Source organism: Nocardia halotolerans, from assembly GCF_042650145.1.
GTDB lineage: Bacteria > Actinomycetota > Actinomycetes > Mycobacteriales > Mycobacteriaceae > Nocardia > Nocardia halotolerans.
In genome coordinates, this window is the sequence record NZ_JBHSDL010000006.1 from 172,431 (window position 1) to 285,697 (window position 113,267).

A 113,267-nucleotide genomic window follows, 5' to 3' on the forward strand; every position below is an offset into this window, starting at 1 on the left:
AGCCCACCAACAACCTCGACCCGGTCTCGCGCGAACAGGTCCTCGACGCGCTGCGCACCTACGCCGGTGCGGTGGTGCTGGTGACCCACGATCCGGGTGCGGCCGAGGCGCTCAATCCCGAGCGGGTGATTTTGCTGCCCGACGGCACCGAGGACCACTGGTCGGCCGAGTACGCCGAGCTCATCGATCTGGCCTGACAGGTGTGTCGCGGCCGAACTCGCGGGTGATCGTGAGGTTCATCACTGTTTTTCGTTGATCACCGCGTGCGCAGTGTCTAGCCTGGAATGAGCTGCTCGGCGACTCGGAGGAAGCCATGAGCGACAGTGCGAGACAGGCCGCTCGGTCGGCCAAGGGTAAGACGACGTCCGGTAAGGCTGCGCTGGGTAAGGGCACCCGGGTCACCGGCAAATCCCGCGACCGGTTGCAGAACCAGCTCAAGAAGCAGTACGAGGCGGGCGCGAGCATTCGCGCGCTGGCCAGGTCGACCGGCCGCTCGTACGGCTTCATCCACAATGTGCTGGTCGAATCGCACGTCGAGCTGCGCGGGCGCGGCGGCGCCAATCGCCGCAAGAATCCGCCCGACTGAACGGCTCACCAGCCGGGAACAGCTCCGTCGCCGCGCACCAGCAGATTCGCCAGGCTGGTGAACAGCGGCAGCCCCGTTTTGATCTCCAGGTAGGCGAACTGGCCCTGCGGATTCACCTCGAGGAAGTAGTACTCGCCGTCGCGACCCAACCGCAGGTCCACCACGCCGAAACTCAGCCCCAGCGCGCCCATCAGTGTGGCCAGCGACTTGCTCACCGAGGCGGGCAGCCGATCGGGCGCGAACTCCACCGAGGTGTCGAGCCGGGAATCGACCCGGCCCACCCCGGCCTGGGAATCGACTCGCACCGCCCACTCCACGCCGTCGACCCACACCACCCGCAGATCACAGGTGGCGTCCACGTAATCCTGGAAGGTGGTGGGCGTCGAGCGGATCGAGTCGAGCCGGTGCAGCTCGGGCCCGGTGACGATCCTGGTCTCGGAGAACTCGCCGCGACCGGTGCCGGTGCGTTTGTACACCACTGGGCCCGAACGGGACTCGACGAAACTGCGCGCCTCGTCCGGGTCGTTGGTGATCAGTGTTTCCGGGACGGTGAAACCGGCCCGTTGCGCGGTCTCGAGCTGCACTATCTTGCGGCTCGCGGTGCGTTCGGCGGCCGGATCGTTGACCCAGTACGCCGGGATCGACCACAGCATCCCCTGGAGGAAACCGTCGCACTCGGCCTGGCGGAACGCGTCGTCGGCCGCGCGCACCCCGTGTGGCACCCGGCACGGGTGCGGCCTGCGCCACCACACCGCGCGCACGTCGTCGAGACCGTGTACGTGCGACAGCGCGCGGTTGGTGCCCGCCTTGTTCAGGCGGAAACTTCCCGTCTCGGTGGGGAAGTCGCGCAGGTCGAGCCGGATCGGGTCGAGCCGATGTTGCTCACGCAGGGTGACGGCCAGCGCGTCGGCGTGCAGGTCGTCGGTTTCGGAGACGATGAGCACTGCATCGGTCGCGCGTTCCATGGTGGTGAGCCGCTTCAGTCGAGGCTGTCGCAGTTGATGCCGTCGTGGAACGTGAACGTGGCACCGGTGGTGCCGCCCCGTTCGGCGATGCGCAGCTTGGCCGCCCAACGGCGGGTGGCCTGGGCCAGTTGCTCGTCACCGAGTGCCTCGGACGGGTCGGGTGCCAGGGTGATCGGCCGGTCGACGAGCTCCACTCGCAGCCGGCGGGTGAAGTCGGCGGTGGCGCCGGGCCGGATGTCGACCCGCACCTGCCGCGAGCCCGCGCGTTCCTCGGTGAGCCGCACGATGTCGCGGCGATCGAAGGTCCAGGTCCCGTCGTCGACGCGCACCGAGATATCGCGATCGGACTCGGCCACCAGCTGTCCGCGCAAGGCGGGTCCCCGGCCGGGGGACACCGCGGTAGCGGGGAGGTGGATGGCGTCGGTCATGGGCACTCACTCCGATCTTCTCGTCTGCTCGCGATTTGCCAGAACCCCAAAAGCTGCTTCGGATCATAGCGTGCGGGCCGGGTCCGCCGAGGCTGTTCGCGAGATTTGCGAGGCGCCGGGCAAACCGCCGAGCGGCGCGTGATCGCCTAGTGGGGGCAGAATTTCGGACAACTCGGATATGAATCGGTGCGCGGAGTTGGCAATTCATCAGCAAACGCCAACGACAGCGGCGCGGCAGGCGAGTCCGCCGGAGTTGCTCCGAGGATGCCTGCCGCGCCGCGGGCGGTCTGAATCAGAGGCCGAGTAGTTCGGGGTGTTCGGCGAGGGAGCGGAAGTGCTCGGCCGGATCGGCGACGAGTCTGCGCGTGGTCAGGTCCATCGCGCCGGCCACCACGGTGATCTCGGCGGCCTCGGTGCCGTCGAGCTTGATGATCCGGTGGTGGAAGCGGAACACCTTGGAGCCCTCGGGCCATTCGAAGGCGCAGGTCACGGTGACCTCGTCGCCGCCGCGCAGTTCCCGCTTGTACTTGATCGTCGACTCGAGGACCACCGCGCCGACACCGCTGGCGATGAACTTGTCCAGGTCGATACCGGCCGCGCGCAGGAGTTCCCACCGGGTGTGTTCGCCGTACTGGTGGTAGACGGCGTGATTGAGATGGCCCTGGGTGTCGAGCTCGTAGCCGCGGACGAGGATCGGTACGGAGAACGTCATACGGTGTACAACGACGCGCTCCGAGCTGGATGTTCCCGGATTTCGTGCAATCTGGGCCACACTGCGCGCGTGGCGGGTATGGGCCGGATCAGCCACGATGCGCGTTGCGCTCGGCCCACCACTCGGGCGCGTCGACGAAGTAGTTGTCGAATTCGCTTTGGGCGGCGACGAATTCGTCATGGGTGGCCGCACCGTGGACGAGGCGGTCGAGCAGGCGAAAATATTCGAAGCGCTGCACGCCGGGCATCAGGGCGATGAGGATACGCGCGCCGCTGCCGGGGGCGGCGCCGAAGGCGTGCGGCATGTGCCGCGGGACCACCAGGGACCCGCCGGCGCCGATGGTGCGGATGTGTTCGCCGGCCAGTACCTGCAGCTCACCGTCGGCGACGTAGAACAGTTCGTCGGAGCGGGTGTGATAGTGCGGGGCCGCGCCGTCGGCGCCGCGATCCATGGTGACTTCCAGGGTGCTGACGGAACCGTCGGTGGCGTCGGCATCGATCAGCAGCCGGATCCGCACCTGCTCGGTGCCCAGGGTCTCGGCGTCGTCGGGGCGGCACAGGGCGATCTCGCGGGGATTCGACACGGCCATTCCGTTCGTCGGTTGATAATTCGTTAACAAACTATATCGCGGCGAATAGAATGGTGTCCATGGATGAACCGATACCGGATCCGGTGGATGTGATCGCCGCGCAGTGGCGCCGGGAACGACCCGATCTCGAGCTGGCGGCGATGGCCGTGTTCGGCAGGCTGGGCCGGTTGTTGAATGTCGCGACGGCCCGGATCGAATCGGTGTTCACCGCACACGGTTTGCAGCGCGGCGAGTTCGATGTGCTCGCGGCGCTGCGCCGTTCGGGCGCGCCGTTCGAACTCAACCCGTCGGTGCTGGCCGACACACTGATGCTCTCGCGTGCGGGGATGACCGGCCGCCTCGACCGGCTCGAGGCTGCTGGGCTGGTGCGGCGCATCGCCGATCGCGTCGACCGGCGGGCGGTGCGGGTGGCACTCACCGAGCACGGGCGCGAGCTGGTCGACACGGTCGTGGTCGCGCACACCGAGAACGAGACGTCGATGCTGTCGGTGCTCGACCCCGCCGACCGGGATGCGCTGGATCGAATCTCACGAAAGTTGTTGTGGGAGTGGGAGAACCCGGCCGATCCCGATCCAGGGAACTGAGGATTCCGGAATTCCCGGCACACGCAATCGGGCCGGGCGGAACTCAGACCTCTCGGCGCCGAACAGAGGCCTCGACCAGATCCAGTACGGCAGAGAGATTGTCGTCGGTGTGGCCCGAGGCGATGCGGGCGATCAGGCCGTCGAGAACCAGGTCCAGGTAACCGAGCAGCACATCGGTGGGGACGTCGTCGCGCAGGGCGCCCGCGGCTTTGCGGCGCTCCAGGCGGGCCAGGGTGGCCGAGGTGAGTTCGGCCGAACGCTGGGTCCAGGCCGCGCGGAAGTCGGGGTCGGTGCGCACCCGGCGGGCGATCTCGAGGCGGGTGCCCAGCCAGTTGAACTCTTCGGGGCGGGCGAGCATATCGCGCATCACCTGCACGATGCCCTGGTTGGCCGCGACCTCGGCCATGCGCTCGGCATCGTCCTTAGCCAGGGCGAAGAACAGCGCGTCCTTGTCGCGGAAATGATGGAAGATCGCACCGCGCGACAGGCCGATCGCCTCTTCGAGACGGCGCACCGTGGCGCCCTCGTAACCGTATTCGGCGAAGCAGCGCCGTGCACCGTCGAGGATCTGGCTGCGGCGGGCGGCGAGGTGGTCGTCGCTGACCTTGGGCATGATTCCTCCAGCTGACGGATACGCGGACCCCCGCCCCGGTGGACCGAGACGGGGGTTGTCGCACTGTCGGCACCCGTGACACGGATGCCGGTGCGGCGCGACCTGGTGCCAGGTCGCGCCACCGGGTCGAGCAATCAGCCGCGGATCATGTTGCGCAGCACGTACTGCAGGATGCCGCCGTTGCGGTAGTAGTCGGCCTCACCGGGGGTGTCGATGCGGACGACCGCGTCGAAGACGGTCTTCTTGCCGTCTTCGGCGGTGGCGGTGACCTTGACGGTCTCGGGGGTGACACCCTCGTTGAGGGCGGTGATGCCCTCGATGTCGAAGGTCTCGGTGCCGGTCAGGCCCAGCGACTCGGCGGACTCACCGGCCGGGAACTGCAGCGGCACAACGCCCATGCCGATGAGGTTGGAGCGGTGGATGCGCTCGAACGACTCGGTGATGACGGCCTTCACACCCAGCAGGCTGGTGCCCTTGGCAGCCCAGTCACGCGAGGAGCCCGAACCGTATTCCTTGCCACCGAGCACGACCAGCGGGATGCCGGCGGCCTGGTAGTTCTGCGAGGCGTCGTAGATGAACGCCTGCGGGCCGTCGGGCTGGGTGAAGTCGCGGGTGTAGCCACCGGAGACGTCGTCGAGCAGCTGGTTGCGCAGCCGGATGTTGGCGAAGGTGCCACGGATCATCACCTCGTGGTTACCGCGCCGCGAGCCCAGCGAGTTGTAGTCCTTGCGGGCCACACCGTGCGAATCCAGGTACTGCGCCGCCGGGGTGCCCGGCTTGATCGGACCGGCCGGGGAGATGTGGTCGGTGGTGACCGAGTCGCCCAGCAGCGCCAGCACGCGCGCGCCCTTGATGTCGGCGACCGGGCTCGGGTCCATCGACATGCCGTCGAAGTAGGGAGGCTTGCGCACGTAGGTCGAGTTCTGGTCCCACTCGAAGGTGTCGCCCTCGGGGGTGGACAGGTTCTGCCAGCGGTCGTCGCCGGCGAAGATGGTGGCGTAGGAGTTGCGGAACATGTCCTGGTTGATCGAGGACTTGATGGTGTCGTCGATCTCCTGCGCCGAAGGCCAGATGTCGGTCAGGAAGACATCGTTGCCGTCGGTGTCCTGGCCGAGCGGATCGGTCTCGAAGTCGAAGTCCATGGTGCCCGCGAGCGCGTAGGCGATGACCAGCGGCGGGGAGGCCAGGTAGTTCATCTTCACGTCGGGGGAGATGCGGCCCTCGAAGTTGCGGTTACCCGAGAGCACCGCGGTGACCGACAGGTCGTTGTCGTTGATCGCGGCCGAGACCTCCTCGGGCAGCGGACCGGTGTTGCCGATGCAGGTGGTGCAGCCGTAGCCACCCACGTAGAAGCCGAGCTTCTCGAGGTAGGGCCACAGACCGGCCTTCTCGTAGTAGTCGGACACGACCTGCGAACCCGGCGCCATGTTGGTCTTCACCCACGGCTTGGTCGACAGGCCCTTCTCGACCGCGTTGCGGGCGAGCAGCGCGGCACCGAGCATGACCGACGGGTTGGAGGTGTTGGTGCAGGAGGTGATGCCCGCGACGACGACGGCGCCGTGGTCGAGGATGAAGTCACCGTGCTCGGCGGAGCGCACCGCGACCGGCTTGGACGGACGCCCCGTCGCGCCGTTGGCGGCTGAGTGCGCGGGCGAGGAGTCGCCGGCGTGGTCGGCGGACACCGCGACGGGGTCCGAGGCCGGGAAGGTCTCGTCGACGCCCTCGTCGAGCGCGGTGTAGTCGCCGACGTAATCGACGATGTCGGAGCGGAACGCCGACTTCGACTCGCTGAGCAGGATGCGGTCCTGCGGGCGCTTGGGGCCGGCGATGGAGGGCACCACGGTGCTCAGGTCCAGCTCCAGGTACTCCGAGTACGCCGGCTCCTTGTCGGCGTCGTGCCACATGCCCTGTTCCTTGGCGTAGGCCTCGACGAGCGCGAGCTGCTCGTCGGTGCGGCCGGTCAGGCGCAGGTACTTGATGGTCTCCTCGTCGATCGGGAAGATCGCCGCGGTGGAACCGAATTCGGGGCTCATGTTGCCCAGGGTGGCGCGGTTGGCCAGCGGGACCTCGGAGACGCCCTTGCCGTAGAACTCGACGAACTTGCCGACCACACCGTGCTTGCGCAGCATGTCGGTGACGGTGAGCACCACGTCGGTGGCGGTGACGCCCGGCTTGATCTCACCGCTGAGCTTGAAACCGACCACACGCGGGATCAGCATCGAGACGGGCTGGCCCAGCATCGCGGCCTCGGCCTCGATGCCACCCACGCCCCAGCCGAGCACACCCAGGCCGTTGACCATGGTGGTGTGCGAGTCGGTGCCGACGCAGGTGTCGGGGTAGGCCTGGCCGTTGCGGACCATGACGGTGGGCGCCAGGTACTCGATGTTGACCTGGTGCACGATGCCCATGCCCGGGGGGACGACCTTGAAGTCGTCGAAGGCGCCCTGGCCCCAGCGCAGGAACTGGTAACGCTCGCTGTTGCGCTCGTACTCCAGGTCGACGTTGCGCTCGAGGGCGTCGGCGCGACCGAAGACGTCGAGGATCACCGAGTGGTCGATGACCATGTCGGCGGGGGAGAGCGGGTTGACCTTGCTCGGGTCGCCACCGAGGGCGGTGACGGCCTCACGCATGGTGGCCAGGTCGACGATGCAGGGCACGCCGGTGAAGTCCTGCATGATCACGCGCGCCGGGGTGAACTGGATCTCGACGCTCGGCTGTGCCGAGGGATCCCAGTTCGCGAGCGCGTTGATGTGGTCGGCGGTGATGTTGGCGCCGTCTTCGGTGCGCAGCAGGTTCTCCGCCAGCACCTTCAGGGCGTAGGGCAGCTTCTCGGTGCCGGGCACAGCCGAGAGACGGAAGATCTCGTAGGAGTTGCTTCCGACCTCGAGCGTGCCCTTGGCGCCGAAGGTATCGATACTCTTCGTCACGTCAGCTCCACTCATTGGTGAGGGTGTGCCGCCGGCGGGGCTGTGCCGGCGACTCGCGTCTTCGGAGGGGGATCCGGCGCCGTGAGATGCCGGTTTCCTCGCCGTACGACCCTAACAGTACGCTTGTCCTATGAAATAAGCGGGGCCGCTCGGCGCGATTCGCGCGTGCCGTGCCGACCAGTTCGCGCACGGCGTCGCGTACTGTGCCTGTCGAGCGAGTCGGGGACAGACGCAGTGACGCTCACCTTGGCAGTGTTGGACGCCCGTCGCAACGCAGGCGAACGTGGCTCGACAGACCGGATGGAAGATGACCGTCTTGCACACTTTTGCGCCGATGGCCGCCGAACTGCCGCCGAACACCGAGCTGAGCAGTGTGCGCGCCGATCTGGCCGACAATCATGTCGCCGCCCCTACGGACAAGGATCAGCAGGAACTGGCCACGATCGTCGCGCAGGCGCGCGCCGAGGGCATCCCGCTCAGTGTCGTCGTGGTTCCGGGCAATCCCGGTCACGATTCGAGCCTGCGGGACCTGGCCACCGAACTCGGGCAGAGCACCGAGGGCACGGTCGCGGTGTTCAGCGACGACTGGATCGGTACCTACAGCGACAGCATCAGCCGGGTGCGGCTCGAATGGGCCGAGGATGTGGCCAAGTATCGCGGCAATCATCCCGAGGAGGCCGTGACGGCTTTCGTCGACCGGCTCGAACAGCCCGAGGGGACGTCCTGGGGTGTGGTCACCGGAGTGCTGTTGGCGCTGACGGCCCTGGCGGTGGCCGGGCTCTACTTCGTCAAGTCCCGCCGCGATTCCGAAGAGTCCGCCGCCCCGGCTTCGGTGCGCGGCGATGCGGGCTCGGCCCAGTAGCCGGTTTCTACCGAACCGTTCAATCCGAACCATCGGTCTGTTTTCCGCACCGAAAAACTATCGCCCCACAGGCTAATTCCAGGCAATCGTCGAAATGCCTCCGTGAACCGCTGTGGCAGATGTTTCCTTTGTGATTCATGTGTCGTACGGTTGCGGTGATCGCGATCGGGAAAGCAGTGGTACAGGGGGCATCGGTCGACTCTTGTGGTCGCTGGCTCGGCTGATGTGCCAGTGGCCTATGTCGAGTCGAGTCACTCGGAGGTGCCGTGCGCGGTGCGAGCAAGCAGGGCAGAGCAGGCCGGTTACGGTTAACGATGGGATTGCTGGCAGTGCTGGCGATCGTCGCGAGCGCGAGTCCCGTCGCGGCCGTGCCACCGCCACCACCCAATCCCTCCGACGGTGAGATCGCCGACGCGGGCGCGCACGTCGAGGCGCAGGTCGGCGAGATCGGGGTGCTCATCAACCGCGTCGCCGCCGCCGATCAGCAGTTGCGCACCCTCGACGACGCGCTCGCCCGCAAACGCGAGGCGGTCAACCGGGCCCTGGTCGACCTGCAGACCGCCCGCTCCGCCGCCGACGCGGCCGCCGCCGCGGTCGCCGACAGCCAGGCCAGGCTCGCCGAGGCGGGCGTCGAGGTGGACGCGGCGCGCACCGACTTCGATCAGGTGGCCACCCAGGCCTACGTGCGCCCGGTGTCCAGCTCGGTCGTCACCTACTTCGCCTCGGGCACTCCCGATGCGGCGATGGACCGCGCCCAGGTGCTGAGCCTGGTGTCGAAGAACCAGCGCCGGGTACTCGACGACCTGCGCCGCGCCCAGATCACCCAGGCCAACCAGCACTCGGCCGCCCGCCGGGCCAAGACCGACGCCGACGCGGCCGCCGACATCGCCCGAGAGCAGAAGAACGCCGCCGAGACGGCGGTACAGGTGGCCGAGACCGAATTCGACACCCAGGCCGCGGCCCGCGCCACCCTGCAACGCGATCGAGCCGCCGCCCAGAGCGCGCTCGACGTGGCGCGCTCGACGGTCGCGGGTCTACAGAGTCAGCGCGAGATCTTCCTGAACTGGGACGACCAGCGCAAGGCGGAGGTGACCGCCCTGCTCGCCGCCGCCAATGCCGCCGCTGCCCGTGCCGCCGCCGACCAGGCCGCTCGCGACCGTGCCGCCCAGCTCGGGGAGGGCAAACGCCCGCACACCCAGCTCGAATCGTCACCGGCCTCGCCGCGCCGCACCCAACCGAAGTCCACGACACCGCAGGTCACCGGCTCGGCCGCGATCGAGACGGTGATCGACCGGGCGATGTCGCAACTCGGGGTCACCTACGCCTGGGGCGGCGGCGACGAACAGGGCCCCACCCTCGGCATCCGCGACGGCGGCACCGGCGACGCGCACGGCGACTACAACAAGGTCGGCTTCGACTGCTCGGGCCTGATGGTCTACGCCTTCGCCGGTATCGGAGTCTCGCTACCGCACTACAGCGGCTACCAGTACAACGCGGGCACCCGCGTCGACGTCGCGGACCGCGAACGCGGCGACATGCTGTTCTGGGGGCCCGGCGGCAGCGCGCACGTGGCGCTCTACCTCGGCGACGGCATGATGATCGAAGCCCCCGAATCCGGTGACGTGGTGAAGATTTCGCCGGTCCGCCACGGCGGCATCATGCCGTACGCGGTGCGCATCGTCACCGAATGAGCTAGTCGTGGCCGTGCTGGGCGCCGTGGGCGGCCAGCTCCCAGTCGAGTTGGTAACCGTCGGGCGTGAAAGACGGTGTGGCGTCGTAGATCATCGCGCCGCGGCCCAGCGTGGTGGTGGCGGGCCAGGCACAGCGGCCGTCGGTGACGAAGGCGACCCAGTCGTAGTGCATGGTGTCGGCCAGCGACTGCGGTGGATGCTCGCCCAGCCGGGCGGAGACGCCCGGCGCGCCGAGCAGGTCCCACACATAGGGGATCTCGTGGCAGTGCGCGGCGGCGCCGACCACCGGTGAGCGGTGCCGGAAGTCGTACATCCAGGTGCGTTCGCCCTCGCCCGCCGCGCCACGCGCGGCCACCACCTGCACCGCGGGGCGCCGGAAGCGCGCTTCGGCGACGAGCTGACCGGTGACCCGGTTGGGTCCCAGTGCGGCCGCATCGTCGAGGAAGCGTTGCGCCGTTTCGGGATACACGCCGTGCCCGCGCAGCGCCCGCGCGGCGGTCCGCGGTGCGGCGTCGTTGTCGGCGGTGGTGACGAACTCGTGCGCGGTGGTGCCGATGAGCAGTGCGATGCCGCGATGGAAGCCCGCCGCGACCGCGTCCTCGAAACCGAGCAGCGTCTCGCCGTCGACCACCGGGGTCAGTGCCATGCCGAGCAGATCGGCGTACGGATCGACGATCCGGTCGACGAACTCCTCGATGGAGGTCGGCACCGCGGCCGCGGCGACCTGCTCGGTGAGCGCCGGAAGCTGCTCGAGCACGGTGGTTTCGTCCACCGCGCGCCAGGCGGGCAGGTCGGTGCCTTCCACGCCGAGGAGAGCACCGAGGGCGCGGGTGTGTTCACGGGCTCGCTCCGGGGTCATCCGGCTCAGCACACCCGACTGGACAACGGCCTGGTGGAACAGCCCGCGCGCCGCGGGCGCCGACAGCAGCGCAAGCACACTGCCGCCGCCCGCGGATTGCCCGGCCAGTGTCACCCGGTCCGGGTCGCCGCCGAAAGCGGCGATGTTGTCGCGCACCCAGGCCAGCGCGGCGATCTGATCGAGCAGGCCACGGTTGAGCGGCGCACCGTCGACGAAACCGAACCCGTCGAAGCCCAGCCGATACGACATCGTCACGGTGACCACGCCGTCACCGGCGAAACGGCGCCCGTCGTACCAGGGGCTCGTCGGCGATCCGGCGGTGTAGCCGCCGCCGTGGATCCACACCAGCACCGGTAGTCCCGCCGCCGGGTCGATCGGTGCCGGGGCGAAGACGTTGACATTGAGGATCGAGTCGCCGGGGACCGGGGTCTCGGGCACCATCGGCTGTTGTTCCTGGGAGAACCGCAGCGGGGTCGGGCCGGGAGCCGACGCGTCGCGCACCCCCTCCCACGAGGCGGGCGCCGCCGGTGCCAGATAGCGCAGCCGCCCGATCGGCGGCGCGGCGAACGGGATGCCGAAGAACGCCGCGGTGTCGCCACGGCCGATGCCGCGCACCGCACCGTCACGCACCGTCACCACAGGGCGGGCAGTATTACCGGAATCCGACATCGAGCCATCGCTTTCGCCGAGGAGATCGAGCGCACCAACCGAGACCGCCGAAAGACGCGGGCGCGCTGGGCCGCTCGCGTGCGGTGTCCCCACGGTACCCGCCGCACGCCGCATCCAGCGGTATCGGCGCTGGTACAGCGCGGTTCGGTGGGGTCGTGGCAACCGCGGATCCGGGGCCGGGCCACCATCGGCGAAGCGACGAATTCCGGTCTACTCCCAGCCTGTTGCGGCACGTTCGGGGTTTACCTGGAATAGTTGGGGCGGCACGCACAGGACCAGAGCGAAAGCGGGGATGTTGGTGACTTCGACAGAAGGTGTGAGCGGGCCGAAGCTGGCGAAAAACGCCGGTACGGCCACGCCGAGCACCCTGGAGCGTGACGTCCAGACTCTCGAGAAGGCGATCTACGAGGTCAAGCGGGTCATCGTCGGTCAGGATCGGCTCGTCGAGCGTTTGCTCGTCGGCGTTCTGGCTCGCGGACACGTGCTGCTCGAGGGTGTGCCGGGCGTCGCGAAGACTCTTGCGGTGGAAACCTTCGCCAAGGTCGTCGGCGGCTCGTTCTCCCGGGTGCAGTTCACCCCGGACCTCGTGCCCACCGACCTCATCGGTACCCGCATCTACCGGCAGGGCCGCGAAGAATTCGACACCGAGCTCGGCCCGGTCGTCGCGAACTTCGTGCTCGCCGACGAGATCAACCGCGCACCGGCCAAGGTGCAGTCGGCGCTGCTCGAGGTGATGGCCGAGCGCAAGCTGTCGATCGGCGGCAAGACCTACCCGATGCCCGATCCGTTCCTGGTCATGGCGACCCAGAACCCGATCGAGAGCGAGGGCGTGTACCCGCTGCCGGAGGCTCAGCGTGACCGCTTCCTGTTCAAGGTCGTCGTCGACTACCCCTCGGTCGAGGAGGAGCGCGAGATCATCTACCGGATGGGTGTGAGCGCGCCCGAGCCGAACCAGATCCTCGACCCCGAAGACATCATCCGCCTGCAGAAGGTGGCCGCCAACGTCTTCGTGCACCACGCGCTCGTCGACTACGTGGTCCGGGTGATCGCCGCGACCCGCACGCCCGCCGAGTTCGGCATGAACGATGTGGCCAGCTGGATCTCCTACGGCGCCTCGCCGCGCGCGAGCCTGGGCATCATCGCCGCCGCTCGCTCGGTGGCGCTGATCCGCGGGCGTGACTACGTGGTGCCCCAGGACGTCGTCGAGGTGATCCCGGACGTGCTGCGCCACCGGCTGGTGCTGTCCTACGACGCGCTCGCCGACGAGGTGTCGCCCGAGGAGGTCATCAAGCGGGTGCTGCAGACCGTGGGTCTGCCCCAGGTCGCTCCGCAGGCCGTCGGCGGTCAGCAGTCCGCGCAGCAGCCGATGCCCCAGCCGCCCGCTCAACCCGCCCCCGCGCCACAGCCGGTGAACGGGCAGCAGTCTCAGCCCGCCGGCCACGCCGCGCCCCAGTGAGTGCCCCCGAACCTGTTGTCCGCGTGTCCATGTCACCCCAGACGCCACCGTCGTTCCGGGCCGGGGAACTCACCGGCCCGAAGCTGGCCGCCGCGCTGAAGACCCTCGAGCTCACGGTGCGGCGCCGCCTCGACGGCGTGCTGCACGGTGACCACCAGGGACTCATCCCGGGGCCCGGTTCGGAACCGGGGGAGGCGCGGCTGTACCAGCCGGGTGACGACGTGCGGCAGATGGACTGGTCGGTCACCGCTCGCACCACCCAGCCGCACGTGCGGCAGATGATCGCCGACCGGGAGCTCGAGACCTGGCTGGTGGTCGACCTGTCGTCGAGCCTGGACTTCGGGACCGGTCGCGTGCAGAAGCGCGACCTGGCGATCGCGGCGGCCGCCGCGATCACTCATCTCACCTCCGGTGGCGGCAACCGCATCGGCGCCGTCGTCGCCACCGGTCAGGACCTGGTGCGCATCCCCGCGCGCAGCGGGCGGATGCACGCGCAGACGATGTTGCGCGGCATCGCCACCACCCCGCACGCCCGCGACGGCGTACGCGGTGACCTGAGGGCCGGCATCGAATCGTTGCGCCGTCCCCAGCGCAAGCGGGGACTGGCGGTGGTGATCAGCGACTTCCTCGGCGACGTGGACTGGCAGCGTTCGCTGCGCGCCCTCTCGGCGCGCCACGATCTGCTCGCGGTGGAGGTGCTCGACCCGCTCGACGTCGCCCTGCCCGACGGCGGCGACGTGGTGCTGCACGACCCCGAATCCGGTCGCACCCGCGAGTTCAGCGTCACCCCCACGCTGCGCGCCGATTTCGCGGCCGCGGCCCAGGCCCAGCGCGCGCAGGTGCAGCAGGCGCTGCGCAGTTGCGGCGCGCCGGTGATGACCCTGCAGACCGACCGGGACTGGATCGCCGATGTGGTCCGGTTCGTGTCCACCCGGCGCCACACCCTCGGCGCCCCGAGCGGGCGGGTGCCTCGTCAGTGAGTATTTCGCATTTCACGGCTGCTGTGTGGCTCGGGTTCCTCGCGGTCGTCGCGCTGCTGGTGCTGGGCTATGTGCTGGTGCAGCGCGCCAAGCACCGCCGCATGCTGCAGTTCGGCAACATGTCGGTGCTCGAGCGGATCGCCCCGTCGCGTCCCAGCCCGGTCCGGCACGCGCCGATCGCGCTGATCCTGGTGGGCCTGATCCTGCTCACCATCGCCGCCGCCGGCCCGACCGCCGTGCAGAAGGTCCCGCGCAACCGCGCCACCGTGGTGCTGGTGATGGACGTGTCGCTGTCGATGGAAGCCACCGACGTGCCGCCGAATCGGCTCCAGGTCGCTCAGGAAGCGGGCAAGGATTTCGTCGCGGGGCTGACCCCGGGCATCAATCTCGGTTTCGTCACCTTCGCCGGCACCGCGTCGGTGATGGTCTCGCCGACCACCAATCGCGAGGCCGTCAAGCACTCGATCGACAACATCAAGCTGGCCGAGCGCACGGCCACCGGTGAGGGCATTCTCACCGCCCTGCAGTCGATCGAGACCCTGGGCGCGGTCCTCGGTGGCGCCGAGACGCCGCCGCCCGCGCGCGTGGTGCTGATGTCGGACGGCAAGCAGACCGTGCCCGACGACAAGGACATCGACAACCCACGGCACGGTTTCACCGCCGCGCGCCTGGCCAAGAACAAGGGCATCCCGGTCTCGACGATCTCCTTCGGCACCGAATGGGGCACCGTCGAGATCCCCGACTCCGACGGCCGGGGCGCGCAGCGGGTGAAGGTGCCCGTCGACAACGACTCGCTGCGCGAGATCGCCGAGCTGTCCGGTGGTGACTTCTACACCGCGTCCTCGCTGGAAGAGCTCACCGCCGTCTACGACACCCTCGAGGAACAGATCGGCTACGAGACCACCCGTGGCGACGCGAGCCGGCCCTGGCTGCTGTTCGGCATGCTGTTCGTCACCGCCGGTGTCGTGGTCAGTTTGGTCTATCGTCAACGCCTGCCCTAGCCCCGCCGCCCCGCGTTGTGAGCTCTCGCAACGGTGCGACCCTGACGCGGGGCCCACGAACCCGAACAGATAGGTTGGTCCCTATGTCGAACGTCACATCCCGGTCGGTCCTGGTCACCGGCGGTAACCGCGGTATCGGTCTCGCGGTCGCCCAGCGCCTGCAAGCCGACGGCCACAAGGTCGCTGTCACCCATCGCGGATCGGGGGTGCCCGAGGGCCTGTTCGGCGTGAAGTGCGATGTCACCGACAGCGAGTCGGTGGATCGGGCGTTCAGCGAGGTCGAGGAGCACCAGGGGCCGGTCGAGGTCATCGTGGCCAACGCGGGCATCGTGGACAACACGCTGTTCATGCGGATGAACGAGGAGTCCTTCACCAAGGTCATCGACGCGAACCTGACCGGGGCGTGGCGCGTGGCCCAGCGCGCGAACCGCAACATGCTCAAGGGTCGTTGGGGCCGGGTCATCTTCCTGGGCTCGGTCGTCGGTCAGATCGGCGCGCCCGGCCAGGTGAACTACGCGGCGGCCAAGGCGGGCCTCGTCGGTATGGCGCGCGCGATCACCCGTGAGGTCGGCAAGCGCAACATCACCGCCAATGTGGTGGCGCCGGGTCTGATCGACACCGACATGACCCGCGAGGACATGACCCCGGAGATGCGCAAGGCCGCGCTCGAGTTCATCCCCGCCGGCCGGATCGGCCAGCCCGACGATGTCGCCGCCGCGATCAGCTTCCTCGCCTCCGAGGACGCCTCCTACATCTCCGGCGCGATCCTCCCGGTCGACGGCGGCATGGGCATGGGCCACTGACCCGCTGACCCGATCGCCTCGCGCCACCCACACGGTGGCCGCAACCACACTCATTTTCAGGAGAACCGAAAACTCATGGGCGGACTGCTCGAAGGCAAGACCATCTTGGTCACCGGCATCATCACCGACTCGTCGATCGCGTTCCACGCGGCGGCCATCGCCCAGGAGCAGGGCGCCCGGGTGATCATCACCGGTATTCCGGAGCGGCTGCGGCTCATCGACCGCATCGCCAAGCGCCTGCCGCAGGAGGTGCCCCCGGCGATCGGTCTCGACGTGACCAACGAGGACGATCTGGCCGCGCTCACCGACAAGCTGCGTGAGCTCGCCCCCGAGGGCATCGACGGCGCGCTGCACTCCATCGCGTTCGCGCCGCGCTCGATCATGGGCCCCGGTTCGCTGCCGTTCCTCGAGGGACCCGGCCCGGATGTGGCCAAGTCCTTCGAGATCTCGGCGTGGAGCTACGCCTCGCTGGCCCGCGCGGTGCTGCCGGTGATGAACGAGGGCGGCTCGCTGGTCGGCATGGACTTCGATCCGCGCGTGGCCATGCCGTACTACAACTGGATGGGCGTGTCCAAGGCCGCGCTGGAATCGGTGAACCGCTACGTGGCGCGTGAGGTCGGTGCCGCCAAGAAGGTGCGCTCCAACCTGATCGCCGCCGGCCCGATCAAGACCCTCGCGGCCAAGGCCATCGCGGGCACCGCGACCGACGATGCCAAGCAGCTCGTCCAGCTCGACCAGTACTGGGACGGCGCGTCGCCGATCGGCTGGGACGGCAACGACCCACGCGCGGTCGGCAAGTCGATCGTGGCGCTGCTCTCGGATTGGCTGCCCGCCACCACCGGCTCGATCATCTACGTCGACGGCGGCGCCAGCCACAACATGTGGTTCCCGGAGAACATGTCGCTGAGCTGATGCCCGACGCCCTGCTGCTGCTGTCCTTCGGCGGCCCCGAAGGCCCCGATGACGTGATCCCGTTCCTGGAGAACGTCACTCGGGGCCGCGGGGTGCCCCCGGAACGGCTCGCCGAGGTGGCGCAGCACTACCTGCACTTCGGTGGTGTCTCGCCGATCAACGCGCTGAATCGGCAGATCATCACCGCACTCGCGGCCGATCTCGCCGACGCCGGACTCGACCTGCCGGTCTACTTCGGCAATCGCAACTGGCACCCGATGGTCGAGGACACGCTCGCCCGGATGACCGCCGACGGCGTGCGCTCGGCGCTGGTCTTCCCGACCTCGGCCTGGGGTGGGTACTCCGGGTGCCGCCAGTACGACGAGGACATCATCCGCGCTCGCGCCGCCGTCGGCGCCGGTGCGCCCGAGCTGGTGAAGCTGCGCCAGTACTTCGACCACCCCCTGTTGATCGAGTCGTTCGCCCACGCCGTCTCCGCCGCGGTGGGGCAGTTGCCCGCCGGGCGTCGCGCCGGTGCGCGACTGGTGTTCACCGCCCATTCCATCCCGGCGGCCGCCGACGATGCGGCCGGACCGCCCGCCGACGGCGGTCGCCTGTACAGCAGGCAGGTCGCCGAAGCCGCCCGGTTGTGCGCCGCCGCAGCCGGTTTCGCCGACTACGACGTGGTCTGGCAGTCGCGTTCGGGACCGCCGCAGGTGCCGTGGCTCGAACCCGACATCGTCGACCACCTGGATGCGTTGCACGGCAGGGGAATCGACGCCGTGGTGGTGTGCCCGGTCGGTTTCGTCTCCGATCATCTCGAGGTGATCTGGGACCTCGACACCGAGGCCGCCGAGCGCGCGGCCGAATTGGGCATGGCCTTCGCCCGGGCCGCCACCCCCGGTACGGACGTGCGGTTCTCCCGGATGATCGTCGAGTTGGTCGAGGAACGGGTCCGGGCCGGCGCGGTGCGTGAGCTGGGCGAAGTCCCCGGCTACGGGTGCACCGTGAACGGCGCGCTGTGCGCGCCCGGCTGCTGCGCGCTGCCGCCGCGTCCGTCGCGGCCGCCGAACACAACCGGATAACCATTCGCTGCCACCCCGGCGCGCGGGGGTAGGCTCTGCGGTGTTGTGTGATCGACAGATCGGAGGACATCCGATGCGTTCGACAAGACGCCGCCAGGCGGCCGTGCTCCTGCTCGTGCCGGCTGTGCTCGCTCTCGCCGGTTGCGGGAATTCCGGTTACGAGACCGAGGATCCACCGGCGACCGTCACCACCGTCTCCCAGCCGACTGTGCGCGAACTGTGCGGCATGCTCGACTCCCAGAAGGGCACCTGGCGCGCGCTGGGTCCGGAAGTCGCCAACGTGGCCTTCCTCGGCGCCGTCCGGTTGTGGACGGTCCGTGACACCGCCGCCAACGCCGCCATCGCCCACGACAGCCGGATCGTCGACACCGTCACCGGCCGCAGCTGCCCCGAGGTCCGCTCCGACACCCTCGCGGTCCTCGACGTCGTGGACCTCGAGACCGCGCTGATCGGATTCTGAACCCGGCCTTGCCTTTTCGCGCCTGTCCTCAGCGGGACGGACGGGCGGCCGCGTGCACCGCGACCAGCCGGGCCTGGCGAATCGTGTTCCACAGCGGCCGCAGCAGCGACTCGTGCGCGCCGGTGGCCGTCGCGGAGGTGGGCGCGGACGCGGGCTCGTGCTCGGCGACGGTGAGAATCGCCGCCACATGGTCGGCGGTGTCGAGAATGCGCTTGGCGCGCAACGGGATCGAATCGGGATAGGCGTGACGGGAGTACGCCGCCAGTTGGTCTTCGATCTGTTCGCGTGGGTCGGCTTCGGTGGCGCCGATCGAGGTGGTGTGCAGCTGCATGAGGGCGTCGGCGGCGTCGCGGACCGCTTCACGCATGGTGTACTCGGCCGCGCCCAGCGACAGGTCCGGCCCGGCGACGTCCGGAATGTCGACGCTGTACACGGTCCACTGCAGGGTGTGCTCGTCTTCCCACTGCGGGATCAGGCCCGTGCCCGCCGCACCGGGTGAGCCGAGCAGGATGCCTTCCTCGGCGTCGATCGCTTCGGCGGCGAACGCGGTGCCCACCGGCAGCCCGCGCACGTCGCCGGGCGCGGGCAGCACCAGCCGCAGCTGGGCGCCGGGGGCGGCCATGGCCTCGCGGATCACCTTGAGCAGCGGCATGACGCCCGAGCCCGCGTCACCGCGTGCGGTCCACGGCAGATCGGTGCGTCCCCCGGTGACCGGGTCACCGGCGGCGATGGTGTGGCTCGGCGCCCAGGCGTGCAGCGCCTCCAGTACGTCGTCGGGCGCGCTGGTACCGGCCAGCCAGGAGCCGGCCCATACCGTCAGCGTGGCACTGGGAGAGCACATAATCATCGAGCATAAAGGTTCGCCCGGCTCCGCGTGTGGGCACCGGCGAGCTCGTTGCCGGGCGGTAGAGGCCCGTCTGACCTGCGGTGGACTACTCGGTCTCGGTGACGAAGTCGATGAGCCGTTCGACGGCGCCGATGAGCGGGGCCTCGAGATCGCGGAACGAATCGACCGCCTCGTAGACCCGGCGCCACCCCTGCTGCGGCGTGCCCCAGCCCAGGCGGGCACAGATCCCGGTCTTCCAGTCCTCCCCGCGCGGCACCACCGGCCAGGCGTCGATCCCGAGCGCAGCAGGCCGTACCGCCTGCCACACGTCGATGTAGGGGTGCCCGGTGACCAGCACGTGCGGGCCGAGTCCGGCGGTCAGGTGGGTTTCCTTGGAACCGGTCACCAAGTGGTCGACGAGCACGCCCACGCGCGCGCCGGGTCCGGGCCCGAACTCGGTGAGCCGGGCGCCGAGATTGTCCAGGCCCTCGAGGTGCTCGACCACCACGCCCTCCACGCGTAGGTCGTGTCCCCACACCCGTTCCACCAGCGCGGCGTCGTGTACACCTTCCACCCAGATGCGGCTGGTGCGCGCCACCCGCGCGCGCAGGCCCTCGACCTTGGTCGAGCCCGACGCCGAGCGCGTCGGCTGCTGCGGCGCCGTGGCTTTGGGCCGCACGAGGGTGACCGGTCTGCCGTCGATGAGGAACGCCGCCTCGCGCAGGGCGAACAGCCGGACCTTGCCGCGCCCGTCCTCGAGCTTGACGAACTCCCCGTCGTAGCTGCGGTCGAAACCGACTACGGCGCCGCAGAATCCGCTCGCCGCGTCCTCGACCACCAGGTCGCGTTCGGCATTCACTGTCGGTACCGGCGTCTTGCGGGTCCGGTTGTGGCCGGAGTAGATGTCGCCGCCGTACATGTCACGCGCACTCACCCGCCCGAGCTTAGAGGCGGTGACGGCGTGCGCGTGGTAGCGGCTCGCGAGAACCGTTGGTCCGCAGGATCGCCTGCCGTGGGCGGCGAGCCGGCCCGCACCGGCCCGATGAGGGTTAGGCTGGTGGGGTGGCCGCAATAGTTTGGCTGATCGCGGGCATCGTCCTCGCGGCGGCGGAAATGCTCACCGGCGACCTCACGCTGCTCATGCTGGGTGCGGCCGCCCTCGGTACCGCCGGTGTGAGTGCCGCGACCGACCTGCCGGTGTGGGGTGACGCGCTGGTCTTCGCCGCCGTCTCGGGCGTGCTGTTCCTCGGGGTGCGACCGGCATTGCGCCGCAGGTTCGGCACCCCGCCTCCGAATCCGACGAATGCCGATGCGCTACCGGGTAAGACGGCGCTGGTCCTGGAAGAGGTAGCCGAGTACTCCGGCCGGGTCAAACTCGACGGCGAAGTGTGGACGGCGCGCCCGCTGGACCCGAACGAAAGCTATGAGCCCGGTGTGTCTGTCTATGTGATGAAGATCGATGGCGCCACCGCCGTCGTCTGGAAGGGTCCCTTGTAATGGTTGCCTTGATCGTGGCCGCCGTCCTCGTCCTGTTGGTCGTGGTGGTGGTCTTCAAATCGATCGCCCTCGTCCCGCAGGCCGAGGCGGCGGTGATCGAACGGCTCGGACGTTATTCGCGCACCGTGTCCGGCCAGCTGACATTCCTCGTCCCGTTCGCCGACCGCATCCGCGCGAAGGTCGACCTGCGTGAGCGCGTCGTGTCCTTCCCGCCGCAGCCGGTGATCACCCAGGACAACCTCACCCTGCAGATCGACTCGGTGGTGTATTTCCAGGTCACGAGTCCGCAGGCGGCGGTCTACGAGATCAGCAACTACATCGCCGCGGTCGAACAGCTCACCGTCACCACCCTGCGCAACGTCGTCGGTGGCATGACCCTGGAAGAGACGCTGACCTCGCGCGACCAGATCAACAACCAGCTGCGCGGTGTGCTCGACGAGGCCACCGGCCGCTGGGGTCTGCGCGTGGCCCGGGTGGAGCTCAAGTCCATCGATCCGCCGGCATCGATCCAGGAATCGATGGAGAAGCAGATGAAGGCCGACCGCGAGAAGCGGGCGATGATCCTCACCGCCGAAGGCAACCGCGAGTCGCAGATCAAGACCGCCGAGGGCGCCAAGCAGGCGCAGATCCTGGGGGCCGAGGGCGGTAAGCAGTCGGCGATCCTGTCGGCCGAAGGTGAGCGGCAGAGCCGCATCCTGCGCGCCCAGGGTGAGCGTGCCGCGTCCTACCTGCAGGCCCAGGGCGAGGCGAAGGCGATCGAGAAGGTGTTCGCGGCGATCAAGAACGGCAAGCCGACCCCGGAACTACTCGCCTACCAGTACATGCAGACGCTGCCGATGGTGGCCAAGGGCGACGCCAACAAGATGTGGCTGGTGCCCAGCGATTTCGGCAAGGCGCTGGAAGGCTTCGCCCAGAACTTCGCCACCAAGGGCGAGGACGGTGTCTTCCGGTACGAGCCGAGCACCGAGGAGGCGCCGCCGGTGAAGATCGAGGACGACTCCGATGTCGCCGACTGGTTCGAGACGGCCTCGGACCCGAAGATCGAGCAGGCGGTGCGCGCGGCCGAAGCCACGGCCCGCACCCCGGTGGAGGGTTTCGAGCCGACGCTGCCGAAGCCCACGTCGAAGAGCCGGGACCTGCCCGAGCCACCGCCGGTCGGCCCCGCCCAGCCGGAAAATCCGTACGGCCGCCCCTGGCAGCCGCCGCAGCAGCCCAGCTGAGCGGTTGACAGCCGGCCCAGCTCGACGAGCTGAGCCCCGGTCACACCTGGTGGCCGCCCCGCCCGACCTTCAACATCGCTTGCGCGATGGAGCTGGTCGGGCGGGGCGGTTTCCGTCTCAGGCTTCGGTCAGGGTGTCGACGAGCTGGGCCGCCCGGTCGGCGATCGCGGTGCCCAGGTCGGTGGTGGTGGCCGTGCCACCCAGATCGGGCGTGCGAACTGTGCCAGCGGCCAGTACGTCGCACACGGCCCGGTCCACGGCCGCGGCCGCGGCGGGCTCACCGAGATGGTCGAGCAGCATCGCGCCGGCGAGGATCTGAGCGACCGGATCGGCGATGCCTTGGCCGGCGATGTCGGGTGCACTGCCGTGCACGGCCTCGAACATCGAGGGCGCCTCCCGTGCCGGATTGATATTGCCCGAGGGTGCGAGCCCGAGTCCGCCGGTGACAGCCGCGGCCAGGTCGGACAGGATGTCGCCGAACAGGTTCGAGCCGACGATCACGTCGAGCCGATCGGGGTGCAGCACGATCTCGGCGGCCAGCGCGTCGACGTGCATCTGCCGGGTCTGCACGCCTGGGTAGTCGGCCGCGACACGGTCGAACACGCTGTCCCAGTACGGCATCGAGTGGATGAGGCCGTTCGATTTGGTGGCCGAGCAGAGCCGCCCGGAGCGCTCCGACGCCCGCTCGAAGGCATAGCGGATGATCCGCTCACAACCGGTGCGGGTGAACACCGATTCCTGCAGCACGAATTCGTCGGGCTTGCCGGGGTTGTGCGTCCCGCCGATCTCGGAGTATTCGCCCTCGGAGTTCTCCCGCACGATCAGCAGATCCAGGTCGTCGGCGGTGCGGTCGCGCAGCGCCGATTCGGTGCCGGGCAGCAACCGCACCGGCCGCAGGTTCACGTACTGACCGAAGGCGCGGCGCAGCGGAATCAGCAGGCCCCACAGTGAAATATGGTCGGGGACACCGGGAAAGCCGACGGCCCCGAGCAGGATGGCGTCGAACCCGGCCAGCTGTTGCGGACCGTCGGCGGGCATCATCTGGCCGGTGCGCAGATAGTTCTCACAGGAGTAGTCGAACTCGGTCCAGGTGATGCCCGGTAGCACGCGGTCGAGCACCTTCACCGCCTCGGCGGTCACGTCGACGCCGATGCCGTCGCCCGGAATGGTCGCGATCCGGTATGCGCTCACACTAGACTCCCTAGACCTTGACGCCGATGTATTTGGTTTCCAGGAATTCGTCGATCCCGGTGAATCCGCCTTCGCGGCCGAGCCCGGATTCCTTCACCCCGCCGAACGGTGCGGCCGGGTTGGAGACGACGCCCTGATTGAGGCCGACCATCCCCGTTTCGAGAGCTTCGCACACCCGCAGACCCCGGCGCAGGTTCTCGGTGAACACGTAGGCGACCAGCCCGTAGGGGGTGTCGTTGGCGCGGGCCACGGCCTCGTCCTCGGTGTCGAAGGTGGCGATCGCGGCGACCGGTCCGAAGATCTCGGTGTGACACAGTTCGGCCTCGTCGTCGACGCCGGTGAGCACGGTCGCGGGGTAGAACGTGCCGGGCCCTGCGATCGCCTCGCCGCCGAGCAGCACCCGCGCACCGCGGCGGCGCGCATCGGCGACCAGGCGCTCGACCTTGGCGACCGCGTCGGCGTCGATGAGCGGCCCGACCACCACGTCCGGTTCGGTGCCCCGGCCCATCGGCAGCGCCGCCATCCGCGCGGCCAGCCGCTCGGCGAAGGTCTCGGCGACACCGCGCTGCACCAGGATCCGGTTGGCGGCCGTGCAGGCCTGGCCGATATTGCGCATCTTGGCCGCCAGCGCGCCCTCGACCGCCTCGTCGAGGTCGGCGTCGTCGAAGACCAGCAGCGGCGCGTTGCCGCCGAGTTCCATCGACGTGCGCATCACCGTGCGGGCGCACTGCTCGAGCAGCAGCTTCCCGACGGCGGTCGAACCGGTGAACGACAGTTTCCGGGAGCGGGAATCGGCGATCAGCGGCGTCATCAGGGCGCCGGGATCGGCGGTGGTCACGACATTGACCACCCCGTCGGGCACGCCGGACTCGGCCAGCACCGCCGCCAGCGCCAGCATCGACAGCGGTGTCTGCTCAGCGGGTTTCACCACACACGTGCACCCGGCGGCCAGGGCGGGGGCGATCTTGCGTGCACCCATCGCCATCGGGAAGTTCCACGGCGTGATCAGCAGGCTGGGCCCGACCGGCTGTTCGGTCACCAGGAACCGGGAGCCGCCGGCCGGGGCGGGCAGGTAGCCGCCGTCGAGGCGCACCGCTTCCTCGGCGAACCAGCGGAAGAACTCCGCGGCATAGGCGATCTCGCCACGGGCCTCGGCGAGGGGCTTGCCCATTTCGAGGGTCATGATCAGGGCGAGGCGCTCGGTGTCGGCGAGCAGGGCGCGGTGGGCGCGCATGAGGATGTCGCTGCGGGTGCGCGGCGGGGTGCGAGCCCAGTCCGCCTGGGCCGCGGCGGCGGCGGTGAGGCCGTCGAGGCCGTCGGCCGGGGACGCGTCGGCCACCGCGCACAGGGTCTGCCCGGTCGCCGGATCCAGGACGGGCAGGGTGGTGGGGGTGTCGCGCCACCGGCCGCCGAGGAACAAGCCCTTCGGGACACTGTCGATCGCGGCGCGTTCGGCCGGCGTGAGCTGTTGTTCGAACAGTCGTGCGCTGCCCCCGGACTCGTCCATGCGGTGCCTGCCTCCCGACGCGGTGGATCAACCATTGCTGTGACCCCTGTCGCCATGTTATGCATATTGTCAACAATCCGACAATGGACAATCTGGGGAGCGTTGAATGACCGAGCTGTCTCCCGTTCTGAAGCAGGCCACACCGGTGCAGGTCGACCACGGCGCGGGCTGCTACCTCTACGACACCGACGGTCGCCGCTACCTGGACTTCACCGCCGGGATCGGTGTCACCAGCACCGGCCACTGCCACCCCACGGTGGTCGCGGCGGCACAGGCCCAGGTCGGCAAGCTGATCCACGGCCAGTACACCACCGTGATGCACCGGCCGCTGCTGGAACTCACCGAACGCCTCGGCGCCGTGCTGCCCGAGGGGCTGGACGCGCTGTTCTTCGCCAACTCCGGCAGCGAGGCGGTGGAGGCGGCGCTGCGCCTGGTGCGCCAGGCCACCGGCCGGCCGAACGTGATCGTCTTCCACGGCGGTTTCCACGGCCGCACCGTCGCCGCCGCCACCATGACCACCTCGGGCACCCGCTTCTCCGCCGGTTTCAGCCCGCTGATGTCGGGCGTGCACGTGGCCCCGTTCCCGACCGCGTTCCGCTACGGCTGGACCGAGGAACAGGCCACCGACTTCGCCCTGCGCGAGCTCGACTACCTGTTCGCCACGCTCACCTCACCCGCGGAGACCGCCGCGTTCTTCGTGGAACCGGTGCTCGGGGAGGGCGGCTACGTCCCCGGCAACACCCGGTTCTTCCAGGGCCTGCGCGAACGCGCCGACCGGCACGGCATCCTGCTGGTGTTCGACGAGATCCAGACCGGGTTCGGCCGCACCGGAAAGTTCTTCGGTCACCAGCACTTCGACGTGCGCCCGGACGTGATCACCATCGCCAAGGGGCTGGCCAGCGGCTTCCCGCTGTCGGGCATCGCGGCCTCGCGCGAGTTGATGGCGCGGGCGTGGCCCGGTTCCCAGGGCGGCACCTACGGCGGCAACGCGGTGGCCTGTGCCGCCGCCGTGGCCACCCTCGACGTCATCGAGGCCGAGGGCCTGGTCGGCAATGCCGCCGCGCGCGGTACCCAGCTGCTCGCCGGTGTCGCCGAACTGGCCACCCCGGCGATCGGTGACGTGCGCGGGCTCGGGCTGCTCGTCGGCGCCGAATTCACCACGGCCAGCGGCGAACCCGACCCCGAAACCGCCGCGGCCGCCCAGCGGTCGGCCATCGCCAAGGGTCTGCTGCTGCTCACCTGCGGTGCGCACATGAACGTGGTGCGGATGATCCCGCCGCTGATCGTCACCGACACCCAGGTACGCGACGCGCTCGACATCTGGTCGAAGGTGCTCGCCGAGCTGTAGTCCGACCGGGCGCAGTTCGATCCGGCGCGGTTCGGCGCCGACGATCAGGAAGCAGGAGCCGATGGCCCGCTACATGAGCATCACCCTCACCAGGGCGGGCGTCAGCTGCCGTGCCCGCCTGCTCGACGACGAAGCCCCGGGTACCTGCGCGGCGGTGTGGGCGGCCCTGCCACAACAGGGCGACGCCTACCACGCCAAGTACGCCCGCAACGAGGTCTACACCCTGGTGCCGCGCATCACCGCGGCACCGCACCGCGAAAACCCCACCGTCACCCCGATTCCCGGTGACGTGTGCCTGTTCGACTTCGAACCGTGGGAGATCGGCAACCCCGCCTACGGTTACGAACCCGGTTCCTCGGCCCACCACGCCCAGGGCGCCACCGATCTGGCGCTGTTCTACGGTCGCAACAACCTGTTGATCAACGGCGATCTCGGGTGGGTGCCCGGCAGCGTGTTCGCCACGATCGAGGACGGTCTGGCCGACATCGCCACCGCCTGCAACACCCTGTGGCTGAGCGGGGTGGCAGGCGAGACGCTGGCCTTCGCCCGGGCCTAGCCGGCGAGCACGGCCTCCGCGTGCCGGGCCACGGCCAGGACCAGGTCGTCGGAGTGCCGAGGTCCCACGATCTGCATGCCCACCGGCAGGCCCGCGCGGGTGGTGCCCACCGGGATGCTGATCGCCGGCTGCTGAGTCATGTTGAACGGGTAGGTGAACGGGGTCCAGTCCGGCCAGCCGAGCAGTTCGCTGTCCGGTGGCACGTCGTAGCCCGCCGGGAAGGCGGTGATCGGCATGGTGGGGGTGATGAGCACGTCGTAGGCGGTGTGGAAGGCGCCCATGGTGATACCGACCTGGGCGGCCACCTGGCGGGCGTCGAGATACTCCACCGCGCTGATGGTCGTGCCGCGATCCCACACCCGGCCCAGGCCCGGATCGACCTGATCGCGTGAGCCCGCGGGGAACTTCGCCAACATGGCCGCCGCGCCTGCCGCCCACAGCGTTTCGAACGCCTCGCGCGGATCGGGGAATCCGGGGTCGACCGCCTCGATCGTCAGCTCGGCCTCGGCCAGCCGCCCCACCGCGCGTGCGACGATCTCGGCGACCTCCGGATCGACCGAGGCGTACCCGAGCGTCGCGGAGTACCCCACCGACAGACCGCGCACATCGCGCTGCATCTGGCTGCGGAAGGTGGTGAACGTGGGTGCCAGCGCGGTCGGGTCGCGCGGATCGGGCAGCGACAGGATGTCCATCAGCAGTGCCGCGTCCTCCACGGTGCGCGTCATCGGGCCCGCGTGCGCCAGGGGGCCGAACGGGCTGGCCGGGTAGAGCGGGATCCGCCCGTGCGTGGGTTTGAACCCGACGATGCCGCAGAAGGAGGCCGGAATGCGGATGCTGCCGCCACCGTCGGTGCCGACCGCGACCGGCGCCATCGCCCCGGCCACCGCCGCCGCACTGCCCCCCGAGGAACCGCCCGCGGTGGTGGCGGGATCGACGGGGTTGCGGGTGACGCCGGTGAGCGGGCAGTCGGTGACGCCCTTCCAGGCGATCTCGGGCGTGGTGGTCTTGCCGAGGAACACCATGCCGTCCTCGCGCAGCCGGGCCGCGACCGGACTGTCCACCAGCCACGGCCCGTTCGCGTCGACGCAGGCCGAGCCGCGCAGTGTGGGCCAGCCGTCGGTCAGGAAGATGTCCTTGATCGCGATCGGCACACCGTCGAGCAGGCCGCGCGGATTCCCGGACTGCCAACGGGCTTCGGAGTCCTTGGCCTGCACCAGCGTGCGATCCGGGTCGAGCAGGCAGAAGGCGTTGAGGGCGCCGTCGCGGGCGGCGATGGCGTCCAGGCACGCCTGGGTCGCCTCCACCGGAGACAGCAGCCCGGCGGCGTAGGCCGAGACCAGTTGCACCGCGGTCATTTCGGCGGGGTCGGTCCGAACTTCGGGGTCGGGCTGCGTCATGACGAGCTCCTTCAGCCGGGCACGTACCCGAGCGTCTTGTCGACAACGTTGTCCAATGGCAGGCCGGTGGCCCACCGGTCGAAGTTGTCGGTGAATGCGCGGACGATCTCGGTGCGCCACCCGTGGAAATCACCGGAGTTGTGCGGGGTGAGCACCACATTCGGCAGGTCCCACAGCGGGTGGTCGGCAGGCAGCGGTTCGGGGTCGACCACGTCCAGGGCGGCCGCGGCGATCGAGCCGTTGCGCAGCGCCACCACGAGATCGTCGGTAACCACGGATTCCCCGCGCCCGACATTGACAAACCTGGCATGGGGTTTCATCGCCGCGAAGGCGGTGGCATCGAACATGTTCCTGGTCTGCGGGGTGAGCGGAGCGACCGCGATCACGTAGTCCGCGCCGGGCAGTTCGGCGTGCAGGTCGTCGCCGACGGTGCCGAAGTCGGGGTCGTCGGTGCGGGCGCGCCGGCCCAGCCCGCGGACATGGATACCCACGGTGCGCAGCAGCCGGGCGATGGTCCGCCCGATCGACCCGGTGCCGACGATCAGCGCCGTGGTCCCGGCCACCCGTTCGGATTCGCGATGGCGCCACTGGTGGCGCTGCTGCAGCCGGATGGAGCCCGGTAGGTCCTTGGCGAAGGAAATGATCTGTCCGAGCACGTATTCGGCGATGGCCTGGTCGAAGATGCGGCGGGTGTTGGTGACCACCACCTCGGAGTCCCGCAGTTGCGGGAACATCACCGCGTCGACGCCGACGCCGCCCATGTGCAGCCAGCGCAACCGGTCGGCGGCATGCCACGCACCGGGCACCGCACGAGTCTGGAAGTCGTAGACGAACAACACATCGGCGCCACGCAGCGCATCGGCGAGCCCGTCGGCCTCTGTATATCGCACCTCGGCGCGTTCGGCCACGGGGGCCATGAGACCGGATTCGGGCACGCTGTCACGATGTAGGACGGTGACGATCGGCCCGTTTTCCACGTTGACACCGTACGATCAGATCGTATGATTGTCAACAATCCGATCGTGTTCGGAGGTCTGCCCGCCGAGCGCGAGAGGGGGCCGCAGTGGAGTTCAGCTTCCCGGACATCGACGGGCCGGTGGCACAACGAGGTATCGGCGTGATCGCCCCGTTCGATCTCGCGCTCGAACGCGAACTGTGGCGGTGGGCGCCACTCGAGGTGAGCCTGCACCTGGCCCGCACCCCCTATGAACCCGTGCCGGTATCGCTGGCCATGGCCGAACTGGTGTCCAACGCGGCGCACCTGCGCGCGGCCACCCACGACGTACTGCACGTGGAACCGGAAGTGGTGGCCTACCTGTGCACCTCGGGCAGTTTCATCCACGGCCTGGCCTACGAACGTTCGCTGCGCGAGACGATCTGCCTGGCGGGCGCGCCCGACGCGGTGACCACCTCCGGTGCCCTCGTGGAGGCCATCCGGCACCTCAACATCACCCGCATGTCGGTGATCACCCCCTACGACGAGATCCTGACCGCCAAACTGCACGACTTCCTCGACGAAGCCGGCTGCGCGACGATCCGGTCCGATCACCTCGGCCTCGGCGGTGGCATCTGGAAGGTCAACTACCGCACCATCGCCGAACGCATCATCGGAGCCGACGATCCACGCTCGGAGGCGATCTTCGTGAGCTGCACCAACCTGCCGACCTACGACGTGATCGAACCGCTGGAACAGGCGCTGGGCAAGCCGGTGCTCACCGCCAACCAACTCACCATGTGGGCCTGCCTGGGCCGGATGAAACTGCCCATGATGGGGCCGGGGAAATGGCTGGTCAATGTCTTCTGAACGGAGCGAGATGCAGAAACCCACGATCGGATTCATCTACCCCGACCACGCCGCCGAGGACGACTACCCGCGCGCCGCGGCCGTCTTGGACGTCGCGCTGCCGGTGGCCCACATCTACGGCACCGATCTGCACGCCGTCGCCGAGCTGCTCGATCTGGGCAGCCCAGAGAAACTGCGCCAGGGTGCGCGACTGCTCGCCGCCGACGAACCCGCCGCCGTGATGTGGGCCTGCACCTCGGGCAGCTTCGTCTACGGGCCCGAAGGAGCCCGCAGACAGGTCGAAGGGCTGGCCGCGGTGGCGGGCGTGCCCGCGTCGAGCACTAGTTTCGCCTTCGTCGCGGCGGCGCGCGCCCTGGCGGTGACCCGGGTGGCGGTGGTCGCGAGCTATCCCGACGAGGTCGCCCGGCTGTTCGTGGAGTTCCTCGCCGACGCGGGCATCGAGGTGGTGTCGATGTCGAGTGCGGGAATCGACACCGCCGCCGAGGTCGGCACCCTGACTCCCGAGCAGGTCCTGGACCTCGCGGTCGCCGGTGATCATCGCGACGCCGGAGCGCTGCTGATACCCGACACCGCCATGCATACTCTCGAAGTGCTCCCGAAACTCGAAGCCGCACTGGGCAAGCCGGTGTTGACGGCCAATCAGGTCACCATCTGGGAAGGTCTGCGATTGGCCGGGGCCACCCCGTTCGCACCCGGGCTCGGCGCGTTGTTCGCGAAGGGGGAGCTACATGTCGATTCTTGATTTCGAGCCGGTCAACCAGCAGTCGACCGCGGAGATGATCGCCGAACGGCTGCGTGCGGCGATCATGCGCGGTGCCCTGGCGCCCGGCGCCCAGCTCGGCGAATCCGACCTCGCCGCCGGCTTCGGGGTCTCGCGCGGCCCGGTGCGCGAGGCCATGCAGCGCCTCGTGCAGGAGGGCCTGCTGTTCAGCATCCGCAATCGGGGCATCTTCGTCATCGAACTCGCCATCGACGACGTCATCGACATCTACCGGGCCCGCGCCGCACTGGAAAGCGGCGCGCTCGACCTGATCCTCGACGGTCGCCGCGAGATCGCTTACACCGCACTGCAACCCAGCATCACCGCGCTGCGGTCCGCTGCCGAGGCGGGCGATGTTGCCGGCGTCTCCGATGCCGACCAGGCCTTCCATGAGGCGCTCGTGGCTGCCGCCGACAGCCCCCGCTTGGTCCGCGCCGCCCGCACGCTGCTCATCGAAACGCGCATGTGCCTGGGCGCCCTGCAGACCACCTACCCGGATCTGGGCGAACAGGTCCGCGAACACGTCGAGTTGCACGAGGCGATCGGCAGCGGCTCTCCGGACCGCGCCCGCACGCTGCTCGTCGAACACATGGACGACGCCGTCCGCCGCCTGCGGGCGCGCTAGACCCCCGGTCAGGTCAACGGCACCGTCTTCCACCAGTCCAGCAACTGGGCCATCGACGGATCGTTCTTCGCACCGAGACCGTAGGAGTACATGATGAACTTGTCCCGGCGCGGGTCGTTCGGGAAGACCGTGGCGATGCGCGGAGCGTCGGTGGCGGCCGATCCCCACTTGTAGTTCGTGTAGGGGGCACCGCCGTTCATGTCCACCTCTTCGGTGGCGCCGGCGAAGGTATCGATCACCTGCTGCGCCGCCTCGGCCGAGTCGTAGCGGAAGATCCGCACGTAGGGCCACCGGATGATGTCGGCGGGAATCATGTAGCTGCCCGCGTAGCTGCACTGCCACTGTGCGGTGGGTTCGCCCAGTCGCGGATCCGGTTGTGCGCCCATCCAGGTCCAGTGGAAATTGGGCTCGCCGACGAAAACCTCTCCCCGGCAGTGTGCTTCACCGAATCCGTCCCCCGAGGCCCACCGTTCCCCGGTCGCCACCTCCGCGGTGGGCAGCATGTGCGCGAAGGCTTGACGTGTCTCCTCCAGATCTCGTTGCGGTGGTGTGCGATCGGCGGTGGCCACCCAGGTGCCGATGCCCACGGCAACCACCACGGCCAAGCCCAGGCACAGTCCGACGATCCAGCCTGCGGAGGAGCGGCGTCGTGGGGTGGGCCGGTACGGGTACGCGCCGTGCGGTACAGGTGCGTAGGAACGTTGCTGGGCCGCCTGCTGCGCGGACCACGGCTGGGCCTGCGAGGCGACTTGCTGTGCGGGAGTTGCATACGGCTGTGGGGCGAGTTGCTGCACGGGGCTCGGCTGGGCTTGTGGGGCTACCTGTCGGCCGGGGCTCGGCTGGGCCTGCGGGGCTCCTTGTTGCGCGGCGCTCGGATATGGCTGCGGCGCTGTGGATGGTCGGCTCTGTTGCGGCGCGGGACCGCCCTGCAGGGCCTGCCGGGCCGCGTCGGCGAATTCCGCGCAGGACGCGAATCGGTCGGCCGGACGCTTGGCCATCGCTCGCGCCAGCACCGCGTCCAGTGCGGGAGGCAGGCCGGGGCGGGTGGCCGACAGCGGCGGCGGCTGTTGCTGCAGGTGACCCTGGATCACCGCGGCCGGGTGCACCGACTCGAACGGCGCCCGTCCCGACAACAGCAGGTACAGGGTGCAGGCCAGCGAGTACTGGTCGGCCCGGCCGTCCATCTCCGCGCCGGTCAGCTGCTCGGGCGAGGCATAGGCGAGGGTGGCGGTGAAGGTTCCGGTGCGGGTGAGACGATTGGCCGCGTCGTCGATCACGCGGGCGATGCCGAAGTCGGTGAGATACACCCGCTGCTGACCGTCGGCGGCCTTCGACAGCAGGATGTTGGCCGGTTTCACATCACGGTGCAGCACCCCTTTGTGATGGGCGAAGTCGAGCGCCTTGGCGGTCTCGCCGACGATCTGCACGGCACGATCCGGCGGCAGGGTGAGCGGGTCGACACCGGCCGCGTCGACACCGTCGATGTACTGCATGGAAATCCAGAGCCGGTTCTCGTCGGCGCCGCGATCGAACACGGTGACGATATTGGGATGCTCGAGCTGCGCGACCAGATCGGCCTCGCGCTCGAACCGGGCGCGTAACTCGCTGTCGGAGAACAACTCCTCGTTCAGCAACTTCAACGCGAGCAGCCGGGGCAGCCGCGGATGCCTGGCCAGGTACACGGCCCCCATCCCGCCCTGCCCCAACCGGCGCTCGATCGTGTACCCGGCGAAAACCGCACCGTCCCGCACTCGCTGACCTCCCGCACATCCCCACCACAAGCGCCCCTGATGCTAGTCCAGACCGCCCCCGCGCCGCCCGCGCAGCGGTCACCGCCGACCCGCACTGGGCGGCTGACCATCAGGCTTTCCGGTCGGCATCGCCCGAGAACGAGAAACCACCAGAGCCTGATGATCTTGATCTCACGGAGTGGGTGGGGCGCCTCGGAGGGCGAGGAGCATGCCGAGGTAGCCCATTTCCTGGCTTTGGGACCGGGCCATGGCTCGGGCGGTTCGCTTGATCGGGCCGGCGGTGAGCAGGGCGTCGGCGGCTCGGGCCATGGTGACACCGCCGGAATGGTGGCGGTACATCAGCTGCAGGAACAGGATTTCGGCGTCGCGGCCGCGTGCGGTGGTGAGGGCATCGAGTTCGGCGAGGGTCGCCATGCCGGGCATGGTGGTCTCGGTGGCCGAATGATGCTGGTGGGTGCTGCCCGTCATCCAGGTGCCCGGACCGGGCGCGGTCGGTGCGGCGCCGGTCAGTTGGGTCCAGCCGAGCAGGGTGCCCAGTTCCACGCGCTGGGCGTCGGCGATCTGCTCGGCGAGCGTGCGGACAGCGGGTTCGGCGCCGGGGTCAAGCCGCGCGGCCAGGGTCAGCGCCTGCTGATGGTGGGCCGTCATGTCCTGGACGAATCCCAGCTCGGTCACGGTCAGAACCGGGGCGGCGGCGGGCGATTCCGGCCACAGCAGCGGGCGCAGTGCGGCACCGAGCACCAGCAGGAACACGGCCGCGATACCGACAGCGGCGCACTGGACGGCCCGCGTCACGATCACGACCCCACGGTGGACTGCTGATCGGCGGGCGGCGTGTACACCCCGTTGTCGAGCTGCAACACCATGAACCCGTTGTCCGAACAGGTGACGTAAAGCTGGTTCCCGCGCCACTCCGGTGGTGACATGCACCAGTCCGCGGACAGGTCACCGAAGGCCACCCGGCCCGCCCGGGCCGACAGCACCTGCGCGGGATCGAACAAACCGTCGGCCATCGAGCGCAAGGCCGCGGGCGCGCTCATCGCGGGCACACCGATGATCGAGGCCAGCGCGTGCGGTGAATTCCAGATCTCGAGATTCTGTCCGGTGCGGGCAGGCGGATTGAAGTAGGCGATCTCGTGGACGGCGCCCGGATCACGCACGTCGAACACCCGGATGCCGGAGGAGACCCAGCCGCAGGCCAGCGCGGTCGGGTTCGCGGGCCGGTCGGCCGTGCAGTAGTGCGGGTCGTAGGAGAACAGCGAGTTGCCCATGGCCGAGCCGATGGCGGAGTCGATGTGCTCGGGCAGGTTCACCTCGAGTTTGACCTTCGCCACGATCCGTGGCGCGGCGTCGTCGGAGACATCGATGAGTTTCACCCCACCCGATCCGCCCTCGTCCACGGTGAACAGGTGCGCGACGCCCTCATAGGTCACCGGGATGCTGTGCTGGGTGGCCCAGCCGTCGGTCCAGAAACTCCGTCCGAGGTGGGGCACCTGCGGATTCGGGTCGCGGCGCTGCACGGCGCTGACATCGAGCACGGTGAAGCCACCCATCGCCGAGATGTAGAGGCGGTTCCCGTCCGCGCTCACCCCGAACCCGTGTGCCTCGATCCCGGTGAGTCCCTGCCAGATCACTCGGGGGTGCGCCGGATCGGTGAGGTCGATCGCGCTGAGGAATCCTGGCACCAGGCCAGAGGCCCAGTAGGTACGGCCGTCGGGGGAGAAGCCGCCCTCGTGTGTGGTGATCGGCAGCGGCATGACCGGATTCGTGCCGGCGCCCGGATTGAGCAGCCGTGGATGCGCGCAGTCGGAAATGTCGTAGACCGACAGGTAGCCCGCGCCCAACCCCAGCGGGACGCCGGTGCCGACCAGCAGTTTGCGGGTGGTGTTGACCTTCAACGTCTCCCACGTGCCGGCCAGCATCGCCGGCTCGGTCAGCGTCGCGGTGAGCCGGGGGTTCGCCGGGTCGGACGCGTCGATGACCTGCACGCCCGGGTGCTCGCTGAGCAAGGTGCCGGGAAAGAACGACCCCACATAGGCGCAGTGCTCGAAACCGGTCGACGTGATGCCTGCACCGCGGCCGGTGTATCCGCCGATCATCGACATGTTGCAGCGGTAGCCCGTGGTGCTGCGCCCACTGTCCCGGTCGCTCGCGGGCACATCGCCCTGCAGACCGGTCTCCGGTAGCGAGCCGGGCCCGCACTCCGCGCGCGGCACGGCGCTGCGGCCGATGTCGAAGAACTCGTGCACCGCTTGCCCGAGCTCGGCACCCGGATCGGCCGCGGCCCCGGCCGGTGCACCGATCGCCACCAGGGCGGCGACCGCCATCATGGCGGCACCGCGCACGAGCTTCGGTCGCGCCTGTCGGTGGGTAGCTGAATCTGGTCGCATTGTCGCCCCTCCCGAATCGCCACCACAACTGGCTCAGACAGTTGTGGTGTGAGACGAATAATAGGCCCGCCGATGGTTGCCGATGCCGGTTTCGGGGAACAGGGTGTGTGGCAGGGACACGGAAGCTCAGGGTCCCTGCCAGAACGCTGTACGGTTGCTCCGAACGACCAGTCGTCTATTCAGGCGGGGAGTTTCCGCAACCGGAAAGGACTCGGATTCATGTCGAACGATGTCGTAGGAGGTTCCGGCGACGCGAAAGCGCCCGGCGATGTGATTGCGGGGGGATCGCCCGGCAGACCCCGGCTCGATCGCCTCGTCTTCAGCGCCACCGCCATCGGCGCACTCGCCTTCGTCGCCTGGGGCGTCCTCGACCACGAAGGCCTCGCCGCCGCGGCCGGCACCGCCCAGAAGTGGGTCATCACCAACACCGGCTGGCTGTTCGTGCTGACCGCGACCGCATTCGTGTTCTTCGTGATCTGGCTGGCGATCAGCCGCTACGGCCGGATTCCGCTGGGCGACGACGACGAGAAGCCCGAATTCCGGACCGTGTCCTGGATCGCGATGATGTTCAGCGCGGGCATGGGCATCGGGCTGATGTTCTGGGGTGTGGCCGAACCGCTGTCGCATTTCGTGAACCCGCCGCCGCACACCGCCGAGCCCGGCACACCGGCCGCCGCCGAGACGGCGATGGCCGCCACGCTGTTCCACTGGACACTGCACCCGTGGGCGATCTACGCCGTTGCCGGCCTGGCCATCGCCTACAGCACGTTCCGGAAGGGCCGCTCGCAGCTGATCTCCTCGGTGTTCCGGCCGCTGCTCGGCCACCACGCCGACGGCATCGGCGGCCGGGTGATCGACATGATGGCGATCTTCGCGACGCTGTTCGGCTCGGCGGCCTCCCTCGGCCTCGGCGCCCTGCAGATCGGCGCCGGCCTGGAGTTCAACGGCTGGGTCGACGGCATCGGCAAGATCGGCCTGGTCGCGATCATCTCCGCACTGTGCGTCGCCTTCGTGCTGTCGGCGGTCTCCGGCGTCGCGCGCGGCATCCAGTGGCTGTCCAACATCAACATGGTGCTCGCGCTGCTGATCGCGGCATTCGTGTTCGTCGCGGGCCCGACGCTGTTCATCCTGAACATCCTGCCGACCTCCATCGGTGACTACATCGAGAGCCTGCCCACCATGGCCTCGCGCACCGGTGCCGGCGATGAGGCGATGAAGGCGTGGCTGTCGAGCTGGACCATCTTCTACTGGGCGTGGTGGATCTCGTGGACCCCGTTCGTCGGCATGTTCATCGCGCGCATCAGCCGTGGCCGCACCGTCCGCCAGTTCGTGACCGGTGTGCTGTTGGTGCCCAGCGTGGTCAGCCTGCTGTGGTTCGCCGTCTTCGGCGGTGCGGGCATCTTCGAGCAGGCCGAGGGCGGTGGCCTCACCGAAGCCGACGGCACGGTGGACTCCAACTTCGCCCTGTTCCACCTGCTCGACCAGTACCCGATCACCTCGGTGACCACGGTCGTGGTGATGATCCTCGTCGCCATCTTCTTCGTCTCCGGCGCCGACGCGGCCGCGATCGTGATGGGCACCCTGTCCGAACGCGGCAGCATCGAACCGTCGCGCAAGGTCGTCATCTTCTGGGGTGCGGCCACCGGCGCCGTCGCCGCGATCATGCTGGTCATCGCCGACTCCGACAATCTCGGGGGCGCCCTGGCAGGTCTGCAAGCACTGACCACAGTGGTGTCACTACCGTTCCTGGTGGTGATGGTGGCGATGTGCGTGTCGCTGTACAAGGACATGCGTGACGACCCACTGATCCTGCGCATGGACCGCGGCGTGCAACTGGTCGAGGTCGCCGTCGACAAGGGCACCGAACTGCACGAAGGCGATTTCGCTCTCGTCACCGAGTCGTCGCCGGATGAGCCGGACGTGGCCGACGTGCCGGAAACGCTGAGCCTCGACAAGGGCGAACCCGCGAGCGAGCGCACCTAGCCCGTGGCGTCGAGACTGGCCTGTGCCGAAGACAATTCGGCACAGGCCAGTGTCATGCGGTCGCGCAGTCGCGCCGCGGTGTCGGCGATCGCCGCCTGGGCGCGGGCGTACTCGGCGCGGCCGGTGGGAGTTTCGATGCGGACCGGTTCGTAGCCGAACCCGGTGAGATCGTAGGGGCTGGCGCGCATGTCGAGTTCGCGGGCGGTGCAGGCGAGTTCGAAGCAGTCCAGCAGCAGATCCGACGGGATCAGCGGGGCCAGCTTGAAACCCCATTTGTACAGATCCATATTCGCGTGCAGACAGCCGGGTTGCTCCCGGTGCACCTGGTCGGCTCGGGTGAGCTGTTCGGCATTGCGGCCCACCGCGTCCGGGGTGAAGAACCGGAACGCGTCGAAATGCGTGCACCGTAACGACATCGATTCCACCACTTCGTCGGTCCCGGCACGCCCGAGCCGCAAGGGCACCTGCTGGTGGCGCACATCGTCGGTGCGATACACCATCGCCCATTCGTGCAGCCCGAAACACGACAGCTGCGCCGGGCGCCGCGCGGTGGCCGTCAGCAACCGGGATACGAACTCGACCGTGTCGCGGCGCTTCATCAGATAGGCCGGATCCGCGGCGTACACGGCCCGCTCCCGCACCGGCTCACCCGGATTCACCTGGTGATAGCCGCGTGCCCCCGCATAATCGTGCGCACCCAGCAACCCCACCCCGAATCCGGGATGCCAGCGACGCAACTGCGCGGGCTTGTTGCCGTAGTAGGTGAACAGGAAGTCGATCACCGGATGTGTGGTCCCCGCCGCCCGCCGCTCGAGATACGGCCCGACCAGCTCCGCGAGCCGCTCCCGGTGCGCGCACGCCGCCGCCTGCCACTCGACCTGCGGCAGTACCCGCAGGCCAGAAGCTTGTTCGAGAATGCGTTCCGTGCTCACCCGACCATTCTCCCGCACCGATGCGCGGTGGCCGATTCGCCCCGAAGCAGGTCGCGGGGTTGCCCGTCCAGCCGGACTGGAATGCGGATGGGCGAAATGCTGGGCACAGCGACAGCGCCAGTCGGCAAAGTGCCCGAAAGATGCGGCCGTGGGGCGGGATCACGTTGTGTCGGTGGGTGGTCATACAGTTCTGTTGATCGTCGTCGAGCAGAACAGGCAGGTATCGGTTAACCGTGATCACCGGTGACATCAAGAACAAGGTCGACGCAGTCTGGGACGCGTTCTGGACGGGTGGTATCTCCAACCCCCTGGAAGTGATGGAGCAGATCACCTACCTGCTGTTCATCCGCCGCCTCGACGACGAGCAGACCCGCGCACTGGAGATGGCGAACCTGCTGGAGCAGCCGATCGAGGGCAACCCCTTCCCGGAAGGAAACGACGAGGAGGGTCGGGCGTACAACGACCTGCGCTGGTCGGTGTTCCGGGACCGGCATGCCGAGGACATGTTCGACATCGTCGCCCACCGGGTGTTCCCGTTCATCAAGGAGATGCGCGGCGAGGACTCCACCTACGCGCACTTCATGAAGGACGCGCGGCTCACGATCCCGAACCCGGGCATGTTGCAGCGGGTGGTGGATCGCCTGGACAAGGTGCCGATGGGCAACCGCGACACCAAGGGCGACATCTACGAGTACCTGCTCGCGAAGATCGCGTCGGCCGGCCAGAACGGCCAGTTCCGCACCCCACGCCACATCATCGAGCTGATGGTGCACATGACGGCCCCGAAGCCGGGGGACACCATCGTCGACCCGGCGTCCGGCACGTGTGGCTTCCTGGTGGGCGCATCGGAGTATCTGCGTGAGAACCACGCGGACGCGATCAACTCGGGCATGGGTAAGCACCACTACCACCACAAGATGTTCCATGGCTTCGACTTCGACAACACGATGCTGCGAATCGGGTCGATGAACATGCTCCTGCACGGCATCGAGCAGCCGGATATCCGCTACCGCGACTCCCTCGCGGAGGCGAACACCGGTGACGCCGAAGCGTATTCGCTGATCCTCGCGAACCCGCCGTTCGCCGGCTCGTTGGACTACGAGAACACGGCGAAAGATCTGCAGCAGATCGCGAAGACGAAGAAGACCGAGCTGCTGTTCCTGGCGCTGTTCCTGCGCCTGCTCAAGCCCGGCGGGCGCGCCGCGGTGATCGTGCCGGACGGGGTGATGTTCGGATCGTCCAAGGCGCACAAGGAACTTCGGCGGATCCTGGTGGAGGAACAGAAGCTCGACGCGGTGGTGAAGCTGCCGTCGGGTGTGTTCAAGCCGTACGCGGGTGTGTCGACGGCGATCCTGTTCTTCACCAAGACCAACTCGGGTGGAACCGAGCACGTGTGGTTCTACGACTTGCAGGCCGATGGCCGGTCGTTGGACGACAAGCGCAACCCGCTGCTCGACGCCGACAAACTCGGTGCCCTCGCAGAGCTTTCGGACGGCGAGCATGCGAAGAGCAACCTGCCGGATGTATTGCGGCGCTGGGATGAACGCGATGGGGCGGAGCTGGAGCGGGCACGGACCGAGCAGAGCTTCTGTGTGCCGCGCGAGGACATTGCCGCGCAGGGGTACGACCTGTCGTTGAATCGGTATAAAGAGGTCGTGCACGAGGAGGTCGAGCACCGGTCACCGATAGAGATTCTCGATGAGCTCGATCGACTCGAGAAGGAAATCACAGACGGCATGGCGCAGCTGCGGGAGATGCTTGCTGGCGGTGCCGCGTGAGTGAGTGGCCGCGGTTTGCACTCGGCGACGCGATGGTGAAAGGAGTTGGTTCGGTCGATCCATCCAAGTACCCCGACGAGTCGTTTGATCTGTACAGCATCCCTGCATTCGATCGTGGTGAGCCTGAGGTCGTCCAAGGCTCGGAAATTGGTTCAACGAAGCAAGTTGTGGCTCCGGGGGACGTTTTGCTGTCGCGCATCGTGCCTCATATTCGCCGGGCCTGGGTGGTAGGTCGAGACTCTGGACGCCGGATTATTGCGTCGGGTGAGTGGATGGTCTTTCGGTCGTGCGCCATCGACCCGGGCTGGCTGCGCCATGTGTTGGTCGGCGATATATTTCACTCGCAGCTGATGCAGACTGTTGCCGGTGTTGGCGGCTCACTGATGCGAGCGCGACCGGCCCATGTGTCCACGATCGAAGTATCTCTGCCGCCGATCGAGGAGCAGCGGCGGATCGCGGCGATCCTCGACCACGCCGACACCCTCCGCACCAAGCGCCGCGAAGCCCTCGCCCGCCTCGACGAACTGGGCGATTCGGTCTACGCGGACCTGTTCGTAGATCCGGTCTGTCATGCTCGACAGATTCGACTCGATGAGGTCTCAGAGATCGCATCGGGTATCACCAAAGGACGAAAGGTCAATGGTGCTCCGCTGCGAGAGGTTCCATACCTTGCCGTGGCGAACGTACAGGACAAGAAGCTCGACCTCACGGCGGTAAAGACCATCGAGGCGACAGATGCGGAGATCGCGCGGTGGCGGCTGCAACGTGAAGACTTATTGCTCACGGAAGGCGGCGACCCGGACAAGCTCGGGCGGGGGTCACTGTGGAGGGATGAGCTTCCCGAGGCTATTCACCAGAATCACGTGTTCAGAGTCCGGCCAGACACCAGCCAGGTCGATCCGACATACCTGAACTGGACTGTTGGAAGTCGCCGAGGAAAGGCCTACTTTCTCCGTTCGGCGAAGCAGACCACGGGCATCGCTTCAATAAACTCAACTCAGTTGAAAGCATTTCCGCTAGACTTGCCACCCAAAGATGTGCAGGAGCGATTCGCGCAACGCATTCGTGCGATCGATTCCATGAGCGACCATCGCCGCGCCGCGCTTGCCGAGCTCGACGCCCTCTTCGCCTCCCTCCAATCCCGCGCCTTCCGGGGCGAACTGTGACCGCCCCCAGCCCCGTGTCGGCGATACCGATTTGGTCGGGCTTCCTCACTCCGGTGCTGGAAGTCCTTACCGATGGCCAGATCTGGCACAAGCGGGACCTCCACACGGCGGTCCAGGACCATCTCGGGTTGACGGACGATCAGCGGGCCGAGATGTTGCAGTCGGGACAGCGACGCGCGGACAACCGAATCGGGTGGGCACTCAGCGCGTTGTACCGCGCGAAGCTGGTGGACAAGCCGGCCCGCGCGACGTTCGTCATCACCGACGCGGGTCGTGCGCTGCTCGCGGCCAATCCCACCGGGATCACCGCAAAGATCCTGCAAGCCCTCCCCGCGTATCGGAACCACACCCCGGCGAGTGCCGCTACAGCGAATGCCGGCACCGCACCCGCAGCGCCTGTCGTCGAGGACGAAGTCGACCCGCTCGAGCAGATCGAGAGCGGCGTCGGTCGGCTACACGCCGAGGTTGCCGCCGATCTCCTCGAACGGCTCCGAGAACAGCACCCCGATTTCCTGGAGCAGTCGGTGCTCGACGTCCTCGTCGCCATGGGCTACGGCGGCACCGAAGGCCGGGCCACCCGGATCGGTGGCTCCGGGGACGGTGGCGTCGACGGCGTCATCGACCAGGATCCACTCGGTCTCGAGCGTATCTACGTGCAGGCCAAGCGCTACGCTGCGAACAACACGGTCGGCAGACCGGAGATCCAGGCATTCGTCGGCGCACTGCACGGTGTCGGAGCGGCGCGCGGCGTCTTCATCACCACCAGCGCCTTCACATCGGGGGCCCGGGAGTACGCGCACAACATCGGCACCCGCGTCATCCTCATCGACGGTGAACGACTCGCAGAGCTGATGATCCGCTACGGCGTCGCCGTCCAGACACGGCAAACCTTCATCGTCGTAGAGGTCGACGAGGACTACTTCGAGTAGAGGCAAGGCGATTCACCCCGCGGGTGTCGACTTCGGTTTCAACCCGGCAACTCGTGCGTACACCGAAGTCATTTCGTTCGACAAAGTTGTTGGGATTCCTGGCGAACTGACCTCCGGCAGGACTCGGGTTCGACTTACCAGGGACGGCGGTCTGCGGCTGCGCCTGAGGTGATCAGCTCGTACGACGTACTTCGTCCGCTCGCATCACAGCGTCGTAGTATGCCGAGATCGATGAGCTCGTTGATGTCGCGCAGGGCCGAGGCCTGGGAGGTTTTGGTGATGATCGCCCATTTGCGGGTGGTCAGTTTTCCGTGGAAGCCGTCCAGGATCCGGTTGAGCATGTCGATCTGGCGCGGGTTCATCGGTGTCGTGTGCCAGGTCCGCCAGAAGCTCGCTTTCGCGAGTGCCGCGTCGATGATGGTGTCGGCGTTGATGATCGACCGGTGCAGCGCGTCTAGGAACCAGAGCAGCCAGTCGGTGACGTCGAGGTTGCCTCGTTGGGTGCGCTCGAGGATGGCGTAGTAGTTCTTGCGGTCGCGCTGGATCTGGGCGGACAGGCTGTAGAAGCGGCGGTGGCTGTGCTCGGACCGGGCCAGCGCGAGATCGCCGATGGCGCGGGCGATCCTGCCGTTTCCATCGTCGAAGGGGTGGATTGTCACGAACCACAGGTGCGCCAGGCCGGCTTTGAGCAACGCGGGTTCGGGGGTTTCCGCGTCGAGCCAGGTCAGGAATCGGTGCATGTCGTCGTCGAGGCGGGATGCGGGTGGGGCTTCGAAGTGGACAACCTGTTTGCCGTACGGGCCCGAGATGACCTGCATCGGGCCGGTCTGGTCGGTTCGCCAGCCGCCCACGCTGATTCGTGAGATACCGGAGTATCCCGTTGGGAAAAGTCCTGCGTGCCAACCGAACAGTCGTTCTGGTGTCACCGGATGGTCGTGATGGCGGGTCGCGTCGAGGATCATTTCCACGACACCGTCGACTCTGCGGTCGGTGGGGGTTGTCGCGCCGATATCCACGCCGAGTCTGCGGGCGATGGACGATCGGACCGATGCCGCATCGAGCAACTCGCCTTCGATCGCGCTCGACTGTACGACGTCGGTGGTTAGGGCCTCCAGCCCGGCGCGTTCTTGCGTGTCGTCATCGGCGTGCGTGAGTCGACCGTGCAGGCGGCCCTGTGCGAGCGCGACAGCCGCGGTCGGTTTGACCAGTCGTGCGGCATCGTAGGTGAGGTGCGGCCAGTCGGCGTCCTCCCAGATGTACTCACGACTCGTCATGCAACGATTATAGGTATATTCGCTGCATAATATGAAGTGAATATGAGGTTGGTCGCTGCATGGGGCTGACGAGCCGAATGTGTCGGACGTTGCCAGTAGTGTTCGAAAGCTCCGGCGAAGGTCGGGCGCCGTGCCAAGATCGAGCACGGGAACGGCACGTCACTGCGCGCGGCGCACACGAGTTTGGAGAGCGGGACCATGGTGGGGAACTTCGACTTTCTGCAGGCCGAATGGCCGCAACTGCATGCCGAGGCCAAGAAGGCAGAACGTGACGCGCTGTTCGACCCGCGCACCACGTGCTTCTACGCGCGCCGCACCGTCGAGCACACCGTCAAGTGGATCTACCGCACCAAGAACCTGCCCGAGCCGTACAAGTCGGACCTCGCCGCCCGGATCCACGAAGGCAAGTTCGCCGGCGTCGTCGGCCACGGGCTCGTCACGAAGATGGACCTCATCCGCCGGCTCGGCAACGCGGCTGTCCACGACGACAAGCCGGTGTCCAAGGACTCCGGCCAGAAGGCGCTCGCCGAGCTGTTCCACCTCATGTCGTGGCTGGCCCGCACCTATGCGACCCAGCCGTCGAGCAAGCCGTCGCCGCAGCTGCAGTTCGACCCGGCCCGCCTGCCCAAGCCCGGTGGTGGTGCCGTCGTCGCGAAGACCGTCGCCCAGCTGGGGAAGCTGGAAGCGGAGCTGGCTGCCAAAGACGCGCAACTCGAGCAGTCCGAGACCGAGAAGCAGGACCTCATCGCGCAGCTCAAGGCCCGCGACGAGGCCGTGGAGACAGCAGAACTCAACAACGCCAGCTACGAACACCTGATCGCGGAGTTGCGTGCCCAGATCCACGCCGCGCAACAAGCCAGCGCCGCAGCGCCCGACACGCACGACTATGACGAGGCGCAGACCCGCCGCGACCTCGTCGACCTCATGCTCCACGAATCCGGCTGGGCGTTGGACCACAAGCGTGACCGCGAATTTCCCGTTGCCGGAATGCCCGACAGCAAGAACGGCTTCGTCGATTACGTGCTGTGGGGCGCGGACGGTCTGCCGCTGGCCGTCGTCGAGGCCAAGAAGACTTCCGTCGATCCGATGGCCGGGCAACAGCAGGCGAAGCTGTATGCCGACTGCCTCGAGCAGCAGTACGGTAGGCGGCCGGTTATCTATTACAGCAACGGATTCGAACACCACTGCTGGGACGACCTGCGGTACCCGCCACGGGAGGTCGCCGGTTTTCACACCCGTGACGAACTCGAACTGCTCGTCACCCGCCGGACGTCGATGAAGCCACTCGCAGATGTCCCCGTGCCCCAGGAGATCGCCGGTCGGCCGTACCAGGAGAACGCGATTCGCGCTGTCACCGAGCGGTTCGAGATCGAAAACCAGCGTGCCGCGCTGCTCGTCATGGCCACCGGCGCCGGCAAGACCCGCACCGTCGTCGCGCTCGCCGACATGCTGATGCGCGCCAACTGGGTGAAGCGGGTGCTGTTCCTCGCCGACCGCAAAGCCCTCGTCAAGCAGGCTGTCGGCGCGTTCAAGACGCACTTGCCCGACTCGTCGCCGGTGAACCTGTTGACCGACAAGAGCACCGAGGGGCGAGTCTACGTATCCACGTACCCGACGATGATGGGTCTCATCGACGAAACAGACGGCGGCACACGGAAATTCGGTCCCGGATATTTCGACCTCATCGTGATCGACGAGGCACACCGCTCGGTGTACCAGAAGTACCGGCACATCTTCCGGTACTTCGATTCGCTGCTGCTCGGGCTCACCGCCACCCCGAAGGACGAGGTGGACTTCAACACCTACCAGCTGTTCCAGCTCGAAACCGGTGTTCCGACGAACGACTATCCGCTCGACGAGGCCATCGACGAAGGGTATCTCGTCCGACCGCGCGCGGTGAACGTGCCGCTGACCTTCCCGCTGCAGGGAATTCGCTACGCCGACCTCCCCGATGAGGAGCGGAAGCGATACGAGTCCATCGATTGGGGCGACGACGTCGCCGAGGACGAGATCCCTGACATCGTCCAAGCCGAGGCCGTCAACAAGTGGCTGTTCAACATCGACACCGTCGACAAGGTCCTCGAAACCCTGATGACCCACGGACATCGAGTCGCGGGCGGCGACCGGCTCGGCAAGACCATCGTCTTCGCGAAGAACGAGCGCCACGCCCAGTTCATCGCCGGCCGATTCGACGCGAACTACCCGGAGTTCAAAGGCTCGTTCGCCCGCGTCATCACCCACTCGGTCAGCCACAGCCAGGACCTCATCGACAAGTTCTCCCAGCCCGACCAGGAACCGCACCTCGCGATCTCGGTCGACATGCTCGACACCGGCATCGACGTCCCCGAAGTCGTGAACCTCGTCTTCTTCAAGCCGGTGCGGTCGAGGTCGAAATTCTGGCAGATGGTCGGTCGTGGCACCCGGCTGCGCCCCGACCTGTACGGTCCCGGCCGGGACAAGCTCGACTTCTTCGTCTTCGACGTGTGCGGCAACTTCGACTACTTCGACGAGCACCCCAACGCTTCTGAAGGCGCGCTCGCGCCCTCGCTCTCGCAGCGGCTTTTCACTGTCCGAACCGAACTGCTCGCCGCGCTCGACCGCACCGGTGCCGCGCAGGCACTGCGCCGCGACACCGCGGACCTGCTGCACGGCCAGGTTGCCGGCATGCGGCTGGACAACTTCATCGTCCGCACCCGGCGCCGCGAGGTGGAGAAGTACGCCGACCGCGCCGCCTGGGATTCGGCCCTCGAACAGCAAGCCGCCGAAATCGTCGGGAGCCTCGCCGACCTGCCCACGACGGTCCGAGACTCCGACGAGATGGCGAAACGATTCGACCTTGCCATCCTGCGCGGGCAGCTCGCCGTCGTCGTGGGCGACGGCATCCTGTTGCGGCACGCCGACACCATCCGCGGCGTCGCGGACGGGCTGCTCGACACCGGACTCGCCATCCCGAAGGTGAAGGCCAAAGAGGAACTGCTGCGGGAGGTGGCCAGCGACGAGTGGTGGGAGGACGTCACCGTCGAAATGCTCGAACACGCTCGGCGTGAGGTCCGTTCCATCGTCGGGCTGCTCGACAAGAAGCAGCGCGTCGTTGTCTACACGGACTTCACCGACACTCGCGGCGAGGTCGTCGAACGAGCGATGCCGGAGATGCGATCCGGTACCGACATCGAGCGATACACCGCGAAGGCGCGTGACTATCTGCGCCGCCAGCCCGACAACCTGGCGCTTCGGAAGCTGCGTTCGGGCAAGTCGTTGACACCGGCCGATCTGGAATCACTCGAGGAGCTGCTGGCCCGCAGTGGTGCCGGCGAACCCGCGGATCTGGAACGCGCTGTCGCCAACGCTGACGGACTCGGACGTTTCATCCGCTCTCTCGTCGGCCTCGATCGCCGGGCCGTGCAGGAAGCGTTCGCGGAGTTCCTCGGCGAACGCACCGCCACCGCCAGCCAAATCAACTTCGTCGACCTCGTCATCGGCCATCTCACCCGCCACGGCGAGATGGACCCGAAGCTGCTGTTCGAGGCGCCGTTCACCGACGCGGCGCCGCATGGGCCGACGCAGCTGTTCGCTCCAGAGCAGACGAAGCGGCTTGTCGGCGTCATCCGGTCGATCAATGATTCGGTGGTCGCGACCGCCTGACCGCGCGCCAACGCCTCGGGTCGGGTGCCGGCGGGCGTTTCGTCGGCACCTAACAGCGCTGCCGCACCGGTAGCGCGACCGAATGGCGATTTGTCTGAATTGCTAGCCTCCGTAGATGATTTCAGCACCGCAAGGTTTTCGGGCGGTGGCGGGGGCCGCGTTGATCTGTTCGATGGCGGCGTGTTCCGGCGAGAACACCGCCGCGACTTCGCCGCGCCCGTCCGCTCCGCCCACCACCACGACGGCCGGACCGAAGCAGACCGATGGCACGTTGCCCGAGGGCGCCGACACGCACGGCTACCGCGATTCGTTCGCCCGGTGCAGGGACACCGAACTGCTGGTGCTGCTGGTCGGTCAGACCGCCGGACGCCCGGTGACCACTGTTCGGGGCTTCCGTACGGGCGGGGACAAGCGATTTGTCGTGTGCGAGGACCAGACCGCCACCCGGATCATGCGGGCGGTAGCGCCATCGCTGCGGCCCGAACCCTTCGAAGGGGCTTTCTTCACGTTCACTGCCAACAGTCAGCAGTTCGTGGCCGATGGTATGAAGATCGACCTGGCTCGGGCGACGATCACCGTCACCGACGATCCGAAACGTCCTGAATACCGCGCGGTGACATGGATGGTGAACGAATACTGGAGTGCTATCTACTGATTCGCCCAGTGCGGACAGCGCGAATGATCGGCCGACCATGGTGACAGTCACGCTCGGCAGCTGTCGGCGTTGGCGACGATGAGATGGCTGCCGACCGGCGGCGAGCTCGGTATCCCTCTCGATGCCGCTGTCTTCCGAAGCCCTGACAACGATGCTTGCGGGATTGTTGCGATGCCGGGCAGGCGCGCGGGATCCGGTCGCGCAGCAGGTCGAATCGATCGGTCGAAGGGCCGGGTGTGGCGCCGGTGTTTGCGCGCCATGCCGGTGGACCGGAGATCGATTTGCTGGAAGTGTGCTGCATGTATCCTTTCCGCGTCCTGGTTGACCGAGGCGAGCGGGTGTCCGTTCGCCTCATGAGGGTCGGAGGTTTGTGCACATGGTTCGGCATCGCTCGGTTCCGCGTCCGGCGGTACTCACGCCCGGCGCTGCGACATCGCATTTCCGCCCTGTGCTGCTCGATGCGTCGAGCCCGGCGGGACTGCGCGACCTGGAAGCGCTGGCAGCGTCGGGATCTGTGAGTGCGGTGCACGACACGATCGAGGACCAGCTCGACGAACTGATCCGCTGCGAGGACCCCGCTGTCGCGCATTCGGCCGGCTCGCGGGCAGCGTCGCGTCATCGGATCTGTGGCGGGACTCCGTTGTGGCATTGGGGAACGTGGGTGTTCTATCCGTGGAACGGTCGGTTGGCGCATGTGCTGCCGCGCGAGAGTTTCCAGCGGGTACGCACCGATCGCAATCGCGACAAGATCGACCGGGCGCAGCAGCGAGAGCTGCGTGCGCGGCGGATCGGTGTGGTCGGGCTGTCGGTGGGCAACAGTGCGGCGGTGACGCTGGCGATGGAAGGTGTCGGTGGGTCGTTCCGATTGGCCGACTTCGACGCCCTCGGACTCTCGAATCTGAACCGGCTGCGGGCAGGGGTGGGTGATCTCGGGGTTTCCAAGGCGGTGCTGGCGGCGCGTCAGATGTTCGAGATCGACCCCTATCTCGACATCGAGGTGTTCGTCGACGGGTTGACCGAGGAGTCGATCGGTTCGTTCTTCGATGGCGTGGACGGCACCGGGCCGCTGGATCTGCTGGTGGAGGAATGCGACACGGTGTGGGCGAAAGTCGCTGCCCGTGAGTACGCGCGGGACCGGGGGATCCCCGTACTGATGGACGCCAACGATCGCGGCTTGCTGGATGTGGAGCGGTTCGATCTCGAACCCCTGCGTCCGCTGTTCCACGGCCGCACCGGCGGGTCGACCTCGTCCGATGTCGCGAGGATGAACCGGGGCGAGCTGCTGTCGTTTCTGCTGGCCGTGGTCGACGAGGCGCGGCTGAGTCCGGCGATGCGCGACGCTGTCGCCGAGATCGGCCGGAGCCTGTCCAGCTGGCCGCAACTCGCCTCCGGGGTGATGCTCGGCGGCGCCTTGGTGGCCGACACGGCTCGTCGGATCCTGCTCGGCGAGCCGATCCCGTCGGGGCGAACCTATATCGACCTCGACGAGCTCATACCCTCGGTAGGTCCACTGGCCGCTCCGGAATTCGTGCGTGTGATGGAGGCAGTCCGTTGACGATCGACCTGCGCAACGTGGAACTGGTCGGCACGCGGCTGCGGTTGCGTGATCTGCGTGCCGGTGATCTGGACGTGTATCAGCGGATCTTCACCGACCCGCACCTGACCCGCTATATGGGCACCGACAGCATGGGTGTCCAGGCGGCCGCGGCGTCGTTCGATGCTGCCCTGCGCTCTCGCGGCGAGAGTCCGCGGCGCAAGTACACGCTGGCGATCACGGCACCGGATGCCGACACCATGGTCGGCACCATCAGTCTGCTGGTGGAGGATTTCGGCAGCAACGCGATGATCGGCGGTCTGGTCGTGGTTCCGGAAGGTGCTTTGCGTGCGGGTGGGATCGAGGCGGGGCGGCTGATGGCGGCATTCGCCTTCGGGCCGCTCGGGATTCACCGGGTATGGGCGGGACACCGGCACGATCATCCGGTGATGGACACGGTGATGTCGGGAGTGGGCTTGACGCCGGAGGCGCGGCTACGGCAGCTGTACCGAACGCAGGGCCGGTGGCGTGACGTGTGCACCTATGCGGCGTTGCGGCCGGAATGGGCTGCGACGGCGACCGCTGCCGAACGTCGGATCCTGTCGTTGCGGCCCACCGCGGCAAGGGAACACGTCATCGCGGGCCGGTGAAGCCGGTGCCCGACCCTGCCGAATCGGGCTCGTGGCGCGCCAGGGCGCGATAGCATCGCCCACTACAGGCCCCGTGCAATCACCATTTGCCGAATTGCCACCACCCGAAACGCGCAGCGGCCGGCGACGGGAGGACTCCACCGCCGGCGAGGATCCGAAGTGGAGACCACCCATGGCAGTGCTGATCGATTCCGACTATTTCACGCCGGGGGACCGGCGGGAAGCGGTCACCGCGATCCTGCAGGAAGCCGATATCGGGGCGAACCTGCGGATGTGGGATTCCTCGGCCGAAGTGGTCAGCCGGCACCAGGCCTGGATGCTGGGTGCGATCGCGCTCACCCGCTCGGAGGTATCCGGTCACCAGGTGTGCCGTACCAGTCGGCACGAGCGAGCCACGCCCAGCGACACGCTGACGGTCACCGTGCAGAACGGACAGGTCCGCAGGCACGAACAATTCGGTGCGCAAACGCTGATCGAACCCGGCTCCTGCGAAGTGATCGACCTGGCCACCGCGTTCGCCTCCGGCTGGCACGGTCTCGGTGGGACGCTGTGCCTGCAGCTGTCCAGGGAGCGGCTCGGTATCTCCGCGGAAACGGTCGCCGCGGCACACGGGCGGTTGGCGGCATCACCGCTGTACCCGATGGTCACGGCGCAGATCCAGCATCTCGTCCGGATCGCCGATCAGCTCGAAGCCGATCCGGCGGCCGCCTCGGTGGGCGAGTCGTGCTTGGAAATGGTTCGGGCGCTACTGATCTCGGCAGCCGGCCGCGGACCGGGTGACGGCGCCGCCATCCCGGAGCAACTGCTGATCGAGCAGATCCTCGGGTATGTGCGGGCACACCTGTCCGATTCGACCTTGAAGATTCCCGGTATCGCCGCCGCCAACAACATCTCCGTTCGGCACCTGTACAAGGTATGCGCGCAGTCGGGTATCAGCCTGGAGCAGTGGATCATCGAACAACGCCTGGTCCGAGCCCGCGACATGCTGGTCGACAGAGGCTACGCGCACCGGTCGGTCGCCGCTGTGGCCGGTGCCGTTGGTTTCCGCGACGCCGCCCACTTCACCCGGCGATTCCGCGAAGCATTCGGCATGACGCCCCGCGACTGGCGCCGCAGTGCCGGCGATGCGGGCAACCCTGCGAAGTAGCCGGGATTGCGCACCCGCGGCGCTCGGGTTCGTGCGTGCAAGTTCATTTGTGCGTGCAGAGTCAGTGGCCGTGCAGTCACAGCCTCTTTCGCAGGTGCATTCGCCGTTATCGTTCGAATGTGGTTGCGCGAGACCGCTTCAGGAGTCCGAGTGTTCGCCGACGGACACCCGCGCTGATGCGGTCCGTGCCGAGGCATCGAGAGAGAGGGGAGACCATGTCCACGACTATCGGCAAAGCTATTCGTGCGGCGAGGATGGCCTCCGGATTCACGCAGGCGGAGTTGGCCGACTGGATCGGGATTACGGACGGAAATCAGATCAGCCGTTGGGAACGCGGTGTGGTGACACCCAGTGCCGACAATGTCGGCGAGTTGTCGAGAGTCCTGGGGGTGCGTCTCGACAGCTCGGCCAGAGGTGCGGTGTCGTGCTGAGCTGAGTGCTGTCGCGTCGGCTCGATCGGGATCGAGCCGACGCGACAGCGAGAACGGTTACGAAGCGACTCGGGAGCTCAGGTAGTTCAGGAGGATGTGGGCATCGTCGCCGTAGTCGATGTGGGCGGCTGAGGCGTAGAAGTTGGCCATGTCCACACCTTGGCGGCCCAGCTGGACGAGCTCTTCGACGGTGGTGGGGTCGGTGACGCTGAGCAGGGCTCGGGTGGTTGCGTGGAGGTCGGCTCGGATACCGGCGGCGACGGGGCCGAGTACGGAGGCGGTGAGGTCGGCGCCGGTGGTGGCGAAGGCGGCCAGGTCGGCGGCCGCGGCGACGGGGTCGTCGCGATCGAGGGATTCGACGGCACGCCAGAGGATTTCCTGCATTCGGCCGACCTTGTCGGCGAGGCTCAGGAGATCGATGTGGACGAGCGCGTCGGCGATGACGCTGACGCCTGCGGTGCGACCGGAGGGGTCGTCGGCGGCGGCAGCGCGAATGACCTGGGCGACCAGGGCTCGGTCCACACCGGCCGCGGCCTGGACCAACGGGGCCAGGTCGACGTTGAGGGCGTTGGCGGTCCGGTGCGCACCGCGAATGTCTCCCGCCGCGATGAGCTCGGGGAGCCGGGTGAGGTTGTCGAGAATGGTGGGCAGGTTCGCCGCGGTGGTGGTCCAGCCGGCGCCCATGGTGACGGCTTGATCGATCAGGGTGCCGGGGTCGACCGTGGGGGGCAGCACATTCGCGATCGGTCCGGGATCACCGCTCAGCACCCGGCCCAACACGGCGAGGAAAGGGGAGGTGGCGGCATCGAGAGAGCAGTACAGGTCGCCCTCGGTACACAGGGTGCGAACCCGTTCGGTCAACGCACCGAAATCCCGGCTCCGCGTTCCGGCGATGCCATATCCGGGCTGCGGGTCACCCAGGGAGAGCGTGGTGTTCGGATCGCGATGCGGGTCGGCCAGTAGTCCGACCCCGACCACTCGATCGGCACTGATGGGACCGTCGCCGTTGCCGATCTCGGTGGCGAGGTCGCCGATGCCGTCGGCACCCTGGCTGTAGCCGGCGAGGACGACCCGTGTCGAGCTGCACAGCCCGGTCAGCATGTGACGCAAGCGGGATTCCAGGGTGCCCAGGGATTCGGCGTAGCTCAGGCCCAGGTCGAAAGCGCTTGCGGCATAGGGCACGTAGCGCACCGTGATGTCGCGGCCCAATTGTCGTTGCAGGCCGTCGCCGATGGGCCGCAGTATCCCGACCGGGGCCCGGGGATCGGCGCCCGGCGTGGTCTCCCAGGTTCCCGGCGCGAGAATCGCCGTGTACGGAGTGCAGGGCGGCTGCGCGCCGGGTATTTCCGCCCGCGCGACGCCGCCTGTCGCGGTCCCGACCGCGACAACGGCGGCGACCAACGTCACCGCGGCGGATCTCGACAACCTGTTCATTGTCCAATTCCTCTGGTGCCGAAGGGGAGTCGTGGCAGGACGGCAGGTGCTCAAGTGCGCCGAACCGTCATGACCAATTCTCGCCACTCGCAGTCGGTTACGTGGCCCCTTTCAGACATATTTTCATTTCAGATAGGGGGATCCTGCCCGAAGTGGATGCCGGGTGGCGCGGACCTGTTCTCGGAACCGCGCGTGATCCGTCGTACGCGGAGCTCGGCAGGACCCGATGTCCGACCTGGTGCGCCCGTCAGGGGCGGCGGTCGGAGTATTCGAGGTATCCGCGGCCGCTGATCTGACGGCCTTCATGGGTCGCCGTGTAGGTGTATCCGGCCACGACGTTGACTCCGGCGTACAACCACTGGGTGTCGACCGATCCGTCGAGGGTGGTGATCGTCTGGCTGCCGTCGCGGATCGTCCATCGGAACGACGCCGGCATGAACATCGTTTCGCCGTCGGGGCAGACGAAGGGCTGGTCCCGGAACTCGGTGACCTCGAACCGCACCGATGTGCCGAGGCGCCGGGATCCGCCGCCCGCCGTGCGTTCGAAGGCGAGCATCGCCAGCGGGGTGTCGGTGCCCGTGCCGGTTCCCACCAGCAGCAGCTGGGTGTCGGCGTCGAGATTGAGGACGTGGTAGGTGAAGAAGTCGAAGGGCACTTTCAGTTTGGCCGGCAGCGGCTTGTCGCGCACCATCGTCGGCGCGTTTCCCTTGCCGTATTCGAACGAACACAGGCCCGCGACATCGGTGCTGTTTCCTTCGTGGGTGATGGTGCCGCGATAGCGGCTCAGCAGCGCGAGGTGAGTGTAGTAGGGGCGCTTGGTGAACCAGGTGACATCACCGGTGGCGGTGATCTCGAGGTCGGTCTCGAATCCGGGACGTACGCTGCGGAGCCGGAAGTTCGGGTAGGTGCCGGTGATGGTGTAGTCCGGACCGAAGCGCAGCGATGAGCCGTCCGGTGCGAATTCGCTGTCTTCAGCTCCGTGGGCGCTGAACGGATCGTGGTCGGTCGCTGCTGTGCCGTGGCCGACGGTGGAGGTGTCACGGGCGCGGCCCTGGCGGGCATGGTCGACGTCCCACGCCCGGAAACCCGTAAAGCCGACCACGGTCATGTTGGCCATGAAATGGTGCGGTGCGGGCAGGTCGGGAATCATGATTCCGTAGTGTGCGACGCCCTGTCCGAAGCGGCTTTTCGACGGCGGGGTGAACGCCGGCAGGGGAGTGTCGGCCGGAAAACCCGGTGCTACGACGCCGAGAAGGTGCGGGCCGACCCGCGCGATCATGTCCTTGAACCAGCCGAGCCGATGGGCGGGGTCGTAGACAACGGGAACCGGCAGGGTTGCTTCCGAAGGCTTCGGGGTCATGGGTGAGCGCTCCTTGGTACGGCAGACAGCGGTCTCGCGATGAGGTGTGGGAGATTGCCGATGTCATCGCGCGAAGTGGCGGGTGGTGTCCCGGATGAATCCATCGAAGAGGACCTTGCGGTTGAGCGGGTGACTCAGCGCGACGGGCAACCGCATCCGCCCGCGCGGCTCGAAGGCGAACCTCCAGGTGAACCGGCATCCGTGGGCGGTCGGGGTGACGAGGTAGTCCTCAGCGAAGGTGCGAAAAATCGGGAGATTCGCTGCTTCCACGTAGAAGGCGTGACGGCGAGTGGCTTCGTCCCAGAGGAAGAACCGTTCGGTCAGGACAAGGGATTTCGCGACCTTCACCGTACGGGTGGTGCCGATGCCGAAGGGGCGGTCACTGGTATAGGCGCCACCGAGCGCCCGGCACCAGGCAAGTGGCTTGTCGGCGACCAATCCCCGCCACACCCGGTCGGCGTCGACATCGAGGTCGATGTCGTAGCGCAGCGTGTGCGTGGCGGTGTCGAAGAAGTTCTCGTCGGTGACAGGGTCGAGGGTGTACCGGGGCATGGGTGTGTCCTTGGGATCAGCGGGTGAGCCGGTACAGGGTGTAGGGCACTGTACGGGACAGGTAGTGCGCAATTGTCAGGTAGGGGCTGCGCTCGGGTGCGGGGTCTTTGCCGTCGCCGAGCCGCCACAACTGTGTGGTGTGCCAGACGATGTTGCCCAAGCCGTCGATGCGTTTGATTCCGGTGTTGCGTTGCCGGGCGATGGTCGCCGGTGTGGTTCCGGCGAGCAGGTGCCGGGGAAAATCGGGTTGCAGGGCCATCGGCCGGGCAATGCCGACGAGATCGACGGCACCTGAGGTGATCGCCGCGCCGGTACCTTCGGCGGTGCGGAAGCCACCGGTGAGCAGCAGGGGTGTGGAGATGTCGGCGCGAATCTGCTCGGCGAACTCGAGGAAGTACGCCTCGCGGTCGAGAGTGCTCGCCTTCGGTCGGGTGTCACCCATGAACGCGACCGACTCGTAAGTGCCGCCGGAAATCTCGAGGAGATCGATCGACTCCGCGTCGAGTGCGCGCGCCACTGCTGCCGAGTCGTCCTCACCGAACCCGCCTCGCTGGAAGTCGGCGGAATTGAGCTTCACCGCCAACGGGGTCGCCGGTCCGATCGCCGCGCGGACCGCGCGGACGATCTCGAGCAGGAAGCGTTGCCGGTTGTCCCGGCTGCCGCCCCACCGGTCGGTGCGGACGTTGGTCGCCGGAGACAGGAACTGGCCGATCAGGTAGCCGTGCGCGGCGTGGATCTCGATGCCGTCGAACCCGGCCTCGACCAGGATTCTGGCCGTTTCGGCGAACTTGCCGATCAAAGCCGTGATGTCGCTGTCGGTCAGTTCGCGCGGGGTGCGGTAGGCGCCGGCGCTGCCGGTGAGGCGGATGGCGGAGGGGCCCACCGGACTCGAGTTGAGTGTCGCCGGGATCTGCCTGCCGGGATGGTTGATCTGCGCCCAGACCTGCGCGCCACCTGACTTCGCGGCCGTCGACCATTCGTTGAGCACGGCGAGGTCGCGCTCGTCGTCGACCACCACGTTGCCGACCTCGGCGACGGCGGTGCGGTCGACCATGATGTTGCCGGTGATCAGCACCGATGCGCCGGAGTCGGCCCACCGCCGATAGAGCCGCACGTGCCGGGCACCGGGTGCGAAGCCGAAGTCGCCGAGGCACTCCGACATCGAGGCCTTGACGATCCGGTTGGCAAGAATTGTCCCGTTGGGCAGCGTGAAGGGCTCGGCCAGCGAGTTGACGGCGGTCGGTTTCATTCGTCCTCGTTTCTGAGATGACCGGTCATCTCATAATCAGTAAACGGGATGCGCTAGCCTGAGTCAAGACGACTGGTCATCTGTGGAGAGGTAAATGGCGCAGCGAAACATCCCGGAGCGATTGCTCACCGCGGGGCTGGACAGGTTCCACGGCCACGGCTACCACGGCACCGCCGTACAGGACATCACCACAACCGCCGGGGTGCCCAAGGGGTCGTTCTACAACCACTACGCCTCGAAAGAGGCCCTGGCCGTGTCGGCGATCCATCAGTACATCGCCGACAGTCCCGTACAGGTGCTCTTCGATCCCGGAGCCGGAACCGCCGTGGCGCGGCTGCGCGCGCACTTCGACGAACTACGGCGGCGATTCGAGGACTCGGGGATGACGCGCGGTTGCTTGCTCGGCAACCTCTCCAACGAAGTCGCCGATCACAGCGAGACCATCCGCACCACCCTGGAAACGGCCTTCACCGCGTGGGTCACGCTGATCACCCAGGTCCTCGATGCCGCTCGGAACGACGGTGAGATAGCCGCCGACCTCGACACCGCCGACACCGCCAGTTTCTTGCTCAACGCCTGGGAAGGTGCGCTGCTGCGCGCCCGCGCGTCCAAGAGCGGCGATCCCATCGACGCGTTCTATGCCCTCGCCTTCACCGTCATCTTGAAGCCGAGTAGCTGACAATCCCGCCGAACGCAGGCAACCGACGATCGCCTCGCTCTCCGGGAGTGGGGCGATCGTGTCGTTCGTCAACGGGTGGACTGCCGATGTGCCCTCGACTGTCTCCCGAGGGCAACGACATCGGCTGTTCGGCGCGCCTTTGCCACGAGTTCAGCACGACCCTGACATTCGGTGGCCTCCTTTGTGAGACCCTCAGGCTGCCAACGTGACTGGGAAAACGAGGAGGAACGATGACTGAGATGGTCGGGATCGCCCCAGCGGGTCTCGGACGCCGCGCCGTCGCACGTTTCATCGACTGGATCATCGCCGGCGCCATCGGCCTGGTCGTGTTCTGGTTGCTGGAACGAGTGACCGACCTTCCGAGCTGGATCGCGATCCTCCCCGGCGCCGGCTTCGGATTCCTGTATTTCGTGGCCTTCGAAGTGCTGACCGGGTCGACCCCCGGCAAGAAGCTCCTCGGGCTGCACGTGAACGGTACCGACGGCACGGACAAACCGGATCTGCTCGCCTCGGCCAAGCGCAACGCCTACATGTTGCTGAACCTGATTCCCTGGGTCGGCGGCGTGCTGTGGTTCGTGGCCGCCATCGGTATCGCGTTCACCGTGAGCTCGAGTCCGTCCAAGCAGGGCTGGCACGACAAGTTCGCGGGCGGAACCCAGGTGGTCAAGGACTGATGCGTCAGGCCGCACCGAGCTGATCGGCACGACCTGTACGCCACTACCTGTGTCCACGACCGAAGGGCGACGCCGACCGCGCGTTCGGCCGCAGGTCGTCGGTCATGCCTTCCGCTGGTCAGGTCGGTGCCGTGTTCGTTCACTCCGCATTACGGTGGGTTCCGTCGCGGACGGTCCCGACGAACTCCTCGACCAGGTCTTCGAGAGCGACCACGCCGACGGTGTTGCCCCGGGTGTCGACCACGCGGCCGAGGTGGCTGCTGGTGCGGCGCAGGCGGGCGAGGGCTTCGTAGAGGGTGGTGGTGGTGCTGACGGTGGGCAGGGGGCGGATGTCGGTGCGCGGGATCTGGGTTTCCGGGCCCGCGGTGTCGTCGGCGACCTTGTCGAGGACGTCCTTGACGTGCAGGTAGCCCACCAGTGAGCCGTCGGTGGCGCGGACGGGGTAGCGCGAGAAACCGGTTTCGGCGACGGCGGCTTCGATGTCACCCAGAGTGGTTCCGTTGCCGCGCAGGGGAACCGAACGGGCTTGGGACAAAGGCACCATCACATCGCCGACGATCTGTTCGGAGGTGCCAAGCGCCTGGGTGAGCCTGCGGTGTTCCTCCTCGTCGAGCAGCCCCTCGGAGCGGGATTCGCCGATCATCTCGGCCAGTTCCACCGTGGAGACCGTGGCGTCGAGTTCGTCCTTGGGTTCGATCCGCAGCATCCGCAGCGTCAGGTTCGCCGCCAGGTTGTACAGCGCGATCAGGGGGCGCGCGATCCGCAACCACATCAGGTGGATCGGCACCAGCAACAGCGCGCAACGTTCGGGTCCGGCCAAGGCGATGTTCTTGGGGACCATCTCGCCCAGCAGGATGTGCAGGATCACCACGATGGTCAGCGCCAGGGCGAAACCCACCGGGTGCAGCAGCTGCTCGGGCAGCCCGAGCAGTTCGAACGGACGCTCGATCAGGTGCGCGATCGCGGGTTCACCGACCCGGCCGAGCAGGATCGAGCAGATGGTGATGCCCAGCTGGGCGGCGGCCAGCATGATCGACAGGTTCTCACCCGCCTCGATCACCGTCTGCGCCTTCTTCTTGCCCTGGGCCACCAGCGCTTCGAGGCGGTCGCGGCGCGCCGAGATCAGCGCGAACTCGGCGGCGACGAAGAACGCGTTGCCCGCCAGCAGCACCACGGTCAGTGCGATTCCGAAGAGATCACCCATTGTTGTGCTCCCGTGCTGCGAGGTTCTCGTCGTCGACCGGAATCAGCCGGACCCGGTCGATGCGGCGTCCGTCCATGCGTTCGACGCGGGCGATCCAGCCGCCGGCGCCGCCGCGCGATTCGGGCAGCACCACTTCGTCGGCGGTGGCCGGGATGCGGCCGAGCTGGGTCAGGACCAGGCCGCCGAGGGTTTCGTATTCGCCCTCCGGCGCGTCGTAGCCGGTCGCGCGCGACACCTCGTCGATGCGCAGCAGACCCGAACAGTCCCAGCCGTCCGAGACTCGGCGCACGTCACGTTCCTCTTCGTCGTGTTCGTCGCGCACGTCGCCGAGAATCTCCTCGATCAGGTCCTCCATGGTCACCATGCCCGCGGTGCCGCCGTACTCGTCGACCACGAGCGCGACCTGCATGCCGTCGGCGCGGACCCGTTCGAGCACTTCGTCGCCGTCGAGGCTGGCGGGCACGATCGGCACCGCGACGGCCAGCTTGCTCAACGGGATCTGCTTGCGCAGGTGCCCGGGATGGGTGAAGGCCTGCTTGACGTGCACCACGCCGAGCGAGTTGTCGAGGTCGCCGTCGATCACCGGGAACCGGGAGTATCCGGTGCGGGCCGAGGCGGCGATGAGGTCGGCGATGGTGTCGTCACGGTCCAGCGATTCCACCTTCACCCGGGGGGTCATCAGGTCCTCGGCGCTGCGCTCACCGAACTCGAGGGACCGGTCCATCAGCTGCGCGGTGCGCTGATCCATCGCACCGCGCTGGGCCGAGGTGCGCACGAGTGAGCCCAGTTCCTGGGGTGACCTGGCCGAGCGCAGTTCTTCGGCGGGCTCGATGCCCAGTCGGCGCACGACCAAGTTGGCGGTGCTGTTGAGGAAATGGATCAACCATTTGAACGACGCCGAGAACCCGATCATCGGGCCCGCGGTGATTCTGGCCGTGCCCATCGGCTTGGCGATGGCGATGTTCTTCGGTACCAGTTCGCCGTAGATCATCGACAGCGAGGTGGCCAGGATCAGGGCCAGGGCCAGCGCGATGCCGTGGGAGGCGGCTTCGCTCAGGCCGATGCGGTCCAGACCCGGCGCCAGCAGTCGCGCCAGCACCGGTTCGGCGATGTAACCGGTGATCAGGGTGGTGATGGTGATGCCGAGCTGGGCGCCCGACAGCTGGAACGACAGGGTGTTGTGCGCCTGTTTGACGTTGCGGGCCCTGGTGTCGCCGGAGCGGGCGGCCGATTCGACGGCGCTGCGTTCCAGGGCGGTGAGGGAGAATTCGGCGGCCACGAACAGGGCCGTGCCGAGGGTCAGGGCGGCGAAACCGAGCAGGCTGAGCACTGTCAGCACGATGGACATCCTCAGCACCACCCATGTGGTGCCGGGGGGAAACCAGAAGGCCGGACGGACGCTGCGGAAAGGAGGACGCCGGGTTTGTCACCCGGCTCCGTAGAGGAACCCTCCTGTGTGGCGCCCTGGGACGCGGGTGACAACTGGATCCTTTCGGGGTGGGGAAGAAAGCTCTGCCGAGATCGGCAACTCCATAGTAATCGGTGCCCACCGTTGATGTGTCAGCGGCGCGGCGCGCTGACGGCGACGGCGGCCGACCCGAACGCCGCGACGTTCGGATCGGCCGCCGTGCGCCCGGGTCACCAGCCGCTGGGCAGTGGCCGTCCCTCAGCGAAACCGGCCGCGGACTGCACCCCGAGCACCGCGCGGTCGTGGAACTCGGGCAGCGTGCGGGCGCCGGCGTAGGTGCAGGAACTGCGCACACCCGAGCAGATGTGGTCGATCAGGTCCTCGACGCCGGGGCGTTCGGGGTCCAGGCGCATCCGCGAACTGGAGATACCCTCCTCGAACAGCGCCTTGCGGGCTCGGTCGAAGCCGCTGTCGGCGGAGGTACGGGCGGCCACGGCGCGCTTGGAGGCCATGCCGAAGCTTTCCTTGTAGGCGTTGCCGTCGCGGTCCACGCGCAGGTCGCCGGGGGATTCGTAGGTGCCGGCGAACCAGGAGCCGATCATCACGTTCGACGCACCCGCGGCCAGCGCCAGCGCTACGTCGCGCGGGTGCCGCACCCCACCGTCGGCCCATACGTGCACGCCGAGTTCGGTTGCCGCGGCGGCGCATTCGGCGACAGCGGAGAACTGCGGGCGGCCGACGCCGGTCATCATGCGGGTGGTGCACATGGCGCCGGGGCCGACACCGACCTTGATGATGGTGGCGCCCGCCGCGGCCAGATCACGGGTGCCCTCGGCGGAGACGACATTGCCGGCGACCAGCGGCAGGCCCAGCCCGAGGTCGGCGACGGTGCGCAGCGATTCGAGCATCTTCGCCTGGTGCCCGTGCGCGGTGTCGAGGACGAGCACGTCGGCGCCCGCGTCGGCCAGTGCCTTGGCCTTGGCGGCCACGTCACCGTTGATGCCGACGGCGGCGGCGACGCGCAGTTTGCCGTCCGCGTCGACGGCGGGGGTGTAGATGCCGGTGCGGATGGCGCCGGTGCGGGTCATCACCCCGGCCAGCGTGCCGTCGGGGTGGGTGAGCACGGCGAGGTGGGCGCGTGCTTCGGCGAGCCGGTCGAAGATGTCACGGGGGGAGGCGTCGATGGCGGCGGACACGAAATCGGTGACCGCGACTTCGCGCAGCCGGGCGAACCGGTCGACGTCGGCGCAGGCGGCCTCGGTGACCACCCCGACGGGCTTGCCGTCCTCGATCACCACGACCGCGCCGTGCGCGCGCTTGTGCATCAGCGCCACCGCGTCCGACACCGCGCTGTCGGGGTCGAGGGTGACGGGGGTGTCGGCGGTGAGCGAGCGGCTCTTCACGAACGCGATCGTGTCGGCGGCGGCGGGGATCGGCAGGTCCTGGGGCAGCACCACCAGCCCGCCACGGCGCGCGACGGTCTCGGCCATTCGCTTGCCCGCGACCGCGGTCATGTTCGCGACGACGAGGGGGATGGTGGTGCCCGAGCCGTCGACGGTGGCCAGGTCCACATCGAACCGGGACGCGACATCGGTCCGGTTCGGGACCAGGAAGAGGTCGTCGTAGGTCAGGTCGTACGGCGGCTGGGGTCCCGGAAGAAATCGCACTTGGCCGATGATAGCCCTGTGCGGAGCGCGGTGTGCGAGTCCGTGGTGCGCGGCTGCTCGAGTTCCCGGCTTGTCGGCCGTGGTCGTTACGGGTGCTCGCGCGGGCGGGAATTCGGGGCCGCGAACGGCTCGTGGCCGAACCGTGAACGGTTCGGCCACGCGCGGATTCGGCGGTGTCGGTTCAGGTAGCCGAGCGGTTGCGGCGGGCTGCCGGAGCGGCCGGACGCGCGCTCCGACGACGCGAATTCGTCGGCGTGTCGCCGGTGCGGGCGTGTCCACCGGTACCTGCGGGCTTGCGGGTACGGGCCTCGCCCGCCGGGCGCTCGCGTCGCGGTGCGCCCGCGCCACGACTGTGCCCGTGGCCGGCCTCGCCCGTAGGTGCCCCGGCGCGGGGGCGCCGGGTGCGACCGCCGCCGTTCGCCGAGCGCACCGGCTGTGCGGGCGCCACCGGGGTGGCCAGCGCGATACCGCTGGGCTTGCGGGCGCCGGTGATCGACACCAGCTTCTGGTCACCGGGGCGCACGTCGACGCCGTCGGTCCGCACGCCCGCCTTACGGGTCATCGCGGCGACGTCCTTGCGCTCCTCGTCGGTGACGAGCGTGACCACCACACCGTCCTCGCCCGCCCGCGCGGTGCGACCGGCGCGGTGCAGGTAGGCCTTGTGCTCGGCGGGCGGGTCGAAGTGCACGACCAGCGAGATGCCGTCGATGTGGATGCCGCGGGCGGCGACATCGGTGGTGACCAGCACCGGCACCGACCCGTCGGCGAAGGCCGCCAGGGTGCGCACGCGGTTGTTCTGGGCCTTGCCGCCGTGCAGCGAGCCCGCGTCGACACCGGCGCCGCGCAGCTGCTTGGCCAGGCGGTCGGCGCCGTGCTTGGTGCGCACGAACATGATGGTGAGCCCGTCGCGGGCGGCGATCTCGGTGGCCACCGTGCGCTTGATGTTCTTGTCACGCACGTAGAGCAGGTGGTGGGTCATGGTGCTGACCGACGCCTCGGCGGGCGCGGTCGAGTGGGTGACCGGGTTGTTCATGTAGCGCTTGACCAGCTTGTCCACATCACCGTCGAGGGTGGCCGAGAACAGCAGGCGCTGCCCCTGCTTGGGGGTGCGGTCGAGCAGCCGGGTGACCTGGGGGAGGAAGCCCATGTCGGCCATGTGGTCGGCCTCGTCGAGCGCGGTGATCGACACATCCGACAGGTCGGCGTTGCGCTGCTTGATCAGGTCGTCGAGGCGGCCGGGGGTCGCGATGAGCAGGTCGACGCCGCGAGCCAGGCGGTCGGCCTGACGCTTGATCGGCGCACCGCCGACCACGGAGGCCACGCGTAGCCCCAGCGAGCGGGCGGGCTCCTCGAGGGCCTTCTCGATCTGGGTGGCGAGTTCGCGGGTGGGCACCAGCACCAGACCGCGCGGGCGGCCGGGCTGGGACGGCGAACCGGCCAGACGGGTGAGCATCGGCAGGCCGAAGGCCAGGGTCTTGCCCGAGCCGGTCGGGCCGCGGCCGAGCACGTCACGCCCGGACAGGGCGTCACCGATGGTGGCGGCTTGGATGGGGAACGGCTTGTCGATGCCGGCGTTGCGCAGGGTCTGGACCAGCGCGACAGGCAGACCTAGTTCGACGAAGGACAGGTCAGGACGCGAAGAGTTGGACAAAATGGCCTTTCGTTGGGCTGCGAATCGCGCTGGAAGATCACCGGCGCCGATTACCCGAATACGCACGAGCGCGTGGACGGGGTGCGGCCCAGCAGGAAGGACCGATCTCCCAGGATAGGCGTGATCGGCCTCGGGTGGGTAAACAAGCTGGTCATCGGGTGTCGGATCGGCGCGGGCGCGCGAGTGCGGACGCCGGCGGTGCGGCCTGTTCGGCGCAGCCGGGTCAGTGGCCGGTCCGGGGCGTGGATCGCCAGGTCAGCCGTGGAAGAGCCGGCTCAGTTCCTGCAACCACGGCACCGCGACGGCCAGGGTCGGCACGACCAGAATGGCGGCCGAACCGACGTAGGCGGCGGTGGCGACTCTCACGTCGCCGGTCTGCCCGGCGAGGCGCTGGATGCGGATCAGCGTGGTCGGTCCGCCCGCGGCGAGCGCGCCCTGGGGTGCGGTGGATTTCGCGCAGGTGACCAGTGCGCGCGCCAGCGGTTTCGGGCCCGTCACCTTCACCGCGGAGTCGTCGGCGAGCAGTTCGATCAGCAGCTTCACCGAACCGAGCGCGGCCTTGCTGCGGACCACCCGCGGAAACGCCTCGTGCACGGCGGTGAACGCCTCGAGTACCAGGTCGTGACGGGCGCGCAGATGGGAGCGTTCGTGGCTCACGATCGCGGTGACCTCGGCGTCGGCGAGGCTGGTCAGGGTGCCTTCGCTGAGCACCACCCGCTGGCGCAGCCCGGGCAGGCAGTAGGCGATCGGTTCGCTGGCGGCGAGCACCCGGATGTCGGCGGCTCGACGCACCGGACCGCTCTGATCGAGCAGATCGACCAGCATCCGGTGCCGGGACCGGCGTCGGCGGGTGTGGATCCCCACCCGCACGATCGAGAACATCAGCCGCGCGCCGACCATCAGGGTGAGTGCGAAGACCAGCACGTAGACCGTCCACAACGGCAGACCGAGCGCGTCGATCTCGCGGGTGGGTGAGGTGGTGGGCCTACCGTCGGGGCCGGGCACGAGCAGCAGGCTGGCGATGGCCAACCCCGAACCGAAGGCACTGAGCACCGCGGCCAGCGCGACGGCCTGCCACAACACCAGCGCCGCGCGCGGCGTGCGATGCACCCAGGTGGCGCGACTGAGCAACGCGGGTACCGGCCCTGCGAGTAGCAAGGCGAGAGCGGCGAAGACTGCCGCGGTTGCGTTCATCGACTCTGCTCACTGCGTTGTGGGGCCAGGGGCGCTCACCTCATTGTGAGAGCCGCCAGGGAGTCTAGTCGCTGGTTTCCCCGGATTCGAGCTTGGCGAGGGCCTCCCGCAGGGCATCGGCCTCGTCCTTGCCGACCTGTTCGACGAAGTGCACCAGCGCCGCAGTCCGGCTGCCCGAGGCGTCGGCCTGCTGCAGTGCGTCGACCATCAACGTCGCGACCAGCTCGTCTCGGCTGTGTACCGGTGCGTACCGGTGCGCGCGATCGTCGCGCCGTTGCACCACCAGATTCTTCTTCGCCAGACGCTGCAGCACGGTCATCACCGTGGTGTACGCGAGCTCACGCCGCGCCGCCAGTGCTTCGTGGACCTGCCGCACCGTGAGCGGTTCGTCGGCTGACCACAACTGGTCCATCACCGCTTTTTCGAGTTCGCCGAGACCTGCCATCCCACCGATTTTACGGACTCAACGACAAAGATGCGTACTACAGTTTGTCGTAACGGGCGGTTTGCTGGTGTGTTATTCGTCATACCCCGGCGCGCCGTGCACGTGCCGGGTGCCGATGGGCACGATCATCGGCCGCCCCGACACCGGATCGGTGAGCACGGTGGCCTCGAGACCGAACACCTCGGCCAGCAGTGGCGCGGTGACGATGTCGGCCGGTTTGCCCTGGGCGACGATGCGGCCCGCGTTCATCACCACGAGCTCGTCGCTGTAGCGGATCGCGAGGTTGAGGTCGTGCAGCACCATCACCACGGTGCGCCCGAATTCGGCATGCAGCCGGTCCACCAGGTCGAGCACCTCGAGCGAATGCGCGAGATCGAGGTAGGTGGTCGGTTCGTCGAGCAACAGGATGTCGGTGCCCTGCGCCAGGGCCATCGAGATCCAGGCGCGCTGGCGTTGGCCGCCGGAGAGTTCGTCGAGGGTGCGGTCGGCCAGCTCGGCGATGCCGGTCTGGGCCAGCGCGGCGGCGACCTCGGACTCGTCGTCGGCCGACCACTGCCGCAACCACGACTGGTGCGGATGCCGTCCGCGGGCGACGAGATCGGCGACGGTGAGGCCCTCGGGCGCGATCGGGGTCTGCGGCAGCATGCCGATCACCCTCGCCACGTCCTTGGTCTTCATCGACGAGATCGCCTTGCCGTCGAGCACCACCCGGCCCTCGCGCGGACGCAGCAACCGGCCCAGCGACTTCAGCAGGGTGGACTTGCCACAGCCGTTGGGGCCGATCACGGTGGTGACCACGCCGGGGGCGATGTCGAGGGTGAGCCCGTCGACGATCACCCGGTCGCCGTAGCCGAGGGACACGGTGTCGGCGGCGAGGCGATGGGTGGGGCTGGTCATGAGAGCGTGGCCTTCCGGTTCATGCGGACGAGCAGGTAGAGCAGGAACGGTCCGCCGAGCGCGGCGGTGACGATGCCCACCGGCAGGTCGACGGGCAGCAGGGTGCGCGAGATGATGTCGGCCCCCGCGACCAGGACCGCGCCGGTGAGCGTCGAGGCGATGAGCGGTTCCCCTGGGCAGCGCAGGGCCATCCGGGCGATCTGCGGTGCGGCCAGCGCGACGAACCCCACCGGACCCACGGCCGCGGTCGCCACCGACGCGGCCACCACGGCCGCCCCGATGAGCAGTGCCTGCTGCGACTGGATCCGCACACCGAGGACCCGGGTCGATTCCTCGCCGAGGCGCAGCGCGGCCAGTGTGCGGGCCGAGACCAGCGCCACCACGGTCACCACGGTCAAGGCGAGCACGGCGGGCACGAGACTCGACATGTCGGCGGCGTCGAGCGAGCCGTTGAGCCAGACCTGGGCGCGTGCGGCATCGGTGAGGGTGGCCCGGGTGAGCAGCCAGCTGATCACCGACATCAGCACCGCGTTGACGCCGATGCCGATCAGGACCAGGCGGAACCCGGTGACACCGCCGCGGCCGCCGCCCCCGCGTCCCCAGGCCAGCAGATAGATGACGACCGCCGTGAGCAGCCCGCCGGTCAGGGCGGCCAGCGGGGTGCCCACGGTGGCGATCAGTCCGGTGGTCGCGCCCCCGCTGGCGACGAGCACCGCCACCGCGCCGACGCTCGCGCCGGTGGTGATGCCCAGCAGATCCGGGCCCGCCAGCGGATTGTGCAGAATCGACTGCATCAGCGCACCCGACAGGCCGAGTGCCGCGCCGACGACGACGGCAGTGAGCGCGCGCGGCAACCGCGATTCGAGGATGATGAACCGCTGCGCCCGGGAGCCGCCCCCGCCGAGGACATCGAGGACGCTGCCCAGCGGAATGTTGGTGTCGCCCACGGCGATATCGAGGCAGAACAGCACGAACACCGCGACGGCGAGAGCCACCACGACGGTGAGCATCACCGGCCGCAGCACCAGTGACACGGGCCCGACCCGCAGTGCGGGACGCACCTTGCGTAAGTCGGCAGCAGCTCGGTCGGCGCCCGTGCGGTCGGTGTCGCGGTGATCGGCATCGTGGTGATCGGTGCCGTGGTGATCGGTGCCGGCTCGGCCCGCACCGAGTCGATTCGCGCCGGAATCGGCACGCGTCCGAGGGGCCTTCGCCCGCTCGTCGTCGGCCCGATCCGCGACCTCGCCCGTTTCGATCCCGCTCACAACGCCACCAACTTCTTACGACGCACCAATGCGAGGAAGAACGGTGCGCCGATCACCGCCAGCATCACCCCCACCTGCAGTTCGCCCGGGCGCGCGACCACTCGCCCGGCCACATCGGCCACCAGCAGCAGCACCCCACCCAGCAGCGCCGAGTAGGGGATCAGCCACCGGTTGTCGGGTCCGGTGACGAGGCGCGCGATGTGGGGCACCACCAGTCCGAGGAACGCGATCGGCCCGACGGCGGCGGTGGCCGCGCCACTGAGCAGCACCACCGCGAACAATCCGAACGCGCGCGCCCGCGCGATGTCGACGCCGAGTCCGCGCGCCACGTCGTCACCGAGGCCGAGCAGATTCAGCCCCGGCGCGGCCGCGACGGCCATCGCCATCCCGACCAGCAGGAACGGCAGCACCTGCCAGAACACGTCGGCTTCGCGGCCGCTCACCGTGCCGACCACCCAGAACCGATAGGTGTCGAGGGCGGCGTTGTCGACGACGATCACCGCGTTGGTCATCGCCTGCAGAAACGCGGTGACCGCCGCGCCGGCCAGTACCAGGCTCAGCGGGCTCGCCTTGCCGCCGCCGATCGAGGAGACGCCGAACACGATCACGCCCGCGATCGCCGAGCCGGCGAAAGCGAACCAGATGTACTGCGCGGGCGCGGTGAAACCGAAGAGGAAGATGCTCAGCGCCGCAAGAAATCCGGCTCCGGCATTGAGTCCCAACAATCCGGCATCAGCCAGCGGATTCCGGGTATACCCCTGGATGAGCGCGCCCGCGACGCCCAGCGCCATCCCGGCGATCAGGGCCAACGCGGTGCGCGGCAGACGCAGCTCACGCACGATTTCCTCGTCGGTGGAGCGGGCCGGGCATCCGAACGGGCCGCTGTCGCAGCCGAGGGCGTGGATGAGCGCGTCGAACACCGTGGTGGGTGTGAGCGAGCGGGTGCCGATGGCGATGCTGGCCACCACCGCGACGGTGAGCAGGACAGCGAGCAGGACAAGCCCGGTCAGACGACGACGTCTGACGGTGCCAGGGTGGATCACGGCGACGAACTTCTCCTGCCTCGAAACCGGACGCGACTTGTTAAGTCTGGTAAGCCTAACCTATGTTCCGAGACATCATCGTCACGGGAACCAACCGTTCGAGGAGGTTCGATGCCCGAGCCCGGCACCACCACTGCGACCCGCACCGCCACCGCGTTCGATCGCGCCTGCGCCCGGTTGCAAGCCCTGCAACCCGAGCATCCGCGCGTCTACGCGATGGCGGCGATGGCCGAACAGGGCAAACGGCGGTGGTGGCATGTCCCCAACGGGCTCTCCGAGGGGCGCGTCGAGCTGATGTTCCGCCGCCACGCGGCCGAGATGATCAACGACGACATCGCCGCCGAAGTGGTGGCCACCGCCCTCATCCACGCTGCCGTCGGCCGGGTCACCGCACTGTTCGTGCTCGACGGGCAGGCGTGGGATCCGGGCCGCGACAACCTGTGGATCCATCACGACAACGACGGCGGCATCGACTGGGCCGGCTTGTCCGACACCACGATTCGCGTGATCGACGGCATGCCCGAGGAACCCGGCACCGTCGCGCTGCCGTGTGAGACCGCGATGGCGGTCTGGCTCGCGCAGCGTTGCGCCTCCTCGCTCACCCCACTGCAATCGGTGCTCACCCGCTGCTCCGGGCTGCCCGCGCGCCGGTTCTGGGCGCTGGTCGGCGAATCGGTGATCGGCGCCGCGACCTACGTACCCGATCTGGGCCGCGCCGATGCCGCCGTGGGTGCGCGGCGCGGGCAGTTGCTGCTGGCCGCGTTCGAGGAGCGGGGTCTGCCCGTGCGGCGTACCGGCGGCCCGCAGCGCTGAGCCCACGCCGGTCGCTGCTTCGACGGAGGTCGACGGGGTACACCGCCCGGCATGACGGTCGTGCTGAAGCGGGCGGTGACCACGCGCCTGCTGTACTTCTTCATCCTCGGAGACATCCTCGGCGCCGGGGTCTACGTGCTGGTCGGCGCGGTCGCGCGCGAATCCGGCGGGGCGGTCTGGTTGCCGCTGCTCGTCGCCCTGGTGCTGGCCACGCTCACGGCGGGCTCCTACGCCGAGCTGGCCACCAAGTACCCGCGCGCCGGCGGGTCGGCCCACTACGTCACCACGGCGTTCGGTCCCGCGGCGGGGTCGTTCATCGGGTTCTGCATGCTCGCCGCGGGCGTGGTGTCGGTGGGTGCGCTGGCCAGGGCGTTCGCGGGGGAGTACCTGCAGGCGTTGATCTCGGCACCGACGCTGGTCGTGGTGGTGATCTTCCTGATCGTGCTGGCCGCGCTCAACATTCGCGGCATCCGGGAATCGCTCGGCGCCAACCTGGTGGCCACGCTGATCGAACTCGGTGGGCTGTTGCTGATCATCGGGCTCGGCGCGTGGGTGATGGTGCGCGGTGACGCCGACCTGGGCCGGCTCACACAGGTGGGGACCGCCGAACACGGTGCGGTCGGTGCGGTCCTGGCCGGTACGGTGCTGGCGTTCTACTCCTTCGTGGGGTTCGAGACCTCGGTGAACCTGGCCGAGGAGGTCCGGGACCCGCGGCGCTCCTATCCCACGGCGCTGTTCGGGGCGTTGCTCACCGCGGGCGTGGTGTACGTGCTGATCGGTGTCGTCGCCGGTGCGAGTGTGCCCACCGAGGAGCTGGCGCGGTCCAGTGGCCCGCTGCTCGAGGTCGTGCGGGTGGCCGGTGACGTACCCGACTGGTTGTTCAGCGTGATCGCGCTGGTGGCCGTGGCCAACGGCGCACTGCTCACCGGCATCATGTCCTCGCGGCTGGCCTACGGGATGGCCGATGACGGTCTGCTGCCACCGGTGCTGGCCCGGGTCCTGCCCCAGCGGCGCACACCGTGGGTGGCGATCGTCGCGACGTCGGCCGTGTCGTTGCTGCTCGGCCTCACCGGTGAAGTGGACTCGTTGGCCGCCACGCTGGTGTTGCTGCTGCTGTTCGTCTTCGCCGGTGCGAACGCCGCGGTGCTCGCGTTGCGCCGCGACCCCGGCGAACCCGGGCACTTCCGGATCCCGACCGTGCTGCCCTTGCTGGGGCTGGCGTCGTGTCTGTTCCTGTTCACCCGGATCGACGGCGAGGTCTGGCTGCGCGGACTGTTCCTGCTCGCGCTCGGCACGGTGCTCGCGGTGGTGAACGCGGCACGCGCCGGGCGCCGCGATGAAACGGCCACGAACGGGTACAGCGGCCCACGACCGAGAAGGAGGCACATGACCGGAACGAAGAAGCCCGACGACAACGCCGCCGAGGAACCCCGAGGCGGCCGGCCCGGCCCTCGCGACGAGGGCGGCGACGGCGGGATGGCCACCCGTGAAGTCGCACCCGATGTGGTCGAGACCGAAGAAGGCGCCCAGGAACCACCCGACTGAGTCAGTCCCGAACCTGCGGTACCGCCTGTGCGGCAAGTGCGTCGCCGAGTTCGCGAAACGAGCCGAGCAGTAGTTCGCCGTAGTGGCCGGGATCGGGCATCATCGCCGCATTCGTGGTGAAGGTGATCGCCAGTTCCCCGCCCTGCGAGGTGATCAGATGCCGTAGGCCGTCGCCGTCGTGGGTCGGCAGCGCGCCCAGCACCCGGACCAGCGGCCGATCGCAGAACGCCAGGGCGTCGGTCACCCGCGGCACATTGCTGATCGTGGTGTTGCTCAGCGCGACCGTGGTGGCGTCGTCGAAGCGGCGCAGTGTTCGCGCCCACCCGGCGGCCCGCAGCAGCAACGCTGGTGCGGTGTCGACGCGGGACTCGGCGCGCAGCGTGGCCGGCTCGGCGGCGCGCGCCTTGGCACGCCGCGCCGACTCCCGGATCGCGCACAGCCGCTCGACCGGGTCGGCCAGGCCGGTGTGCAGGTCGACGAACATCTGGCTGAGCTGATTGGCCGAATCCCAGTGCGCCACCGCGCGCATCGACATCGGGACCATCGCGGCCAGCGACGCGGCCGGGGTCTCGTCGTGCTCGGCCAGGTAGGTGGCCAGCGCGCCGGAGACGGTCGTGAGCAGCAGGTCGTTGATCGTGGTGCGCCCCGGGGCCGCCGCCTTCGCCGCGAGCACCTCGGCCATCGGCAGCGTCACCGTGTCGAGGGTGAGGGGGGCGTGGATGTCGCGATTGAAGCGGGTGGCCGGGCGCTCGGCGACGAGGTCGTCGGCCGTGGTCTCCTCCGCTCGCGTCCTGAGCAGTCCGGCGGCGAACCGCGCCGGTGCCGCGGCGAACGCGCCGGCCGAGCGCACCGCCGAGGTGAGGGTGCGCGCACCGCCGAAGTCGAGCTCGGGTGCGGGCGCGGCACCGAACAGCTTGGTTTCGAGTTGCCTGGTCGCGATGCCGTCGCAGGCGCTGTGATGGAGTTTGAGCACCACGATCGTCGCCTCGCCCAGGCCGGGGACCGCGGTGATCCGGTCGAGCACCTGGATCTCCCACGGTGGCTTCGTCAGATCCATTCGGACCGCGCCCAGTTCGGCGATGCGTGTCTTGGCGTCGGCCCAGGTCCCCGCGCCGGGGCGGTCGAACACGACATGATCGGCGACACGGATCGACGGGTCGGGCACCCAATAGGGCAGATCCAGCTCCAAGGGGGTGCGGCGCAGGCGCCTGGTGAACAGCGGGGCATGCCCGAGCCGTTGCTGGGCCCATCGGCGGATGCTCGCCGCATCGAGCGGTTCGGTTCCGGCGCCGAAGAAATACACGGCGAGGAAGTGCGACAGATGCCGGTCGGTTTCGTCGTAGACGAATACCGCGTCGCGTGGCGCCAATCGTTGCGCGCGGACCCGGAGGGCGGATCCGCTCATATTCCGAGAGCTGTCGCCATCATCGGCCACGAGGAATGCAGATCGTCCTCCCAATATCCCCAGGAATGCGTCCCGGTCGGCCGGATATTGTAGGTGATATTCGTGCGACCGAGTTCCTGTGTGCGCTGTGCGAGACGCACCGTGCAATACATCGTAGCCGCTTCGATTCCACCACCGACGAGCATTTGATTGGTCAGAATTGAATTGGCGCTTTTGCCTTCGATGTGCACGCGCGGATTGGCGAGTGTGTCGTGCACACCGGGTAATCCGGAACCGGCGGCGATATAGATCGGAATATCGGGCAATCGGTGCGCCTGCACATAGGGGTCGTGCTCGCGCCAGGCGGCATCGTTGTCCGGGCCCCACATGTTCTCGGCGTCACCGCCGCCCAGGCGCACCACCAGGGACACGAACTCGCGGCCCACCGGGTCGCTGGTGGTCGCGCAACCGCTGTAGGCGGCGACGCTGCGGTAGAGCTCGGGCGCCTGGATGGCCAGGTCGAGCACCGAACTGCCCGCCATCGAGATGCCGGCCAGCGAGTTCACGCCGGTGGTGGCGAAGGTCGCGTCGATCACCGGCGGCAGCTCGCGGGTGAGGAACGTCGTCCACTGGTTGACGCCGTTGTTGTCGAGATTCTTCGCCAGCCCGGGGTCGGGCCGCTGCCAGTCGGTGTAGTAGCTGAACGCACCCTCCATCGGGGTGACCACATTGACGTGTTTGCCCGCGAAGAACTGCGCCGCATCGGTCTGACCTGCCCAGTTCGCCGAGTCCTCGCCGCCACCGGCCCCATTGAGCAGGTACAGCGTCGGCGCCGGCGTCGAGGTGTCGGCGGGGCGCAGCACCTGCAACGCGATGGTGCGATCCATCGAGGGGGAGTAGACGCTGATGTCCACGGTTTGACCCTGGCGGGTCTGGCTCGCCACGTGCGCGCCGGGCACGGCCGAGGCTTGCGCGCCGTCGACGACGACCGGCGCCGAGGCCAGTGCCACGGCGCAGGCGGCCGAGAGGAGGGGGCGGAGCTTGTGATCGTTCATGGGTGGTGCGAGCCTGCTGACTTCTCGGGTGGTGTGGGGGCCGACCGGCGTGTGGTCGGCCCCCACACCGCGCTGAACTGGTGAAACGGGTGTTACTTGCCGGGGCTCGGCGTGCCGCCGCTCGCGGAGATCAGTGCCTGGACGAAGGGCAGCGCCGCTTCGCTGAGGCTGCCCGCGCCGGTGGTCAGCAGTTCGTAGAGAGAACCCATTGTTGCTCCTGGTGATGATGGGGTGGATCGATGCCGAGCAAGTGTCGACTTGGACGATTTAGGGGAAGAACGCTTCCACCGAGCCGAGGAACGTCGACAGGAGGCCGTCGCCCTCCGCCGCGGAACCCAGTCCGGTGACCGCGATGGTCAGCAACTCGCCGATCGAGCCCATGGTCAATCTCCTTGCTTCGTTGTCATGCGGCCCAGTGCGCGGGGGCCGAACCCCGGTGTGGGCTACAGATCACAGTCAGTGTCTGATGTGATGTTGGTAACGTAACCCCGCGCGGTGCTAGTGGCAACCGAATGTTTCACTTTCGCTGTTTCGTTCGTTTTTTCCTTCCTGATGGAAGGGGTTCGGAGATCGTCGAGGTGAGCGGGCCGCCCTAGGTGTGACCTGTGGTTACGGCGACTGTCTGGCACAGTAATGACCAGGTCGCGGACCTTCGCCGGAGGGGCGTCAAGGGGTCTGGATCGGCGGTGCTGCGGGACTGTGGTGGCACATTGCGCGGTATTGCGGTTTTGCTATCAATTCGGTGCGCTCGGTGAACGAGTTCGGGGGCAGGCCGAGATACGGCCTGCCCCCGATACCGCTGTGCGGATTACTTGCCCGCGCCGGGCGTGCCGCCGCTCGCGGAGATCAGTGCTTCGACGAAGGGCAGCGCCGCTTCGCTGAGGCTGCCCGCGCCGGTGGCCAACAGTTCGTAGAGAGAACCCATTTACCTGCTCCTGGTTGAGAACGAATAATCTGGTCGAAATATGTGGGCAGTCGCCCGGTTTACGGGAAGAAGGCCTCGACCGAGCCCAGGAAGACGTTCAGCAGGCCGTCGCCCTCCGCCGCAGAACCCAGGCCCGCAATTGCTGCCATCATCAACTCGGTGAGTGAACCCATGGTGAATCTCCTTGCGCAATCGATAGTTCACAAACAGAACTCTGTTGTGATGCGGCCAACCTAACCGCCGACTTTTGTGGCGGCAAGCAATTCCACCGATCTCCACAATGCCTCGATGTGCTTCTCGCTGGAAACAACCGGGCGAAATTGGCGAACGTCACCAAGTATTCGGCCGTGACCTGTGGAGATCACCGAACGTGTCACAGCGACAACAAACGTCCGCCTGTCCCGTCAAGCCCCCTGGCGAGTTCTGCGCCCGCGGTGCGCCCCTACAGCGACAGCGCCGAATGCAAGACCTGAAAAGCGGGGTCACCGGAACGGGCTGCGTGCCCCTGCGGCTCGATCACTGCCCGGGCTCGGACCAGTTGCTCTATCGGCGACCGCTCGCGGACCTGATCTGCTGAGCGGCGGAGACTCGACCGGTGGCGACCAGCAGGAGTTCCGCCGCGGTGCCGGCGAGCGGGGTGCCGGTGCCGGTGCTCCAACCGGTGTCGGTGGTGCTCAGCGCATAGCCGGCGAGGCGCTCGCGGGCATGGAATGGCTTGCCCATGGTCCAGACGCGCTCGAGTGACCACTGGGCCGGGGCCGGAGGCATCACCCGCTCGACACCCAGTGGAACGGCGATGTCCTGGCCGTGGACGAGTAGGTCCATCAGACGGTCGATCGGTGCGGTGCCGATCGGGATGACGTGGGAGTCGATGACTGCCCGTAGTTCGGCCAGCAGGTCCGCGGTGGGGGTGCGCTCGGCGTGCCGGATCGCGGAGTCGCGGACGAAACGGTCGATGTTGCCCCGGGCGCGGATCAGGCCCACCAGGATCGAGCCGAGGGTGTAGCGGGTGGCCAGGACGAGATGGGCCACGACGTCGCGGACCCGCCAGCCGTCGCAGAGCGAGGGGGTATCCCATGCGGTTTCGGGCCGCCCTCTCAGTAGCTCGACGAGGGTGGTGCGTTCCCGGGCGACGGACTGCCAGATCATTTCGTCGGTGATGTGCTGTTCGGTCATCGCGAATTCTCCTTCATGGGGTCGCCGGTACCGTAGAAGCTCCACCCGGGTGGAGGTGCAAGCAGAAGTGGCCCGCAACGCGTATCTGACGATCGGTGAACTCGCCGACCACACAGGTGTCGCCGTACGCACGATCCGGTTCTATTGCGACGAAGGGCTGCTCGTGGCTCGCCGCACCTCCGGCGGGCATCGTGTGTTCGAGCCCGCCGAGGTCGAGCGGCTGAACTCGCTGCGCCGACTGCGTGCGCTCGGTATCGGACTTGCGGCCATCGGTGATGTCTTCGCCGGCGCGCGGACCGTGTCCGAAGTGCTCGCCGCCGAACGTGACACCGTGGCAGCCGAACTCGCCGCCTTGCGACACCGCAGTGCACTGCTGACGGCCGCAGAAAGTGTCTCGCACAGCAGGGTCGACGCCGTGGATCTGCTTGCAGGGGTGGCTGACCCGTGCGCAGCGCATGACGCGCTGATCGGGTTCTGGCGTCGGCAGCTCGGGCCACTGCGCGGCGCGGTCGTGCACGACTTCATCGACATGAACGTCCCCGGGCCGCCGGTGGGCATCGAGCCGGATCAGCTGATCGTCTACGCGGAACTCGTCGCGGCAGTGGGTGATCCAGCGTTGGATGCGGCGATGCTGGATGCCGTTCGCCATCGCGGCACTGCTGGAGTTCGCGATGAGGAGTATCTGCTGCGGGCGGTGGCGGATGCCTGTCTGGCGGCCGCGCCCCTCGTCGCCGCGGGGGCGCCGCCAGGTCCTGGTATGGAGCTCGATCAGTACGTCGACGCGCACGCCACCGCTCGTGCCGAGCGCGACACGGCGGATTTTCGCCGCAGACTGCTGCGGGACTCGGCCGGCGGCGACCGCCGGGTTCGCCGCTACTGGGAGCTCACTGCGGTTCTGACCGGCGTACCGGTGTCCTCGGGTGCCGTTCAGTTATGGCTGTTCGACGCCTTGGCCGCGTCGGTGAGCTGACGAGGGGAGGCCGGTGACCGGCCTCCCCTCGTGCTGGAACGTGAACTCAGGGCACGACTTCGACGACGTCGCCGGGTTCGAGCCACTCGTAGTGGGCCTTCGCGCCTTCGGGGGTCAGGCGGATGCAGCCGTGGGACTGCTCCTCGGTGGGCCCGATGTGGTAGGCGATGTCGCCGTTGAAGAACACCGCGTACTCCATGGGGGCGTTGTGCAGGGTGCTCCAGTGGAACGGCTTCTTGAACGCGACCTCGAACACCCCGGGCGGGGTTTCGTAGCCGGGGCGGCCGTGTGACATCGGAGTGGGGCCGTAGGTGACCTCGCCGTTGTCCATCAGCCATGCCTGGTTGGTCGAGAGCTGCAGGCACGCGCGCGCCTGTTCGCCGCACGGCGCCACCACCGGTTCCGGTTCGGGCGGGGGAACGATGGCGGGCACGCCGGGTACATCGGGCCCGCCGGGCCACAGTGGTTCGGCCTGCACCGGGGCCGCGACCGCGGCTCCGGCGACCGCCGCGCACATCGCCGCCTGCGCGGCCCACCGGGGAATACGACTACTACTCACGAAATCTTGCCTCTCTCGCCGCGCCCACCCCCTGGTCGTCGTACGCCCAGAACATGAGCTTCCACCATCGACACAAGCCTCGGAAACATAGAGGTAGCAGTGATCATGGATTATTGCGATTGTGTTGAGCAAGCTCCGGGTGCTCCTACTGGCGAGTTCACTTGACTACTTAGGTAAGCCTGACCTACTGTGAACTCGGCGTACGGATGAGCCGGGGTCCCGAGGGCTGCGGTCGACCCCCTTGTCCTGCCGCGGCGGACTCCGTCATCTCGACGGGGTCCGCCGCTACGTCCGCCGCGCGCGGCGCGGCGATTCGGATGGTGTAAACCGGACTGCATGAGCGAAATGCCCCAGTCGCTGGCCGACGTCACGCCCGAACTGATGACCAAGCTGAGCGAAGGCACCTTCACCGACCTCATCGGTCTGCGCTACACCGAGATCTCCGCCGATCGGGTGCGCGGCGAATGGGAGGTGCACCCACAGCTGCACCAGCCCGCGGGCATCCAGAACGGCGGCGTGTACTGCACCGTCATCGAAACCCTCGCCAGCGTGGGCGGCGGCGTCTGGTTCGGCGAACGCGGTTCGGTCGTCGGCGTCAACAACAACACCGACTTCCTGCGCGCCGTGCGCGAGGGCAAGCTCACCGGCGAGGCCACCCCGATCCACCGCGGCCGCAGCCAGCAGCTGTGGGTCGTGGTGATCACCGACGCCGACGGGCGCACGGTCGCCCGCGGTCAGGTGCGCCTGCAGAACCTGGCCGCCTGAGCGCTCAGTCCCCGCTGCCGATCCGGTCCTCGGTGGTGATCCGCCAGTCGCCGCGTTCGAGCACCGCCACGACGAGGGCGCCGATGTTCCACGCGTCGTCCTCGCCGCGGTGGTGGCGGCCTGCCAGCGGCAGTTCGGCGATGCGCAGCGCGCCGGCCATGCCGGGTCGCTTGCGCAACCGGTAGGAGTCGGCGAAGACCTGTTTGGCGTTGGTGTGCGACGGTCCGAACGGGTACGGGACCCCGGTCTCAGCGCACTGCGCCCGGAACTGCTTGCGGTCGTAATCTCCCCAGCTGGCCCACGGCCGCGACCCCGCCGCGAACTCGGTGGTCAGGATCCGGCACGCCTCGGCGAAGTCCACCCCGGTGTCGACCTGTTGCTGGGTCAGGCTCGTCAGCTCGGTGCAGAACTCGCTCACCGTCGACCGCGCGGGGCGCACGAGAATCCCGTGCCTGCTGGTCCGGGTGCGTGTCCCGAGGTCGACGACGGTGAGCCCGATCTCGATGATCTCGCCGACCTGCCCGGGCGGCGGCGACTCCGCCCAGCAGGTGGCTTCCACGTCGACCACGTTGAGCAGCCCCGTCCATTCGTTCATGCCGGTGACGCTACGGCCCGGTAGTGCTGAGCTCCAGCGGTTTTCCGCGCACGGGAGCCGGCGCGTTCCGATGTTTCAGGTGTTCGCCCGAATTCGTTCCCTCGTTAACATCTCGTTAATCGATTCGGCATCGTCCCCGGTCACGGGCTCGGCGGGCCCCGCGCGCCCGCTCGGTCGTGCCAGAATGTCGCACACCGACCACGATCCTTCGAGGAGACCCCGATGCGTTTGTCGCCGCACGAGCAGGAACGGCTGCTGCTGAGTTACGCGGCCGAACTGGCGCGGCGCAGACAGGCCAGGGGATTGAAGCTGAACCATCCCGAGTCGATCGCGTTGATCTCCGATCATGTGCTCGAGGGAGCGCGTGACGGGCGCACGGTGGCCGAGCTGATGTCGTCGGGGCGCTCGGTGCTCACCCGTGACGACGTGATGGACGGGGTGCCGGAGATGATCCACGACGTGCAGGTCGAAGCGACGTTCCCGGACGGCACCAAACTGGTCACCGTCCACCACCCGATCGGATAGGTGCGGACCGTGATTCCCGGTGAGTTGCTGTGTGCCGAGGGCACGATCGCGTTGAACGCCGGCGCGGTGCGGGTCGAGCTGGAGGTGGTCAATACCGGTGACCGTCCCGTGCAGGTGGGCAGTCACGTGCATTTCCCGCAGTCCAACGCCGCCTTGACATTCGATCGCGGGGCCGCGCACGGCCACCGGCTCGACATCCCGGCGGGCACCGCGGTGCGTTTCGAACCCGGCCTGCCGCAGTGGGTGTCGCTGGTCCCGATCGGTGGCACCCGCGAGGTCTACGGCATCAGCGCGAACCCGCCGGGACGACTCGATGCGTGAGACATGTCGTGCGACGAGCAGTTCGTCGCGAATCCCGGAAGTGAGCCGATGACCGAACTGAGCCGCGCCCGTTACGCCGAACTGTTCGGGCCCACCACCGGCGACCGCATCCGGCTCGCCGATACCGACCTGATCGTCGAGATCACCGAGGACCGCAGCGGCGGTCCGGGGCTCGCCGGGGACGAAGCCGTGTTCGGCGGCGGCAAGGTACTGCGCGAATCGATGGGACAGTCGCGCGCCACCCGCGCCGACGGCGCACCCGACACCGTCATCACCGGTGTGGTGATCATCGACCACTGGGGTGTCATCAAGGCCGACCTCGGCATCCGCGACGGCCGCATCTGCGCGATCGGCAAGGCGGGCAACCCCGACACCATGTCGGGCGTGCACCCCGACCTGGTTGTCGGTCCGGCGACGGAGATCATCGCGGGCAACGGGCGCATCCTCACCGCGGGCGCCATCGACTGCCACGTCCACTTCATCTGCCCGCAGCTGATGGAGGAGGCTCTCGGCGGTGGCATCACCACTCTCGTCGGCGGCGGCACCGGTCCGGCCGAGGGTTCCAAGGCCACCACTGTCACCCCCGGCTCCTGGCATCTGGCGCGGATGCTGGAAGCGCTCGACCACTGGCCGATGAACATCGTGCTGCTCGGCAAGGGCAACACGGTGAGCCAGGAATCGATGTGGGAGCAGTTGCGCGGTGGCGCTTCGGGTTTCAAGCTGCACGAGGACTGGGGCTCCACGCCGGCCGCGATCGACGCCTGCCTGCGGGTCGCCGAGCTGGCGGGGGTGCAGGTGGCGCTGCACTCCGACACCCTCAACGAGGCCGGGTTCGTGGAGGACACCCTCGCCGCCATCGGGGGCCGCGGCATCCACGCCTATCACACCGAAGGCGCCGGTGGCGGGCACGCGCCCGACATCATCACGGTCGCTTCGCATCTCAATGTGCTGCCCAGCTCCACCAACCCGACCCGCCCGCACACTGTGAACACCCTCGACGAGCACCTCGACATGCTGATGGTCTGCCATCATCTGAGCCCGTCGATCCCCGAGGACCTGGCCTTCGCCGAATCGCGGATCCGCCCGTCCACCATCGCCGCCGAAGATCTCCTGCACGACCTGGGCGCGATCTCGATGATCGGCTCGGATTCCCAGGCGATGGGCCGGATCGGGGAGGTGGTGATGCGCACCTGGCAGACCGCGCACGTGATGAAACGCCGCCGGGGCGCGTTGCCCGGCGACGGCGCGGCCGATAATGCTCGCGTGCAGCGCTATATCGCGAAATACACCATCTGCCCGGCTGTTTCGCACGGACTGGACGACGAGATCGGTTCGGTGGAGGTCGGCAAACTCGCCGATCTGGTGTTGTGGGAGCCCGCGTTCTTCGGTGTCCGCCCGCACGCCGTACTCAAGGGCGGGATGATCGCGTGGGCGGCCATGGGTGATGCCAACGCCTCCATTCCCACCCCGCAACCCGTGCTGCCGCGACCCATGTTCGGCGCCGCCGCGCCCGCCGCGGCGGCCACCTCGCTGCACTTCGTGTCCGAGCAGGCGATCGACGACCGGCTCGCCGACCGGCTGAACGTGCGCCGAAAGCTGGTGCCCGTCAAGAACGTTCGGCGGGTGACCAAGGCCGACATGCGCCACAACGACGCCATGCCCCGCATCGACGTCGACCCCGACACCTTCACCGTCCGCGTCGACGGCGAGGTGTGGGCCGAGGATCCGGCCACCGAACTGCCCATGGCCCAGCGGTATTTCCTGTTCTGAGGGCCCGGTGCGTGCCCGCGCGCGGGTCCGGTAATCTCGGCGCGATCCGAGTGGGGGCGGGTTTCGGTGCGTCCTCGCCACAGCAGTGCCGGACCACGGACGGAGGGGACATCGCCGATGAGTGAGTTGAACAACGCCGCCGAAGATCTCGCGCGCTGGGCGCAGGACCTCGAACGCAAAGCCGAGCGGTATCAGCGGTTGCACGCCGAGGTGGACAAGGTCAGCGTCACCGACACCTCGGCCGACGGCCGGATCGGTGTCACCGTCGACGCGAACGGCTCGACCACCGCGATCACCCTGGCCCCCGCGGTGCGCGGCATGGACCCCGCGGCGGTCGCGACCGAACTGATGGCGTGCACGCGCCGAGCCCAGTCGCGGCTGCGGGACCGGGTCACCGGCCTGGTGCACGAGGTGGTCGGCACCGACGAGGCGGGCGCGACCATTATCAGCCAGTACTGCGACCGGTTTCCCGACACCGACCAACCGGCACCCCCGGAACCCCCGCCGCCCCCGCCCGCCGCCGCGTGGGCGCCGGTCCCGCCCGCACCACCGGCAGGTCGCAAACCCGACCGTGACCGGGTTGTCGCTCCCGAGGAGCCGTCCGAAGAAGACCTGTTCTACCAGCGCCGATCCTGGCTGCAATAGCTTCCGCTGTCCTGCGGCGAACTTCGGTGGAACCGAAGGGGCCCGAGCCGCGTCCAATCAGATCGAGACAGTTGCGGACTCGACCGGGTTCGCCGGAGGAGGGAGTCAGCGTGGCCGGTGTGGTGAATGTCGATCCGCAATCCGTCAGGGCCCACGCCTGCGCGGTGGACGCCGTGTCGGGCGGGGTGGCCGAGGCGCTGGAGGCGGCGAACTACCTCGCCCACGCCGATGACGGGTACGGCCTGCTGGTGAAACCGTATGCGGTGAGCACGCTCAACGCCCTGCACGACGACATCACCGGCACGCTCGCGAAACTCGACGAGCTCGCCGCCGCGATGCCGGGCAAGTTGCGCACTGTCGCCGACACCTTCGAGACGTGTGACACCACGCGGGCCGGTCAGCTCCGATCCACTGCCGCCGAGATCGACGGGGCCCACTGACAATGGCCGACGGACCCAACGCGGCAGGTACGTTCCTCAACGAGAACTCCGCCCTGATCCCCGGCGCGGTCGACACCTTCGACGACGCGGCCGCACCCGAGAACGACCTGCTGGTCGAGGGAACCGACTACCGCGACAGCTACTACCAGGAGAGCAACTTCCTGCTCAGCAACGTGGGCGGGCCGAGCGCCGAAGACGGCGGCGACGTGAACGCGGGTGTCATGAAAGGCACCCTCCTCGGCGACTCCTACGAGGGCTACCACGGCCTCACCAAGGCGTTCGGCTCCGGCGGGTCGGTGACCGACAAGGTCGATGCCATCAGCAAAGCCGCCGCCACCGGCACCGATTGGGTCTCGGCGGCACAAACTTTCGGCAAGGCGATCAAGGGCACCACCACCCTGGCCAAGTTCGACCCGTTCAATTTCCTCGGTACCCAGCTGATGACCTGGATGCTCGAGCACGTCGAACCGATGCGCAAGTCGCTGGACTCGATCACCGGTAACCCCGACATGGTGCAGGCGTACTCGGCTTCGTGGTCGGCGATCGCGGAATCGCTCACCACGACCGCCGAGCAGTGGGCCGCCGCGCTCGACACCGGCATCGGTGAGTGGGTCGGCGACACGGCCGTGGCCTACCACGCCATCGCGACCGAGCTCACCGGCCAGATCGCCGAAAAGGCCGCTGTTGCCCAGGTACTGGCCGACTGCAACGAGGCGATGAAAGGCATCGTCGAGACGGTACGCGGGATCGTCGTCGAAATCCTGAGCAGCCTGGCCGGCATGCTCGCCGAGATGACGGTGCTGCTCATCGCGTCGGCGGGCACCGCTACTCCCGCACTCATCGCGCGGGCGCTGCTCGACATCTCGCTGGCCGCGACGAGCGTGTCGCAGCTGCTGATCGAACTGGGCAAGGCCCTGATCTCCACGAAGTCGATGGCGCAGAGTGCGGTGCAGCTCGTGCGCGGTGTCACCGCGGTGGAGACCGCGAAACAGTGACCCACCCCGCGCGGTCGCCGCGCGAGTGGGCCGGCCGGTGGCAGACTGCGGATATGACCAGCAACGATTGGGCCGATGTCGACAACTACCTCATCAGCACGCTCGTGGGCGAGGAAGGGGCACCCGCGCTGAACGCGAACGCGGACGCGGGCCTACCCGCCATCGATGTGTCCCCACCGCAGGGCAAATTCCTCAACCTGCTGGCCCGCACCGCCGGTGCGCGCCGGGTGCTCGAGATCGGCACCCTCGGCGGCTACAGCACCGAATGGCTGGCACGCGCGGTCGGTGACGGCGGCACGGTGGTGACCCTGGAGTTCGAGCCGCGCCACGCGAAGGTCGCCAGGCAGAACCTGGACCGGGCGGGGGTGGGGGAGCGGGTCGACATCCGGGTGGGCGCCGCGCTCGACACCCTGCCCGGTGTCGCCGAGGACGCGCCCGGACCGTTCGACCTGGTGTTCATCGACGCCGACAAGGTCAACAACGCCAACTATGTGCAGTGGGCGCTGCGGCTCACCCACCCGGGGTCGGTGATCATCGTCGACAATGTGGTGCGCGGTGGTGGGCTCGCCGACGAGCACTCCGAGGACCCGAACGTGCGTGCCAGCCGTGAACTCGTCGAGCTGCTGGCCGCCGAGCCGAGCCTGGACGCGACGGTGATCCAGACGGTCGGCGCGAAAGGCTGGGACGGATTCGCCTACGCGGTGGTCAACGGGCCGACCGCCTAGCCGGCCGATTCGCCGTGCGGCAACAGGTGTCAGCGCTGAGCCGTCAGCGCGTGCGGTGGTAGGTCGCGGCCGCCGGTCGCGATCTCGACGGCCTCGGCCAGCTCGAAGCGCAGTTCGTGATCGGGCGCGATGGCGGGTCCGTCGTGGTGGCTGATCCCGTCGGCGGTGCGCACGAAATGCAGCACGGTGTCGCCGATGTGCACGGTCACCGTGCCCTCGGTGAGCGCGTCGGCGAGCACTCGGCCCAGCGGTAGCGCCAACCAGTGTGCGCGCACCGCATCGGTCGGGTTGCGGGCGCCGAGCAGGGGTGCGCCCCAGCCGGCCAGCGCGTCGAGCACCGGCCGCAGGCCCCGGCCCAGCTCGGTCAGCTCGTAACTCGAGCGCATGCCGTTGCGATGGTGGCGCAGCACCCCGTCGCGTTCGAGGTTGCGGAGCCGGGTGGCGAGCATGTCGGTGCTGATGCCCGGCAGATCGGCGAACAGATCGCTGTATCGGCGCGGTCCGGAACACAGCTCGCGGACCACGAGCAGGCTCCACCGGTCACCGACGAGATCGAGCGCGCGGCTGACAGCGCAGTAGTGGTCGTAGCTTCGGTGTGGCACAGGGACTACCTTAACCGGGTGCTTGGAAAAACCAAGTGAGATCTTGGAAAAACCAAGTAGTGTGTGCGTCAACCACACCTCGGAGGGAAGTTCATGCAGGTCAAGCAGTCCAGCAAGCTGTCGGGAGTGTCCTACGAGATCCGCGGTCCGGTGGCGGAGCAGGCCGCGCGGCTCGAAGCCGAGGGGCACCACGTGGTCAAGCTCAACACCGGCAACCCGCTGCTCTTCGGCTTCGACGCGCCACCGGATCTGTTGCAGGACATGGTCCGGACGCTGCCCGGCTCCACCGGGTACACCACCTCGAAGGGGCTGCTCTCGGCCCGGCGCGCGGTGGTGCAGTACTACCAGACCCTGGGTGTCGACGATGTCGATGTCGAAGAGGTCTTTCTCGGCAACGGGGTCTCGGAGCTGATCATGATGGCGATGACCGCCCTGCTCGAGAACGGCGACGAGGTACTCGTACCGGCGCCCGACTTCCCGCTGTGGACCGCCGCGACCGCCCTCAACGGCGGCACCCCGGTGCACTACGTGTGCGACGAGGGCGCCGACTGGTACCCCGACCTGGCCGACATCACCGCCAAGATCACCGATCGCACCCGCGCCATCGTGCTGATCAACCCCAACAACCCCACCGGCGCGGTATATCCGCCCGAGGTGCTGCGCGAGATCCTCGAGATCGCCCGCAGGCACAATCTGGTGGTCTTCGCCGACGAGATCTACGACAAGATCTACTACGACGACCTCGAACACACCGCGATCGCGTCACTGGCCCCCGACCTGCTGTGCCTGACCTTCTCCGGGCTGTCGAAGAACTACCGCGCTGCCGGACTGCGCTCGGGCTGGATGGTGGTCTCGGGCCCCACCCAGCACGCCGCGAGCTACCTCGAGGGTCTCACCATGCTGGCCGGGCTGCGGCTGTGCGCGAACGTGCCCGCCCAGCAAGCGATCCAGGCCGCCCTCGGCGGATACCAGAGCATCTTCGACCTCACACTGCCGGGCGGGCGGCTACGCGAACAACGCGACCGCGCCTGGGAGGCGCTCAATTCCATCCCCGGCGTGTCCTGCGTCAAACCCAAGGGCGCGCTCTACGCCTTCCCGCGCATCGACCTGGACATGTACCCCATCCACGACGACGAACAGTTCGTCCTCGACCTGCTGCTGCAGGAGAAACTGCACATCGTCCAGGGCACCGGCTTCAACTGGCCCCGCCCCGACCACTTCCGCATCGTCACTCTGCCCCACGCCGACGAACTCGAAGCCATCATCGAACGCATCGGCCGTTTCCTGGCCACCTACCGCCAGTAGCGAGCCGGTCGCGGTCGGTTCAGGTGGGGCAGCCCTGGCCGGAGTCGCCGGACGCCGAGGGCGGTAGCTGGATGAGGCAGATGACGAGGTCGACGATCCCGTCCGCCACAGGGCCGGAGCCGGTCTCGATCATCTGGCGCGGCTCGATGGCGGCGGTGGCGGCGGTGGCGGTGAACAGCGGCGCCGCGGCGGCGCAGAGGGTCAGCGCCGCGGCGGCGAGCTTCTTCGGCATGATCGGCACCTGTCTCGCGGGTCGTGTGTCGACCTGATGCTACGCCGCGCCTGTGATGCGGGTCTCAGTGCAGATGGACGGGAAGGTCCAGGAGGCCGCGCATCAGGGTGCTCGTCTGCCAGTGGGCGGTGGCGGCGGGGTCGGCGAGTCGCATGTCGGGGTAGCGGCGCAGCAGGGCGGTGAACGCGATGTCGGCTTCGAGGCGGGCCAGGGGAGCGCCCACGCAGAAGTGGATCCCGTGGCCGAAGGCGAGATGGCCGGCGGTGGGACCGTCGACGGTGAGCTCGTCGGGGTCGGCGAAGCGGGCCGGGTCGCGGTTGGCGGCGGCGAGGGCGACGTAGACGATCTCACCGTCGGGAATCTCGATGCCGCCTACCGTGACCGGCTCCGCGGTGAAACGCAGTGTCGCCATGTCGATGGGTCCGTCGAAACGCAGGAACTCCTCCACGGCCGCGGGCACGCCCGCCGGGTCCGCACGCAGCGCCGCCCACTGGCCGGGGTGGCGCAGCAGCGCGTACGCGCCGTTGCCGATCAGGTTGACGGTGGTCTCGTGCCCGGCGATCAGCAGCAGCACCGCCATCGACACCAGTTCCCGGTCGGTCAGGCGGTCGCTGTCCTCGTCGGCGAGCGCCAATTGCGAGAGCAGGTCATCGGCGGGCCGGGACTGCTTGGCGCGCACCAGATTCGCGAGATACTCCGCCATGGCCGCCGCGGCGGCGGGCCGGTGTTCCTCCTCGCCGACGACCCCGACCAGCGCCCGGGTCCACGCCTGGAAGTCCTCGCGATCACCGTAGGGGACGCCGAGCAGCTCGCAGATCACCATCACCGGCAGGGGGTTGGCGAAGGTTTCCATGAGATCGACCGCACCGGACCCGGTCTGCGCGTCCAGCAGTTCCTCGGTGATCTGCTCGATGCGCGGCCGCAGTGCGGCCACCGCGCGGGTGGTGAACGCCTTGTTCACCAGTTTGCGCAGCCGGGTGTGCTCGGGTGGATCGGTGCTGAGCATGTGCTGGAGCAAGGCCATGGTGTTGGCGTCGGTGGGTGTGCCGTCGCGTTTGCCGCGCAGGATCTCATCAGCGCGCACGGTGTTCTTCTGCAGCCGTGGGTCGGCGAGTGCGGCCCGAGCCTCGGCGTAACCGACGATCACCCAGCGGATCACGTCGTCGGGGAAACGTACCCGGTGCGCCGGGCCCGCGGCACGCCAGCGCCGGTAGTGGGTGTGCGGGTCGTCGAAGAAGTCGGCGCCGATGGTCTCGACGCGTGCGGGAGCGGAAAGGTCGGCCATTCGGTCACGGTACCGGCGCCGGGCGGACGACGCGCCGATCGAACGGCCACTGTTGCGTGAAAAGCCTTGTGAAAGGCGGGAATCGAGTCGCGTGTCGAGGGCCGGTCGGCGGCGGCCGAGTGCCGCCGCCGGCCCCGGTGCTCAGCGCGCTCCGGCGTGCAGTACGACCTTTCCGTTGCGGCCGGGGGTCTCCGATGTCACCGCGGCCTGCGCGGCCTGATCGAGCGGGAACTCGTCCTGCACCTCCAGGCGCAGGGTGCCTTCGGCGGCGAGTCCGACGAGTTCGGTGATCAGGCGCAGATAGTCGGCGCGGTCGATCTCGGAACTGCGCTGCTGGCCCCAGAAACCCTTGACCACAGCCTGTTTGAAGATCACCGCACCGGTGTCGATCACCAAGGGCTGCCCGGACAGGGCGCCGAAGGAGATCAGTTCGCCACGTGGAGAGAGCAATGCCATCAGATCACCCGCGGCCGGACCACTCACCTGGTCGACGGCGCGCACGATCGGCTCGCCACCGGTGCTCTCGGCGGCCTGCTTCAGCCAGCCCACCGATTCGGTGTCGAGCACCGGACCGTAGCCGAGTTCTTCGAGTGCCTGTACCGAGGAGGAGCCGCGGACCAGGCTCAGCATCCGCACTCCACGTTCCTTCGCGAACAGATTCAGCAGCCGTCCGACGGCACCGTTGGCGGCGTTGGCCACGATCCACTGCCCCGGCTGTACCCGCAGATCGTCGAGCAGCATCAGTGCGCTCAACGGCATCGCCAGCAACTGGGCGGCGGTTTCGTCGGGCACGCTGTCGGGCATCGGCACCACCTGATCGGCGCGGGCCACGAAGAAGTCGGCCCATGCGGCGCGGGTGCCGGCCACCGCCACCCGCTGCCCGACCCGGACCCGGTCGACCCCGTCACCGATCGCGTCGACGACCCCGACGGCCTCGGTGCCCGGGATCGCGGGCAGCGGCGGCCGGTAACCGTAGACGCCGCGGATGATGGCCAGATCGTGGTTGTGGATCGGTGACAGCGACATCGCCACCCGCACCTCACCCGCCCCCGGTTCGGGTGTGGGCACCTGCTGCGCGGTGAGCACATCCTTCGGTTCGCCGAATTCATCGATGACAACAGCCTGCATGTCCGCCTCCGTGGTGGTTGCGAGTCCCTGCCGAGCGTGATCGTGCTCCATTGTGACACCGCCGGGCCGCCGGCCTCGCGCAGCAGGCCGTCGGGTGCGGGCGCCCGTGCTCGCTGGCGACCACACGTCACGGCTGTCTCAGTGTCGCGGCTCGGCGCCGGTCCGCGGCCGAGGATCATGTTCCGGGCTCGGCGCCGCTCTGCGGGCGACTCGGGCGGCGAAACCGTCACACAACGCTTCGAGGCCGAGGAACAGCAGCTCCTCGGACGTGAGATCGCTGACGCCGGCACCGTTGAGGTCGGTCAGTGCCGCGGGGACGGGGTGGGTCGGATTGCCTTCGAGCAGGTCGCGCAGGCCGTTGGTGTCGTCGATGGCGGTGCGCCGCTCGGCGAGGAATGTGCCGCCGACCACCGGCAGGCTGGCACCGGAGATGTAGTTCCATACCGAGAAACCCATGGTGGTGGCCTCGCGCGCCGAAACACCGAGCTCGCGCAGGCCCTCGACCAGCCACGCCAGGCTGGTCAGACTCTGCGGGCCGAAGCTGTAGCGGGGGACCGCGAAGGTGAGCAGCACCCAGGGATGTTCCTGGTAGAGCCGCCAGTCGATCTCCGCGGCGATGCGGACTCGGTCGCGCCAGTTCCAGCCCTGGCCGGTGGGATCGGGGTAGGGGTAGCGGGCGGCGATCTCGTCGGTCATGTCCGCGATGAGTTCGTCCTTGTTTCCCACGTGCCGGTACAGCGACATCGTGCCGACCTCGAGCCGATCGGCGATGCGGCGCATCGACAGCGCGTTGAGCCCATCGGCGTCGGCCAGCGCGATCGCGGCGTCCACGATCGCGGTGCGCGTGAGCTTCGACTCAGTCATCCCATGACTCCCTATCGTCATACAGTCTTCATGCGTACACTGTACCCATTGCCTGCGTACGGCGTACGCAAACCTCGGAAGGACAATCGGAATGACGAAGCTGGACCCGGCGGCGCCCGCCGCTGCCGTCGGTGAACGCCGCGCGTGGCTCGGGCTGGGCGTGCTGGTACTGCCCGTGCTGCTCGTGTCGATGGACATCTCGGTGCTGTTCCTCGCCATGCCGACCCTCACCGCCGACCTCGGACCCACTGCCTCCCAGCAACTCTGGATCCTCGACATCTACGGGTTCATGCTGGCCGGTCTGCTCATCACCATGGGCAACCTGGGCGACCGGATCGGCAGGCGCAACATCCTGCTCGCCGGTGCCGCCGTGTTCGGCCTGGCCTCGGTACTGGCCGCATTCGCGCCGAGCCCGGCCGTGCTCATCGCCGCGCGCGTACTGATGGGCATCGGCGGCGCGACGCTGCTGCCGTCGAGCCTGGCGCTGATCTCCAACCTGTTCCCCGACGCCCGCCGCCGCGCCACCGCGATCGGCATCTGGACCGCGTTCTTCGCGGGCGGCTCAGCGGTCGGGCCCATCTGCGGCGGACTGCTGCTGCACCACTTCTGGTGGGGCTCGGTGTTCTTGATCAACATCCCCGTGCTGGCCGTCCTGCTGGTGTTCGGGCCGATCCTGCTACCCGAGCACCGCGCTGCCACGCTCGGCCCGATCGATCTGCCCAGTGTGGCGTTGTCGATCGGTGGCATCCTGCCGCTGATCTACGGCATCAAGCACGTCGCCGCCGAGGGCTTCGACGTGGCGTCGGTGGTGATCGCCGCCATCGGTGTCGGCCTGCTGGTGCTGTTCGTGCGCAGGCAGCGTCAGCTGAGCGAACCGCTGCTGGACCTGACGCTGTTCACCCGGCCGCTGTTCCGGGTGGCGATCGGGGCGAGCATGGTCGGGATGATGTCGCTGGCCGCGCTGAGCTACCTGACCAGCGTCTACCTGCAGACCGTCACCGGCCGCGACCCGTTGCAGGCCGCCCTGCTCGGCATTCCGATGGCGATCGCGGTGTTCGTCTGCGCGATGAGCGGAGCCCGGCTCGGACAGCGCTTCGGCGTGCGCGCGAGCTTCACCCTGGCGCTGGCACTGTCGGCGCTCGGCAACCTGATGCTGTTCGGGGTGGGCGTCGACGGTGGGCTCGGCTGGTACATCGCCGGGTCGGTGATCGCCGGCATCGGTTACGGCATCTCGTTCACGCTGGTCTCGGAAGTGGCCGTGTCGGCGGTCCCGGCCGAACGCGCGGGCTCGGCGGTCGGCATCTCCGAGACCAGCTTCGAACTCGGCAACGCGCTCGGTCTGGCGCTGCTGGGCTCGCTGGCCGCGCTGGTGTTCCGCTCCGGCGGCAACTTCGGTGCAACGCTGAGCGACACCGTCACCCACTCGGGCGGCGACGCGACCGTGCTGCACGCGGCGCGCGAATCCTTCGTCACCGGCATGCACGTCGCCACCGCGACCGGTGCGCTGCTGCTGATCGCGATGGCGGTGGCGGCGTGGCGGACGGCCGGGCGAGTCCAGGATGGGGCGGAACACCGCAACACATGAGAGCCGCATCAGGTGCGGCGTACGAGGTGGGCGTCGTACGAGGTGGGCGTCGTACGAGGTGGGCGGCGCATCAGGTGGGCGGCGCACCAGGTGGATGGCGCACCAGGTAGGTGGCGCACCAGGTGAGGCGGCGGCCCCGTGCTGCACACCGATTCGCCGATGCGGTCTGTGTGCAGCCCGGGTCCGGTGCGCGGCGGTCACGACGCGGCCTCGCCAAGGGGTGATCGAGGCCGTTGCATAGGATCGGCGAATGCGAAACGAGGGTACGGCGGGCCTGGCGACACTGCTCGCCCTGGCCGATTCCCGCCTGCCCATCGGCGGGCACGTGCACTCGGGCGGCGTCGAGGAGGCGGTGTCGTCGGGGTTGTTGCGCGATGCCGCGAGCGTCGAGCTCTACCTGCGCCGGCGGCTGGCCACCACCGGCCTGGTGACCGCCTCGCTCGCCGCCGCGGTGTGCGCCGGGACACTGACCCCCGCGCGCGCCGAACTCGAAACCGACGCCCGCACACCGTCTCCCGCCGCCCGGGCGGCCTCGCGCGCCCAGGGTCGCGGGCTGCTACGGCTGGCGAAACAGCTGTGGCCGCACCCCGACGCGATGCGCCCCGCCACTGCGTCGGCCGCGTCGCACCCGGCTTCCGCCGTTCCCGCGATCACTACGAGCGACCCCGGCTCCGACGACGCACGCAGGCACCCCGACTGGACGTCGGTCGGTCCTCGCCCGCACCTGCCGACGGTGTTCGGCATGGTCGGGGCGGCATGCGGGGCGAACGCGGAAGAACTCGCGGGCGTGGTCGTCTACACGACCCTCACCGGCGCCGCGACCGCCGCCCAGCGGCTGCTCGCCCTCGACCCCGCCGCCATCGCCGCGAGCACCCTGCGCCTGAGCCCGCTGTGCGACCGGATCGCCGCTGCGGCCGCCATGGGTCTGTCCGCCCTGTCGGACCCGTTGCAGGACGCCCTCGCCGAACGCCACCTGCACCGTGACATGCCACTGTTCGCGTCCTGATCCCGACAAGAAGGAGTCCCCATGCCGCCGCACCTGATCGATGGCGAACCGCACGACCACAGCCACGACCGGCCCAAGCGGCAGCGCGTCCCGGGGGAGGCCCTGCGCATCGGCATCGGCGGTCCGGTCGGCTCCGGCAAGACCGCCCTGGTCGCGGCGTTGTGCAGGCAGCTGCGCGAGGAACTGTCGCTGGCCGTGCTCACCAACGACATCTACACCACCGAGGACGCGGACTTCCTGCGTCGCCACGCGGTGCTGCCCGACGAGCGCATCACCGCGGTGCAGACCGGTGGCTGCCCGCACACCGCCATCCGCGACGACATCACCGCCAACCTCGACGCCATCGACGACCTGGTCGCGGCCAACCCGCCGCTGGAGCTGATCCTGGTGGAATCCGGCGGCGACAACCTCACCGCCACCTTCTCCTCCGGCTTGATCGATGTCCAGATCTTCGTCGTCGACGTGGCAGGCGGCGACAAGGTGCCGCGCAAGGGCGGTCCCGGCGTCACCTTCTCGGACCTGCTGGTCGTGAACAAGACCGACCTGGCCCCGCTGGTCGGCGCCGACCTCGGGGTGATGGAACGCGACGCGGCCAAGGTGCGTGACGGCCGCCCCACCGCCCTGATCTCGCTCACCGACGACCCGGCCGCCACCCCGGTGCTGGCCTGGGTCCGCGAACAGCTGCGCCTGACCGCCGAGCAGGACGCGGCCACCGGCGTTGCGCACTGAACTGAGCATCGTCGCCACGGCGGGGCGGTTGCCGCGCATCGCGGCGGTCGGCGGCCTGGCCGGTCGATACACCGGCAACGACACCGTGCACCTGATCGGTACCGCCGCCACCCCGCTGGGCGGCGACGAACTCGACATCAGCATCGTGGTCGGCCCCGGTGCGCGCCTGGTGGTCCGTTCGGTGGCGGCCACGATCGCGTTGCCGAGCACCGGCACCCCACTGTCGGTGGCGCACTGGCGTTTCGAGGTCGGGGCGGGAGCCGAACTGGATTTCGATCCCGAGCCCACGATCGTCGCGGGCGGTGCCCACCATCACACGGTGACCACCGTCGCGGTGTCCCCGCAGGCGCGGCTCCGACTGCGGGAACGGGTTCAGCTGGGACGCAGCGGTGAGGACGGCGGCGGTTGGCGCGGCGATCTGGTCGGCGATCTGGGAGAGATTCCGCTGCTGCGGCACCGTCTCGAACTGGGGGGAGGTACCGGCGCCGACGATCGGCTGCGCGCGCCACGCGCGCTCGACAGCGAACTGGTCTATCCGGACGATCGGCCGGCCTGGTCGGGCAGTGTCGACGCGGTCCGGCTGCCGTTGGCCGCCGGTGGTTCGCTCGCCACCCGCACGAGCATCCGGCTGACCACGCCGGAAGCGGTTGCCGTCGGGTAGCTGACGAGAACGCGGTGGGGAGGCGGGCGTGTAGCCCGACTCCCCACCGCGCGAAAAGGATCAAGCGTCGACGAGCTCGCCGTCGACGGCATCGGGTGCCATCCCGTGCGGCGGTGCGAGGAGCCCGCCCGCCGCACCCACCGCGGCGCCGACGCCGGCACCGACGACGGTGGCGGGCACCGACACCGCCATGTAACCGACCATGCCGCCCAGGATCGGGCCCGCGACCAACCCGATCGGCAGGAACGGGACACCGGCCACGAGACCGGCCACCGCACCCATCGTGCTCGCCGCCATGGCGAACGGGATCGCCACGGTGGAACCGACCGCCGCGCCGCGAGCTGCCGAGCCCAGGGTCGACGACGCGACGCGGTCGGAGCGGCTGCGCTCGAGACCGACCGAGTCGAGGAAGGTGGCCAGGTTGGCCTCGGTGTGGGCGGCCGCGTCGTTGATCTGGATCGAGGTGTCCACCGGCACGAAGTCGGGCACCGGAACCTGATGGTCACCGAAGCGGAACTGCCCCGGCGGCGGCAGGATCGGCGGCACCGGCGCCACCTCGGTCGGTGCGTGCAGCGTGCCCACCGGCGACAGATAATCCGTCTCCGGCCCCGTCCGCGACCACTGCAGCGAGCTGCGAGTGTTCTCGGGCATCGGCTGGCCCACATAGGGGGTGGCGTTGGGCGCCACCGCGTCGAACTCCGGCCCGGCCGGGTGTTCGGGTTGGGTCACTGCCGCCTGCGCGGGCTCGGCATTCGCGGTGCCCGTGCCGATCAGGGCCATGACCAGGGGGACCGCTCCTGCCGCGACGACCGAACCGACCTTCTGTCGCTGCGGGCTCGGCGCCCTGTGTTTCCCCGTCGCCATAGATCACCTTTCATCCTGGGGATTTGGTCACACATATGACCTCCGACATTCGGACCGGCGCCTGGTGTGGATGGGTCCGAAACGTCAGCAACCCGGAATGCCGGTGTGCCGAAAGGTAACCGGAACGACAGCGGCCCGGCGGTTCGACGGAACCACCGGGCCTCGCGAGCGATTGTGCCTAACCGAACTCGCGCTGTTCCTTGGTGAGCCGGTTGTTCTCCGCCGGCGGCGCACCCAGATGGGCCGCGAGTTCATCGGCCTCGGACTGATCGGAGTTGACCTCCTCGATCGCCAACCGGGCGAACACCCACTGTTCGGTCGCCGCCATCTGCCCGCGATTACGGCCCAGGAACGAGACGAACCAGCCGATCACGGTGACGATCCGGTTGCGGTAACCGACCAGGTAGTACAGGTGCAGTGCCAGCCAGGCGAGCCAGGCGATGAAACCACCGAACTCGAGCTTGCCGACCTGGCAGACCGCGTTGAAACGCGACACCGTGGCCATCGAGCCCTTGTTGAAGTACTTGAACGGTTTGCGATCGGCCGGGCTCTGGCCGCCGAGTCCGGCCTTGATGGCCTTGGCCGCGTAGGTGGCACCCTGGATCGCGCCCTGGGCCTGACCGGGCACGCCCGGCACCGACATCAGGTCACCCACCACGAACACGTTCGGATGGCCCTTCACGGTCAGGTCGGGCTCCACGACGACGCGTCCCGCCCGGTCCACCTCGGTGCCCTCGGAACGTTCGGCGATCATCTTGCCCAGCGGGCTGGCCTGCACGCCGGCCGACCACACCTTGCACGTGGCCTCGATCCGGCGGGTACCGCCGTCGGGGTCCTTGACCACCACGCCGTGCGCGTCGACATCGGTCACCAGGGTGTTGAGCTGGATCTCCACGCCCATCTTCTCGAGCTGTTTGGCCGCCTTGTTGCCCAGTTTCGGTCCCATCGGGCCGAGCACCGCGCCGGTGCCCTCGATCAGGATGACGCGGGCGTCTCGCGGATCGATGGTGCGGAAGGTGCCGTCGAGGGTGCGATCGGCGAGCTCGGCGATCTGGCCTGCCAGCTCCACACCGGTGGGACCCGCGCCGACGACGATGAACGTCATCAGTCGTTCGCGGTCTTCCCGGGTTTCGGCCACCTCGGCCTGTTCGAAGGCACCGAGGATGCGCGCCCGCAATTCCAGCGCGTCATCGATGGTCTTCATACCCGGCGCCCAGGTGGCGAAGTGGTCGTTGCCGAAGTACGACTGCTGCGCGCCGGTGGCGACGATCAAACTGTCGAAGGCAGTGACGGTGTCGCGGTTGAGTAGTCGCGAGGTGACCTGCTTGTTCGCCAGATCGACATCGATGACATCGCCGAGCAGCACCTGCGCGTTGTCCTGCTTGCGCAGCACCAGCCGGGTGGCCGGGGCGATCTCACCGGTGGACAGGATGCCGGTGGCCACCTGGTACAGCAGCGGCTGGAACAGGTGGGTCGAGGTCTTGGAGATCAGCGTGATGTCGACGTCGGCGTTGCGCAGGTGCTGGGTACCGAACAGGCCACCGAACCCGGAGCCGATCACCACGACCTGGTGCCGCTGCTTTCCGACAGACTGAGTGCTCATCGTCCTGACTCCTCGACAGACTGGGGGGTGCCCCGCAATGGTTCGATTTTCATGACGGACGAGATCGACCTTACGGGACGGCGCGGCTCAGCGACCCGCTAGAAGAAGCTCGGCGACCCGGGTGTCGGTTTCGGCGCCCTGGGTGTAGCCGCCCTCGCTGCCGAGCGAACTCATGATCGCCAGAGTGTAGCGCTCGCGGTCGCCCGCGACCCCCACCGAGTTCACCACCCAGCCATCGGCCTCGGCCGACCAGCCGTTCTTCAGGCCCGGTCGCATCGGCGCGCCCGCGCCCCACACGCCCCAGTGCTGGTTGAGATCGACCGAGCGCATCCGGTGCAGCAGGTAGGCCAGGTCGTCGGGGTGCATGGTGTCGAGGATGGTGTTCATCAGCCGGTCGAGGTCGGCGGCGGTGCACTTCTGGAACGACCAGTCCGGGAACAGCGCGGTGGTGGTGGGCTGCGGGATGAGGCTCACCATGCCGTAGGCGCGGAACGCGTTGTTGTAGGCCATCCGGTCCAGACCGATGTACTTGTGCCACAGCGCATCGGTGGCGTGATCGTTGGAGGTGGCCAGCATCGCCTCGAGATTGTGGCGATCCTCGCCGGACAGGCCGATGGCGCCCACGCGGGCCCGGTTGAGCAGGTCGGCGGCGATGGCCAGTTTGATCGTGGACGCGGTCCACATCTGGGTCTCGGCGTGCTCGTTGGCGTAGATGCCGCCGGTGACCCGGTCGCGCAGCACGTAACCGACGGTGCCGGGCCGATCGGCCAGGTAGGCGTTCACCCGGGCGATGCGCGAACTCATATCGCAGTCGAACCCCGGTAGGCACGCCTGGGTCAGCGCGGGCGGGGCGGCCTGGGCCCCGGTGACGAGCCCGGGGACGCCCGGGGTGAGGACAGCCACGGCGGCGAGCAGACAAGCGGTGGCGGCGACCCGGGAAACGACGCGGGTGGCGGGGCAACGATCACGCACGAGGCATGACATTCGCACATCGTCGGCCCGCCCGCACCATTCGCGGCCGAATCGTCACAAACTGCTGTTGTGCCGCAGGGGTTTTGCGCTCAGTGATGGGCGGCGTGCGGGGTGGCGATCGGGCAGCCGTTGAGGCGGTGACAGTGTTCGAAGGCCTCGCCGTGCCGGTTCAGTGGCCAGGTGTGCAACACCTGATCGGAACCGTACCGTCGGGAATTGATCAGCTCCCAGCGGTCACCGGCCCGGCGGACGATGAAGCCGCCACCCGGCACCAGGGGAGTCACCTGCGCGATCATGAACCGAACCAGCCTTTCGCCCGCGGCCGTACCATCCCACCCGAACGGCCAGGTTCGCATGCGAGCGGCCCACCGCCGGGCAGGCGCGCGGTAACACGTTGCAGTGTGGCCTATTTCACTCGACCGAATCGGGGCCGCACGATTGCGGGTCGGTCGCTGGGCGTATAAACAACGGATGCCGTTGCACCTTCATCGCGCCGAACGTGCCGACGCGCTGGCCGGTGGACTGGCGCAGGTGCTCGCGGTGGCACCGGCCGACCCGTTCGCCGCCGAGGTGGTGGCGGTGCCGGCCAAAGGGGTGGAGCGCTGGCTGGCGCAACGGCTCTCGGGCGTGCTCGGCGTGCGTGGTGACGGCGACGGGGTGGCCGCCAACATCTGTTTCCCCTCACCTGCCGCGCTGGTGGGCGAGGTACTGGCCGCTGCCGCCGACATCGCCCCCGAAGACGACCCGTGGGCCGGTCAGCGCCTGGTGTGGACCCTGCTCGGGGTGATCGACGAGGTCGCGGGCGAGTCGTGGGCGGCGGTGCTGGCGCGGCATCTCGGGGTCCCCGGCGCCGGACACCGGCTCGGCCGGCGCTACTCGACCGCCGCACACCTCGCCGCCCTGTTCGACTCCTACGCCGCCCAGCGCCCGCAGCTGCTGCTCGACTGGGCCGCCGGTGCCGACACCGACGGGGCGGGCGGGCAGATCCCCGACGACCTCGCCTGGCAGCCGCTGCTGTGGCGGGCACTGCGCACGGCCATCGGTTCGCCGAGCCCCGCCGAACGGCTCGCGACCGCCTGCGACCGGTTGCGCGCCGACCCGTCCGCGATCGACCTGCCCGCCCGGCTGTCCCTGTTCGGTCTGACCCGCTTGCCCGCCGATCAGCTGGCGGTGTTCACGGCGCTGGCCGCCCACCGCACGGTCCACCTGTGGTTACCGCACCCGAGCCCGGCCATGTGGGCGGCACTGGCCGAGGCCGCGGAACCCGCACACGCCGAACGGCCCGCTCGGCGTGCTGGCGACCGCACGGCCGACCGGCTGTCGCACCCGCTGCTGAGCGGGCTGGCCAGGGATGTGCGGGAGCTCGAGCAACGGCTGATTCCCGTGCTGGACAGCGACATCCACCTCCCCGGCCCGACCGCCGCGTCGAGTCTGCTCGGGGCGGTGCAGGGCGCGATCCGCGACGACCGGGCGCCCGTGGGCGGCGCGGTGGCCGACGGCAGTGTCGAGGTGCACGCCTGTCACGGGCCCGCCCGGCAGGTCGAGGTGCTGCGCGATCTGCTGCTGCGCACCTTCGCGGCCGACCCGGCGCTCGAGCCGCGCGATGTGCTGATCATGTGCCCGGACGTGGAGTCCTACGCCCCGCTGGTGCGCGCGGCCTTCGGGCAGCGCGCACCAGCGGGAGACGCGCCCGTCGAGAGCGAACATCCCGCGCACCAGTTGCGGGTGCGGCTGGCCGATCGCGGCCGGGCGGTGACCAACCCGATGCTGGCCGTGGTGCTCGAGCTGCTCGACCTGGCCGACGGTCGCGTCACCGTGACGCAAGTACTCGACCTCGCGGCCGCGGAAACCGTGCGCCGCCGCTGTGGATTCGACGACGACGACATCGAGCGCCTGCGCGAGTGGGCGGCCGAATCCGGTGCCCGCTGGGGTATCGGACTGCGGCAACGCGAAGCGTTCGGCCTCGCCGACTTCGCGCAGAACACACTCAATGCCGCGGTGGACCGGATTCTGCTCGGCGTGACCGCCGACGAATCCGGTGACGACTGGCTGGACCTCGCGCTGCCGCTCGACGACGTCGATTCCAACGATGTCGACCTGGCCGGCCGCTTCGCCGAATTCGTCGACCGGCTCGCGGTCTGCCTGCGCGACCTGCGCGGCCCGCGACCCGCCGCCCAGTGGTCGGCGGTGCTGCTGCGCGCGCTCGACCTGCTCACCGACGTACCCGACTCGTACTCCTGGATCCGTACCGAAGCGCGCCGCGAGATCGTCGCCGCCACCGAGCACGCCGGTGCCACCCCGCTGCGACTGGCCGATGTGTCGGTGCTGCTCACCAGCCGCCTGGCCGGGGGGCCGGGCCGCGCCAACTTCCGCACCGGTGAGCTCACCGTGTGCACGTTGGTGCCGATGCGTTCGGTGCCGCACCGGGTGGTGGTGCTGCTCGGGCTCGACGACGACGTGTTCCCCCGGTCGGGCAGCGTCGACGGTGACGATCTGCTGGCCCGCGACCCGCTCGTCGGGGAGCGCGACGCGCGCAGCGAAGACCGGCAACTGTTGCTCGACGCCGTCATGGCCGCCGGCGAACAGCTACTGGTCCTGCACACCGGCGCCGACCCGGTGACCGGCGCCGCGCGCCCGCCCGCCGTGCCGGTGGCCGAACTGCTCGACGTGCTCGCCACCCACGTGGGCCCGGCCGTGATGGGCGCGGTCCACCTCCGGCATCCGCTGCAGGCTTTCGACCGCCGCAATTTCGGCGCCGAACGACCGCGCAGCTTCGACCGCGTCGCGCTGGCCGGTGCGCGCGCCGCGGCCCGCCCGACGCGCCCACGACCGCCGTTGCTGGACACGCCCCTGGCGCCGGCGGCCACCACCGATATCGCACTGGCGGAACTGATCTCGTTCGCCGAGCATCCGGTGCGCGCGTTCCTGTGGCAGCGGCTGGGACTGCGGGTGCCCGAGGAATCCGAGGACATCGCCGATCAGCTCCCGATCGAACTCGACGGCCTGGCCAAATGGGAGCTGGGGGAGCGCATGCTCACCGCACGCCTCACCGGCGCCGACCCGGCCGGCTTGCGGGCCGCGGAATGGCGGCGGGGAACTCTGCCGCCCTTCGGTTTCGGCACCAGGGTCCTCGACGAGGTGGAGGGCACCGTCGACACGCTGGTGCGCACCGCCCTGCCCGATTACGAGCAGGCTCCGCGCGCAGTCGACATCGCCGTCGACCTCGGTGACGGCCGGACCCTGGCCGGGACCGTGCCCGAGGTGCGCGGTGCGACCCTGGTGCGCACCACCTACTCCCGGCTGGCGCCGAAACACCGGCTGGCGGCGTGGGTGTCGCTGTTGGCGCTGGCCGCCACCGAGGACCGGTCGTGGCGGGCGGTCAGTACCGGACGCGGACAGTTCCGCAGCAGGCCGGTGACCCGTTCGGTGCTCGTGGCACCCGAAGCCCCGGCCGCACTGGCCGTCCTGCGCGATCTGGTGCGGTTGCGCGAGGAGGGCCTGTGCGAACCACTGCCGGTCGCGCCCACCGCCACCGCCGCCTACGCCGAGCGGCGCTTCCGTGGCGACAGTGTCGCCGACGCCCTGCTCGCCGCCGAACACGCCTTCGACGGCGGCCCCAACGGTCCCGACAAATTCGGGGACCACACCGACCGCTACCTGCGCTACGTCTGGGGCCGCGCACCGCGATTCGATCGGCTGGCCGCCGAACCGGCGCCTGCCGGCGAACCGGAGAGCACCCGATTCGGTGCCCTCGCGCGCCGCTGGTGGGCACCGCTGCTCGCCGCCGAGAGTCAGGGACAACCGTGACGGGCACCATGTCGGCCGCCGCCCCCGCGGCCTTCGACGCGGCCGGGCCACTGCCGCACGGGACCACCGTTCTCGAGGCGAGCGCGGGCACCGGCAAGACCCACGCCATCGTGGGGCTCGCCGTGCGCTATGTCGCCGAGCAGGGCATCGGCATCACCGAACTGCTTCTGGTCACCTTCAGCCGTGCCGCCACCCAGGAACTGCGCGAGCGCACCCGCGACCGCTTCGTCACCGTGGCCGCCGCGCTCGCCGAGCCCGACGCGGCGCGCGCCCACAGCGACGAACTGGTACGGGCTCTGGCCGGCACCGACCCCGCCACGGTGCGCCTGCGCCGGCACCGTCTGCTCACCGCCCTGGCCGATTTCGATGCGGGCACCATCGCCACCACGCACTCGTTCTGTCAACGGATGCTCGATGAACTGGGCTTGGCGGGCGAACACGATCCGGGCGCCCGGCTGGTCGAATCGGTCGACGAGCTGGTGACCACCGTCGCCGACGACCTGTATCTGGCCAGGTACGCGCGCGACCGTGCCCCGTTCACCCTGCGCGAAGCGCGCACCCTGGCGCTGGCCGCCGTGCGTGACCGGCACGCGAAGCTGGCGCCGCGCACCGACGGCGCCGCCGGGGAACGGGTCGCCTTCGCGACGGCGGTGCGGGCCGAGACCGAACGCCGCAAACGCCGCGCCGGGCTGCGCGATTTCGACGATCTGCTGGTGCTGTTGCACGAGGTGCTCGCCGACCCCGCGCACGGTCCGCGCGCCTGCGCCCGGATCCGGCAGCGCTATCAGGTCGCCCTGGTCGACGAGTTCCAGGACACCGACCCGCTCCAATGGGACATCCTGCGCCTGGCCTTCCACGAACACGCCACCCTCGTCCTGGTCGGTGACCCGAAGCAGGCCATCTACGCTTTTCGCGGTGCCGAGGTGCTCAGCTACCTCGATGCCGTCGCCCACGCCCAGCAGCGCCACGAGCTCACCCGCAACTGGCGCAGCGACGCCGGTCTGCTGCGAGCCGTCGATCACCTGTGCGGTGGCGCGGAACTTGGTCATCCCGAGATCGGTGTGTACCCGGTGGTGCCGACCCGGCCGGCCACCCGGTTGCAGGGCGCGCCGGAAGTGATCGTGCCGCTGCGGGTGCGCGTGCTCCCGCGCACCGGGGCGGGGCCGCGCAACCGGTCGGGCTTCCCGTCGGTGGGCAGGCAGCGGGCGAAGGTGGCCGCCGACCTGGCCGCCGATATCGTCACCCTGCTCGAGTCCGGCACCACCATCGACGCCGTACCCGAACGGGGCGTGGGTTGTTCGCATACCACCGACGGTCGCGCGCGCCGGCCGATCGGGCCGGGCGACATCGCGGTGCTGGTGCGCACGCGCACCCAGATCGACGTGGTGCGCGCCGCTCTCGACCGGGTCGGGGTGGCCTCGGTCCTGGCGGGCGGCACGAGCGTGTTCGCCACCGCCGCGGCCACCGACTGGCTGTGGGTGCTGCGCGCACTGGAACAACCGCACCGCGGCGACCGGGTGCGCCTGGCCGCGTGCACCCCGGTCCTCGGCGTGACGGTCGCCGAGATCGACACCGGCGGCGCCGATCTCGTCGGCCGGGTGTCGACCCAGCTGCGCGAGGCCGCGCGGCTGTTCGCCCGCGCCGGATTCGCCGCGGTCTTCGACAAACTCGCCACCGAGACCGATCTCGCCGCCCGGCTGCTCGCGGTGGACAACGGTGAACGCGAACTCACCGACCTGCGCCACCTCGCCCAGCTGCTCGACGAGGTCGCCCTGGCCGAGGGCCTGGGGCTGACCGCGCTCACCCGCTGGCTCGCCGACCGCGTCCGCGACCCCGAAGCGGGCAGTGTGAGCGGGCGCAGCCGCCGGCTCGACCGCGACGCGGCGGCCGTGCAGATCGCCACCGTGCACGCCAGCAAGGGCCTGGAATTCCCCATCGTGTACCTGCCGTTCGCCTGGGACAGCGCCAAGAACCCCTACCCGGCGACGCTGCTGTTCCACGACGACGACGGCACCCGTGTGCTCGACATCGGCGGCAAGGAGGCCCCCGGTTACGGCGAGCGGCAGTTGCGTTGCGAAGCAGAGGAATCCGGTGAAGAGCTGCGACTGCTGTACGTGGCCTTGACCAGGGCCATGTGTCAGGTCGTCACCTGGTGGGCGCCCGCGGTCACCACCGGAGCCGCACCGCTGCACCGGATGATCCTCGGCCGCCGCCCCGGTGCCGCCCAGGTGCCACGGCGCACCGAGATCCCCGCCGACACCGCCGCACTGCAACGGATCTCGGAGTGGGCCGCACCCGCCACGGAGGTGATCTCGGTGACCGCGGTGGACCGTCCCGAGGACGTGGCCCCGCGCCGGGTGCGTACCGAGCTGCCCACGGGCGAACTGGCCGCCGCCGAGTTCGGCCGGGCCCTCGACCACCAGTGGCGGCGCACCTCCTATTCGGCGCTCACCGCGGGCGCCCACGATCTGACGGCGATGCACGACAGCGAACCCGAGGACGGTCCCGGCCCCGACGACGAACCCACAGTGCCGCTGCTGGACGCCCCGGCCGGTGCCGGTGCCGCGCCCTCGCTGATGAATCCGCTGCCCTACGGTGCGGAGTTCGGCACGCTCGTGCACGCCGTACTGGAAACCGTCGACACCTCCACACCCGACCTCGCCGCCGAAGTCGGCCGCCGCTGCGCCGAGGCGGTCGAGCAGACCATGGCCGAACTCGATGTGGCACTGCTGTCCACCGCGTTGCTCGAAGTGCTGCGCACCCCGGCCGATTTCGGATCGCTGGCCCGGATCCCGACCCGCGACCGGCTCAACGAGCTCGAATTCGAACTGCCCCTCGGCGGTGGTGACACACCGGGACGACAGGCGGGAACCGTGCACGCCGTCGCCGGGCTCCTGCGCACCCACCTGCCCGCCGATGATGACCTGTCCGGCTATGCCGAGCATCTGGGGGCCCTGCCCGACACCGTGTTGCGCGGCTACCTCACCGGCAGTATCGACGCCGTGCTGCGGGTGGCCGGTGCCGACGGCGAGTACCGCTACGTCATCGTCGACTACAAGACCAATCGCCTCGGCACCGGTGACCTCACCGTGGCGCACTACCGCCGCGAGCACATGGTCGCCGAGATGATCCGCTCGCACTACCCGTTGCAGGCGTTGCTGTATGCCGTCGCTCTGCACCGGTACCTGCGCTGGCGGCTCCCCGGCTACGACCCCGCCCGCCACCTCGGCGGTGCGCGATACCTGTTCGTGCGCGGCATGATCGGAGCGGCGACACCACCCGGACACGGAGTCTTCGACTGGTATCCGCCCGCGGAACTCGTGGTCGCGCTGTCGGATCTGCTCGCGGGGGCGAGTCGATGACCTCTATTCAGATCGCGCAGCGGGGGACCGGGTTGCTGCGGGTGTTCAACGAGGCGGGTGTGCTCTCGGCCGCCGATGTGCACGTGGCGGTACGGATGGGCCGGATGGGGCGCGAGGACAGCGAGGATGTGCTGTTCGCGGCGGCGCTGGCCGTGCGTGCGGTGCGGTCGGGGTCGGTGTGCCTGGAGCTGGCGCGGATGCGCGAGATCGGTATCGACGCCGACGAAAGCCGTGAGGTCGGCGCGGGGGTCGACCCCGCGGCCCTGCCCTGGCCCGAAACCGACCGCGTACTCACCGCCCTGCGCCGCAGCCCGTTGGTCCTCGGTGGCCCGACGGGCCCGTTGCGGCCGCTGCGCGTGGTCGAAGCGGACGCCGACGGGGGCGCCCTGCTGTATCTCGACCGGTACTACCAGCAGGAACAGACTCTGCGCCGGGTGCTCACCGAACGCAGCACCGACCACCCGGAGGTCGACACCGCCCTGGTGCGCGCCGAGCTGGATCGGCTGTTCGCCGACGCCGTCGGCGCGGGTCTGGACCGGCAACGGCTCGCCGCCGCCCTCGCCGCCACCCACTGGACCACCGTCGTCGCGGGCGGGCCGGGCACCGGCAAGACCCACACCATCGCCCGCATCCTCGCCCTGCTCACCGCGCACCGCGCGGCCACACCCGAACTGCCCGCGCTGCGCATCGCCCTGGCCGCTCCCACCGGCAAAGCGGCCGCCCGCCTGCAGGAAGCGGTGCGCGAGCAAGCCGCCGAACTCGGCCTGCCCGAACTCACCGCCGCCACCCTGCACCGCCTGCTCGGCTGGCAGCGCGGCCGCACCACCAGATTCCGCCACCACGAACACAACCGGCTGCCCTATGACGTGGTGGTGGTCGACGAAACCTCGATGGTCTCGCTCACCATGATGAGTCACCTGTTCTCGGCCCTGCGCCCCGACACCCGCCTGGTCCTCGTCGGCGACCCCGACCAGCTCGCTTCGGTGGACGCGGGCGCGGTGCTGGCGGATCTGGTCGCCGGGCCCGTGAGCGGAGCACCGAACCCGGCGCTGCGCGAGGTGCTGCGGCTCCCCGGCGAACACACCGGATCCACACCGAGCCCGGCTGCTGGGCTCGCGGAACCGGCCACCCACAGCGCCGCGGAAACGCGTACGCACGGGGGTTCGGACACGGCTGGCGAATCCGGGGAACCCAACGCATCGAATGTCGCAGCGCCCGGCGATTCCGGTACAAATCGTGCGGGTGCTCATGACTCGTCGTTCGAACGCTCGGGGGCACAGGTGGATTCGCTCACCGCGCTCGAACTGCGGCGGCTGCAGGGTGGCATCGTCCGGCTGACCAGGGGCCGGCGGTTCGGTGGGCGGATCGCCGATCTGGCGGTGGCGGTGCGCGCGGGCGATGCCGATGCCGCGCTGGCGATCCTGCGGGCGGGCGGGGCGGACGTGTCGCTGTGCGGTCCCGAGGACACGGCCGCGGTGCGCGCCGATGTGACCTCGGCGGCACTGGCCGTGACCGCGGCTGCCGAGGCGGGTGACGCGGTCGGGGCGCTCACCGCGCTGGAATCGCACCGGCTGCTGTGCGCGCACCGGCAGGGCCCCTTCGGGGTGGAGCGCTGGGACCGGATGGCCGCCGAGTGGGCCGCGGCGGGTGGCGCGGGATCCGAAGGGCCCCAAGCCGTCTGGTATCCGGGTCAGCCGCTGCTCGTCACCGCCAATGACCACGAGGCCCGCATCTACAACGGCGACACCGGGGTCATCATCCGCCGTCCCGACGGGTCCCTGCGTGCTGCCCTGCAGCGCGGTAGCCGGCCCTACCTGGTGCATCCCACCCAGTTCCCCGCCGTGGTCACGGTATTCGCGATGACCATCCACCGCAGCCAGGGCAGCCAGTACGACACGGTGTCGGTCGTACTGCCCGAACCCGAATCCACCCTGCTCACCCGGGAACTGCTCTACACCGCCATCACCCGCGCCCGCGCCCACGTGCGCATCATCGGCACCGAGGATTCCATCCGCGCGGCGATCGGGCGCCGGGTGCTGCGCGCGAGCGGACTGTCCCGCAACATCGAGCAGTGACCGTGTGCGGCCGCCCGCGCGGGCCCGGTCAGCGAGCGGAATTGCGTGACAGGTTCCACGCCCACCACGGCTCGTTGTCGAGGTCGGCGCGGATGGGAGTCGCGATTTCGGTGCGCAGCGGCGCGGGCAGCCGTTCCAGCGCGGGCAGGATGTCGGGGGAGAGCTGACGCAGATACCCGGTGTCGAGACGATTGTCGGCTTCCCAACGGTCGATATTGCGTTCGGCGACGAAGTGTTCCGGGTTCAGGACGGCCAGGGCGAGCAGGGTGGCCAGGGCGGTGCCGACCGCAGCGCGCGGCACCCAGCTCCAGTGCAGCCGCGCCACCGCGACGAGCATCAGTACGTACACCAGTCCCACCCACAGTTCGCAGCCCGTCACCAGCAGCCGCAGCACCGTGAACCCGTAGGCCTGCTGATAGGTCCACATGCGGCCCAGCGCGGATACGACGATCACCAGCGTCAGCACGGTGAGCGCACCCAGCGACACCCGCAACCACCGACGGTCGGCGGCAGTGTCGCGGGCCGCCCAGTGCAGCACCGCGGTGAGCACCGCCAAGGTCAGCAGGCTCACCGCCGACAGCTGCCAGAACCCGCTGCGCGCGTATTCGGCGTAGGTGAGCCCGGCGGTCCGCTGCACGTAGTCGTCGCCACCGAACAGGGCGACGAACTGGGCACCGAGGAACACACCGAACAGCACGATCAGCGCACCGACCGGCAGCACCCATTCCCCGCGCGACCACGACCGCCTCGGGCGGGCACCCGCGGATGCGGCCGGCGGTGGTCCGGCCAGCAGGTACAGCGCGCCCAGTGCCCCCGCGCCGATCCACCCGAACAGCAGCACCCATTCCCAGGCCGCCGCCGCGTCGATCTCGGGCACCACACCGCTCAACAGCTTCGCGAAGGTCGCATCGGCGCCACCGAGCAGCGGCACGAACACCACCAGCAGTGCCACCGTCGCCGCGATCGACACCCCGTAGCGCCGCACACTCGACACTGCCGTGGGCCGCGCTTCACGCATACCCGAAAACCCCCAGGGCACCGCGCCGAACACCGCCAACGGCACCGCGATCATGTCGTACAACACCCCGCGCGAACTCCGCCGCCCCAACACCGCCAGTGACCCGGCGACACACGCCGCCAGCACACACAACACGAACAGCCACCCCGCCGCCCGCACGGCCCCGACGCCCAGCAACGCGAGCGCCGCACCCGCCCACCACACCCGTTCTCGCGCCCGCACCGTCGTCGGGACCCGCGCAGGCGTGGCATCGGCTTGTGATGAATCGTCGGACTCTGCGGTCACATCCGGGTGCGCGGCCTTGTCCGAAGTCGTCTCCTGCGCGATCGCGCCAGACTGTCGTTCCACCGCGACGGCTTTCGCCTCGATGGGCGCGGACTCCGCCGAGCGGCTGCGGGTCCGGGCCCGGTAGTCGACCGCGCACAGGGCCGCGGCGATCGTCGTGCCCGCGAGCAGCCAGCCGATGCCGGGGCGATCCACCGGGATGACCGTCGCGCCGACCACACCGGCGATGCCCGCCGCGGGCAGCACACCGGCCGGCCGCGAGACCCGCTTCCATCGTTGCGGCACCGGCGGCGCCCGGTGGGGCTCGGGCAGCATGAGCGCCCGCTCCGCCTCACGCCACCCCGCGGTCCAGGGCAGCCGCGAGTCGTCGGGTCCACCCGGCCGAGCGGGAACCGCCCTGGGGTGCTGCGTAGCGCTGCCCCTGGGCACAGACTTCTCGCCATCCTCCGTGGGCGGAGCCGATTTGCCGTTGTCCGCGGAGGGCGCTGACTTGTTGTTGTTCGTGGGCGGAGCTGATTTGCCGTTGTCCGCGGAGGGCGCTGACTTGTTGTTGCTCGTGGGCGGAGCTGATTTGCCGTTGTCCGCGGAGGGCGCTGACTTGTTGTTGCTCGTGGGCGGAGCTGGCTTGCCGTTGTCCGCGGGGGGCGCTGACTTGTTGTTGCTCGTGGGCGGAGCCGACTCGCCTGCGGCCGGAGCTGACTCGCTGTGGCTCGTAGGGGGCGTTGTCTCGCCGTGGGGCCTGGACGGTGTTGTGTCGCTGTTGTCGGCGAGGAGAACTGACTCGCTGTCGGCCGCGGGCACAGCTGACTCGCTGTCGGCCGCGGGCACAGCTGACTCGCTGTCGGCCGCGGGCACAGCTGACTCGCTGTGGTCCGTGGGCTCAGGTGTCCGGCCATGACGGGTAGACGAGGTCGTCTCGCGATGAGCCGCGGGCAGCGTTGGTTCCCGGGTGCTCGCGGTCGTGCCCTTCGCGGTGTCGGCGGTGGTGCCAGCACCGTCGCCGGCAGATGGTGCGGGCCCGTCGTCGCGGGCGCCCGGTGTGGGCGTACCGGCTCGGTCGGTGGTCGATTCGGACATGGTTGTCCCTTCGTCTGGGTGTGCGGATCCGCCCCGGGACCGGTGGTCCGGGGTGCGGTCGAGCGGGTTACGGGTGGGTCAGGTCGTGGGGAGGACGACGCGGATGCGGGAGCCGGGGTCGGCGACGGCGATGGTGCCGCCGTGCAGGTCGATCACCCAGCGGGCGATGGACAGACCGAGACCGGTGCCACCGCCTTCGGAGCGGCCGCCGCGGGTGAAGCGGTCGAAGACGGCGGCGCGCTCGGCGTGCGGGATGCCGGGGCCCTCGTCCTGGATCTCGAGCACCGTGGCGCCGGGCCGGGTGCCGCCGGTGATGCGGACCTCCCCACCCGCGGGGCCGTGCCTGGCCGCATTGTCGAGCAGGTTGAACAGCACCTGGTGCAGCCGGGCCCGGTCGGCGAGCACCATGGCCTCGGGTGGTTCGAGCACCGTCGTGAAGCGGACACCGCGGCCCAGTGCGGCTGTCATCACCTCGGCTTCGGCGATCGCCTCGGCCAGCAGCGGCGCCAGCGGCAGCTCTTCGCGATCGAGGGTGCGAGCGCCGGCTTCGATGCTGGACAGGTCGAGCAGTTCGGACACCAGCAGCCCGAGTCGCTCGGTCTGCGCCAGGGCGGTGCGCAGCGTCGCCGGATCAGGGGCGCTGACGCCGTCGACGAGGTTCTCCAGCACGGCGTGCAACGCGGTGACGGGCGTGCGCAGTTCGTGCGACACGTTGGCGATGAGGTCGCGGCGCTGCCGGTCCGCCGCGGCCAGGTCGGCGGCCATCTGATTGAAGGCGCTGGCGAGCTGGCCCACTTCGTCGCGCGAGGACGCGCGGACCCGGAAACTGTAGTCGCCGTGTGCCATCCGCCGTGCCGCCGCGGTCATCTCCCGCAGCGGGCGGGTGATGCCGTGCGCGAGGAACTGCGAGGTGACCAGGGCGATGAGCATCGCGGTGAGCGTGGTGAAGGTCGGCAACCAGCCGATCCGGGACCAGAAGTAGGCGAAGGCGACCGCGCCCGAACAGACCATCAGCACGGCCAGTTTCAGTTTGATCGATCGCAGCGGGTCCAGGGGGCGGGGCAACCGGTCGGCGAGCCGGTCGAGCAACGACGGCGTGGGGTCGGCCGGCGGCGCGCTCATCGCGCGTCCAAGGCGTAGCCGACCCCGTGCACCGTGCGGATCAGATCGGCGCCGAGCTTGCGCCGCAACGCTTTCACGTGACTGTCCACCGCGCGGGTGCCGGCCGCGTCCGACCAGTCCCAGATGTCCTCGAGCAGCCGCTCCCTGGCCAGCACCGCACGCGGACGATGCGCGAGGCGCACCAGCAGATCGAATTCCAGGGGTGTGAGCCGGGCTTCGGCACTGCCGCGCCAGACCCGCCGCTCGTCGAGATCGATGCGCAGGTCACCGACCACGATGGCGCTGTGATCACGCTCGGCGGCGCGGTCCACGCGCCGCAGCAAAGCCTGTACGCGGGCGGCGAGCACCCGCATCGAGAAGGGTTTGGTCAGGTAGTCGTCGGCGCCGACCCCGAGCCCGACGAGCTGGTCGGTCTCGGCGGTGCGGGCGGTGAGCATGAGTACCGGCACCGATCGTTCGGCCTGGATGCGCCGGCATACCTCGAGCCCGTCGAAGCCGGGCAGCATCACATCGAGTACCACCAGGTCGGGTTCGAACGCGGTGGCCGCGGCCACCGCGGCGGGGCCGTCGTGGGCGAGTTCGACGGTGAATCCTTCGGCCCGTAGCCGCGCCGCCACCGACTCCGCGATGGTCACCTCGTCGTCGACCACCAGAATCCGGCGTCCCACCTGCCCGGTCGCGCCGCCGTTGAGTTCCATGAGGTGACCATAGCTACCCGGTGTGGAGGGTTCCGGCGCCGAATGTGGAGATTGTGTGTGGTTGTGGGACCGCGATCGACCTACGGGTCCGGGAACAAGCCGGGCAGCTCCATCGCGTAGGCGAGGTCGTCGCGCGTGCCCAGGGTCACCAGTAGCACGCGGATCATGGTGACCCGGGCTTCGGTGGCCAGCGCCGGATCGGGGTCACTGCCGGGTTCGGAGCCCGCGGTGAGCCGGTAGACGACGTACTCGCACACCTGCAGCGCCGCGTCCAGGTCCAGGGGAGCGGGGGCCGGGCGGCCCAGGCCCTCGAACGCCTTGCGCACCAGCGCCCGGATGTCGTCGAGCGCCCGCTCCCGGTACGCCGAGACCGGTGAACCGGGATCGTGGAGTTCGGCGAACAACGGGCGCAGCATCGGCCCGTGCCCGCGCGCCCAGTCCACATAGGCGTCGATCAGCCGGATCCCCAGCTGGACCGGTTCGTCGGTGCCGGTCAGTGCCGCGCCGATCCCACCGACGAGATCCTCGTTCGACGCGTCGAGCAGCGCGCGCAACGGTTCGGCCGCATTGCCGAAGTAGCGGTAGAACGTGGGCCTGGCCAAGCCGGCCTGTTCGATGATCTGGGCGACGCTGAGCCCCCGCGAACCGTTGCGGGCGAACACCGCCGCGGTCGCCTCGATGATCCGGGCGCGGACCTCTTCGGCCTGCTCCTGGGTCTGCGGCGGTCTACCACGACGTACCGCCGTCGTCTCCTCGGTCATCGCACCTCCCAGCACCACCGGTGAACACGCACGGAAAGCTTGACACGAACCCGGGCTCGCAGATTAATCTAACACTAGTGTTCAGCAAATAGCCGAACGTGCGTGACCGCAGGAGAAGGGCCGACCATGACGAGAGCCTCCGAGTTGACCGCTGAGCCGACCGCGCTGCCCACCGCGCTGGTCAACCCCCTGTTCGACCGGGCGGTCGCCGGTGGCGCACCATCGGTTCCGGTCTTCGCCCCGGCCACCGGCCACAAGATCGGCGATCTGCCGCAGTCCTCGGTCGCTGATATCGAGCGTGCCTTCGCCGTGGCCCGCCACGCGCAGCGGGACTGGGCCAAGGTGCCGGTCAAGCAGCGCGTGGAGATCATCCGCCGCTTTCACGACATCGTGCTCGCCGAGCAGGACACCATCCTCGACATCGTGCAGACCGAGACCGGCAAGTGCCGCCCGCACGCCTTCGACGAGGTCGGCGACGTCGCGTTGAACTCCCGCTACTACGCCGCCGTCGCGCCCAAGCTGCTCGCCGACCGCAAGCCACGCGGCGTGCTGCCGGTGCTCACCTCGGTCGAGGTGCACAACCGGCCCAAGGGCGTGGTCGCGGTGATCTCGCCGTGGAACTACCCGCTCGCGCTGTCGGCCTCCGACGCCCTGCCCGCCCTGATCGCGGGCAACGCGGTCGTCGCGCGCCCCGACAACCAGACCGCGCTGTCGGCGCTGTGGGCCATCGACGCCGCCGAGCGCGCGGGTCTGCCCCGCGGACTGTGGCAGGCGGTACTCGGCCGGGGCCGCGAGATCGGTGGCGATGTGATCGCGCGCGCCGACTACGTCGACTACACCGGTTCCAGCGCCACCGGCCGCACCATCGCCCAGCAGGCCGGCGAGCGCCTGATCGGCTACTCCCTCGAGCTCGGCGGCAAGAACCCGCTGCTGGTGCTGGCCGACGCCGACGTGTCCAAGGCAGCCAAACTCGCCGTGCGGGCCTGCTACTCCTCGGCCGGTCAGCTGTGCGAGTCGATGGAACGCATCTACGTCGACGCCTCGGTCTATGACCAGTTCGTCGCCGAATTCGTCGGCAACGTCAAGAACATGTCGCTCGGTGGCGAACTCGACTACAGCCGCGACATGGGTTCGCTGACCTTCCAGCGCCAGCTCGACACCGTCTCCGCCCACGTCGACGACGCCGTCGCCAAGGGTGCCGAGGTGCTCGCCGGTGGCCGTGCCCGCCCGGACCTGGGCCCCTACTTCTACGAACCCACCGTGCTCGCCGACGTGCAGCCCGGCATGACGGTCTACCGCGAGGAGACCTTCGGTCCGGTCGTCTCGGTGTACAGGGTCGACTCCGACGAGGACGCCATCGAGGCGGCCAACGACACCGCCTACGGCCTCAACGCCAGTGTGTGGAGCCGCGACGTCGAACGCGGCAAGTCGGTCGCCGCCCGGATCAACGCGGGTTCGGTGAACGTCAACGAGGGCTTCATCGCCGCCTGGGGCAGCATCGACGCACCGTCGGGCGGTCTCGGCATCTCCGGTCAGGGCCGCAGGCACGGTCCCGAGGGCCTGCTGAAGTACATCGACACCCAGACCGTCGCGGTGCAGCGGGTGCTGCCGATCGCGCCGCTACCCGGTATGTCCGAGCAGTTGTGGGCCAAGACGATGACGCTGGTCTTCGGCGTCATGAAGACGCTGCGCCAGAAGTAGCGCAACACCGAGCAGGGGTTAGGTACGCAAGATGAAGATGGAAACGGTCGCGGGTAAGCGGGTGCTGGTCACCGGTGCCGCCATGGGCCTGGGCAAGCTGTTCGCCGAGCACGCGGTGCGTGAGGGCGCCGACGCGGTGGTGCTGTGGGACATCAACGAGATCGCGTTGCGTGAGACGGCCGCCCAGCTGACCGCCCAGGGTGGCAAGGTCCACCAGTTCGTGGTCGACGTGTCGTCGCAGGACTCCATTCGCGAGTCCGCCGAGGCGGTCCGCAAGGAGATCGGCGGCATCGACGTTCTGGTGAACAACGCCGGGATCGTGCGCGGTAACACCTACTTCTGGGAAACCGAGAACCGCACCGACATCGACAAGACCATGGCGATCAACTCGCTGGCCCCGATGTACATCGCGCTCGAGTTCCTGCCGGGCATGGTCGCCGGCGCCGGGCAGGCCCGAGTGCTCAACATCGCGTCCTCGGCCGGGCTGGTCGCCAACCCGCGCATGGCCGTGTACGCGGCCTCGAAGTGGGCGGCGCTGGGCTGGTCGGATTCGGTACGGCTCGAGCTCGAGCAGGCGGGCCACGACCACGTGAAGGTCACCACGGTCTGCCCGACCTACATCAACACCGGCATGTTCGACGGCGCCAAGGGCATCCTGTTCACCCCGATGCTCGAACAGCACGACGTGGTCGACACCGCGTGGTCGGAGATGAAGAAGGGTGGCGCCCTGGTGGTGCTGCCGTGGACCTCGCGGATGAACCGCGCGCTCACCGGTCTGCTGCCGATCAAGATCCGCGACCTGTACCTCAACGCCGTGGGCGTGTACCACTCGATGGATCAGTTCACCGGACGCAAGTAGGCACTCGGTGGCCCCGTCGCCGGTCGCGCACACGGCCGGTCGGCGGGGCCATCGCTGTGCCCGGGGACGAAAACGGCAGTCGATGCCGAGACGCACCGACTGCCTTCGTGCTCAATGCGCTCTGGTACCGATGACGACGGTGGCGTAGTCCTGCTCGGAGTGCTCCATCCGCGGGACCAGGCCATGGGCTCGCAGTACCGCGCACGCCGTCTCGACCTGTGCGGTCCCGGTTTCCACGAACACCGAACCACCCGGGGCCAACCAGCTCTCGGCACCGTCGGCGACCCGCCGGAGCACGTCGAGCCCGTCCGCGCCGCCGTCGAGTGCGACGCGCGGCTCGTGTTCACGCGCTTCGGGTGGCAGGTCGGCGACCCGGTCGCTCGGCACATACGGGGTGTTGGCCAGCAGCAGATCGATGCGTCCGCGCAGGTCCGCCGGCAGCGCGTCGAACAGATCACCGGCGAAGACCTCGCCGCGCAACGGCGCGAGATTCTCCCGCGCGCACGCTACCGCGACCGGGTCGATATCGGCGGCCACCAACTCGACCTCGCACCCGCGGGCGCGCAGTTCGGTGACAGTGCT

Annotated in this window: 102 protein-coding genes (2 of these 102 cut by a window edge); 52 read left to right on the top strand and 50 right to left on the bottom strand. The window is 68.9% G+C overall.

The annotated features are described in order from the left end of the window. Both ACFO5K_RS06310 and ACFO5K_RS06315 read left to right on the top strand, forming a co-directional pair. A protein-coding gene (locus ACFO5K_RS06310) for an ABC-F family ATP-binding cassette domain-containing protein (protein ID WP_378557153.1) crosses the window boundary here: on the top strand, window positions 1-197 show its end. It extends 1,435 nt beyond the left edge of the window; the window shows 197 of its 1,632 coding nt (coding positions 1,436-1,632); the start codon falls outside the window, past its left edge; it ends in the stop codon at window positions 195-197. Between the two features lie 116 nt (window positions 198-313). Next, window positions 314-586 carry a helix-turn-helix domain-containing protein gene (locus ACFO5K_RS06315; protein WP_378557156.1) on the top strand — a complete coding sequence of 91 codons (273 nt, stop codon included), beginning with the start codon at window positions 314-316 and terminating at the stop codon, window positions 584-586. 5 nt (window positions 587-591) lie between these two features. Here the strand turns inward: ACFO5K_RS06315 and ACFO5K_RS06320 are convergent, their stop codons facing one another. The 4 genes from ACFO5K_RS06320 to ACFO5K_RS06335 all read right to left on the bottom strand — a co-directional run bounded on the left by ACFO5K_RS06320 (window position 592) and on the right by ACFO5K_RS06335 (window position 3,193). Continuing rightward, complete coding sequence (locus ACFO5K_RS06320) at window positions 592-1,551, bottom strand: hypothetical protein (RefSeq protein ID WP_378557159.1); 960 nt, start codon at window positions 1,549-1,551, stop codon at window positions 592-594. Between the two features lie 14 nt (window positions 1,552-1,565). After that, window positions 1,566-1,979: a hypothetical protein gene (locus ACFO5K_RS06325; protein WP_378557163.1), complete on the bottom strand. Its 414-nt coding sequence runs from the start codon at window positions 1,977-1,979 to the stop codon at window positions 1,566-1,568. 292 nt (window positions 1,980-2,271) lie between these two features. Continuing rightward, window positions 2,272-2,691: an acyl-CoA thioesterase gene (locus ACFO5K_RS06330; RefSeq protein WP_378557166.1), complete on the bottom strand. Its 420-nt coding sequence runs from the start codon at window positions 2,689-2,691 to the stop codon at window positions 2,272-2,274. An 88-nt stretch (window positions 2,692-2,779) separates the two neighbouring features. Then, a complete protein-coding gene (locus ACFO5K_RS06335; protein WP_378557702.1) occupies window positions 2,780-3,193 on the bottom strand; it encodes a cupin domain-containing protein in 414 nt (137 codons plus the stop codon). Window positions 3,194-3,339: 146 nt separating this feature from the next. On the opposite strand from ACFO5K_RS06335, the gene ACFO5K_RS06340 reads away from it, so the two are divergent. After that, window positions 3,340-3,864 carry a MarR family winged helix-turn-helix transcriptional regulator gene (locus ACFO5K_RS06340; protein WP_378557169.1) on the top strand — a complete coding sequence of 175 codons (525 nt, stop codon included), beginning with the start codon at window positions 3,340-3,342 and terminating at the stop codon, window positions 3,862-3,864. A gap of 43 nt (window positions 3,865-3,907) precedes the next feature. On the opposite strand, the gene ACFO5K_RS06345 is transcribed toward ACFO5K_RS06340, so the two are convergent. Beyond that, window positions 3,908-4,477 carry a TetR/AcrR family transcriptional regulator gene (locus ACFO5K_RS06345; protein ID WP_378557172.1) on the bottom strand — a complete coding sequence of 190 codons (570 nt, stop codon included), beginning with the start codon at window positions 4,475-4,477 and terminating at the stop codon, window positions 3,908-3,910. Window positions 4,478-4,611: 134 nt separating this feature from the next. Continuing rightward, window positions 4,612-7,404 carry an aconitate hydratase gene (locus tag ACFO5K_RS06350; protein ID WP_378557175.1) on the bottom strand — a complete coding sequence of 931 codons (2,793 nt, stop codon included), beginning with the start codon at window positions 7,402-7,404 and terminating at the stop codon, window positions 4,612-4,614. A 307-nt stretch (window positions 7,405-7,711) separates the two neighbouring features. On the opposite strand from ACFO5K_RS06350, the gene ACFO5K_RS06355 reads away from it, so the two are divergent. Together ACFO5K_RS06355 and ACFO5K_RS06360 are read left to right on the top strand one after the other, a co-directional pair. After that, on the top strand, window positions 7,712-8,266 hold the full coding sequence (locus ACFO5K_RS06355; protein WP_378557178.1) for an Rv1476 family membrane protein: 555 nt from the start codon (window positions 7,712-7,714) through the stop codon (window positions 8,264-8,266). Window positions 8,267-8,580: 314 nt separating this feature from the next. Further along, the gene (locus tag ACFO5K_RS06360) at window positions 8,581-9,957 is read left to right on the top strand and encodes an NlpC/P60 family protein (protein ID WP_378557181.1); all 1,377 of its coding nucleotides are present in this window, start codon (window positions 8,581-8,583) and stop codon (window positions 9,955-9,957) included. Window position 9,958: 1 nt separating this feature from the next. Here ACFO5K_RS06360 and ACFO5K_RS06365 read toward each other — a convergent pair whose 3' ends face one another. Beyond that, window positions 9,959-11,485 (bottom strand): carboxylesterase/lipase family protein, encoded by a 1,527-nt coding sequence (locus ACFO5K_RS06365; protein ID WP_378557184.1) that lies wholly within the window; start codon window positions 11,483-11,485, stop codon window positions 9,959-9,961. A 292-nt stretch (window positions 11,486-11,777) separates the two neighbouring features. Here ACFO5K_RS06365 and ACFO5K_RS06370 point away from each other — a divergent pair, with 292 nt between their 5' ends. The 7 genes from ACFO5K_RS06370 to ACFO5K_RS06400 all read left to right on the top strand — a co-directional run bounded on the left by ACFO5K_RS06370 (window position 11,778) and on the right by ACFO5K_RS06400 (window position 18,161). Next, on the top strand, window positions 11,778-12,941 hold the full coding sequence (locus ACFO5K_RS06370) for an AAA family ATPase (RefSeq protein ID WP_378557187.1): 1,164 nt from the start codon (window positions 11,778-11,780) through the stop codon (window positions 12,939-12,941). Window positions 12,942-12,970: 29 nt separating this feature from the next. Continuing rightward, window positions 12,971-13,921, top strand: a complete 951-nt coding sequence (locus ACFO5K_RS06375; protein WP_378557705.1) for a DUF58 domain-containing protein — start codon at window positions 12,971-12,973, stop codon at window positions 13,919-13,921. Beyond that, window positions 13,918-14,922, top strand: coding sequence for a VWA domain-containing protein (locus ACFO5K_RS06380; protein ID WP_378557190.1), 1,005 nt, complete (start codon window positions 13,918-13,920; stop codon window positions 14,920-14,922). Before ACFO5K_RS06375 ends, ACFO5K_RS06380 begins: the two co-directional genes overlap by 4 nt. Before the next feature lie 83 nt (window positions 14,923-15,005). Beyond that, entirely contained in the window at window positions 15,006-15,725 is a 720-nt protein-coding gene (gene fabG1 / locus ACFO5K_RS06385) for a 3-oxoacyl-ACP reductase FabG1 (RefSeq protein WP_378557193.1), read from the top strand. Window positions 15,726-15,800: 75 nt separating this feature from the next. Next, entirely contained in the window at window positions 15,801-16,637 is an 837-nt protein-coding gene (gene inhA / locus ACFO5K_RS06390; protein WP_378557196.1) for an NADH-dependent enoyl-ACP reductase InhA, read from the top strand. Then, window positions 16,637-17,701 carry a ferrochelatase gene (locus tag ACFO5K_RS06395; protein WP_378557199.1) on the top strand — a complete coding sequence of 355 codons (1,065 nt, stop codon included), beginning with the start codon at window positions 16,637-16,639 and terminating at the stop codon, window positions 17,699-17,701. The genes inhA and ACFO5K_RS06395 overlap by 1 nt, the downstream gene beginning before the upstream one ends. Window positions 17,702-17,774: 73 nt before the next feature. Next, window positions 17,775-18,161 (top strand): hypothetical protein, encoded by a 387-nt coding sequence (locus ACFO5K_RS06400; protein ID WP_378557202.1) that lies wholly within the window; start codon window positions 17,775-17,777, stop codon window positions 18,159-18,161. Between the two features lie 28 nt (window positions 18,162-18,189). Here the strand turns inward: ACFO5K_RS06400 and ACFO5K_RS06405 are convergent, their stop codons facing one another. Continuing rightward, window positions 18,190-19,002: a hypothetical protein gene (locus ACFO5K_RS06405; RefSeq protein ID WP_378557205.1), complete on the bottom strand. Its 813-nt coding sequence runs from the start codon at window positions 19,000-19,002 to the stop codon at window positions 18,190-18,192. 91 nt (window positions 19,003-19,093) lie between these two features. Then, complete coding sequence (locus ACFO5K_RS06410; RefSeq protein WP_378557208.1) at window positions 19,094-19,921, bottom strand: DUF3097 domain-containing protein; 828 nt, start codon at window positions 19,919-19,921, stop codon at window positions 19,094-19,096. Between the two features lie 128 nt (window positions 19,922-20,049). Between ACFO5K_RS06410 and ACFO5K_RS06415 the strand changes: the two genes are divergently transcribed. Both ACFO5K_RS06415 and ACFO5K_RS06420 read left to right on the top strand, forming a co-directional pair. After that, a complete protein-coding gene (locus tag ACFO5K_RS06415; RefSeq protein ID WP_378557211.1) occupies window positions 20,050-20,484 on the top strand; it encodes an NfeD family protein in 435 nt (144 codons plus the stop codon). Next, window positions 20,484-21,704: an SPFH domain-containing protein gene (locus tag ACFO5K_RS06420; RefSeq protein WP_378557214.1), complete on the top strand. Its 1,221-nt coding sequence runs from the start codon at window positions 20,484-20,486 to the stop codon at window positions 21,702-21,704. The genes ACFO5K_RS06415 and ACFO5K_RS06420 overlap by 1 nt, the downstream gene beginning before the upstream one ends. 117 nt (window positions 21,705-21,821) lie before the next feature. Here the strand turns inward: ACFO5K_RS06420 and ACFO5K_RS06425 are convergent, their stop codons facing one another. Both ACFO5K_RS06425 and ACFO5K_RS06430 read right to left on the bottom strand, forming a co-directional pair. Beyond that, a complete protein-coding gene (locus ACFO5K_RS06425; protein WP_378557217.1) occupies window positions 21,822-22,895 on the bottom strand; it encodes a tartrate dehydrogenase in 1,074 nt (357 codons plus the stop codon). 10 nt (window positions 22,896-22,905) lie between these two features. Further along, window positions 22,906-24,402 (bottom strand): NAD-dependent succinate-semialdehyde dehydrogenase, encoded by a 1,497-nt coding sequence (locus tag ACFO5K_RS06430; protein ID WP_378557220.1) that lies wholly within the window; start codon window positions 24,400-24,402, stop codon window positions 22,906-22,908. Between the two features lie 106 nt (window positions 24,403-24,508). Between ACFO5K_RS06430 and ACFO5K_RS06435 the strand changes: the two genes are divergently transcribed. Further along, window positions 24,509-25,750 carry an aspartate aminotransferase family protein gene (locus tag ACFO5K_RS06435; RefSeq protein ID WP_378557223.1) on the top strand — a complete coding sequence of 414 codons (1,242 nt, stop codon included), beginning with the start codon at window positions 24,509-24,511 and terminating at the stop codon, window positions 25,748-25,750. Between the two features lie 61 nt (window positions 25,751-25,811). Beyond that, window positions 25,812-26,306, top strand: a complete 495-nt coding sequence (locus ACFO5K_RS06440; protein WP_378557226.1) for a DUF3830 family protein — start codon at window positions 25,812-25,814, stop codon at window positions 26,304-26,306. Here the strand turns inward: ACFO5K_RS06440 and ACFO5K_RS06445 are convergent. Beyond that, window positions 26,303-27,703: an amidase gene (locus ACFO5K_RS06445; RefSeq protein ID WP_378557229.1), complete on the bottom strand. Its 1,401-nt coding sequence runs from the start codon at window positions 27,701-27,703 to the stop codon at window positions 26,303-26,305. The two genes, ACFO5K_RS06440 and ACFO5K_RS06445, sit on opposite strands and share 4 nt — an antisense overlap. A gap of 11 nt (window positions 27,704-27,714) precedes the next feature. Next, the gene (locus tag ACFO5K_RS06450; RefSeq protein ID WP_378557232.1) at window positions 27,715-28,680 is read right to left on the bottom strand and encodes a D-2-hydroxyacid dehydrogenase; all 966 of its coding nucleotides are present in this window, start codon (window positions 28,678-28,680) and stop codon (window positions 27,715-27,717) included. Window positions 28,681-28,766: 86 nt separating this feature from the next. Here ACFO5K_RS06450 and ACFO5K_RS06455 point away from each other — a divergent pair, with 86 nt between their 5' ends. The 3 genes from ACFO5K_RS06455 to ACFO5K_RS06465 are packed head-to-tail and all read left to right on the top strand — an operon-like array spanning window position 28,767 to window position 30,892. Then, window positions 28,767-29,507 carry a maleate cis-trans isomerase family protein gene (locus tag ACFO5K_RS06455; RefSeq protein WP_378557235.1) on the top strand — a complete coding sequence of 247 codons (741 nt, stop codon included), beginning with the start codon at window positions 28,767-28,769 and terminating at the stop codon, window positions 29,505-29,507. Window positions 29,508-29,517: 10 nt separating this feature from the next. After that, a complete protein-coding gene (locus tag ACFO5K_RS06460; RefSeq protein WP_378557238.1) occupies window positions 29,518-30,249 on the top strand; it encodes a maleate cis-trans isomerase family protein in 732 nt (243 codons plus the stop codon). Beyond that, window positions 30,236-30,892, top strand: coding sequence for a GntR family transcriptional regulator (locus ACFO5K_RS06465; protein ID WP_378557241.1), 657 nt, complete (start codon window positions 30,236-30,238; stop codon window positions 30,890-30,892). Before ACFO5K_RS06460 ends, ACFO5K_RS06465 begins: the two co-directional genes overlap by 14 nt. A gap of 8 nt (window positions 30,893-30,900) precedes the next feature. On the opposite strand, the gene ACFO5K_RS06470 is transcribed toward ACFO5K_RS06465, so the two are convergent. From ACFO5K_RS06470 to ACFO5K_RS06480, 3 genes are all read right to left on the bottom strand, one after another. Further along, on the bottom strand, window positions 30,901-32,643 hold the full coding sequence (locus ACFO5K_RS06470) for a serine/threonine-protein kinase (RefSeq protein WP_378557244.1): 1,743 nt from the start codon (window positions 32,641-32,643) through the stop codon (window positions 30,901-30,903). A 171-nt stretch (window positions 32,644-32,814) separates the two neighbouring features. Continuing rightward, on the bottom strand, window positions 32,815-33,438 hold the full coding sequence (locus tag ACFO5K_RS06475; RefSeq protein ID WP_378557708.1) for a DUF305 domain-containing protein: 624 nt from the start codon (window positions 33,436-33,438) through the stop codon (window positions 32,815-32,817). Between the two features lie 2 nt (window positions 33,439-33,440). Next, window positions 33,441-35,033 carry an LVIVD repeat-containing protein gene (locus ACFO5K_RS06480; RefSeq protein WP_378557247.1) on the bottom strand — a complete coding sequence of 531 codons (1,593 nt, stop codon included), beginning with the start codon at window positions 35,031-35,033 and terminating at the stop codon, window positions 33,441-33,443. 219 nt (window positions 35,034-35,252) lie between these two features. Between ACFO5K_RS06480 and ACFO5K_RS06485 the strand changes: the two genes are divergently transcribed. Beyond that, entirely contained in the window at window positions 35,253-37,016 is a 1,764-nt protein-coding gene (locus ACFO5K_RS06485; RefSeq protein WP_378557250.1) for a BCCT family transporter, read from the top strand. On the opposite strand, the gene ACFO5K_RS06490 is transcribed toward ACFO5K_RS06485, so the two are convergent. Continuing rightward, window positions 37,013-37,948, bottom strand: a complete 936-nt coding sequence (locus ACFO5K_RS06490; RefSeq protein WP_378557253.1) for a 3-methyladenine DNA glycosylase — start codon at window positions 37,946-37,948, stop codon at window positions 37,013-37,015. The genes ACFO5K_RS06485 and ACFO5K_RS06490 overlap by 4 nt on opposite strands. Before the next feature lie 233 nt (window positions 37,949-38,181). Between ACFO5K_RS06490 and ACFO5K_RS06495 the strand changes: the two genes are divergently transcribed. From ACFO5K_RS06495 to ACFO5K_RS06505, 3 genes are read left to right on the top strand one after another with little or no spacing between them, the layout of a single operon-like run. Continuing rightward, entirely contained in the window at window positions 38,182-39,726 is a 1,545-nt protein-coding gene (locus ACFO5K_RS06495; RefSeq protein WP_378557256.1) for a type I restriction-modification system subunit M, read from the top strand. Continuing rightward, complete coding sequence (locus ACFO5K_RS06500; RefSeq protein WP_378557259.1) at window positions 39,723-40,892, top strand: restriction endonuclease subunit S; 1,170 nt, start codon at window positions 39,723-39,725, stop codon at window positions 40,890-40,892. The genes ACFO5K_RS06495 and ACFO5K_RS06500 overlap by 4 nt, the downstream gene beginning before the upstream one ends. Window positions 40,893-40,906: 14 nt before the next feature. After that, window positions 40,907-41,821, top strand: a complete 915-nt coding sequence (locus tag ACFO5K_RS06505) for a restriction endonuclease (protein ID WP_449289680.1) — start codon at window positions 40,907-40,909, stop codon at window positions 41,819-41,821. Window positions 41,822-41,955: 134 nt separating this feature from the next. Here ACFO5K_RS06505 and ACFO5K_RS06510 read toward each other — a convergent pair whose 3' ends face one another. After that, window positions 41,956-43,242, bottom strand: coding sequence for a Fic family protein (locus tag ACFO5K_RS06510; RefSeq protein ID WP_378557262.1), 1,287 nt, complete (start codon window positions 43,240-43,242; stop codon window positions 41,956-41,958). Window positions 43,243-43,293: 51 nt separating this feature from the next. On the opposite strand from ACFO5K_RS06510, the gene ACFO5K_RS06515 reads away from it, so the two are divergent. The 6 genes from ACFO5K_RS06515 to ACFO5K_RS06540 all read left to right on the top strand — a co-directional run bounded on the left by ACFO5K_RS06515 (window position 43,294) and on the right by ACFO5K_RS06540 (window position 51,154). Further along, window positions 43,294-46,737, top strand: coding sequence for a DEAD/DEAH box helicase family protein (locus ACFO5K_RS06515; protein ID WP_378557265.1), 3,444 nt, complete (start codon window positions 43,294-43,296; stop codon window positions 46,735-46,737). A 271-nt stretch (window positions 46,738-47,008) separates the two neighbouring features. Next, complete coding sequence (locus ACFO5K_RS06520) at window positions 47,009-47,392, top strand: hypothetical protein (RefSeq protein WP_378557268.1); 384 nt, start codon at window positions 47,009-47,011, stop codon at window positions 47,390-47,392. A 376-nt stretch (window positions 47,393-47,768) separates the two neighbouring features. Beyond that, on the top strand, window positions 47,769-48,947 hold the full coding sequence (locus ACFO5K_RS06525; protein ID WP_378557271.1) for a ThiF family adenylyltransferase: 1,179 nt from the start codon (window positions 47,769-47,771) through the stop codon (window positions 48,945-48,947). Continuing rightward, complete coding sequence (locus tag ACFO5K_RS06530) at window positions 48,944-49,576, top strand: GNAT family N-acetyltransferase (RefSeq protein WP_378557281.1); 633 nt, start codon at window positions 48,944-48,946, stop codon at window positions 49,574-49,576. Before ACFO5K_RS06525 ends, ACFO5K_RS06530 begins: the two co-directional genes overlap by 4 nt. A 172-nt stretch (window positions 49,577-49,748) precedes the next feature. Continuing rightward, window positions 49,749-50,723, top strand: a complete 975-nt coding sequence (locus ACFO5K_RS06535) for a helix-turn-helix domain-containing protein (protein ID WP_378557284.1) — start codon at window positions 49,749-49,751, stop codon at window positions 50,721-50,723. A 215-nt stretch (window positions 50,724-50,938) separates the two neighbouring features. Further along, window positions 50,939-51,154: a helix-turn-helix transcriptional regulator gene (locus tag ACFO5K_RS06540; RefSeq protein WP_378557287.1), complete on the top strand. Its 216-nt coding sequence runs from the start codon at window positions 50,939-50,941 to the stop codon at window positions 51,152-51,154. 57 nt (window positions 51,155-51,211) lie between these two features. Here the strand turns inward: ACFO5K_RS06540 and ACFO5K_RS06545 are convergent, their stop codons facing one another. From ACFO5K_RS06545 to ACFO5K_RS06560, 4 genes are all read right to left on the bottom strand, one after another. Continuing rightward, on the bottom strand, window positions 51,212-52,588 hold the full coding sequence (locus ACFO5K_RS06545; protein WP_378557290.1) for a cutinase family protein: 1,377 nt from the start codon (window positions 52,586-52,588) through the stop codon (window positions 51,212-51,214). Window positions 52,589-52,835: 247 nt separating this feature from the next. After that, window positions 52,836-53,948 carry a DUF6670 family protein gene (locus tag ACFO5K_RS06550; RefSeq protein ID WP_378557293.1) on the bottom strand — a complete coding sequence of 371 codons (1,113 nt, stop codon included), beginning with the start codon at window positions 53,946-53,948 and terminating at the stop codon, window positions 52,836-52,838. Window positions 53,949-54,011: 63 nt separating this feature from the next. Further along, on the bottom strand, window positions 54,012-54,500 hold the full coding sequence (locus ACFO5K_RS06555) for an SRPBCC family protein (RefSeq protein WP_378557296.1): 489 nt from the start codon (window positions 54,498-54,500) through the stop codon (window positions 54,012-54,014). 16 nt (window positions 54,501-54,516) lie between these two features. After that, window positions 54,517-55,749 (bottom strand): NADH:flavin oxidoreductase/NADH oxidase family protein, encoded by a 1,233-nt coding sequence (locus ACFO5K_RS06560; protein ID WP_378557299.1) that lies wholly within the window; start codon window positions 55,747-55,749, stop codon window positions 54,517-54,519. A 94-nt stretch (window positions 55,750-55,843) separates the two neighbouring features. On the opposite strand from ACFO5K_RS06560, the gene ACFO5K_RS06565 reads away from it, so the two are divergent. Together ACFO5K_RS06565 and ACFO5K_RS06570 are read left to right on the top strand one after the other, a co-directional pair. Next, window positions 55,844-56,428: a TetR/AcrR family transcriptional regulator gene (locus ACFO5K_RS06565; protein ID WP_378557302.1), complete on the top strand. Its 585-nt coding sequence runs from the start codon at window positions 55,844-55,846 to the stop codon at window positions 56,426-56,428. A gap of 230 nt (window positions 56,429-56,658) precedes the next feature. Continuing rightward, window positions 56,659-57,102: an RDD family protein gene (locus ACFO5K_RS06570; protein ID WP_378557305.1), complete on the top strand. Its 444-nt coding sequence runs from the start codon at window positions 56,659-56,661 to the stop codon at window positions 57,100-57,102. A 139-nt stretch (window positions 57,103-57,241) separates the two neighbouring features. On the opposite strand, the gene ACFO5K_RS06575 is transcribed toward ACFO5K_RS06570, so the two are convergent. From ACFO5K_RS06575 to ACFO5K_RS06615, 9 genes are all read right to left on the bottom strand, one after another. After that, complete coding sequence (locus ACFO5K_RS06575; RefSeq protein ID WP_378557308.1) at window positions 57,242-58,306, bottom strand: hemolysin family protein; 1,065 nt, start codon at window positions 58,304-58,306, stop codon at window positions 57,242-57,244. Then, window positions 58,299-59,654, bottom strand: coding sequence for a hemolysin family protein (locus ACFO5K_RS06580; protein WP_378557311.1), 1,356 nt, complete (start codon window positions 59,652-59,654; stop codon window positions 58,299-58,301). Before ACFO5K_RS06580 ends, ACFO5K_RS06575 begins: the two co-directional genes overlap by 8 nt. 290 nt (window positions 59,655-59,944) lie before the next feature. After that, window positions 59,945-61,381, bottom strand: a complete 1,437-nt coding sequence (locus ACFO5K_RS06585; protein WP_378557314.1) for a GuaB1 family IMP dehydrogenase-related protein — start codon at window positions 61,379-61,381, stop codon at window positions 59,945-59,947. A 181-nt stretch (window positions 61,382-61,562) separates the two neighbouring features. After that, on the bottom strand, window positions 61,563-63,032 hold the full coding sequence (locus ACFO5K_RS06590) for a DEAD/DEAH box helicase (protein WP_378557317.1): 1,470 nt from the start codon (window positions 63,030-63,032) through the stop codon (window positions 61,563-61,565). Between the two features lie 255 nt (window positions 63,033-63,287). Further along, window positions 63,288-64,226, bottom strand: coding sequence for a M56 family metallopeptidase (locus ACFO5K_RS06595; protein WP_378557320.1), 939 nt, complete (start codon window positions 64,224-64,226; stop codon window positions 63,288-63,290). A 64-nt stretch (window positions 64,227-64,290) separates the two neighbouring features. Further along, window positions 64,291-64,671: a BlaI/MecI/CopY family transcriptional regulator gene (locus tag ACFO5K_RS06600; RefSeq protein WP_378557323.1), complete on the bottom strand. Its 381-nt coding sequence runs from the start codon at window positions 64,669-64,671 to the stop codon at window positions 64,291-64,293. A 72-nt stretch (window positions 64,672-64,743) separates the two neighbouring features. Then, the gene (locus ACFO5K_RS06605; RefSeq protein WP_378557326.1) at window positions 64,744-65,568 is read right to left on the bottom strand and encodes an ABC transporter ATP-binding protein; all 825 of its coding nucleotides are present in this window, start codon (window positions 65,566-65,568) and stop codon (window positions 64,744-64,746) included. Next, window positions 65,565-66,578 (bottom strand): FecCD family ABC transporter permease, encoded by a 1,014-nt coding sequence (locus tag ACFO5K_RS06610; protein WP_378557714.1) that lies wholly within the window; start codon window positions 66,576-66,578, stop codon window positions 65,565-65,567. Before ACFO5K_RS06610 ends, ACFO5K_RS06605 begins: the two co-directional genes overlap by 4 nt. 251 nt (window positions 66,579-66,829) lie before the next feature. Continuing rightward, window positions 66,830-67,876 carry a FecCD family ABC transporter permease gene (locus ACFO5K_RS06615; protein WP_378557329.1) on the bottom strand — a complete coding sequence of 349 codons (1,047 nt, stop codon included), beginning with the start codon at window positions 67,874-67,876 and terminating at the stop codon, window positions 66,830-66,832. Window positions 67,877-67,987: 111 nt separating this feature from the next. Here ACFO5K_RS06615 and ACFO5K_RS06620 point away from each other — a divergent pair, with 111 nt between their 5' ends. Together ACFO5K_RS06620 and ACFO5K_RS06625 are read left to right on the top strand one after the other, a co-directional pair. Beyond that, a complete protein-coding gene (locus ACFO5K_RS06620) occupies window positions 67,988-68,689 on the top strand; it encodes a hypothetical protein (protein ID WP_378557332.1) in 702 nt (233 codons plus the stop codon). A 51-nt stretch (window positions 68,690-68,740) separates the two neighbouring features. After that, entirely contained in the window at window positions 68,741-70,234 is a 1,494-nt protein-coding gene (locus ACFO5K_RS06625; RefSeq protein WP_378557335.1) for an APC family permease, read from the top strand. Window position 70,235: 1 nt separating this feature from the next. Here ACFO5K_RS06625 and ACFO5K_RS06630 read toward each other — a convergent pair whose 3' ends face one another. From ACFO5K_RS06630 to ACFO5K_RS06640, 3 genes are all read right to left on the bottom strand, one after another. Then, on the bottom strand, window positions 70,236-71,639 hold the full coding sequence (locus ACFO5K_RS06630; RefSeq protein ID WP_378557338.1) for a WS/DGAT domain-containing protein: 1,404 nt from the start codon (window positions 71,637-71,639) through the stop codon (window positions 70,236-70,238). Continuing rightward, window positions 71,636-72,673 (bottom strand): alpha/beta hydrolase, encoded by a 1,038-nt coding sequence (locus ACFO5K_RS06635; RefSeq protein ID WP_378557341.1) that lies wholly within the window; start codon window positions 72,671-72,673, stop codon window positions 71,636-71,638. The genes ACFO5K_RS06630 and ACFO5K_RS06635 overlap by 4 nt, the downstream gene beginning before the upstream one ends. Before the next feature lie 1,468 nt (window positions 72,674-74,141). Further along, the gene (locus ACFO5K_RS06640; protein ID WP_378557344.1) at window positions 74,142-74,774 is read right to left on the bottom strand and encodes a maleylpyruvate isomerase family mycothiol-dependent enzyme; all 633 of its coding nucleotides are present in this window, start codon (window positions 74,772-74,774) and stop codon (window positions 74,142-74,144) included. Here ACFO5K_RS06640 and ACFO5K_RS06645 point away from each other — a divergent pair. After that, the gene (locus tag ACFO5K_RS06645) at window positions 74,758-75,744 is read left to right on the top strand and encodes a MerR family transcriptional regulator (protein ID WP_378557717.1); all 987 of its coding nucleotides are present in this window, start codon (window positions 74,758-74,760) and stop codon (window positions 75,742-75,744) included. The genes ACFO5K_RS06640 and ACFO5K_RS06645 overlap by 17 nt on opposite strands. 46 nt (window positions 75,745-75,790) lie before the next feature. Here the strand turns inward: ACFO5K_RS06645 and ACFO5K_RS06650 are convergent, their stop codons facing one another. Then, window positions 75,791-76,303 (bottom strand): L,D-transpeptidase, encoded by a 513-nt coding sequence (locus ACFO5K_RS06650; protein ID WP_378557347.1) that lies wholly within the window; start codon window positions 76,301-76,303, stop codon window positions 75,791-75,793. A gap of 345 nt (window positions 76,304-76,648) precedes the next feature. Here ACFO5K_RS06650 and ACFO5K_RS06655 point away from each other — a divergent pair, with 345 nt between their 5' ends. Then, a complete protein-coding gene (locus ACFO5K_RS06655) occupies window positions 76,649-77,068 on the top strand; it encodes a PaaI family thioesterase (protein ID WP_378557720.1) in 420 nt (139 codons plus the stop codon). A 4-nt stretch (window positions 77,069-77,072) separates the two neighbouring features. Here ACFO5K_RS06655 and ACFO5K_RS06660 read toward each other — a convergent pair whose 3' ends face one another. Further along, the gene (locus ACFO5K_RS06660) at window positions 77,073-77,663 is read right to left on the bottom strand and encodes an exonuclease domain-containing protein (RefSeq protein WP_378557350.1); all 591 of its coding nucleotides are present in this window, start codon (window positions 77,661-77,663) and stop codon (window positions 77,073-77,075) included. A 222-nt stretch (window positions 77,664-77,885) separates the two neighbouring features. Between ACFO5K_RS06660 and ACFO5K_RS06665 the strand changes: the two genes are divergently transcribed. The 7 genes from ACFO5K_RS06665 (at window position 77,886) to ACFO5K_RS06695 (ending at window position 83,084) form a co-directional block, all read left to right on the top strand. Next, the gene (locus ACFO5K_RS06665; RefSeq protein ID WP_378557353.1) at window positions 77,886-78,188 is read left to right on the top strand and encodes an urease subunit gamma; all 303 of its coding nucleotides are present in this window, start codon (window positions 77,886-77,888) and stop codon (window positions 78,186-78,188) included. 9 nt (window positions 78,189-78,197) lie between these two features. Further along, complete coding sequence (locus ACFO5K_RS06670; RefSeq protein ID WP_378557356.1) at window positions 78,198-78,509, top strand: urease subunit beta; 312 nt, start codon at window positions 78,198-78,200, stop codon at window positions 78,507-78,509. Between the two features lie 48 nt (window positions 78,510-78,557). After that, window positions 78,558-80,279, top strand: a complete 1,722-nt coding sequence (locus tag ACFO5K_RS06675; protein WP_378557359.1) for an urease subunit alpha — start codon at window positions 78,558-78,560, stop codon at window positions 80,277-80,279. Window positions 80,280-80,396: 117 nt separating this feature from the next. Beyond that, window positions 80,397-80,924, top strand: a complete 528-nt coding sequence (locus ACFO5K_RS06680; protein WP_378557362.1) for a YbaB/EbfC family nucleoid-associated protein — start codon at window positions 80,397-80,399, stop codon at window positions 80,922-80,924. Between the two features lie 110 nt (window positions 80,925-81,034). Further along, complete coding sequence (locus ACFO5K_RS06685; protein ID WP_378557365.1) at window positions 81,035-81,364, top strand: type VII secretion target; 330 nt, start codon at window positions 81,035-81,037, stop codon at window positions 81,362-81,364. 2 nt (window positions 81,365-81,366) lie between these two features. Next, a complete protein-coding gene (locus ACFO5K_RS06690; RefSeq protein ID WP_378557368.1) occupies window positions 81,367-82,359 on the top strand; it encodes a WXG100 family type VII secretion target in 993 nt (330 codons plus the stop codon). 53 nt (window positions 82,360-82,412) lie between these two features. Further along, window positions 82,413-83,084: an O-methyltransferase gene (locus tag ACFO5K_RS06695; RefSeq protein ID WP_378557371.1), complete on the top strand. Its 672-nt coding sequence runs from the start codon at window positions 82,413-82,415 to the stop codon at window positions 83,082-83,084. A 29-nt stretch (window positions 83,085-83,113) separates the two neighbouring features. Here ACFO5K_RS06695 and ACFO5K_RS06700 read toward each other — a convergent pair whose 3' ends face one another. After that, window positions 83,114-83,686 carry a winged helix-turn-helix transcriptional regulator gene (locus ACFO5K_RS06700; protein WP_378557374.1) on the bottom strand — a complete coding sequence of 191 codons (573 nt, stop codon included), beginning with the start codon at window positions 83,684-83,686 and terminating at the stop codon, window positions 83,114-83,116. 93 nt (window positions 83,687-83,779) lie between these two features. On the opposite strand from ACFO5K_RS06700, the gene ACFO5K_RS06705 reads away from it, so the two are divergent. Further along, window positions 83,780-84,991 carry a pyridoxal phosphate-dependent aminotransferase gene (locus ACFO5K_RS06705; protein ID WP_378557377.1) on the top strand — a complete coding sequence of 404 codons (1,212 nt, stop codon included), beginning with the start codon at window positions 83,780-83,782 and terminating at the stop codon, window positions 84,989-84,991. A gap of 19 nt (window positions 84,992-85,010) precedes the next feature. Here ACFO5K_RS06705 and ACFO5K_RS06710 read toward each other — a convergent pair whose 3' ends face one another. The 4 genes from ACFO5K_RS06710 to ACFO5K_RS06725 form a co-directional block, all read right to left on the bottom strand. Further along, window positions 85,011-85,223, bottom strand: coding sequence for a hypothetical protein (locus tag ACFO5K_RS06710; protein ID WP_378557380.1), 213 nt, complete (start codon window positions 85,221-85,223; stop codon window positions 85,011-85,013). Between the two features lie 64 nt (window positions 85,224-85,287). After that, window positions 85,288-86,508 (bottom strand): cytochrome P450 family protein, encoded by a 1,221-nt coding sequence (locus ACFO5K_RS06715; RefSeq protein ID WP_378557383.1) that lies wholly within the window; start codon window positions 86,506-86,508, stop codon window positions 85,288-85,290. Between the two features lie 141 nt (window positions 86,509-86,649). Beyond that, complete coding sequence (locus tag ACFO5K_RS06720) at window positions 86,650-87,636, bottom strand: zinc-binding dehydrogenase (RefSeq protein ID WP_378557386.1); 987 nt, start codon at window positions 87,634-87,636, stop codon at window positions 86,650-86,652. Between the two features lie 138 nt (window positions 87,637-87,774). Beyond that, on the bottom strand, window positions 87,775-88,500 hold the full coding sequence (locus ACFO5K_RS06725) for a TetR/AcrR family transcriptional regulator (RefSeq protein ID WP_378557389.1): 726 nt from the start codon (window positions 88,498-88,500) through the stop codon (window positions 87,775-87,777). A gap of 91 nt (window positions 88,501-88,591) precedes the next feature. Between ACFO5K_RS06725 and ACFO5K_RS06730 the strand changes: the two genes are divergently transcribed. From ACFO5K_RS06730 to ACFO5K_RS06745, 4 genes are all read left to right on the top strand, one after another. After that, the gene (locus tag ACFO5K_RS06730) at window positions 88,592-90,085 is read left to right on the top strand and encodes an MFS transporter (RefSeq protein ID WP_378557392.1); all 1,494 of its coding nucleotides are present in this window, start codon (window positions 88,592-88,594) and stop codon (window positions 90,083-90,085) included. Window positions 90,086-90,335: 250 nt separating this feature from the next. Next, window positions 90,336-91,091 carry an urease accessory protein UreF gene (locus tag ACFO5K_RS06735; RefSeq protein ID WP_378557395.1) on the top strand — a complete coding sequence of 252 codons (756 nt, stop codon included), beginning with the start codon at window positions 90,336-90,338 and terminating at the stop codon, window positions 91,089-91,091. A 21-nt stretch (window positions 91,092-91,112) separates the two neighbouring features. Beyond that, window positions 91,113-91,820 (top strand): urease accessory protein UreG, encoded by a 708-nt coding sequence (ureG, locus tag ACFO5K_RS06740; protein WP_378557398.1) that lies wholly within the window; start codon window positions 91,113-91,115, stop codon window positions 91,818-91,820. Beyond that, on the top strand, window positions 91,810-92,481 hold the full coding sequence (locus ACFO5K_RS06745) for an urease accessory protein UreD (RefSeq protein WP_378557401.1): 672 nt from the start codon (window positions 91,810-91,812) through the stop codon (window positions 92,479-92,481). Before ureG ends, ACFO5K_RS06745 begins: the two co-directional genes overlap by 11 nt. Before the next feature lie 60 nt (window positions 92,482-92,541). Here the strand turns inward: ACFO5K_RS06745 and ACFO5K_RS06750 are convergent, their stop codons facing one another. The 4 genes from ACFO5K_RS06750 to ACFO5K_RS06765 form a co-directional block, all read right to left on the bottom strand. Then, window positions 92,542-93,345: a hypothetical protein gene (locus ACFO5K_RS06750; RefSeq protein ID WP_378557404.1), complete on the bottom strand. Its 804-nt coding sequence runs from the start codon at window positions 93,343-93,345 to the stop codon at window positions 92,542-92,544. Between the two features lie 178 nt (window positions 93,346-93,523). Further along, window positions 93,524-94,948, bottom strand: coding sequence for an NAD(P)/FAD-dependent oxidoreductase (locus ACFO5K_RS06755; RefSeq protein WP_378557407.1), 1,425 nt, complete (start codon window positions 94,946-94,948; stop codon window positions 93,524-93,526). Between the two features lie 87 nt (window positions 94,949-95,035). Further along, the gene (locus ACFO5K_RS06760) at window positions 95,036-95,932 is read right to left on the bottom strand and encodes a tat pathway signal sequence (RefSeq protein ID WP_378557410.1); all 897 of its coding nucleotides are present in this window, start codon (window positions 95,930-95,932) and stop codon (window positions 95,036-95,038) included. 77 nt (window positions 95,933-96,009) lie between these two features. Then, window positions 96,010-96,216, bottom strand: coding sequence for a hypothetical protein (locus tag ACFO5K_RS06765; protein WP_378557413.1), 207 nt, complete (start codon window positions 96,214-96,216; stop codon window positions 96,010-96,012). A 175-nt stretch (window positions 96,217-96,391) separates the two neighbouring features. Between ACFO5K_RS06765 and recC the strand changes: the two genes are divergently transcribed. From recC to ACFO5K_RS06780, 3 genes are read left to right on the top strand one after another with little or no spacing between them, the layout of a single operon-like run. Next, window positions 96,392-99,727: an exodeoxyribonuclease V subunit gamma gene (gene recC, locus ACFO5K_RS06770; RefSeq protein WP_378557416.1), complete on the top strand. Its 3,336-nt coding sequence runs from the start codon at window positions 96,392-96,394 to the stop codon at window positions 99,725-99,727. Between the two features lie 8 nt (window positions 99,728-99,735). Then, entirely contained in the window at window positions 99,736-103,089 is a 3,354-nt protein-coding gene (locus tag ACFO5K_RS06775; protein WP_378557723.1) for a UvrD-helicase domain-containing protein, read from the top strand. After that, window positions 103,086-105,164, top strand: coding sequence for an AAA family ATPase (locus ACFO5K_RS06780; RefSeq protein ID WP_378557419.1), 2,079 nt, complete (start codon window positions 103,086-103,088; stop codon window positions 105,162-105,164). The genes ACFO5K_RS06775 and ACFO5K_RS06780 overlap by 4 nt, the downstream gene beginning before the upstream one ends. Window positions 105,165-105,192: 28 nt before the next feature. Here the strand turns inward: ACFO5K_RS06780 and ACFO5K_RS06785 are convergent, their stop codons facing one another. The 4 genes from ACFO5K_RS06785 to ACFO5K_RS06800 all read right to left on the bottom strand — a co-directional run bounded on the left by ACFO5K_RS06785 (window position 105,193) and on the right by ACFO5K_RS06800 (window position 110,125). After that, window positions 105,193-106,782: a DUF4153 domain-containing protein gene (locus ACFO5K_RS06785; RefSeq protein WP_378557422.1), complete on the bottom strand. Its 1,590-nt coding sequence runs from the start codon at window positions 106,780-106,782 to the stop codon at window positions 105,193-105,195. 840 nt (window positions 106,783-107,622) lie between these two features. After that, complete coding sequence (locus ACFO5K_RS06790; protein ID WP_378557425.1) at window positions 107,623-108,666, bottom strand: HAMP domain-containing sensor histidine kinase; 1,044 nt, start codon at window positions 108,664-108,666, stop codon at window positions 107,623-107,625. Then, the gene (locus tag ACFO5K_RS06795; RefSeq protein ID WP_378557428.1) at window positions 108,663-109,364 is read right to left on the bottom strand and encodes a response regulator; all 702 of its coding nucleotides are present in this window, start codon (window positions 109,362-109,364) and stop codon (window positions 108,663-108,665) included. The genes ACFO5K_RS06790 and ACFO5K_RS06795 overlap by 4 nt, the downstream gene beginning before the upstream one ends. 80 nt (window positions 109,365-109,444) lie before the next feature. Next, window positions 109,445-110,125, bottom strand: coding sequence for a TetR/AcrR family transcriptional regulator (locus ACFO5K_RS06800; protein ID WP_378557431.1), 681 nt, complete (start codon window positions 110,123-110,125; stop codon window positions 109,445-109,447). 126 nt (window positions 110,126-110,251) lie between these two features. On the opposite strand from ACFO5K_RS06800, the gene ACFO5K_RS06805 reads away from it, so the two are divergent. Together ACFO5K_RS06805 and ACFO5K_RS06810 are read left to right on the top strand one after the other, a co-directional pair. Then, on the top strand, window positions 110,252-111,826 hold the full coding sequence (locus ACFO5K_RS06805) for a succinic semialdehyde dehydrogenase (RefSeq protein WP_378557434.1): 1,575 nt from the start codon (window positions 110,252-110,254) through the stop codon (window positions 111,824-111,826). Between the two features lie 31 nt (window positions 111,827-111,857). Continuing rightward, entirely contained in the window at window positions 111,858-112,685 is an 828-nt protein-coding gene (locus tag ACFO5K_RS06810) for an SDR family NAD(P)-dependent oxidoreductase (RefSeq protein ID WP_378557437.1), read from the top strand. Between the two features lie 111 nt (window positions 112,686-112,796). Here ACFO5K_RS06810 and ACFO5K_RS06815 read toward each other — a convergent pair whose 3' ends face one another. Then, window positions 112,797-113,267: the 3' portion of a putative protein N(5)-glutamine methyltransferase gene (locus tag ACFO5K_RS06815; RefSeq protein WP_378557440.1), read on the bottom strand. It continues 333 nt past the right edge of the window; 471 of the gene's 804 nt are visible here — the last part of the coding sequence; the start codon falls outside the window, past its right edge — the gene reads right to left on this strand; the stop codon is at window positions 112,797-112,799.

Excerpts from the sequence above, each read along its gene's own strand:
- ACFO5K_RS06315 (WP_378557156.1), top strand. The coding sequence starts at position 314 with ATGAGCGACAGTGCGAGACAGGCCGCTCGGTCGGCCAAGGGTAAGACG.
- ACFO5K_RS06320 (WP_378557159.1), bottom strand. The coding sequence starts at position 1,551 with ATGGAACGCGCGACCGATGCAGTGCTCATCGTCTCCGAAACCGACGAC.
- ACFO5K_RS06325 (WP_378557163.1), bottom strand. The coding sequence starts at position 1,979 with ATGACCGACGCCATCCACCTCCCCGCTACCGCGGTGTCCCCCGGCCGG.
- ACFO5K_RS06330 (WP_378557166.1), bottom strand. The coding sequence starts at position 2,691 with ATGACGTTCTCCGTACCGATCCTCGTCCGCGGCTACGAGCTCGACACC.
- ACFO5K_RS06340 (WP_378557169.1), top strand. The coding sequence starts at position 3,340 with ATGGATGAACCGATACCGGATCCGGTGGATGTGATCGCCGCGCAGTGG.
- ACFO5K_RS06345 (WP_378557172.1), bottom strand. The coding sequence starts at position 4,477 with ATGCCCAAGGTCAGCGACGACCACCTCGCCGCCCGCCGCAGCCAGATC.
- ACFO5K_RS06355 (WP_378557178.1), top strand. The coding sequence starts at position 7,712 with ATGACCGTCTTGCACACTTTTGCGCCGATGGCCGCCGAACTGCCGCCG.
- ACFO5K_RS06360 (WP_378557181.1), top strand. The coding sequence starts at position 8,581 with ATGGGATTGCTGGCAGTGCTGGCGATCGTCGCGAGCGCGAGTCCCGTC.
- ACFO5K_RS06365 (WP_378557184.1), bottom strand. The coding sequence starts at position 11,485 with ATGTCGGATTCCGGTAATACTGCCCGCCCTGTGGTGACGGTGCGTGAC.
- ACFO5K_RS06370 (WP_378557187.1), top strand. The coding sequence starts at position 11,778 with ATGTTGGTGACTTCGACAGAAGGTGTGAGCGGGCCGAAGCTGGCGAAA.
- ACFO5K_RS06375 (WP_378557705.1), top strand. The coding sequence starts at position 12,971 with ATGTCACCCCAGACGCCACCGTCGTTCCGGGCCGGGGAACTCACCGGC.
- fabG1 (WP_378557193.1), top strand. The coding sequence starts at position 15,006 with ATGTCGAACGTCACATCCCGGTCGGTCCTGGTCACCGGCGGTAACCGC.
- inhA (WP_378557196.1), top strand. The coding sequence starts at position 15,801 with ATGGGCGGACTGCTCGAAGGCAAGACCATCTTGGTCACCGGCATCATC.
- ACFO5K_RS06395 (WP_378557199.1), top strand. The coding sequence starts at position 16,637 with ATGCCCGACGCCCTGCTGCTGCTGTCCTTCGGCGGCCCCGAAGGCCCC.
- ACFO5K_RS06400 (WP_378557202.1), top strand. The coding sequence starts at position 17,775 with ATGCGTTCGACAAGACGCCGCCAGGCGGCCGTGCTCCTGCTCGTGCCG.
- ACFO5K_RS06405 (WP_378557205.1), bottom strand. The coding sequence starts at position 19,002 with ATGTGCTCTCCCAGTGCCACGCTGACGGTATGGGCCGGCTCCTGGCTG.
- ACFO5K_RS06420 (WP_378557214.1), top strand. The coding sequence starts at position 20,484 with ATGGTTGCCTTGATCGTGGCCGCCGTCCTCGTCCTGTTGGTCGTGGTG.
- ACFO5K_RS06430 (WP_378557220.1), bottom strand. The coding sequence starts at position 24,402 with ATGGACGAGTCCGGGGGCAGCGCACGACTGTTCGAACAACAGCTCACG.
- ACFO5K_RS06435 (WP_378557223.1), top strand. The coding sequence starts at position 24,509 with ATGACCGAGCTGTCTCCCGTTCTGAAGCAGGCCACACCGGTGCAGGTC.
- ACFO5K_RS06440 (WP_378557226.1), top strand. The coding sequence starts at position 25,812 with ATGGCCCGCTACATGAGCATCACCCTCACCAGGGCGGGCGTCAGCTGC.
- ACFO5K_RS06445 (WP_378557229.1), bottom strand. The coding sequence starts at position 27,703 with ATGACGCAGCCCGACCCCGAAGTTCGGACCGACCCCGCCGAAATGACC.
- ACFO5K_RS06460 (WP_378557238.1), top strand. The coding sequence starts at position 29,518 with ATGCAGAAACCCACGATCGGATTCATCTACCCCGACCACGCCGCCGAG.
- ACFO5K_RS06465 (WP_378557241.1), top strand. The coding sequence starts at position 30,236 with ATGTCGATTCTTGATTTCGAGCCGGTCAACCAGCAGTCGACCGCGGAG.
- ACFO5K_RS06480 (WP_378557247.1), bottom strand. The coding sequence starts at position 35,033 with ATGCGACCAGATTCAGCTACCCACCGACAGGCGCGACCGAAGCTCGTG.
- ACFO5K_RS06485 (WP_378557250.1), top strand. The coding sequence starts at position 35,253 with ATGTCGAACGATGTCGTAGGAGGTTCCGGCGACGCGAAAGCGCCCGGC.
- ACFO5K_RS06515 (WP_378557265.1), top strand. The coding sequence starts at position 43,294 with ATGGTGGGGAACTTCGACTTTCTGCAGGCCGAATGGCCGCAACTGCAT.
- ACFO5K_RS06525 (WP_378557271.1), top strand. The coding sequence starts at position 47,769 with ATGGTTCGGCATCGCTCGGTTCCGCGTCCGGCGGTACTCACGCCCGGC.
- ACFO5K_RS06535 (WP_378557284.1), top strand. The coding sequence starts at position 49,749 with ATGGCAGTGCTGATCGATTCCGACTATTTCACGCCGGGGGACCGGCGG.
- ACFO5K_RS06540 (WP_378557287.1), top strand. The coding sequence starts at position 50,939 with ATGTCCACGACTATCGGCAAAGCTATTCGTGCGGCGAGGATGGCCTCC.
- ACFO5K_RS06545 (WP_378557290.1), bottom strand. The coding sequence starts at position 52,588 with ATGAACAGGTTGTCGAGATCCGCCGCGGTGACGTTGGTCGCCGCCGTT.
- ACFO5K_RS06550 (WP_378557293.1), bottom strand. The coding sequence starts at position 53,948 with ATGACCCCGAAGCCTTCGGAAGCAACCCTGCCGGTTCCCGTTGTCTAC.
- ACFO5K_RS06555 (WP_378557296.1), bottom strand. The coding sequence starts at position 54,500 with ATGCCCCGGTACACCCTCGACCCTGTCACCGACGAGAACTTCTTCGAC.
- ACFO5K_RS06560 (WP_378557299.1), bottom strand. The coding sequence starts at position 55,749 with ATGAAACCGACCGCCGTCAACTCGCTGGCCGAGCCCTTCACGCTGCCC.
- ACFO5K_RS06565 (WP_378557302.1), top strand. The coding sequence starts at position 55,844 with ATGGCGCAGCGAAACATCCCGGAGCGATTGCTCACCGCGGGGCTGGAC.
- ACFO5K_RS06570 (WP_378557305.1), top strand. The coding sequence starts at position 56,659 with ATGACTGAGATGGTCGGGATCGCCCCAGCGGGTCTCGGACGCCGCGCC.
- ACFO5K_RS06575 (WP_378557308.1), bottom strand. The coding sequence starts at position 58,306 with ATGGGTGATCTCTTCGGAATCGCACTGACCGTGGTGCTGCTGGCGGGC.
- ACFO5K_RS06580 (WP_378557311.1), bottom strand. The coding sequence starts at position 59,654 with ATGTCCATCGTGCTGACAGTGCTCAGCCTGCTCGGTTTCGCCGCCCTG.
- ACFO5K_RS06595 (WP_378557320.1), bottom strand. The coding sequence starts at position 64,226 with ATGAACGCAACCGCGGCAGTCTTCGCCGCTCTCGCCTTGCTACTCGCA.
- ACFO5K_RS06600 (WP_378557323.1), bottom strand. The coding sequence starts at position 64,671 with ATGGCAGGTCTCGGCGAACTCGAAAAAGCGGTGATGGACCAGTTGTGG.
- ACFO5K_RS06605 (WP_378557326.1), bottom strand. The coding sequence starts at position 65,568 with ATGACCAGCCCCACCCATCGCCTCGCCGCCGACACCGTGTCCCTCGGC.
- ACFO5K_RS06610 (WP_378557714.1), bottom strand. The coding sequence starts at position 66,578 with ATGCTCACCGTCGTGGTGGCTCTCGCCGTCGCGGTGTTCGTGCTGTTC.
- ACFO5K_RS06620 (WP_378557332.1), top strand. The coding sequence starts at position 67,988 with ATGCCCGAGCCCGGCACCACCACTGCGACCCGCACCGCCACCGCGTTC.
- ACFO5K_RS06625 (WP_378557335.1), top strand. The coding sequence starts at position 68,741 with ATGACGGTCGTGCTGAAGCGGGCGGTGACCACGCGCCTGCTGTACTTC.
- ACFO5K_RS06630 (WP_378557338.1), bottom strand. The coding sequence starts at position 71,639 with ATGAGCGGATCCGCCCTCCGGGTCCGCGCGCAACGATTGGCGCCACGC.
- ACFO5K_RS06635 (WP_378557341.1), bottom strand. The coding sequence starts at position 72,673 with ATGAACGATCACAAGCTCCGCCCCCTCCTCTCGGCCGCCTGCGCCGTG.
- ACFO5K_RS06645 (WP_378557717.1), top strand. The coding sequence starts at position 74,758 with ATGTGCTGTTCGGTCATCGCGAATTCTCCTTCATGGGGTCGCCGGTAC.
- ACFO5K_RS06640 (WP_378557344.1), bottom strand. The coding sequence starts at position 74,774 with ATGACCGAACAGCACATCACCGACGAAATGATCTGGCAGTCCGTCGCC.
- ACFO5K_RS06655 (WP_378557720.1), top strand. The coding sequence starts at position 76,649 with ATGCCCCAGTCGCTGGCCGACGTCACGCCCGAACTGATGACCAAGCTG.
- ACFO5K_RS06660 (WP_378557350.1), bottom strand. The coding sequence starts at position 77,663 with ATGAACGAATGGACGGGGCTGCTCAACGTGGTCGACGTGGAAGCCACC.
- ACFO5K_RS06665 (WP_378557353.1), top strand. The coding sequence starts at position 77,886 with ATGCGTTTGTCGCCGCACGAGCAGGAACGGCTGCTGCTGAGTTACGCG.
- ACFO5K_RS06675 (WP_378557359.1), top strand. The coding sequence starts at position 78,558 with ATGACCGAACTGAGCCGCGCCCGTTACGCCGAACTGTTCGGGCCCACC.
- ACFO5K_RS06680 (WP_378557362.1), top strand. The coding sequence starts at position 80,397 with ATGAGTGAGTTGAACAACGCCGCCGAAGATCTCGCGCGCTGGGCGCAG.
- ACFO5K_RS06690 (WP_378557368.1), top strand. The coding sequence starts at position 81,367 with ATGGCCGACGGACCCAACGCGGCAGGTACGTTCCTCAACGAGAACTCC.
- ACFO5K_RS06695 (WP_378557371.1), top strand. The coding sequence starts at position 82,413 with ATGACCAGCAACGATTGGGCCGATGTCGACAACTACCTCATCAGCACG.
- ACFO5K_RS06705 (WP_378557377.1), top strand. The coding sequence starts at position 83,780 with ATGCAGGTCAAGCAGTCCAGCAAGCTGTCGGGAGTGTCCTACGAGATC.
- ACFO5K_RS06710 (WP_378557380.1), bottom strand. The coding sequence starts at position 85,223 with ATGCCGAAGAAGCTCGCCGCCGCGGCGCTGACCCTCTGCGCCGCCGCG.
- ACFO5K_RS06715 (WP_378557383.1), bottom strand. The coding sequence starts at position 86,508 with ATGGCCGACCTTTCCGCTCCCGCACGCGTCGAGACCATCGGCGCCGAC.
- ACFO5K_RS06720 (WP_378557386.1), bottom strand. The coding sequence starts at position 87,636 with ATGCAGGCTGTTGTCATCGATGAATTCGGCGAACCGAAGGATGTGCTC.
- ACFO5K_RS06725 (WP_378557389.1), bottom strand. The coding sequence starts at position 88,500 with ATGACTGAGTCGAAGCTCACGCGCACCGCGATCGTGGACGCCGCGATC.
- ACFO5K_RS06730 (WP_378557392.1), top strand. The coding sequence starts at position 88,592 with ATGACGAAGCTGGACCCGGCGGCGCCCGCCGCTGCCGTCGGTGAACGC.
- ACFO5K_RS06735 (WP_378557395.1), top strand. The coding sequence starts at position 90,336 with ATGCGAAACGAGGGTACGGCGGGCCTGGCGACACTGCTCGCCCTGGCC.
- ureG (WP_378557398.1), top strand. The coding sequence starts at position 91,113 with ATGCCGCCGCACCTGATCGATGGCGAACCGCACGACCACAGCCACGAC.
- ACFO5K_RS06750 (WP_378557404.1), bottom strand. The coding sequence starts at position 93,345 with ATGGCGACGGGGAAACACAGGGCGCCGAGCCCGCAGCGACAGAAGGTC.
- ACFO5K_RS06755 (WP_378557407.1), bottom strand. The coding sequence starts at position 94,948 with ATGAGCACTCAGTCTGTCGGAAAGCAGCGGCACCAGGTCGTGGTGATC.
- ACFO5K_RS06760 (WP_378557410.1), bottom strand. The coding sequence starts at position 95,932 with ATGTCATGCCTCGTGCGTGATCGTTGCCCCGCCACCCGCGTCGTTTCC.
- ACFO5K_RS06765 (WP_378557413.1), bottom strand. The coding sequence starts at position 96,216 with ATGATCGCGCAGGTGACTCCCCTGGTGCCGGGTGGCGGCTTCATCGTC.
- recC (WP_378557416.1), top strand. The coding sequence starts at position 96,392 with ATGCCGTTGCACCTTCATCGCGCCGAACGTGCCGACGCGCTGGCCGGT.
- ACFO5K_RS06775 (WP_378557723.1), top strand. The coding sequence starts at position 99,736 with ATGTCGGCCGCCGCCCCCGCGGCCTTCGACGCGGCCGGGCCACTGCCG.
- ACFO5K_RS06780 (WP_378557419.1), top strand. The coding sequence starts at position 103,086 with ATGACCTCTATTCAGATCGCGCAGCGGGGGACCGGGTTGCTGCGGGTG.
- ACFO5K_RS06785 (WP_378557422.1), bottom strand. The coding sequence starts at position 106,782 with ATGCTGCCCGAGCCCCACCGGGCGCCGCCGGTGCCGCAACGATGGAAG.
- ACFO5K_RS06790 (WP_378557425.1), bottom strand. The coding sequence starts at position 108,666 with ATGAGCGCGCCGCCGGCCGACCCCACGCCGTCGTTGCTCGACCGGCTC.
- ACFO5K_RS06795 (WP_378557428.1), bottom strand. The coding sequence starts at position 109,364 with ATGGAACTCAACGGCGGCGCGACCGGGCAGGTGGGACGCCGGATTCTG.
- ACFO5K_RS06800 (WP_378557431.1), bottom strand. The coding sequence starts at position 110,125 with ATGACCGAGGAGACGACGGCGGTACGTCGTGGTAGACCGCCGCAGACC.
- ACFO5K_RS06805 (WP_378557434.1), top strand. The coding sequence starts at position 110,252 with ATGACGAGAGCCTCCGAGTTGACCGCTGAGCCGACCGCGCTGCCCACC.
- ACFO5K_RS06810 (WP_378557437.1), top strand. The coding sequence starts at position 111,858 with ATGAAGATGGAAACGGTCGCGGGTAAGCGGGTGCTGGTCACCGGTGCC.